The organism is Leifsonia sp. NPDC058230, assembly GCF_042882245.1.
Classification (GTDB): Bacteria; Actinomycetota; Actinomycetes; order Actinomycetales; family Microbacteriaceae; genus Leifsonia.
In genome coordinates this window covers 441592-551567 of the sequence record NZ_JBHVWM010000003.1, presented here as the reverse complement: position 1 = coordinate 551567, position 109976 = coordinate 441592, and the positions used below count along the sequence as shown (strand labels likewise).

Annotated in this window: 117 protein-coding genes, 1 tRNA gene and 1 pseudogene (2 of these 119 only partly in view); 54 read left to right on the top strand and 65 right to left on the bottom strand. The window is 68.3% G+C overall.

The features are described from left to right. The 6 genes from nadA to ACFVV0_RS12520 all read left to right on the top strand — a co-directional run. Positions 1 to 1018 carry the 3' portion of a quinolinate synthase NadA gene (gene nadA, locus ACFVV0_RS12545; protein WP_387063263.1) on the top strand. 281 nt of this gene lie to the left of the window's left edge, so 1018 of the gene's 1299 nt are visible here — the last part of the coding sequence; the start codon falls outside the window, past its left edge; it ends in the stop codon at positions 1016 to 1018. Position 1019: 1 nt separating this feature from the next. Then, positions 1020 to 2591: an L-aspartate oxidase gene (gene nadB, locus ACFVV0_RS12540; RefSeq protein WP_387063260.1), complete on the top strand. Its 1572-nt coding sequence runs from the start codon at positions 1020 to 1022 to the stop codon at positions 2589 to 2591. Beyond that, positions 2585 to 3451 (top strand): carboxylating nicotinate-nucleotide diphosphorylase, encoded by an 867-nt coding sequence (gene nadC, locus ACFVV0_RS12535; RefSeq protein WP_387063257.1) that lies wholly within the window; start codon positions 2585 to 2587, stop codon positions 3449 to 3451. Before nadB ends, nadC begins: the two co-directional genes overlap by 7 nt. Continuing rightward, positions 3448 to 4590, top strand: coding sequence for a cysteine desulfurase family protein (locus ACFVV0_RS12530; protein WP_387063254.1), 1143 nt, complete (start codon positions 3448 to 3450; stop codon positions 4588 to 4590). Before nadC ends, ACFVV0_RS12530 begins: the two co-directional genes overlap by 4 nt. Before the next feature lie 106 nt (positions 4591 to 4696). Then, complete coding sequence (locus ACFVV0_RS12525) at positions 4697 to 6259, top strand: MDR family MFS transporter (protein ID WP_387063575.1); 1563 nt, start codon at positions 4697 to 4699, stop codon at positions 6257 to 6259. 24 nt (positions 6260 to 6283) lie between these two features. Then, entirely contained in the window at positions 6284 to 6655 is a 372-nt protein-coding gene (locus ACFVV0_RS12520; protein WP_387063251.1) for an iron chaperone, read from the top strand. Here ACFVV0_RS12520 and ACFVV0_RS12515 read toward each other — a convergent pair. Then, positions 6652 to 7221: a carboxymuconolactone decarboxylase family protein gene (locus tag ACFVV0_RS12515; protein WP_387063248.1), complete on the bottom strand. Its 570-nt coding sequence runs from the start codon at positions 7219 to 7221 to the stop codon at positions 6652 to 6654. The two genes, ACFVV0_RS12520 and ACFVV0_RS12515, sit on opposite strands and share 4 nt — an antisense overlap. Positions 7222 to 7376: 155 nt before the next feature. Here ACFVV0_RS12515 and ACFVV0_RS12510 point away from each other — a divergent pair, with 155 nt between their 5' ends. The 4 genes from ACFVV0_RS12510 (at position 7377) to ACFVV0_RS12495 (ending at position 11733) form a co-directional block, all read left to right on the top strand. After that, a complete protein-coding gene (locus ACFVV0_RS12510) occupies positions 7377 to 8372 on the top strand; it encodes an ADP-ribosylglycohydrolase family protein (RefSeq protein WP_387063245.1) in 996 nt (331 codons plus the stop codon). A gap of 11 nt (positions 8373 to 8383) precedes the next feature. Next, positions 8384 to 9367 (top strand): PfkB family carbohydrate kinase, encoded by a 984-nt coding sequence (locus tag ACFVV0_RS12505; protein WP_387063243.1) that lies wholly within the window; start codon positions 8384 to 8386, stop codon positions 9365 to 9367. Between the two features lie 27 nt (positions 9368 to 9394). Next, a complete protein-coding gene (locus ACFVV0_RS12500) occupies positions 9395 to 10207 on the top strand; it encodes a GNAT family N-acetyltransferase (RefSeq protein WP_387063240.1) in 813 nt (270 codons plus the stop codon). Positions 10208 to 10329: 122 nt separating this feature from the next. Further along, complete coding sequence (locus tag ACFVV0_RS12495) at positions 10330 to 11733, top strand: NAD(P)/FAD-dependent oxidoreductase (protein ID WP_387063237.1); 1404 nt, start codon at positions 10330 to 10332, stop codon at positions 11731 to 11733. A gap of 4 nt (positions 11734 to 11737) precedes the next feature. Here ACFVV0_RS12495 and ACFVV0_RS12490 read toward each other — a convergent pair whose 3' ends face one another. Further along, entirely contained in the window at positions 11738 to 13330 is a 1593-nt protein-coding gene (locus ACFVV0_RS12490) for a PucR family transcriptional regulator (RefSeq protein WP_387063235.1), read from the bottom strand. Between the two features lie 168 nt (positions 13331 to 13498). Here ACFVV0_RS12490 and ACFVV0_RS12485 point away from each other — a divergent pair, with 168 nt between their 5' ends. From ACFVV0_RS12485 to ACFVV0_RS12475, 3 genes are all read left to right on the top strand, one after another. Beyond that, positions 13499 to 14983 carry a CoA-acylating methylmalonate-semialdehyde dehydrogenase gene (locus tag ACFVV0_RS12485; RefSeq protein ID WP_387063232.1) on the top strand — a complete coding sequence of 495 codons (1485 nt, stop codon included), beginning with the start codon at positions 13499 to 13501 and terminating at the stop codon, positions 14981 to 14983. A 125-nt stretch (positions 14984 to 15108) separates the two neighbouring features. Then, entirely contained in the window at positions 15109 to 16179 is a 1071-nt protein-coding gene (locus ACFVV0_RS12480) for an NYN domain-containing protein (protein WP_387063229.1), read from the top strand. 56 nt (positions 16180 to 16235) lie between these two features. Continuing rightward, positions 16236 to 17171, top strand: a complete 936-nt coding sequence (locus ACFVV0_RS12475; RefSeq protein WP_387063226.1) for an NADP-dependent oxidoreductase — start codon at positions 16236 to 16238, stop codon at positions 17169 to 17171. A 35-nt stretch (positions 17172 to 17206) separates the two neighbouring features. Here ACFVV0_RS12475 and ACFVV0_RS12470 read toward each other — a convergent pair whose 3' ends face one another. Continuing rightward, entirely contained in the window at positions 17207 to 17497 is a 291-nt protein-coding gene (locus ACFVV0_RS12470) for a DUF4287 domain-containing protein (RefSeq protein ID WP_387063223.1), read from the bottom strand. 117 nt (positions 17498 to 17614) lie between these two features. Between ACFVV0_RS12470 and ACFVV0_RS12465 the strand changes: the two genes are divergently transcribed. The 7 genes from ACFVV0_RS12465 to ACFVV0_RS12435 all read left to right on the top strand — a co-directional run bounded on the left by ACFVV0_RS12465 (position 17615) and on the right by ACFVV0_RS12435 (position 22115). Further along, complete coding sequence (locus tag ACFVV0_RS12465) at positions 17615 to 17860, top strand: hypothetical protein (protein ID WP_387063220.1); 246 nt, start codon at positions 17615 to 17617, stop codon at positions 17858 to 17860. 66 nt (positions 17861 to 17926) lie between these two features. Next, positions 17927 to 18742 carry a hypothetical protein gene (locus tag ACFVV0_RS12460; protein WP_387063218.1) on the top strand — a complete coding sequence of 272 codons (816 nt, stop codon included), beginning with the start codon at positions 17927 to 17929 and terminating at the stop codon, positions 18740 to 18742. A gap of 228 nt (positions 18743 to 18970) precedes the next feature. Continuing rightward, a complete protein-coding gene (locus tag ACFVV0_RS12455; protein WP_387063215.1) occupies positions 18971 to 19378 on the top strand; it encodes a type II toxin-antitoxin system VapC family toxin in 408 nt (135 codons plus the stop codon). A gap of 10 nt (positions 19379 to 19388) precedes the next feature. Further along, positions 19389 to 20036: an alpha/beta family hydrolase gene (locus ACFVV0_RS12450; RefSeq protein ID WP_387063212.1), complete on the top strand. Its 648-nt coding sequence runs from the start codon at positions 19389 to 19391 to the stop codon at positions 20034 to 20036. 103 nt (positions 20037 to 20139) lie between these two features. Next, positions 20140 to 20529, top strand: a complete 390-nt coding sequence (locus ACFVV0_RS12445) for an SHOCT domain-containing protein (RefSeq protein ID WP_387063209.1) — start codon at positions 20140 to 20142, stop codon at positions 20527 to 20529. A gap of 102 nt (positions 20530 to 20631) precedes the next feature. Next, positions 20632 to 21174, top strand: a complete 543-nt coding sequence (locus ACFVV0_RS12440) for a sugar O-acetyltransferase (protein ID WP_387063206.1) — start codon at positions 20632 to 20634, stop codon at positions 21172 to 21174. A 155-nt stretch (positions 21175 to 21329) separates the two neighbouring features. Further along, positions 21330 to 22115 (top strand): patatin-like phospholipase family protein, encoded by a 786-nt coding sequence (locus ACFVV0_RS12435; RefSeq protein ID WP_387063203.1) that lies wholly within the window; start codon positions 21330 to 21332, stop codon positions 22113 to 22115. A gap of 62 nt (positions 22116 to 22177) precedes the next feature. On the opposite strand, the gene ACFVV0_RS12430 is transcribed toward ACFVV0_RS12435, so the two are convergent. The 3 genes from ACFVV0_RS12430 to ACFVV0_RS12420 are packed head-to-tail and all read right to left on the bottom strand — an operon-like array spanning position 22178 to position 24241. Continuing rightward, complete coding sequence (locus ACFVV0_RS12430; protein ID WP_387063201.1) at positions 22178 to 22735, bottom strand: hypothetical protein; 558 nt, start codon at positions 22733 to 22735, stop codon at positions 22178 to 22180. Between the two features lie 31 nt (positions 22736 to 22766). Then, positions 22767 to 23840 carry a redox-regulated ATPase YchF gene (gene ychF, locus ACFVV0_RS12425; RefSeq protein WP_387063198.1) on the bottom strand — a complete coding sequence of 358 codons (1074 nt, stop codon included), beginning with the start codon at positions 23838 to 23840 and terminating at the stop codon, positions 22767 to 22769. Positions 23841 to 23851: 11 nt separating this feature from the next. Continuing rightward, the gene (locus tag ACFVV0_RS12420) at positions 23852 to 24241 is read right to left on the bottom strand and encodes a VOC family protein (RefSeq protein ID WP_387063195.1); all 390 of its coding nucleotides are present in this window, start codon (positions 24239 to 24241) and stop codon (positions 23852 to 23854) included. Positions 24242 to 24337: 96 nt separating this feature from the next. Here ACFVV0_RS12420 and ACFVV0_RS12415 point away from each other — a divergent pair, with 96 nt between their 5' ends. Continuing rightward, on the top strand, positions 24338 to 25099 hold the full coding sequence (locus ACFVV0_RS12415) for a DUF6597 domain-containing transcriptional factor (protein ID WP_387063192.1): 762 nt from the start codon (positions 24338 to 24340) through the stop codon (positions 25097 to 25099). Here ACFVV0_RS12415 and ACFVV0_RS12410 read toward each other — a convergent pair. Further along, positions 25056 to 25811 (bottom strand): class I SAM-dependent methyltransferase, encoded by a 756-nt coding sequence (locus ACFVV0_RS12410; protein WP_387063189.1) that lies wholly within the window; start codon positions 25809 to 25811, stop codon positions 25056 to 25058. The genes ACFVV0_RS12415 and ACFVV0_RS12410 overlap by 44 nt on opposite strands. Before the next feature lie 78 nt (positions 25812 to 25889). Between ACFVV0_RS12410 and ACFVV0_RS12405 the strand changes: the two genes are divergently transcribed. Beyond that, entirely contained in the window at positions 25890 to 26471 is a 582-nt protein-coding gene (locus tag ACFVV0_RS12405; RefSeq protein WP_387063186.1) for an exonuclease domain-containing protein, read from the top strand. A 5-nt stretch (positions 26472 to 26476) separates the two neighbouring features. Here the strand turns inward: ACFVV0_RS12405 and ACFVV0_RS12400 are convergent, their stop codons facing one another. Next, positions 26477 to 27631, bottom strand: a complete 1155-nt coding sequence (locus ACFVV0_RS12400) for a Gfo/Idh/MocA family protein (RefSeq protein WP_387063184.1) — start codon at positions 27629 to 27631, stop codon at positions 26477 to 26479. After that, positions 27628 to 28539 (bottom strand): sugar phosphate isomerase/epimerase family protein, encoded by a 912-nt coding sequence (locus ACFVV0_RS12395; protein WP_387063181.1) that lies wholly within the window; start codon positions 28537 to 28539, stop codon positions 27628 to 27630. The genes ACFVV0_RS12400 and ACFVV0_RS12395 overlap by 4 nt, the downstream gene beginning before the upstream one ends. A gap of 92 nt (positions 28540 to 28631) precedes the next feature. On the opposite strand from ACFVV0_RS12395, the gene ACFVV0_RS12390 reads away from it, so the two are divergent. Next, positions 28632 to 29393, top strand: coding sequence for a GntR family transcriptional regulator (locus ACFVV0_RS12390; protein WP_387063178.1), 762 nt, complete (start codon positions 28632 to 28634; stop codon positions 29391 to 29393). 13 nt (positions 29394 to 29406) lie between these two features. On the opposite strand, the gene iolD is transcribed toward ACFVV0_RS12390, so the two are convergent. The 4 genes from iolD to iolC are packed head-to-tail and all read right to left on the bottom strand — an operon-like array spanning position 29407 to position 34068. Next, a complete protein-coding gene (gene iolD, locus ACFVV0_RS12385; RefSeq protein WP_387063175.1) occupies positions 29407 to 31299 on the bottom strand; it encodes a 3D-(3,5/4)-trihydroxycyclohexane-1,2-dione acylhydrolase (decyclizing) in 1893 nt (630 codons plus the stop codon). After that, positions 31296 to 32189, bottom strand: coding sequence for a 5-deoxy-glucuronate isomerase (gene iolB / locus ACFVV0_RS12380; RefSeq protein WP_387063173.1), 894 nt, complete (start codon positions 32187 to 32189; stop codon positions 31296 to 31298). The genes iolD and iolB overlap by 4 nt, the downstream gene beginning before the upstream one ends. A gap of 30 nt (positions 32190 to 32219) precedes the next feature. Next, entirely contained in the window at positions 32220 to 33107 is an 888-nt protein-coding gene (locus tag ACFVV0_RS12375; RefSeq protein ID WP_387063170.1) for a class I fructose-bisphosphate aldolase, read from the bottom strand. After that, positions 33094 to 34068, bottom strand: coding sequence for a 5-dehydro-2-deoxygluconokinase (gene iolC / locus ACFVV0_RS12370; protein ID WP_387063168.1), 975 nt, complete (start codon positions 34066 to 34068; stop codon positions 33094 to 33096). Before iolC ends, ACFVV0_RS12375 begins: the two co-directional genes overlap by 14 nt. A 141-nt stretch (positions 34069 to 34209) precedes the next feature. Between iolC and ACFVV0_RS12365 the strand changes: the two genes are divergently transcribed. Continuing rightward, a complete protein-coding gene (locus ACFVV0_RS12365) occupies positions 34210 to 35640 on the top strand; it encodes a DNA recombination protein RmuC (RefSeq protein ID WP_387063166.1) in 1431 nt (476 codons plus the stop codon). 33 nt (positions 35641 to 35673) lie between these two features. Here ACFVV0_RS12365 and glpX read toward each other — a convergent pair whose 3' ends face one another. Then, complete coding sequence (gene glpX, locus ACFVV0_RS12360) at positions 35674 to 36690, bottom strand: class II fructose-bisphosphatase (RefSeq protein WP_387063163.1); 1017 nt, start codon at positions 36688 to 36690, stop codon at positions 35674 to 35676. 219 nt (positions 36691 to 36909) lie between these two features. Between glpX and fbaA the strand changes: the two genes are divergently transcribed. Both fbaA and ACFVV0_RS12350 read left to right on the top strand, forming a co-directional pair. Next, a complete protein-coding gene (fbaA, locus tag ACFVV0_RS12355) occupies positions 36910 to 37935 on the top strand; it encodes a class II fructose-bisphosphate aldolase (protein ID WP_387063160.1) in 1026 nt (341 codons plus the stop codon). Positions 37936 to 37999: 64 nt separating this feature from the next. Next, positions 38000 to 38716 carry a DUF6264 family protein gene (locus ACFVV0_RS12350; protein ID WP_387063158.1) on the top strand — a complete coding sequence of 239 codons (717 nt, stop codon included), beginning with the start codon at positions 38000 to 38002 and terminating at the stop codon, positions 38714 to 38716. Here ACFVV0_RS12350 and ACFVV0_RS12345 read toward each other — a convergent pair. Both ACFVV0_RS12345 and ACFVV0_RS12340 read right to left on the bottom strand, forming a co-directional pair. Next, positions 38676 to 39149 (bottom strand): hypothetical protein, encoded by a 474-nt coding sequence (locus ACFVV0_RS12345; protein WP_387063156.1) that lies wholly within the window; start codon positions 39147 to 39149, stop codon positions 38676 to 38678. The two genes, ACFVV0_RS12350 and ACFVV0_RS12345, sit on opposite strands and share 41 nt — an antisense overlap. A gap of 28 nt (positions 39150 to 39177) precedes the next feature. Then, positions 39178 to 40047, bottom strand: coding sequence for an SDR family oxidoreductase (locus ACFVV0_RS12340; protein ID WP_387063154.1), 870 nt, complete (start codon positions 40045 to 40047; stop codon positions 39178 to 39180). Between the two features lie 93 nt (positions 40048 to 40140). Here ACFVV0_RS12340 and ACFVV0_RS12335 point away from each other — a divergent pair, with 93 nt between their 5' ends. Continuing rightward, a complete protein-coding gene (locus tag ACFVV0_RS12335) occupies positions 40141 to 40515 on the top strand; it encodes a winged helix-turn-helix transcriptional regulator (protein WP_387063151.1) in 375 nt (124 codons plus the stop codon). A 14-nt stretch (positions 40516 to 40529) separates the two neighbouring features. Here ACFVV0_RS12335 and ACFVV0_RS12330 read toward each other — a convergent pair whose 3' ends face one another. Further along, a complete protein-coding gene (locus ACFVV0_RS12330; RefSeq protein ID WP_387063572.1) occupies positions 40530 to 41534 on the bottom strand; it encodes a 4-hydroxy-3-methylbut-2-enyl diphosphate reductase in 1005 nt (334 codons plus the stop codon). 115 nt (positions 41535 to 41649) lie between these two features. Between ACFVV0_RS12330 and xseA the strand changes: the two genes are divergently transcribed. The 5 genes from xseA (at position 41650) to ACFVV0_RS12305 (ending at position 45969) form a co-directional block, all read left to right on the top strand. Further along, the gene (gene xseA, locus ACFVV0_RS12325; RefSeq protein ID WP_387063569.1) at positions 41650 to 42894 is read left to right on the top strand and encodes an exodeoxyribonuclease VII large subunit; all 1245 of its coding nucleotides are present in this window, start codon (positions 41650 to 41652) and stop codon (positions 42892 to 42894) included. 10 nt (positions 42895 to 42904) lie between these two features. Further along, positions 42905 to 43192: an exodeoxyribonuclease VII small subunit gene (locus ACFVV0_RS12320; protein ID WP_387063149.1), complete on the top strand. Its 288-nt coding sequence runs from the start codon at positions 42905 to 42907 to the stop codon at positions 43190 to 43192. Next, complete coding sequence (locus ACFVV0_RS12315) at positions 43189 to 43845, top strand: DUF4245 domain-containing protein (RefSeq protein WP_387063146.1); 657 nt, start codon at positions 43189 to 43191, stop codon at positions 43843 to 43845. The genes ACFVV0_RS12320 and ACFVV0_RS12315 overlap by 4 nt, the downstream gene beginning before the upstream one ends. Beyond that, the gene (locus ACFVV0_RS12310) at positions 43845 to 44501 is read left to right on the top strand and encodes a carbonic anhydrase (protein WP_387063143.1); all 657 of its coding nucleotides are present in this window, start codon (positions 43845 to 43847) and stop codon (positions 44499 to 44501) included. Before ACFVV0_RS12315 ends, ACFVV0_RS12310 begins: the two co-directional genes overlap by 1 nt. 61 nt (positions 44502 to 44562) lie before the next feature. Beyond that, positions 44563 to 45969, top strand: coding sequence for a class II fumarate hydratase (locus tag ACFVV0_RS12305; protein WP_387063140.1), 1407 nt, complete (start codon positions 44563 to 44565; stop codon positions 45967 to 45969). A 171-nt stretch (positions 45970 to 46140) separates the two neighbouring features. On the opposite strand, the gene ACFVV0_RS12300 is transcribed toward ACFVV0_RS12305, so the two are convergent. The 4 genes from ACFVV0_RS12300 to ACFVV0_RS12285 all read right to left on the bottom strand — a co-directional run bounded on the left by ACFVV0_RS12300 (position 46141) and on the right by ACFVV0_RS12285 (position 50563). Further along, positions 46141 to 46785, bottom strand: a complete 645-nt coding sequence (locus tag ACFVV0_RS12300; protein WP_387063137.1) for a prepilin peptidase — start codon at positions 46783 to 46785, stop codon at positions 46141 to 46143. Between the two features lie 239 nt (positions 46786 to 47024). Continuing rightward, on the bottom strand, positions 47025 to 48377 hold the full coding sequence (locus tag ACFVV0_RS12295) for a PhoH family protein (RefSeq protein ID WP_387063134.1): 1353 nt from the start codon (positions 48375 to 48377) through the stop codon (positions 47025 to 47027). 271 nt (positions 48378 to 48648) lie between these two features. Then, positions 48649 to 49767, bottom strand: coding sequence for an aminotransferase class V-fold PLP-dependent enzyme (locus ACFVV0_RS12290; RefSeq protein ID WP_387063131.1), 1119 nt, complete (start codon positions 49765 to 49767; stop codon positions 48649 to 48651). A 10-nt stretch (positions 49768 to 49777) separates the two neighbouring features. Beyond that, on the bottom strand, positions 49778 to 50563 hold the full coding sequence (locus ACFVV0_RS12285) for an isoprenyl transferase (protein ID WP_387063128.1): 786 nt from the start codon (positions 50561 to 50563) through the stop codon (positions 49778 to 49780). Between the two features lie 73 nt (positions 50564 to 50636). Between ACFVV0_RS12285 and ACFVV0_RS12280 the strand changes: the two genes are divergently transcribed. Next, the gene (locus ACFVV0_RS12280) at positions 50637 to 51443 is read left to right on the top strand and encodes a hemolysin III family protein (RefSeq protein WP_387063126.1); all 807 of its coding nucleotides are present in this window, start codon (positions 50637 to 50639) and stop codon (positions 51441 to 51443) included. A gap of 22 nt (positions 51444 to 51465) precedes the next feature. Here the strand turns inward: ACFVV0_RS12280 and ACFVV0_RS12275 are convergent, their stop codons facing one another. Both ACFVV0_RS12275 and mca read right to left on the bottom strand, forming a co-directional pair. Continuing rightward, positions 51466 to 51729 (bottom strand): hypothetical protein, encoded by a 264-nt coding sequence (locus tag ACFVV0_RS12275; RefSeq protein WP_387063124.1) that lies wholly within the window; start codon positions 51727 to 51729, stop codon positions 51466 to 51468. Further along, entirely contained in the window at positions 51726 to 52583 is an 858-nt protein-coding gene (gene mca / locus ACFVV0_RS12270; protein WP_387063566.1) for a mycothiol conjugate amidase Mca, read from the bottom strand. The genes ACFVV0_RS12275 and mca overlap by 4 nt, the downstream gene beginning before the upstream one ends. Before the next feature lie 161 nt (positions 52584 to 52744). On the opposite strand from mca, the gene ACFVV0_RS12265 reads away from it, so the two are divergent. Both ACFVV0_RS12265 and greA read left to right on the top strand, forming a co-directional pair. Beyond that, positions 52745 to 53140 (top strand): DUF4307 domain-containing protein, encoded by a 396-nt coding sequence (locus ACFVV0_RS12265; RefSeq protein ID WP_387063121.1) that lies wholly within the window; start codon positions 52745 to 52747, stop codon positions 53138 to 53140. A gap of 115 nt (positions 53141 to 53255) precedes the next feature. Continuing rightward, positions 53256 to 53744 carry a transcription elongation factor GreA gene (gene greA, locus ACFVV0_RS12260; RefSeq protein WP_387063118.1) on the top strand — a complete coding sequence of 163 codons (489 nt, stop codon included), beginning with the start codon at positions 53256 to 53258 and terminating at the stop codon, positions 53742 to 53744. Between the two features lie 54 nt (positions 53745 to 53798). Here the strand turns inward: greA and ilvA are convergent, their stop codons facing one another. The 7 genes from ilvA to ACFVV0_RS12225 form a co-directional block, all read right to left on the bottom strand. Next, the gene (gene ilvA / locus ACFVV0_RS12255) at positions 53799 to 55058 is read right to left on the bottom strand and encodes a threonine ammonia-lyase (RefSeq protein WP_387063115.1); all 1260 of its coding nucleotides are present in this window, start codon (positions 55056 to 55058) and stop codon (positions 53799 to 53801) included. Between the two features lie 63 nt (positions 55059 to 55121). Next, on the bottom strand, positions 55122 to 56369 hold the full coding sequence (locus ACFVV0_RS12250; RefSeq protein WP_387063112.1) for an AI-2E family transporter: 1248 nt from the start codon (positions 56367 to 56369) through the stop codon (positions 55122 to 55124). 71 nt (positions 56370 to 56440) lie between these two features. Then, positions 56441 to 57043 carry a hypothetical protein gene (locus ACFVV0_RS12245; protein WP_387063109.1) on the bottom strand — a complete coding sequence of 201 codons (603 nt, stop codon included), beginning with the start codon at positions 57041 to 57043 and terminating at the stop codon, positions 56441 to 56443. A gap of 31 nt (positions 57044 to 57074) precedes the next feature. After that, the gene (locus ACFVV0_RS12240; RefSeq protein WP_387063106.1) at positions 57075 to 58133 is read right to left on the bottom strand and encodes an ABC transporter ATP-binding protein; all 1059 of its coding nucleotides are present in this window, start codon (positions 58131 to 58133) and stop codon (positions 57075 to 57077) included. Beyond that, positions 58133 to 58978, bottom strand: a complete 846-nt coding sequence (locus ACFVV0_RS12235; RefSeq protein ID WP_387063104.1) for an ABC transporter permease subunit — start codon at positions 58976 to 58978, stop codon at positions 58133 to 58135. The genes ACFVV0_RS12240 and ACFVV0_RS12235 overlap by 1 nt, the downstream gene beginning before the upstream one ends. Continuing rightward, complete coding sequence (locus ACFVV0_RS12230; protein ID WP_387063101.1) at positions 58966 to 59922, bottom strand: ABC transporter permease; 957 nt, start codon at positions 59920 to 59922, stop codon at positions 58966 to 58968. Before ACFVV0_RS12230 ends, ACFVV0_RS12235 begins: the two co-directional genes overlap by 13 nt. Next, complete coding sequence (locus ACFVV0_RS12225) at positions 59922 to 61067, bottom strand: ABC transporter substrate-binding protein (protein ID WP_387063099.1); 1146 nt, start codon at positions 61065 to 61067, stop codon at positions 59922 to 59924. The genes ACFVV0_RS12230 and ACFVV0_RS12225 overlap by 1 nt, the downstream gene beginning before the upstream one ends. Before the next feature lie 176 nt (positions 61068 to 61243). On the opposite strand from ACFVV0_RS12225, the gene ACFVV0_RS12220 reads away from it, so the two are divergent. Together ACFVV0_RS12220 and ACFVV0_RS12215 are read left to right on the top strand one after the other, a co-directional pair. After that, positions 61244 to 62464, top strand: a complete 1221-nt coding sequence (locus ACFVV0_RS12220) for a winged helix-turn-helix domain-containing protein (RefSeq protein ID WP_387063096.1) — start codon at positions 61244 to 61246, stop codon at positions 62462 to 62464. Positions 62465 to 62528: 64 nt separating this feature from the next. Further along, positions 62529 to 62801 (top strand): hypothetical protein, encoded by a 273-nt coding sequence (locus ACFVV0_RS12215; RefSeq protein WP_387063093.1) that lies wholly within the window; start codon positions 62529 to 62531, stop codon positions 62799 to 62801. Positions 62802 to 62808: 7 nt separating this feature from the next. Here the strand turns inward: ACFVV0_RS12215 and ACFVV0_RS12210 are convergent, their stop codons facing one another. Further along, positions 62809 to 63690 carry a M48 family metallopeptidase gene (locus tag ACFVV0_RS12210; protein ID WP_387063090.1) on the bottom strand — a complete coding sequence of 294 codons (882 nt, stop codon included), beginning with the start codon at positions 63688 to 63690 and terminating at the stop codon, positions 62809 to 62811. Between the two features lie 9 nt (positions 63691 to 63699). After that, positions 63700 to 64266 carry a LemA family protein gene (locus tag ACFVV0_RS12205; protein ID WP_387063088.1) on the bottom strand — a complete coding sequence of 189 codons (567 nt, stop codon included), beginning with the start codon at positions 64264 to 64266 and terminating at the stop codon, positions 63700 to 63702. Positions 64267 to 64417: 151 nt separating this feature from the next. On the opposite strand from ACFVV0_RS12205, the gene ACFVV0_RS12200 reads away from it, so the two are divergent. From ACFVV0_RS12200 to ACFVV0_RS12190, 3 genes are read left to right on the top strand one after another with little or no spacing between them, the layout of a single operon-like run. Next, on the top strand, positions 64418 to 65059 hold the full coding sequence (locus ACFVV0_RS12200; protein WP_387063086.1) for a TetR family transcriptional regulator: 642 nt from the start codon (positions 64418 to 64420) through the stop codon (positions 65057 to 65059). A gap of 32 nt (positions 65060 to 65091) precedes the next feature. After that, on the top strand, positions 65092 to 65886 hold the full coding sequence (locus ACFVV0_RS12195; RefSeq protein WP_387063083.1) for an ABC transporter ATP-binding protein: 795 nt from the start codon (positions 65092 to 65094) through the stop codon (positions 65884 to 65886). After that, positions 65883 to 66617: an ABC transporter permease gene (locus ACFVV0_RS12190; RefSeq protein ID WP_387063080.1), complete on the top strand. Its 735-nt coding sequence runs from the start codon at positions 65883 to 65885 to the stop codon at positions 66615 to 66617. The genes ACFVV0_RS12195 and ACFVV0_RS12190 overlap by 4 nt, the downstream gene beginning before the upstream one ends. Positions 66618 to 66991: 374 nt before the next feature. On the opposite strand, the gene ACFVV0_RS12185 is transcribed toward ACFVV0_RS12190, so the two are convergent. From ACFVV0_RS12185 to ACFVV0_RS12170, 4 genes are read right to left on the bottom strand one after another with little or no spacing between them, the layout of a single operon-like run. Further along, positions 66992 to 68305 (bottom strand): D-arabinono-1,4-lactone oxidase, encoded by a 1314-nt coding sequence (locus ACFVV0_RS12185; RefSeq protein WP_387063077.1) that lies wholly within the window; start codon positions 68303 to 68305, stop codon positions 66992 to 66994. After that, complete coding sequence (locus ACFVV0_RS12180) at positions 68302 to 69576, bottom strand: amino acid deaminase/aldolase (protein ID WP_387063074.1); 1275 nt, start codon at positions 69574 to 69576, stop codon at positions 68302 to 68304. Before ACFVV0_RS12180 ends, ACFVV0_RS12185 begins: the two co-directional genes overlap by 4 nt. Next, entirely contained in the window at positions 69576 to 70832 is a 1257-nt protein-coding gene (locus ACFVV0_RS12175; protein ID WP_387063071.1) for an MFS transporter, read from the bottom strand. The genes ACFVV0_RS12180 and ACFVV0_RS12175 overlap by 1 nt, the downstream gene beginning before the upstream one ends. After that, positions 70829 to 71494 (bottom strand): TetR/AcrR family transcriptional regulator, encoded by a 666-nt coding sequence (locus ACFVV0_RS12170; protein ID WP_387063068.1) that lies wholly within the window; start codon positions 71492 to 71494, stop codon positions 70829 to 70831. The genes ACFVV0_RS12175 and ACFVV0_RS12170 overlap by 4 nt, the downstream gene beginning before the upstream one ends. A 396-nt stretch (positions 71495 to 71890) precedes the next feature. Here ACFVV0_RS12170 and ACFVV0_RS12165 point away from each other — a divergent pair, with 396 nt between their 5' ends. After that, positions 71891 to 73843, top strand: a complete 1953-nt coding sequence (locus ACFVV0_RS12165; protein WP_387063065.1) for a hypothetical protein — start codon at positions 71891 to 71893, stop codon at positions 73841 to 73843. An 11-nt stretch (positions 73844 to 73854) separates the two neighbouring features. Here ACFVV0_RS12165 and ACFVV0_RS12160 read toward each other — a convergent pair whose 3' ends face one another. The 3 genes from ACFVV0_RS12160 to ACFVV0_RS12150 all read right to left on the bottom strand — a co-directional run bounded on the left by ACFVV0_RS12160 (position 73855) and on the right by ACFVV0_RS12150 (position 75709). Beyond that, positions 73855 to 74241: a YchJ family protein gene (locus ACFVV0_RS12160; protein ID WP_387063062.1), complete on the bottom strand. Its 387-nt coding sequence runs from the start codon at positions 74239 to 74241 to the stop codon at positions 73855 to 73857. A gap of 314 nt (positions 74242 to 74555) precedes the next feature. Then, positions 74556 to 74924 (bottom strand): VOC family protein, encoded by a 369-nt coding sequence (locus ACFVV0_RS12155; protein WP_387063059.1) that lies wholly within the window; start codon positions 74922 to 74924, stop codon positions 74556 to 74558. Between the two features lie 209 nt (positions 74925 to 75133). Continuing rightward, entirely contained in the window at positions 75134 to 75709 is a 576-nt protein-coding gene (locus tag ACFVV0_RS12150; RefSeq protein ID WP_387063056.1) for a TetR/AcrR family transcriptional regulator, read from the bottom strand. A 131-nt stretch (positions 75710 to 75840) separates the two neighbouring features. On the opposite strand from ACFVV0_RS12150, the gene ACFVV0_RS12145 reads away from it, so the two are divergent. Together ACFVV0_RS12145 and ACFVV0_RS12140 are read left to right on the top strand one after the other, a co-directional pair. Then, positions 75841 to 77328, top strand: a complete 1488-nt coding sequence (locus tag ACFVV0_RS12145; RefSeq protein WP_387063053.1) for an MFS transporter — start codon at positions 75841 to 75843, stop codon at positions 77326 to 77328. Between the two features lie 81 nt (positions 77329 to 77409). Further along, positions 77410 to 77483 (top strand) — tRNA-Leu (locus ACFVV0_RS12140). A gap of 5 nt (positions 77484 to 77488) precedes the next feature. On the opposite strand, the pseudogene ACFVV0_RS12135 reads toward ACFVV0_RS12140, so the two are convergent. Continuing rightward, a pseudogene (locus ACFVV0_RS12135) lies at positions 77489 to 77716 on the bottom strand (hypothetical protein); the annotation flags it as partial. Between the two features lie 86 nt (positions 77717 to 77802). Between ACFVV0_RS12135 and ACFVV0_RS12130 the strand changes: the two are divergent. Both ACFVV0_RS12130 and ACFVV0_RS12125 read left to right on the top strand, forming a co-directional pair. Then, positions 77803 to 78102: a hypothetical protein gene (locus ACFVV0_RS12130; protein ID WP_387063050.1), complete on the top strand. Its 300-nt coding sequence runs from the start codon at positions 77803 to 77805 to the stop codon at positions 78100 to 78102. Next, positions 78099 to 78434, top strand: coding sequence for a type II toxin-antitoxin system PemK/MazF family toxin (locus tag ACFVV0_RS12125; RefSeq protein WP_387063047.1), 336 nt, complete (start codon positions 78099 to 78101; stop codon positions 78432 to 78434). The genes ACFVV0_RS12130 and ACFVV0_RS12125 overlap by 4 nt, the downstream gene beginning before the upstream one ends. 24 nt (positions 78435 to 78458) lie before the next feature. On the opposite strand, the gene ACFVV0_RS12120 is transcribed toward ACFVV0_RS12125, so the two are convergent. Beyond that, entirely contained in the window at positions 78459 to 78716 is a 258-nt protein-coding gene (locus ACFVV0_RS12120) for a hypothetical protein (RefSeq protein WP_387063045.1), read from the bottom strand. 43 nt (positions 78717 to 78759) lie between these two features. Next, a complete protein-coding gene (locus ACFVV0_RS12115) occupies positions 78760 to 78978 on the bottom strand; it encodes a hypothetical protein (protein ID WP_387063042.1) in 219 nt (72 codons plus the stop codon). Positions 78979 to 79154: 176 nt separating this feature from the next. On the opposite strand from ACFVV0_RS12115, the gene ACFVV0_RS12110 reads away from it, so the two are divergent. Continuing rightward, complete coding sequence (locus ACFVV0_RS12110; protein WP_387063039.1) at positions 79155 to 79454, top strand: hypothetical protein; 300 nt, start codon at positions 79155 to 79157, stop codon at positions 79452 to 79454. Positions 79455 to 79689: 235 nt separating this feature from the next. Next, positions 79690 to 79890 carry a hypothetical protein gene (locus ACFVV0_RS12105; RefSeq protein WP_387063036.1) on the top strand — a complete coding sequence of 67 codons (201 nt, stop codon included), beginning with the start codon at positions 79690 to 79692 and terminating at the stop codon, positions 79888 to 79890. 16 nt (positions 79891 to 79906) lie between these two features. Here the strand turns inward: ACFVV0_RS12105 and ACFVV0_RS12100 are convergent, their stop codons facing one another. The 10 genes from ACFVV0_RS12100 to hisS form a co-directional block, all read right to left on the bottom strand. Then, the gene (locus ACFVV0_RS12100; RefSeq protein ID WP_387063033.1) at positions 79907 to 80407 is read right to left on the bottom strand and encodes an SRPBCC domain-containing protein; all 501 of its coding nucleotides are present in this window, start codon (positions 80405 to 80407) and stop codon (positions 79907 to 79909) included. Next, entirely contained in the window at positions 80385 to 80744 is a 360-nt protein-coding gene (locus ACFVV0_RS12095; RefSeq protein WP_387063029.1) for an ArsR/SmtB family transcription factor, read from the bottom strand. The genes ACFVV0_RS12100 and ACFVV0_RS12095 overlap by 23 nt, the downstream gene beginning before the upstream one ends. 77 nt (positions 80745 to 80821) lie before the next feature. Further along, positions 80822 to 81679 (bottom strand): SseB family protein, encoded by an 858-nt coding sequence (locus tag ACFVV0_RS12090; RefSeq protein WP_387063026.1) that lies wholly within the window; start codon positions 81677 to 81679, stop codon positions 80822 to 80824. Positions 81680 to 81817: 138 nt separating this feature from the next. Continuing rightward, positions 81818 to 83233 (bottom strand): NAD(P)/FAD-dependent oxidoreductase, encoded by a 1416-nt coding sequence (locus tag ACFVV0_RS12085; protein WP_387063023.1) that lies wholly within the window; start codon positions 83231 to 83233, stop codon positions 81818 to 81820. A 38-nt stretch (positions 83234 to 83271) separates the two neighbouring features. After that, on the bottom strand, positions 83272 to 84540 hold the full coding sequence (locus tag ACFVV0_RS12080) for a S8 family serine peptidase (RefSeq protein WP_387063020.1): 1269 nt from the start codon (positions 84538 to 84540) through the stop codon (positions 83272 to 83274). A gap of 13 nt (positions 84541 to 84553) precedes the next feature. Further along, complete coding sequence (locus ACFVV0_RS12075) at positions 84554 to 85066, bottom strand: DUF501 domain-containing protein (RefSeq protein WP_387063017.1); 513 nt, start codon at positions 85064 to 85066, stop codon at positions 84554 to 84556. A gap of 2 nt (positions 85067 to 85068) precedes the next feature. Beyond that, positions 85069 to 85599, bottom strand: coding sequence for a septum formation initiator family protein (locus tag ACFVV0_RS12070; protein ID WP_387063014.1), 531 nt, complete (start codon positions 85597 to 85599; stop codon positions 85069 to 85071). 198 nt (positions 85600 to 85797) lie between these two features. Beyond that, on the bottom strand, positions 85798 to 87078 hold the full coding sequence (gene eno / locus ACFVV0_RS12065; RefSeq protein ID WP_387063011.1) for a phosphopyruvate hydratase: 1281 nt from the start codon (positions 87076 to 87078) through the stop codon (positions 85798 to 85800). A 162-nt stretch (positions 87079 to 87240) separates the two neighbouring features. Continuing rightward, positions 87241 to 87819 (bottom strand): DUF1349 domain-containing protein, encoded by a 579-nt coding sequence (locus ACFVV0_RS12060; RefSeq protein ID WP_387063008.1) that lies wholly within the window; start codon positions 87817 to 87819, stop codon positions 87241 to 87243. Continuing rightward, on the bottom strand, positions 87816 to 89108 hold the full coding sequence (hisS, locus tag ACFVV0_RS12055) for a histidine--tRNA ligase (protein ID WP_387063005.1): 1293 nt from the start codon (positions 89106 to 89108) through the stop codon (positions 87816 to 87818). Before hisS ends, ACFVV0_RS12060 begins: the two co-directional genes overlap by 4 nt. Before the next feature lie 68 nt (positions 89109 to 89176). On the opposite strand from hisS, the gene ACFVV0_RS12050 reads away from it, so the two are divergent. Then, positions 89177 to 90307 (top strand): epoxide hydrolase family protein, encoded by a 1131-nt coding sequence (locus tag ACFVV0_RS12050; RefSeq protein WP_387063002.1) that lies wholly within the window; start codon positions 89177 to 89179, stop codon positions 90305 to 90307. A 300-nt stretch (positions 90308 to 90607) separates the two neighbouring features. Here ACFVV0_RS12050 and ACFVV0_RS12045 read toward each other — a convergent pair whose 3' ends face one another. From ACFVV0_RS12045 to ACFVV0_RS12025, 5 genes are all read right to left on the bottom strand, one after another. Next, positions 90608 to 91414 carry an ABC transporter ATP-binding protein gene (locus ACFVV0_RS12045; RefSeq protein WP_387063000.1) on the bottom strand — a complete coding sequence of 269 codons (807 nt, stop codon included), beginning with the start codon at positions 91412 to 91414 and terminating at the stop codon, positions 90608 to 90610. An 8-nt stretch (positions 91415 to 91422) separates the two neighbouring features. Beyond that, positions 91423 to 92394, bottom strand: coding sequence for a FecCD family ABC transporter permease (locus ACFVV0_RS12040; protein ID WP_387062997.1), 972 nt, complete (start codon positions 92392 to 92394; stop codon positions 91423 to 91425). A gap of 95 nt (positions 92395 to 92489) precedes the next feature. Further along, on the bottom strand, positions 92490 to 93560 hold the full coding sequence (locus ACFVV0_RS12035) for a FecCD family ABC transporter permease (RefSeq protein ID WP_387062994.1): 1071 nt from the start codon (positions 93558 to 93560) through the stop codon (positions 92490 to 92492). A gap of 7 nt (positions 93561 to 93567) precedes the next feature. Next, a complete protein-coding gene (locus tag ACFVV0_RS12030; protein WP_387062991.1) occupies positions 93568 to 94623 on the bottom strand; it encodes an iron-siderophore ABC transporter substrate-binding protein in 1056 nt (351 codons plus the stop codon). 117 nt (positions 94624 to 94740) lie between these two features. Continuing rightward, positions 94741 to 95463: a MazG family protein gene (locus ACFVV0_RS12025; RefSeq protein ID WP_387062988.1), complete on the bottom strand. Its 723-nt coding sequence runs from the start codon at positions 95461 to 95463 to the stop codon at positions 94741 to 94743. A gap of 60 nt (positions 95464 to 95523) precedes the next feature. Between ACFVV0_RS12025 and ACFVV0_RS12020 the strand changes: the two genes are divergently transcribed. Next, the gene (locus ACFVV0_RS12020; protein WP_387062985.1) at positions 95524 to 95895 is read left to right on the top strand and encodes a VOC family protein; all 372 of its coding nucleotides are present in this window, start codon (positions 95524 to 95526) and stop codon (positions 95893 to 95895) included. Between the two features lie 23 nt (positions 95896 to 95918). On the opposite strand, the gene bla is transcribed toward ACFVV0_RS12020, so the two are convergent. Further along, entirely contained in the window at positions 95919 to 96797 is an 879-nt protein-coding gene (gene bla, locus ACFVV0_RS12015) for a class A beta-lactamase (protein WP_387063563.1), read from the bottom strand. 269 nt (positions 96798 to 97066) lie between these two features. Here bla and nhaA point away from each other — a divergent pair, with 269 nt between their 5' ends. Together nhaA and ACFVV0_RS12005 are read left to right on the top strand one after the other, a co-directional pair. Further along, positions 97067 to 98257, top strand: coding sequence for a Na+/H+ antiporter NhaA (gene nhaA / locus ACFVV0_RS12010; RefSeq protein ID WP_387062982.1), 1191 nt, complete (start codon positions 97067 to 97069; stop codon positions 98255 to 98257). A gap of 77 nt (positions 98258 to 98334) precedes the next feature. Then, positions 98335 to 99048, top strand: coding sequence for a GTP pyrophosphokinase family protein (locus ACFVV0_RS12005; protein ID WP_387062979.1), 714 nt, complete (start codon positions 98335 to 98337; stop codon positions 99046 to 99048). Here ACFVV0_RS12005 and ACFVV0_RS12000 read toward each other — a convergent pair. The 7 genes from ACFVV0_RS12000 to ACFVV0_RS11970 all read right to left on the bottom strand — a co-directional run bounded on the left by ACFVV0_RS12000 (position 99045) and on the right by ACFVV0_RS11970 (position 107825). Next, positions 99045 to 99590, bottom strand: a complete 546-nt coding sequence (locus ACFVV0_RS12000) for a cysteine hydrolase family protein (protein WP_387062976.1) — start codon at positions 99588 to 99590, stop codon at positions 99045 to 99047. The genes ACFVV0_RS12005 and ACFVV0_RS12000 overlap by 4 nt on opposite strands. 4 nt (positions 99591 to 99594) lie before the next feature. Beyond that, entirely contained in the window at positions 99595 to 100131 is a 537-nt protein-coding gene (locus tag ACFVV0_RS11995; RefSeq protein ID WP_387062973.1) for a hypothetical protein, read from the bottom strand. A 132-nt stretch (positions 100132 to 100263) separates the two neighbouring features. Beyond that, positions 100264 to 100821: a hypothetical protein gene (locus ACFVV0_RS11990; RefSeq protein WP_387062970.1), complete on the bottom strand. Its 558-nt coding sequence runs from the start codon at positions 100819 to 100821 to the stop codon at positions 100264 to 100266. Next, on the bottom strand, positions 100806 to 102644 hold the full coding sequence (locus ACFVV0_RS11985) for an alpha/beta hydrolase (protein ID WP_387062967.1): 1839 nt from the start codon (positions 102642 to 102644) through the stop codon (positions 100806 to 100808). Before ACFVV0_RS11985 ends, ACFVV0_RS11990 begins: the two co-directional genes overlap by 16 nt. Further along, complete coding sequence (locus ACFVV0_RS11980; protein WP_387062964.1) at positions 102644 to 102919, bottom strand: hypothetical protein; 276 nt, start codon at positions 102917 to 102919, stop codon at positions 102644 to 102646. Before ACFVV0_RS11980 ends, ACFVV0_RS11985 begins: the two co-directional genes overlap by 1 nt. 41 nt (positions 102920 to 102960) lie before the next feature. Then, positions 102961 to 103257: a WXG100 family type VII secretion target gene (locus ACFVV0_RS11975; protein WP_387062961.1), complete on the bottom strand. Its 297-nt coding sequence runs from the start codon at positions 103255 to 103257 to the stop codon at positions 102961 to 102963. Between the two features lie 95 nt (positions 103258 to 103352). Then, positions 103353 to 107825 carry an FtsK/SpoIIIE domain-containing protein gene (locus tag ACFVV0_RS11970; protein WP_387062958.1) on the bottom strand — a complete coding sequence of 1491 codons (4473 nt, stop codon included), beginning with the start codon at positions 107823 to 107825 and terminating at the stop codon, positions 103353 to 103355. Positions 107826 to 107931: 106 nt separating this feature from the next. Here ACFVV0_RS11970 and ACFVV0_RS11965 point away from each other — a divergent pair, with 106 nt between their 5' ends. The 3 genes from ACFVV0_RS11965 to ACFVV0_RS11955 form a co-directional block, all read left to right on the top strand. After that, a complete protein-coding gene (locus ACFVV0_RS11965; RefSeq protein ID WP_387062955.1) occupies positions 107932 to 108345 on the top strand; it encodes a (deoxy)nucleoside triphosphate pyrophosphohydrolase in 414 nt (137 codons plus the stop codon). A 52-nt stretch (positions 108346 to 108397) separates the two neighbouring features. Further along, positions 108398 to 109444, top strand: coding sequence for a serine hydrolase domain-containing protein (locus tag ACFVV0_RS11960; protein ID WP_387062952.1), 1047 nt, complete (start codon positions 108398 to 108400; stop codon positions 109442 to 109444). Between the two features lie 86 nt (positions 109445 to 109530). Continuing rightward, positions 109531 to 109976, top strand: partial view of a zinc-dependent alcohol dehydrogenase family protein gene (locus tag ACFVV0_RS11955; protein ID WP_387062949.1) — the 5' portion only. 601 nt of this gene lie beyond the right edge of the window; 446 of the gene's 1047 nt are visible here — the first part of the coding sequence; the start codon lies at positions 109531 to 109533; the stop codon falls past the right edge of the window.

The window sequence follows — 109976 nt, the reverse complement described above, 5'->3', positions numbered from 1 at the left end:
CTTCTACCAGCGCGACGAGGTGGTGCAGTACGCGGACTTCGTCGGCGACTCCTTCCAGCTCGCGAACGCCGCGAAGGCCAAGCCAGAAGCCGAGGCGATCGTGTTCTGCGGTGTGCACTTCATGGCCGAGACCGCGGACATCATCTCGCGTCCCGAGCAGGCCGTCATCCTGCCCAACCTGGCCGCGGGATGCTCGATGGCAGACATGGCCGACATCGACTCGGTGACAGAGTGCTGGGAGCAGCTCGAGGAGCTGTACGGCACGGAGCCGGATGCCGACGGTCGCGTCCCGGTCATCCCGGTCACCTACATGAACTCGTCGGCGGCACTGAAGGGCTTCTGCGGCGAGCACGGCGGAATCGTCTGCACGTCGTCGAACGCCGAGACCGTGCTCACGTGGGCGTTCGAGCGCGGCCAGCGGGTGCTCTTCTTCCCCGACCAGCACCTCGGCCGCAACACCGCCAAGGCGATGGGCGTTCCGGTCGAGCAGATGCCGTTGTGGAACCCGCGCAAGGCGTTCGGCGGCAATGACGCGGAGACGCTGACGGATGCCAGGGTCATCCTCTGGCACGGCTTCTGCTCGGTGCACAAGCGCTTCACGGTCAGCCAGATCGAGCAGGCTCGGGCGCAGTATCCGGATGTTCGGGTGATCGTCCACCCCGAGTGCCCGATGCCGGTCGTCGACGCGGCCGACGAGTACGGTTCGACCGACTACATCGTCAAGGCGATCGCGGCGGCTCCGGCCGGCTCGACCTTCGCCATCGGCACCGAGATCAATCTCGTGCAGCGACTGGCCGCCGAATTCCCGCAGCACACGATCTTCTGCCTCGACTCGGTGGTGTGCCCGTGCTCGACGATGTACCGCATCCACCCGGGCTACCTCGCGTGGGTGCTGGAGGGCCTGGTACATGGCGAGGTCCTCAACCGGATCAGCGTCGGCGCCGACGTCGCCGTGCCCGCCCGTGTCGCCCTGGAGCGGATGCTCGCCGCGCGACCCGACACCACCATGGCGGCCTGACATGGCTCGCGTCGTCGTGGTCGGAAGCGGTGTCGCTGGCTTGGTCGCCGCGCTCGAGGCGAGCCGCACCCACGAGGTCACGGTCGTGACCAAGTCGGAGCTCGCCGAGAGCAACACCGCGTACGCGCAGGGCGGGATCGCCGCTGCCCTGTTCCCGGACGACAGTGTCGAATCGCACATCGCCGACACGCTGAGCGCCGGAGCGGGTCTCAACGTCCGGGAGGCGGTGGAGGTGCTGTGCGCGGAGGGGCCGGAGCGCATCCGGGATCTCATCGCCTTCGGTGTCGAGTTCGACCGCTCGGGTGGCGACCTGGCTCGCGGGCTCGAGGCGGCGCACTCGCACGCGCGGGTGCTGCACGCCGGCGGGGACGCGACCGGAGCGGAGATCGAGCGGGCTCTGGTTCGCGCCGTGCGCGCCTCGGCGACGCGGATCGTCGAGCACGCGTTCCTGACGGAGATCCTCGTCACCGAAGGGGCCGTCCGCGGCGTCGAGGTGCTCCGCGCCGACGGAACGCTCGCCGAGCTGGCCGCCGACGCGGTCGTCCTCGCCAGCGGCGGCGCCGGGCAGCTCTATTCGCACACGACCAACCCGGCGGTGACGACCGGGGACGGGGTGGCCGCGGCCTGGCGGGCCGGCGCCGCGCTCGCTGACCTGGAGTTCTACCAGTTCCATCCGACCGCCCTCGCGATCCCGGGATCATTCCTGGTCTCCGAGGCCGTGCGCGGCGAGGGAGCCGTGCTGCGCAACGCGGCCGGCGCTCGATTCATGGAGGACGTGCATCCCGACGCCGAGCTCGCGCCGCGCGATGTCGTCGCCCGCGGGATCGCCGTCGAGATGGCCGCACAGGGCGGGGCTCCCGTGTACCTCGACGCGACGGCCCTCGGTGCGGAGTTCCTCGCCCGCCGGTTCCCGACCATCGACGCGGCCTGCCGTGCTGCCGGGATCGACTGGGCGCGGACGCCGGTTCCCGTGACCCCGGCGGCGCACTACTGGATGGGCGGTGTCGCGACGGACACCCACGGACGCACGACTGTGGCCGGGCTCTACGCCGTCGGCGAGGTCGCCTGCACAGGCGCCCACGGCGCCAACCGGCTCGCGTCGAACTCGCTGCTCGAGAGTCTCGTGTTCGCCCACCGCGCGGCCGAGGATCTCGCCGACGGCGTGCCGACGGACTGGAGCCGGGCCGGTTCCGACTGGCTCGGCGAGTCGATCGGAGCCGAGGAAGCCCCCGCCGCGCCCGTCGAGCGGGCCGATGCGACGGTGGTGCCACGGGATGCGCTGCGAGCGCTGATGTGGACCGCCGCCGGAGTTCACCGCACCCGGGAGACGCTGGAAGCGGCCGCGGCGACGCTCGCCGGCTGGCGCGCATCCGGAGATCCGCACGCGACCCGCGCCGAGCGCGAGGACGGCAACCTGCTCGACCTCGCCCGCCTGGTCGTGTGGTCCGCGCTCGAGCGTGAGGAATCGCGCGGGGCGCACTTCCGATCCGACTTCCCCTGCACGACCGACGGAATCGCGCGGCACTCGGTGCGCACGTCCGTCGCCTACCAAGAGGTGACTGTTCCATGCTGACCGACCAGACCATCGAGACCGTCGTTCGAGCCGCTCTGCTCGAGGATGCGCCCTGGGGCGACCTGACCTCGCAACTGCTCATTCCCGCAACGGCATATGCCAGTGCCCGCCTCGTCGCACGGGAGCCAGGAACGTTCTCCGGCGGCGCCGTCTTCACGGCGGCGATGACGCTCACGGACCCGACGATCGAGGTCGAGCTCGCCCTCGCCGACGGCGGCAGGTTCGACGCCGGTGACACGCTCGCGACGGTCAGCGGGCCCGCCCGATCGGTGCTTCAGGCCGAACGTGTTGCGCTCAACTTCGTGCAGCGCATGAGCGGCATCGCGACCCTCACCGGCGCCTACGTCGCCGAGATCGCGCACACGTCCGCCCGCATCGTCGACACGCGCAAGACGACCCCGGGCCTGCGGGCGTTCGAGCGTCACGCTGTGCGCTCGGGCGGGGGGCACAATCACCGCTTCTCGCTCTCCGACGCGGTGATGGCCAAAGACAACCACCTGGCCGTGCTCACCGCGCAGTCGGGACTGAGCGTGACGGATGCGCTGCTCGCCGTTCGTGCGCAGCTCTCGCACACGACGCACCTCGAGGTCGAGGTGGACCGCATCGACCAGATCGAGCCGGTGCTCGCCGCCGGAGTCGACACGATCATGCTCGACAACTTCACCGTGGATCAATTACGCGAGGGAGTCGCCCTCATCGCCGGCCGCGCGATCGTCGAGGCGAGCGGCAACGTGAACCTGGGCACGGTGCGCGACATCGCCGAGACCGGCGTGGACGTGATCTCGGTGGGCGCGCTGACGCACAGCATCCGTTCGCTCGACCTCGGGCTCGACGTGGTCGTGGAGTCGGCCGCGCCGTGATCTACCTCGACGCGGCAGCGACCTCGGCGGTGCGCCGCGAGGTGCTCGAAGCGATGTGGCCGTACCTGACCGGCGACTTCGGCAATCCGTCGAGCCACCACACGGTGGGCGAGTCTGCAGCGCGTGCGCTCGCGGATGCGCGCGCATCCGTCGCCGCCTGGCTCGGCTGCCGCCCGACCGAGGTGACCTTCACCTCGGGCGGCACCGAGGCCGACAACCTCGCGATCAAGGGGATCGCGCTGGGGAACCCGCGCGGTCGCCACATCGTCACGACCCCGATCGAGCACGAGGCCGTGCTGGAGTCGGTGGACTATCTGGTGCGGCTGCACGGCTTCGAGGCGACGTTCCTCCCGGTCGCCGCCGATGGACTCGTGGCGCCCGCCGACCTCGCGGCAGCCCTGCGCGACGACACGACGCTCGTGAGCGTGATGCTCGCGAACAACGAGGTGGGCACGGTTCAGCCCATCGCCGAGCTGGCCGCGATCGCGCACGCACGGCGTATCCCGTTCCACACGGATGCGGTTCAGGCGGCGGGGTGGCTCGACCTCGACGTGCAGCGGCTCGGCGTGGACGCGCTCAGCGTCTCGGGGCACAAGATCGGCGCCCCGAAAGGGATCGGCGCGCTGTACGTGCGGGGACGCATCCCGCTCGAGCCCGTTCTGCACGGCGGCGGGCAGGAACGCGGGCGGAGGTCGGGGACCGAGAATGTCGCCGGCGCCGTGGCGCTGGCCGCGGCCGCGCGCCTGGCGACGGCCGGGCGAGAGTCGAACGCACAGCGCGCCACAGAGGCCCGCGACGGGTTCGTCTCGGCCGTGCTCGCGGCCGTGCCGGATGCGCGACTCACCGGGCATCCCACGTCGCGACTGCCGGGAACCGCGTCCTTCGTGTTCCCGGGCACGAACGGCGAAGCCGTGCTGCTCGAGCTCGAGCGCCACGGCGTGGTCTCGTCGAGCGGGTCGGCCTGCGCAGCCGGGAGCGAGGACGCGTCGCACGTGCTGCTCGCACTCGGCTACCCCGACGATGTCGCCCGCACCGCCGTCCGTTTCTCCTGGGGTGCGGATGTGACCGCCGGGCAGCTCGTGGAGGTCGCTCCTGCGGTCGCCGAGGCGGTTCGCGAGATCGCTTCGCTCGGTCGCTGAGCCAGCCGGGTAGACCGGTCGTTCGGCGTCCCGCGCCATCCGATGCGGATGCATGCGTTACGCGGAGAGTGAACTCTTCGAGACGTTCGCCCGAGCGCCTCCCGCGATGTCGGTGCCGATCGATACTGTGGAGCGCGTGACTGAGAACACCGCGCCAGAGGCGCTCGCCGACCCCGCATCCGTCGACCCCACGGTCGCCGGATCCGCCGCCGACGCCGCACCCGCGGTTCCGGTGACGCCCGATCACACCAAGCGGAACAACCGCGTGATCTGGCTGCTGCTGTCCGCCACATTCGTGGTGATCCTCAACGAGACGATCATGTCGGTGGCCATCCCCCGGCTGATGGACGACCTGCGCATCGACGCGGTCGCCGCTCAGTGGCTGTCCACCGCGTTCATGCTGACGATGGCCGTCGTCATCCCGATCACCGGATTCCTGCTGCAGCGGTACAGCACACGCAGCATCTTCATCGCCGCGATGAGCCTGTTCTCGCTCGGAACGCTGAGCGCCGCCATCGCGCCGGGCTTCGAGATGCTGGTGATCGCGCGGGTGATCCAGGCTTCGGGCACTGCGATCATGCTGCCGTTGCTGATGACCACGCTGATGACGCTCGTTCCCGCGAGCAAGCGCGGCCGCACGATGGGCAACGTGTCGATCGTGATCTCGGTCGCCCCGGCCATCGGCCCGACGATCTCGGGCTTCATCCTGAACTACCTCGACTGGCGATGGATCTTCCTCATCGTGCTGCCGATCGCGGTGGCCATGCTTCTCATCGGCATGAAGTTCGTGGAGAACGTGACCGAACCGGAGAAGGTCAAGCTCGACGTGCTCTCCGTGATCCTCTCGGCGTTCGGGTTCGGCGGTCTGCTCTACGGGCTCAGCCAGGCCGGGGAGGCGTCCGCCGCCGGGGCCGGGGCGGTCTCGGGAATGTGGATCTCGATCGGGGTCGGAGCGGTGTCGCTCGCGGCGTTCATCCTCCGCCAGCTGCTGCTGCAGCGGCGCAATCGTGCCCTCCTCGATCTGCGTACGTTCAAATCGCCCATCTTCACCGTCGCGATCGGGCTGATGGCGATCAGTACCGCATCCATGTTCGGCGTGATCATCGTGCTCCCCCTCTACCTGCAGCACGTGCTGCACCTCGACACCCTCGCCACGGGACTCCTCCTGCTTCCGGGCGGCGTCATGATGGGCGTGCTCGCACCCGTCGTCGGCCGCCTCTACGACCGGTTCGGGCCGAAGCCGCTCGTGATCCCCGGCTCCATCCTGGTGAGCGGGGTGCTCTGGGCGCTCACCCTCTCCAACGAGCACTCCTCGCCATACATGCTGCTGGCCGCGCATGTCACTCTGAGTGCCGGGCTCGCCCTCATGTTCACGCCGCTCTTCACGGCGGGCCTCGGTGCCGTCACTCCGCACCTCTACTCGCACGCGAGCGCGATCGTCGGCACGGTGCAGCAGGTGGCCGGCGCGGCAGGAACGGCGCTACTGGTCGCGGTCCTGTCCGCTCAGACGGCAGCACTCACCGCGGCCGGCGAACCACTCGACATGGCGACGGCGGGCGGGGTGCGCATGGCGTTCCTGGTGGCGGCCATCATCTCTCTGGTCGCCGTTGCGGGATCGTTCTTCATCCGCAAGCCCGCGGATGTGGTGGAGGGCGTGTTCGCACACTGATCGCGCCCTGAGCGAGGAGGCGGCATGGCACGGGGAGTCGACGCATCGACGGTCGACGAGTATCTCGGCGCGATGGAGGAGCCGTTCGCGGGGGCGCTGCGCATCGTGCGCGACCGCATCCTCGAACTCGTGCCGGATGCCGAGCAGGTGATCAGCTACCGCGTGCCGATCTTCAAATACCGGGGTAAAGGCCTGGTCGGACTGTCGGCGACGGCGAAGGAATGCAGCCTGCTGCTCATGAGCCCACCGGCCGCCGAGGCACTTGCGGGGCGACTGACGGAGGGGTCGATCTCCGGCGCGACCCTGCACTTCTCGGCCGAATCACCGCTCACCCTCGAGACCCTCCGCACAGTGATCGAGCAACGCACGGCAGAAGTGGATGCGCAGCTCGCCTAGAGCGGGGCGAGCAGCGCGGTGCGCAGGCGGTCGCTGAGTCCCGGGGGCACATCCGGTTCGACCGCGAGGGCCTGAAGCGCCCTGCTGAAGTAGTTGCGGGCGGCCGCCGCCAGGGTGATGTCGACGATCTCGCGATCCGAGAATCCGAGCTCGCGGAGACGCAGACTGTCGGCCTCGGTCATCGAAGGCGAGTCGCGGCTCACCCGTTCGGCGAACTCCATCATCGCCACCTCGGCCTCGCTGAGGTCGGCATCCCGGTAGTCGGCCGCGATCCGCACGAGCTGCTCCTCGTCGAAGAGGGACAGCGACTTGCGCCCGTGGGCGAGCCGGCAGGTCTCCGAGTGGACGCCCTGCGCAGCCGCCAGCGTGACCAGTTCGTAGCGGCGCTTGCCCAGTTGCGGGACGATTGCGCGCACGAGTCCCATCCACGCCAGGTAGGCCTCCGGATTGACGGACATCACCCTGGTGTAGGAAGACACGTAGCCCAGTTCCTTCAGATCGCCCGCGTAGCACTCGGCGAGCACACCCGTTGCATCGTCTTCATTGACGGTCTCGATGATCGACATGACTCATGGTCCCACCGGGCGGTCGCGACCACTAGAGCGCCGATTGCAGTACAGGAGATGTGCACGTACCGTATCGGCTATGGACAAGCCGGCGACGGAGCCCTCCGGCTCGACGCTCAGCGGTTCCGCCCGCACATGACGTCCGGGCGTCGCCTGTGAGCGCCGTCGATCGTGATCGCGCCCTCGCAGCATTCGAAGGTCTCGCCCTCGGGGATGCACTCGGCATGCCGACGCAGTCGATGTCGCGCACCGAGATCGCCGAGGACTACGGGCGAATCACCGGCTTCGTGGATGCGGGCCCCCGCCAGCGCATCGCTCGCGGCATGGCAGCCGGGTCGATCACCGACGACACCGAGCAGGCCGTGCTTCTCGCCCACCTTCTCATCGAGGGAGGCGGGACGATCGACGTAAATACGTTCGCGCGTCGCCTGCTCGACTGGGAGCGCACGATGGAGGCCGAAGGCTCGCTCGATCTTCTCGGACCCTCCACGAAGGCGGCACTGCAGCGGCTCGGCGAGGGTGTTCCCGCCTCCGAAGCCGGCCGGTTCGGAACGACGAACGGCGCCGCCATGCGCATCGCCCCGGTCGGAATCGCCGTCGGCGTGGAGTCGATCCCGCGCTTCGTGGACGCGGTCGCGCAGACCAGTGAAGTCACGCACAACACGACGCTCGGCATCGCGAGCGCGTCCGCCGTCGGCGCTGCCGTCAGTGCCGGCGTCGCGGGCGCGGGCCTCGCCGACGCGCTCGACGTGGCCGTCGCCGCCGCCGAGGTGGGAGCGACCCGCGGTCACTGGATCGCCGGAGGCGATATCGCCGCGCGGCTGCGCTGGGCCATCCCCTACATCGCCTCGCTGGGCGAGAATGCACGAGCCGATGCGCTCTCCGAGGTGATCGGCACCTCGGTCGCTTCCCAGGAGTCGGTCGTCGCCGCCCTGGCGATCGCCGCCGTCAGCGAGCATCCCTGGGATGCGCTCTGCCTGGCCGCCGGGCTCGGCGGCGACACGGACACGATCGCGGCCATCGCCGGCGCTGTGCTCGGCGCGACCCACGGAACGACAGTCTGGCCGGCGCGCGAACGCGCCGCCCTCGTGCGCGTCAATCGTCTCGACCTCCCCCCGCTCGTCGATGGGCTGCTGGCGCTGCGCCGGTGACCGGACGCACCATGAGCACCCGTTCCCTCCCCGCCGTCGAGCAGCGCGAAACCGTGTCGGACCGGCCCCGCCTCGTCTTCACCGGCAACGTCATCGTGGACATCGTGATGACTATCGATGCGTTGCCGGCGCCCGGCGGCGACACGATCGCATCCTCGTCGACGCTCGCCGCCGGCGGCGGCTACAACGTGATGGTCGCGGCCGAGCGCGACGGGCTCCCGGTGGTGTTCGCCGGCCAGTACGGCACCGGCCCGTTCGGTGACGTCGTGCGGGCGGCCCTCGCAACGAGCGGCGTGGACGTCGTGCAATCCGGGCTTCCGGATGCCGACAGCGGCTACAGCGTTGCCCTGGTCGACGCATCGACCGAACGCACCTTCGTCACCCACGTCGGTGCGGAGGGACAGCTGACGAGCGCCGACCTCGAGCGGGTGGTGGTCGGGAGCCGTGACATCGTGTACGTCTCGGGCTACAGCCTCGCGCATCCGGTCAACGCCGGCTCGCTGCCCCGATGGCTCGAATCGCTGCCGTCGGACGTGCGGGTGATCACCGACCCGTCTCCGCTGATCGGGACGCTCGACCCGGATGTGCTGGGCCGCGTGCTTCGGCGCACGGACGTCTTCAGTGTCAACGCTCGGGAGGCGGCGATCGCCGGCTCGGGCGCCGACCTCGCCGAGGCTGCGAGCGTCCTACTCGGGCGCATCCGGCCCCGGGGCGCGGTCGTCGTGCGCGATGGTGCGGCGGGATGCTGGGTGGCCGGGTCGAGCATCCCGGGCTCGCCGGTGCTGGTCCCCGGCTTTCCCGTGCGAGCGGTCGACAGCAACGGTGCCGGGGACGCCCACGGTGGAGTGCTGGCGGCGGCGCTCTCGCGCGATGATGCCGTTCTGGATGCCGCTCGGCGCGCCAACGCGGCCGCCGCCATCGCGGTCACACGCTCCGGGCCGGCGACGGCACCGACCTCGGCGGAGATCGAGGCGCTGCTCGCGAACCGATCGTGAGTCGGGGGCCGGCACTAGCATCGGCTCATGGCCCCGCTCACCATCGCTGAGATCACCGAGGAGAACCTCGACGCCGCCGTCGCACTGAAGCTGGCCCCCGGTCAGGAGCGGTTCGTCGCTCCGGTGGTCGCCTCCATCGCCCAGGCCTACGTCACCCCGACCGCGTGGCCCCGAGTCGTGCTCGACGGCGACGACGTGGTGGGATTCATCATGGGCAACTTCGACCCCGGTAACGAGCTCGAAGCATTCCGGGCCGGCATCTGGCGGCTCAACGTCGCGGGGACGGCTCAGGGCCGCGGCGTCGGCCGGTTCGCGATCGAAGCGCTCGAAGTCGAGGCCCGGCGACGCGGTGTCGCCCGCATCACCGTGCTCTGGGAAGAGGGCGAAGGCGGCCCGGACGGGTTTTACCGGCGCCTGGGGTTCGAGCCGACCGGAGAGGTGCTCTTCGGCGAGATCCTGGCGGCGAAAGACGTGCCGCCCGAGCCCGACCCCGCCGCGACACGACGCGATCCGGTGTCCAGGGTGGTGGTGCAGGATGCCGTGCTCGCGCATCCGGTGACCGTCACACGCATCGAGACACGACGCATCAGCATCGAGCCCAACGTCGCCGCCGGACTGCACGTGCACAACGGCCCGGTGGTCGGGAGCATCGAGCGGGGCTCCGCGATCTACCAGGTCGAGGGCGGGGAACCACGCGTGCTCCGCGCCGGCGACGTGTTCTACGAGCCGCAGGGCGCGCGGGTCTCCCGCTTCGACGGCGGGCGGGACGGGGTGACATTCCTCGGGCACTTCCCGGTGACGGCCGAGGACGAGCCGACCATCGAGTTTCCCGAGGCTTGAGCTGTGTCCACTGCCACCAACTCAGGACACTTCGAACGACATGCCGCTGAGATCTCCTTCCGGACGGAGAATCCGGGCGCCGGTCAGCGGAATCTCCATCGATAGCAGCCGGAGGGATACCCATGGGAAGTACCGTTTTCGAGAGGATGCGTCCGGATGCGGCGGTCGTGCGGCACGCGCTCCGCGGCGCTCGGCAAGGGTCGTTCTGGCTCGAAGACGCTCCCGGCGACCCGTACCCGCAGCTGACCGGCGACCTGCACTGCGACCTCGCGGTGGTCGGCGGCGGTTACTCGGGGCTCTGGACCGCTCTGCTCGCGAAGCAGGAGAGTCCGGCGTCGCGCGTGGTGCTGCTGGAGGGGAAACGCATCGGCTGGGCGGCGTCGGGCCGCAACGGCGGATTCTGCGAGGCGAGCCTCACCCATGGCGAGGAGAACGCCCTCAGCCGCTTTCCGGAGGAGTTCGACCAGCTCCAGCGGCTCGGGATGCGCAACCTCGACGAGATCGAGCTGGCGGTCGGCGAGCTCGCGCTCGACGCGGACTTCGAGCGCAACGGCGCCATCGACCTCGCCACCGAACCGCACCAGGTGGAGTGGTTGCGCGACGCAGTCGGCCCCGACGCCGTGTTCCTCGACACAGCCGCCGTGCGCGCAGAAGTGCACTCGCCGACCTACCTGGCCGGCCTCCGGCGCACGCGCGACTCGGCCCTCGTGCATCCGGCCAAGCTCGCCCGCGCGCTCGCCCGCGCCTGTGCGGCGGCCGGCGTCGAGATCTTCGAGAACACCCCTGTCACCAGCATCGGGGACGGAACGACCCTCAACACTCCCCACGCCACTGTGCGGGCCGAACGAACAGCACTCGCCACCAACGTGTTCCCGTCGCTGCTGAAGCGGAACCGATTCTCGACGGTGCCGGTGTACGACTACGTGCTCATGACTGAACCGCTGATGGATGCGCAGCTCGCATCCATCGGCTGGTCCGGCCGGCAGGGGCTCGGCGATTCCGCCAACCAGTTCCACTACTACCGGCTGTCGGCCGACAACCGCATCCTCTTCGGCGGCTACGACGCGATCTACCACTACGGCGGACGGATCCGCGAGCAGTACGAGAACCGCCCGGCCACGTTCGAACGGCTCGCCGGCCATTTCTTCACGACGTTCCCGCAGTTGGCGGGCATCCGCTTCAGCCACCGCTGGGCGGGCGCGATCGACACCTGCAGCCGGTTCTGCGCATTCTTCGGCTCGGCTCGGGGCGGGCGGGTCGCCTACGCCACGGGCTACACCGGCCTCGGAGTGGCGGCGACGCATTTCGGGGCAAAGGTCATGCTCGACCTCCTCGCCGGGCGCAGCACAGAGCGTACCGAGCTCGCGATGGTGAAGAGCCGGCCGCTCCCGTTCCCGCCGGAGCCGGCCGCATCCATCGGAATCAACCTCACACGCTGGTCGCTCGACCGCGCCGACCACGCCGATGGCAAGCGAAACCTGTTCCTCAAGACACTCGATGCCGTCGGCCTCGGATTCGACTCCTGAGCCGCTAGGACGTGACCCGTCGCGCGAGCAGCGCCGCGTGCAGCGCGCTGAGTGTCTCGCCGTCGTCGAGGTCTGCGCCGAGCAGGTCTTCGATGAGCGCCAGCCGCTGGTAGAACACCGAGCGCGACAGGTGGCTGGCCGCGGCCGCCCGGGTACGGTTTCCCGGGTGCGTCGCGTACGCCCGCAGCACGTCCAGCAGGTCGCCGTCGTGTGCGAGGTCGTATTCGATGAGCGGGCGCAGCATCTGCTCGCTGTGCTCCTGCATCCGCGGGTCGCCGGCCAGAGCAGTGACCAACCGCAACAGCGGGCGCCGCTCCACCCGCTGCACGATTGCCGTACGCGAACTGCCCGCGTCTGCGCGGCCGAGCAACTCCGTCGCCTCCTCGATCGAGGCGAGGAGGCCCGGGATGCTCGCGGCGTCCGACCCGACCGCGAGAGTCACCGAGTTCTCGGCCACTCTCAGCTCGCGGGCGATCGCCCGGCCGAGAGCGGCGAACGACGCATCCGTGACGGCACGATCGCGGCGAACGGACAGCGCGAGGACCACGAGCGATCCCGGTCGCGCGGGATGCTGGGCCGCGAGCGCGTCCACTCCCGCCTCACCGGCGGCAGCGACGGCCGCTCCCCGCACCGCCGCGGCGTTCCCGGTGCCGTCGCCGCCGGCTGACCGCACGCTCACGGCGACCCCCGTCAGCGTTCGCCCGGACACGGCGAACCCGGCCGACTCGAACCGTGCGACGAGTCCGCTCTCACTGGCGAACCGGCGGCCGAGCAGCGCCCGCAGCAGCCGGTCGTGACTCTGCCATGTCCACTCGTCGTCATCCCGGTCGGCGAGCCGGCTGAGCGCCAAGGCGACGGCCGCCTGCTCCAGCACATTCGATCGCCCGGCGGGGTGAGGCTCACCCGGCAGCGCGATCAGATGACCCCACCGGATGCCCCGCGCCTCGACGGGAGTGATCAGCCAGCCGGCGTCGCCGTCTCCGCGATGGGCCGAGCGCGACCGCTGCTCCCACCCGTCGAGCGCGTCCTCGGCCGAACCGAACGTCTCGGCCGCGACCACGTGATGGTTGAGGTCCTCGAGCACGACCGCGGACGCCAGCGCGTGGCCCGCCTGGGACACGATGAAGTCGGCCGGGCTCCCCCGCAGGCTCAGCTCTGTGAACAGCGCGTGGATCTCATCCCGAGCCCGCAGCGCCACCATCTGATCGGCGATGATACGGGAGTGCACCGCCTCGGTGATGGCGATGAACCGCGCCTCACGGTGCAGCACGACCAGCGGCAGACCCTGCGCCGCGAACTCCCCGACCAGCGCCGGCGGCGCCTCGGGCATGCGAACGCCCAGCTCCAGGATCAGCCCCGTCACACCGACGCGCGCCAGCTGAGCGCCGAGCGCCCGGAGCGCTGCATCACCGGTCGGCCAGCCGACGCCGGTCGACAGCAAGAGCTCCCCGCCGCTGACCAGCCTCGCCACATCGGCCGTCTCGGACACGTGAACCCAGCGCACCGGACGATCCAGCGCATCCTCACCGGTCAGCACTTCGGGCAGGGCACGCGCGACGTCGTCGAGGCGGAGGATCTCGCGCAGGCTCGGCAGCACGCCCGCCGCGTTCCGCGAAGGATCCGAAGCGTCCGGACGATCTGTCTGATCCGGCTTAAAGCCACGACGATCTGGCATCGAGCGGCCCACCCTCTCTCTGTGATCATTGGGAAGCAAGCCTACTGTTCATCCCGGGCACTTCGTCCGATTCACTCGAGGAGAATGCCCGTGGCCCTCATCCGCCATCTGATCGACGGTCGTAAGACCGGCGAGCCCATTCGCACCGGCGACGTCTTCGACCCCGCAACCGGCGAGCGCCAGCACGAGGTCGTGTTCGCGAGTTCGTCCGACGTCGAGCAGGCCATCGCCGCCGCCCGCGCGGCGTTGCCCGCCTGGCGCTCCACCAGCCTGACCAAGCGAGCCGACGTGCTGTTCCGGATGCGCCACCTCGTCACCGAGCGCGCCTCCGAGCTCGCCGCCATCGTCACCAGCGAGCACGGCAAGGTGCTCTCCGACGCCGCGGGCGAGATCGCGCGCGGCCTCGAGAACGTCGAGTTCGCATCCGGACTCATCAACCAGCTGAAGGGCGACTTCAGCCAGCAGGTCTCGAACGGCATCGACGTGCACAGCGTCAAGCAGCCGGTAGGGGTCGTCGGGTGCATCACTCCGTTCAACTTCCCGGTGATGGTTCCGCTGTGGATGGTCGCCAGCGCGATCGCCTGCGGAAACACGGTCGTGCTGAAGCCGAGCGAGAAGGATCCGAGCGCATCCGTCTTTCTGGCCGAGCTGTTCCTGGAGGCGGGGCTGCCTGCCGGCGTGCTGAACGTCGTCCACGGAGACAAGGTCGCGGTCGACGCCATCCTCGACAGCCCGGAGGTGGACGCGATCAGTTTCGTGGGCTCCACCCCGATTGCGCGCTCGATCTACCAGCGGGCCACGGCATCCGGCAAGCGCGTGCAGGCGCTCGGCGGCGCCAAGAATCACATGGTCGTGCTCGAGGATGCGGACATCGAGGCCGCCGCCGACGCTGCGGTCTCCGCCGCCTACGGATCGGCCGGCGAGCGCTGCATGGCCGTCAGTGTGCTGGTCGCGGTCGGTGACGTCGGGGACCGCCTGGTACCCGCGATCGAGCGGCGACTGGACGCACTGGTCATCGGCCCCGGAACGGACACGTCGTCGGAGATGGGCCCCCTCATCACCCGCGAACACCGTGACAAGGTCGCGTCCTACGTCACCGGCGCTGCTGCCGAGGGCGCGACGGTCGTGGTCGACGGCACGCAGAAGACCTTCGAATCCGACGGCTTCTTCATCGGGGTCAGCCTGATCGACGACGTCGGCACCGGGATGCGCGTCTACACCGACGAGATCTTCGGTCCGGTTCTCTCCGTGGTACGCGTCGGTACCTTCGAGGATGCGGTGGAGCTGATCAACGACAACCCGTACGGCAACGGAGTCGCACTGTTCACCCGCGACGGCGGCGCCGCCCGTCAGTTCGAGTTCGACGTGGAGGTGGGCATGGTCGGCATCAATGTCCCGATCCCCGTGCCGATCGGAGCGTACTCGTTCGGCGGCTGGAAGAACTCGCTCTTCGGCGACTCGCACATCTACGGCCCTGAGTCGTTCCACTTCTACACGCGGAGCAAGGTCGTGACGTCCCGTTGGCCCGACCCGGTCCACTCGAAGATCGAGCTCGCGTTCCCCGGAAACTCCTGAGCGACGTCGGAACCGCGGGGCGACACGCCGTCGGAACATCCGTCCTGACGGAGATTCGGCACTGCTGGCGCCGAATCTCCGACGTTTGAGGCCGAGGCGGGTCGCGCATCCGTCACACTGGGTACATGACAGAACCGGGAGACGGTCGCGTCGCCGTCTACATCGACTTCGACAACATCGTGATCTCGCGATACGACCAGGTGCACGGGCGCAACTCATTCATGCGCGACCGGTCCAAGGGCGGGGCCGCGGGGATGACGGGTGACCCCAAAGTCGCCGAAAAGCTCACCCAGGCCACGGTGGACATCGGGGCCGTGATCGACTTCGCATCCTCGTTCGGCACGCTCGTGCTCACCCGCGCCTACGCGGACTGGTCGGCCGCAGTGAACGCCGAATACCGCGGGCAGCTGGTGGGTCGGGCCGTCGACCTCGTGCAGCTCTTCCCCGCGGCGGCCTACGCCAAGAACGGAGCCGACATCCGCCTGGCCGTCGACGCCGTCGAAGACCTGTTCCGGCTCCCCGATCTCACGCACGTCGTGATCGTGGCGGGCGACTCCGACTACATCGCGCTCGCGCAGCGCTGCAAGCGGCTCGGTCGCTACGTGGTCGGGATCGGTGTGGCCGGCTCGACCAGCAAATCCCTCGCGGCGGCGTGCGACGAGTTCGTCACCTACGACGACCTCCCCGGCGTCGCCGCAGTCGAGACCATCGTCAGGACCCGGCCGCGAACGGCGGCCCCCGACGCCACGTCACCGGACGGCGAACCGGATGCGGCCGAGCCCGCCGTCGTCGCCGGCCCGGACGCAGCCGCCGAGCCGGCCGAGCCGGCCGAACCGGCCAAGGCACCGCGCAAGAAGTCCACCCGCGCGCCGAAGGCAGCCGCCGCACCCGAGCCGGAACCCGAACCCGAGATCGATCAGACCGACCGGCAGGAGGAGGCCACCAGGCTCCTTCTGCGCGCGATGCAGCTCGGCCACGAGAAGGACGACACCGAGTGGCTACACAGCTCCCTGGTGAAATCGCAGATCAAGCGAATGGACCCGTCGTTCAGTGAGCGTTCCCTCGGATACCGCTCGTTCAGCGACTTCATCAAGTCGCGTGACACGCTGGTCGACCTGGACGACAGCACGACGGCGCTGCTGCTGAAGCTCATCCCGCAGCGCACGACGAAGCAGCGCCGAGCCCAGCATCCGTGAGAGTTTCCTGAGCGCGTACCGGTTGGGTTCACAGCCGACCGGAATTGAATGGGGTCATGGCTAAAGCATGGATCGCGACGCGCTGGGGTGACCTCGATGGCTGGGAGTACGTGGAGCAGGAGGTGCGTGCCCCCGCCCAGGGTGAGGTGACCATCCGCGTGCAGGCCGCAGGGGTCAATCCCGCCGACCGCAAACACGTCATCGCACCGCGCCCAGGCCCCGGACTCCCGGTGCGCATCGGTTACGAAGTGGCCGGCATCCTCTCGGCCGTCGGCCCCGACACCGAGATCGCATCCGGCGGAGGCGCGGTCGGGGATGCGGTGCTCGCCTTCCGCATCGCCGGCGGGTATGCCACCGAACTCACCGTTCCCGCGTCGGACGTGTTCGCCAAGCCGGACAGCCTCGGCTTCCCCGAGGCGGCGAACCTGCTCCTCGTCGGCTCGACGGCGTCGCAGATGCTGAACGTGACCGGAGTGGGGCCGGGCGACACCATCCTCGTGCACGGGGCGTCCGGCGCGGTCGGGGTGAGCATCCTGCAGCAGGCGCGCGACCTCGGTGCGCGTGTCATCGGCACCGCGAGCGAGTCTCGCTTCGACGAGGTGCGGCGGTTCGGCGGAGAACCCATCGCATACGGGCCTGGATTGCTCGACCGGGCACGCGCGGCGGCACCCGAGGGCTATGCAGCGGCGCTGGATGCCGTGGGCACCGACGAGGCGATCGACACCTCGCTGGCCTTAGTCGCCGACCGGAGCCGCATCGTGACCATCGTCGCGGCCGGACGCGCGGCAACCGAAGGCTTCCGAGCCATCAACGGCGCTCAGCCGGAGAGCATCGTGTACCGCAACAGCGTTCGAGCCGAACTCATCCGCCGAGCGGGCAGCGGCGAACTGGAGGTACCGATCGCGCGAACGTTCCCGCTCTCGGAGGCGCTCGACGCGCTGCGTTTCCTCAGCTCGGAACACCCGGGTGGAAAGCTCGCGCTGCTGCCGTAGCGACACCAGGTCACGGATCGGAGCGACCCTCCGGCTCAGGCCGGTTTGGTCGCCTTGCCGTCGAGCCAGAGCGTGTCGGTCTCGTCACGGTGCACGCCGTCGGTGCCCACATGCTTGGTCGAGATGGTGGGGCCATTCTTGATCACGTGCACCAGCGCCATCGCGTGCCCGCGGCCGAGGTCGAAGTCCTCCTTCAGCCAGTCCACGATCACCCCGGCCTTGACGGCCGGATCGTTGTAGCCGCGCTCCTCGGCGAGCGTGACCAGCTCCCGCGGAGTCTTACCGGTCTTGACCTCGATGGCATCCAGGTAGGCCTGAAACGACATGCACGATCTCCCTCTGTTGTTCGGTGCTTCTGAATGTAGCGGCTGCCGACGACACGCTGCAGGAACCGCCGGGGACATTCCATCCGGAGAGCCCGGGCCGGTTGTAGAGTGCGCCGCATGGACGCCTTGTCGCGAACCATCCAAGCGGCCCTCCTCTACGAGGACGGCAAGACGCTGGACAGCGTCGTCGTCGTCCCGCTGATCGGCGGCTGCCCGCCCGGCCAGATCCGCGTCGCGACCACGTTCGGCGGCGCCCTCGCCTACGACATTTACGAGCTCGACGACGACGAGGAGTTCTCGTCGATGCCCGCCTACCCCTACCTCGCGACCATCCCGGTGACGACGGACGACCTCGACGACTGACCGGCGCATCCGGACGCCCCGTCGATAATGTCCGCGAGCGGGTGTCTGCTGGGCCAGACTCTGAGGATGAGGTGGCTGACGGATGCTGGGAGCGGCGCGTGGATCGGGCCGCGGCTGCAGGGGTGGGGCCGTGTCGGCGCAGTGGTGCCGCGCGGGTTCGAGGCGTACGCGCGGATCCTCCATCCGGTTCCGGCAACACGTGTCGCCCCGGAGCCCGCGGGCGCACCCGACGACGACTTCGGTCGCACCGCGATCGACGAGGCGATCTGGCCCTGGGCCGAGGTCGCCCGGCGGACGGGACGGGTCGTGCATCCACTCGTTCAGTGGGACCGCATTGCGCGCGACGACCGCCGGCTGGCTTTCGATGACGGCTGGATGCTGGGGCAGCCCCGAGCCGGATTCTTCGGCCCCGCCCAGCTGTCGCAGCTCGTGGGCGCGCTCGATGGTCACTCGTCCACGCCCGACAACATCGTGTTCGGGGTCTGGGTGGGCTGGGGTGAACTGAACGGCTCGCGCGTCACCGTCTCGTTGTGGGCGCCCGACGGGGCCGACGGCATCGAGGCCGAGCTGGCGGCGATCGAAGCGGAGAAGGCCGCATCCGTCTCCCCCGAGGTGTCCGGGGCGATCAGCTCGCTCCCCTCCGTTCAGCGGACGGGGTCGGCCAGGCCGCCGTTCTCGAACTGCCAGGGCGAGAGTACGTTCTCAGCTCGACGACACTGCGCGAGCTCTCCGACCCGGCCTGGCCGCTCCGCGCAGGGATGGGCTGGACCCGCCACTTCGAGGGCTCGATGCCCCAGCTCATCTGGCCGGCCGACCATTCGTGGTGCGTCGCGTCGGAGATCGATTGGGATTCCACGGTCGTCGGAGGTTCCCGGTCACTGATCGATGCGGTGCTGGCAACGGACGCGCTGGAGTCGTTCGAGGTCATGCCCGACGACGACCTGTCGTCGGAAGGCGACCTGGTCAATCCAGTGCGCATCGAGGGCGACTGACGCGGGAGGACTCGGGCCGGCATGCGTGGGGCGGGCACCTCCTCTTTCCGGCCCGGTTACGGCACGCCTACGCTGGCGGTGGTGGCTGCGGTGATTCGCCGGACCGAAGGGAGTTCGCATGACCAGATACGTCATCGACGCGCGCGTGGCAATCCGGCTCGCGGTGGAGGAGAGGGAGATCGCGGAGGAGCACGAGCTGCTCGCTCCGACCCTCATCCGGTCCCAGACCTTGTCGCTCCTCCACACGGCGGCCGTCCGGGGCGAGATCACCAAGAGGGTCGCCGAGAACCGGCTCGACCGCATCGGCGCGATGCGCATCCGGCTCCTCGGCGACCGGGTGTTGCGGAGCAATGCGTGGAAGGTCGCCGACCGGCTCGGCTGGTCCGACACCTACGACGCCGAATACATCGCACTCACCGTCCTGCAGGCGGATGCGTTCATCACCCTCGACGCCGAGCTGGCCGCGAGCGTGGAGGGCGTCGTCCGCACGGCTCCGATCGACGACCTGTTCCGCGCGAACGGGTAGCGTCGATATCGTGGATGTCGCAGCGCCAACCTCTCTCGGCCCGGGCCGACTGGTCGTGGACGCCGCCGAGAATCCGAGCGCAGTGCTGTGGCTGGGTCACGGAGCCGGCGGCGGGATCGGAACGATCGACCTGACCGCGCTGGCCGCCGAGTTGCCCGACCAGGGCGTCACCGTCGCGAGGTTCGAGCAACCGTGGCGGGTGGCCGGGCGCCGGGTGGCAGCGCGACCGGAGACCCTCGATGTCGCGTGGGAGGAGACCGCACCCCTGATCGAGGAGATCGCAGGCGGCCTTCCGATCGTGGTGGGCGGCCGCAGTGCGGGGGCGCGCGTCGCGTGCAGGACCGCCGCATCCGTCGGCGCCGCCGCCGTCGTCTGCCTGGCGTTCCCGCTGCACCCGCCCGGCAGACCCGAGAAGTCGCGACTGAGTGAGCTGCTCACGCCCGACGTTCCCGTGCTGGTGCTGCAGGGTGAGCGCGACACGTTCGGAACCGCGGGCACGCTCGGGGCAGAAGTCGGCGGGCGGACGAACATCCGGCTCGTCGTGGTCCCGGGCGCCGATCACGGGATGAAGGTGCTCGCGTCGTCACCGATGAACGCGCACGACGTTGCGGAGCTGGTCACGTCCTCGGTGCTGGATTTCATCCGCGATGTGACCTGACCTCCTGTTCCAATGCGAAAAAACTGCTAGCCATCGGCAGGTCGCCTGGGTATAACCTGTGAGCACCGCGGAAGCGGCCCGGTCGAGCGCTAAGGGGATCGCAGTGAATTGGAACAATTTCGGAGACGTGATCTGGTTCTTCTTCTGGATTTTCGCCTACACCGTGTACCTGATCGCGCTGTTCTCGATCATCTTCGACCTGTTCCGCGACCGCACGCTCAACGGGTGGTGGAAGGCAGTGTGGATCATCTTCCTGATCTTCGTTCCGTTCCTCACCGCGCTGGTCTATCTGATCGCCCGCGGGCGCGGCATGGCCGAGCGGCGGGGCGGCGAGTACGTTCCGGTCAAGGAGGACGACAGCTACACCGGCTCGGCACCGCTGGCCAACCCGGCGCACGAGATCGAGAAGGCGAAGAACCTGCTCGACCAGGGCATCATCTCCCAGGGCGAATTCGACGCGATCAAGAACAAGGCGCTCGGCAACAAGTACTGAACCGCGCGGCCGTCGCTACCCGCTCGCAGAGTCGGAGATCTCGCTCCGAACGGGCAGGCGTGTCAGCTGCTCGGTGCGGCGCGACGGTGTGAGGATCGTGGGGTGTCCAGCGACCTCCTCATGCGCATCCACAGCCCCGAGTTCCAGGCGATGTCCGAGAGGGTCCTGCGGGCGACCGAACTCACTTCCCGCTTGAACGTTCTGCCCTTCGACGACGAGGCAGGCAAAGCCGAACTCTTCGAGCAGATCCTGGGACGGCCGCTGCCGGCTCGCGTCACGATCTATCCACCCTTCTACACGGACCACGGCCTCAACCTCGACCTCGCCGAGAGGGTGTTCATCAACCAGAACTGCACGTTCCTGGACTACGCCGGCATCCGGCTCGGGGAACGCGTGATGGTCGGCCCGAAGGTCACCTTCATCACTGTCGGACATCCGGTCGACACCGAGGAGAGACGCGTCTGGCTGACCGGTGCGCCCATCGACGTGGCGGAGAACGTGTGGATCGGCGCCGGGGCCACGATCCTGCCGGGAGTCACCATCGGTCGGGATGCCGTGATCGCTGCCGGATCGATCGTCACCGACGATGTGCCCGCCGCCAGCCTGGTGACCGGCACCAAAGCCTCCGTGCGCCGACGCTGGTGACGGGCGAGGAGCTCGGGACGTAAAAAAGCCCCGACCGTTACCACGCGGCCGGGGCGAGACGAATGAGAGTCCGCCTATCGCATCCAGTGTACCGCGTGGAAGACTCCTTCCCACACACTGCCCGATCAGGCAGTCATCCAGGAGGGGAGGTCGCCGTGAGCGACGATCGAACCCTGGGACTCGCGCTCAGTGGTGGCGGCGCATTCAGTGCAGCGCACGTGGGCGTTCTGCAGGTGCTCACGGAACGAGGCATCCGGCCGGGGATCGTCACCGGCACCAGCTCCGGCGCCCTGGTCGGCGCAGCCTACGCGGCAGGATTCGAGCCAGAGGCCATCGGTCGAGCCGCCCTCGGGTTCCGCTGGCGCGCGATCGCCCGCTGGTCCTTCGCCCCGCGCTGGGGGCTGCTCGACACCCGAACCGTCGCCGACGCGGTGCGCAGCACGTTCGGTTCCGATCCGCTCATCGAAGACCTTCCACGTCGATTCGCGGCGGTTGCCACCGACCTCCGGACCCGGCAGGCGGTGACGATCGACGAGGGGCCGTTGAGCGTCGCCCTGAGATCGACGATCGCTGTCCCCGGTGTGCTCCCGCCGGTACGCCGCGGGGCGGCCTTGCTGGCTGATGGCGGCATCGTCGACAACGTTCCCGTCGCCGCCGCTCGCGCGCTCGGCGCATCCCGCGTCATCGTGGTGCGGTTGCATGCGAAGTGGGAGAACGTACGGATGATGCGCACCGTGACTCGCACAGCAGACCTCACGAGCGACCCGTCGGTCCTGCTCATCCAGCCCGAAATGGAAGGCATGGCTCAGTGGAGGATGTCCGACCTGCCACGTCTCATCGCCGAGGGACGCCGGGTTGCGACGGAGGCTCTGGATGCAGCCGCGCTGCGCGAGCACCCCGACACCGGTGGCGCATCCGACCCCGGCCGCGTCACACGTTGAAGCGGAACTCGACCACGTTCCAACGGATCGAAACATTACGTTTCGGCCGCTCAATTCGACGCTCAGCCTTTCTCGCGCAGCGGAGCTCGCCCCGCTACGGCCGAGAGTGCCGTCAAGTAGTGGCTACCGATCGAAATCGTATCTACCTCACGTCGCTTGTGGGCGGAGGGATGCTTGCGCCAACTGGCGTCGAGAAGAACCTCGTGAAGGCCGATCCATTTACCGTTTGCACCCAGGAACTCGCCGATCCAGATCGCACTGCTGTCGCGCTCTTTCGCGATCGAGACCAACGGCGAGTGGGCGCTGAATGATCGGAGCGTTTCGACAGTGCTGTTCAGATCGAAGCCTGTTTCGAGCATCGCCGGCCACTCCGGTTGCAGCCGCGAGAATCTGGATTGGAAGCTGCGATCCCGCGTCACCCTTTTCACGTCCCGAAGGCGGAAAGCGACATGTCCGTCAAAGTAGCCGCCGTCCATTGTCAGCGCGAGTGCTGCCCACTTTCGCCCGATACCCACGACAAATCCGTCAAGGGAGTAGTCGTGGCGGAAATCTCTGTGCACACGGACCATGACGGCAGATTCGTGTGCCGCACGAAGCTTGCCGATTGCCTTTTCACGCATTCGCCTAAGCTACCGGAAAACCCCAGATCAGCTACACATTAAATCTAAACTCGACCACGTCGCCGTCCTGCATGACGTAGTCCTTGCCTTCCATACGCGCCTTGCCCTTGGCGCGGGCCTCATGCACCGATCCGGTGTCGACGAGGTCCTGGAACGAGATGACTTCGGCCTTGATGAAGCCCTTCTCGAAGTCCGTGTGGATGACGCCCGCCGCCTGGGGGGCCTTCCAACCCTTGTGGATCGTCCAGGCACGCGACTCTTTCGGGCCCGCGGTGAGGTAGGTCTGGAGGCCGAGTGTGTCGAAGCCGATGCGGGCGAGCTGGTCGAGGCCGCTCTCTTCCTGGCCGGTCGAGGCGAGGAGTTCGGCGGCGTCGGCGGGGTCGAGGTCGATGAGTTCGGACTCGAGCTTCGCATCCAGGAACACGGCCTGTGCGGGCGCGACCAGCGCAGCCAGAGCCTCGCGGCGAGCGTCGTCGGTCAGCACAGCCTCATCGACGTTGAACACGTAGATGAACGGCTTGGCGGTGAGCAGACCCAGTTCCCTGATGGGTTCGAGGTCGATGGACGCGCTCGACAGCGGCTTGCCCTCGTCGAGGATGGCGTGGGCGGCACGGGCCGTCTCCAGCACCGAGGGGTCGAGCTTGCGACCCTTGACCTCTTTCTCGTAGCGGGCTTCCGCCTTCTCGAGGGTCTGGAGGTCGGCGAGGATGAGCTCGGTGTTGATGGTCTCCATGTCGCCGGCCGCGTCGACCTTGCCGTCGACGTGCACCACATCCGGGTCGTCGAAGCCACGCACGACCTGTGCGATGGCGTCGGCCTCGCGGATGTTCGCCAGGAACTTGTTGCCGAGGCCCTCGCCCACACTGGCGCCCTTCACAATGCCCGCGATGTCGACGAACGACACGGGGGCCGGCAGGATGCGCTCACTGCTGAAGATCCCGGCCAGCGTGTCGAGGCGCGAGTCGGGCAGGTTCACGACGCCCACGTTCGGCTCGATGGTCGCGAACGGGTAGTTCGCTGCGAGCACCGTGTTCTTGGTGAGGGCGTTGAAGAGGGTCGACTTGCCCACGTTGGGGAGTCCGACGATTGCGATAGTGAGAGCCACGGGCAGCCAGTCTACCGGCCGGGACCCTCGCTCTCGGGCGCGTCGGCGTCCGTCAACTGGAAGACAGGGTTCTCGATGACGCCGAGGATGCTCCCGTCGGGTGTGCGGAAGGTGCCGAGCCGGATGCCGTCGCCCACATCCGACACCGGCTCGACGGCCGCGGCCCCGGCTTCGAGAAGCTGCTGCGCTGCCGCGTCCACGGAGCGCACGCCCCAATAGGTGCGCGGACCCGCGGCCGGATCGGCAGACGGGTCGAGGCCCAATTCGTAGCCGCCGGGGTTGAACCCGACGAAGAAGGGCTCGTCGAAGTACGGCTGGATGCCGAGCACACCCGACCACCACTCCTTCGCGGCGGCGAGGTCGGGGGCGGGATAGACGACGGTGCGGAGTCCGAGGAACACGGTCTGCCTTTCGGTTCGCGGATGGTTTCCCCCAGTCAAGCGTGTGCCGGCGACGCTGTCTTGTACGAATCGGCCAACGGTGCCAGAGTTCAGGGCATGTACGCCGAAGTCGCCCCTCCCTCGGCGGTCGCCGCGGTCGTCGACTGCCTGTGGGTGCGCCGCGACGACCACGACGGCACGCCGACTCTGGTCTTGCCCGACGCGTGTTTCGACCTCATCTGGACGCCCGGAGCCGAGGTGATGCTCGCCGCTCCCGACACGCGTGCCGTCATGGTGCCCGCGGGCGCATCGCCGGTGTTCGTCGGCGTCCGGTTCCGTCCGGGCGTCGGCCGATCGGTGCTCGGGATGCGGATGAGCGACCTCCTCGACGCCCGCGTGAGCGCGACCGAGGCTCTCGCCGAGCGCGCGGGCGACGCGGACGGTCGCATCGCATCCGGGCTCCTCGCCCGCCTCGGACAGACGGAAACGGCGCCGGAGGCGTTCCGGATGCTCGGCCGGCTCGGTGAACTGCTCGCGCACTCGTCCACGCTCGACGGAACCGCGATGCGCGTTTCACGCCTGCTGAGGGACCCGTCCCGCTCCGTTGCATCCGTCGCCCACGAACTCGACGTGCCGGAACGCACTCTCAGCCGGCGGGTCACGGAGCAGGTCGGCTACGGCCCCAAGATGCTGCATCGCGTGATGCGGTTGCAGGGCTTCCTGAGGATCGCCGATGCCCCGAGCACCCGCGGGCGCTCTGTGGCCGAACTGGCCGCGCTGGCCGGGTACGCCGACCAGCCGCATCTCTCCCGCGAATCGTCGGCCCTAACCGGCTTCACTCCCGGAGCGCTCCTCGCCGCGCGCGGTAGCACTCGGTGACGTAGGGCAGCTCGAAGACGTCCCTGCCTGCGAGGGCGGGATGCTCGGCCGCCAGCCGACGCAACGATGCGATCACCGCGGCCTGGGTGTCCGCATCCTTCGTGATGAAGTAGCTGCGGGACCGCGCCAGGTCGAGGAGCCCGTCGAGATTCAGCGGCTGCACCCAGCGCACATCGTGCCGCTCCAGCTCGCCGAAGGGCGCGCCGACCACCGGCGGCACGTCGTCGCCGAGGTACGCCTCCTCCGTGTGCATGAGCTGGCCGAGCTCACGCACCCAGTCGACGCTCTCGTCGCGGAAGTTCCAGACCAGGCCGAGGGTTCCGCCGGGGCGCAGGACTCGGGCCACCTCGGGCACCGCCGACGCCGGGTCCACCCAGTGCCAGGCCTGCGCGCAGACGACCGCGTCGACACTCTGATCGCCGAACGGGATGCGCTCCCCCGAGCCGAGCTGCGCATCCACACCCGGCAGAGCCTCGCGCAGCACGCGCAGCATCGCCGCCGACGGGTCGACGGCGGCGACCTCGTGGCCGCGTTCGACGAGCGCGCGGGTCAGCTTGCCCGTGCCGGCACCGAGATCGAGCACCCGCCCGGTCACTCCCTCGAGCAGCCAGGAGACGGCCTCCGCCGGGTAGGCGGGTCGTGCTGCCTCATAGACATCGGCCGCTTGGTCGAATGAGCGGGCATGCAGGTCGTGCTCGTTTCGTTCGCGCATGGCCCGATGGTAACCCGAGGCTCGCGGCGCGCGGGCGGGCTCCCGGTCAGCGTCGGTAGCGCGTGCGAGCATGAGCACGTGCCACTGGATTTCACCGCCATCGACTTCGAGACCGCGAACGGGAGTGCGGCGTCCGCGTGCTCCGTCGGGCTGATCAAGGTGAGGAACGGCCGCGTGGTCGACCGTGTCGGCTGGCTCATCCAGCCGCCGTTCCCGCACGACGAGTTCAACGAGTGGAACACCCGCATCCACGGACTCCGGGCTCAGGATGTGGTGGGCGCCGCCGGCTGGGTGGAGCAGCTCCCCGACCTGGTCGCCTTCGCCGAGGGAGACCATCTGGTGGCCCACAACGCCGGCTTCGACATGGGCGTCATCCGCGCCGCCTGCGCCGCGACCGCGCTCGAGTGCCCGGAGTTCAGCTACCTCTGCAGCCTGCAGGTCGCCCGCAAGACCTACAACCTCGACTCCTACCGTCTGCCCGTCGCCGCGATGGCCGCCGGGTTCGAGGACTTCGCCCACCACGATGCGCTCGCCGACGCCGAGGCCTGCGCGGCGATCGTGGTGCACGCGGCCAAGCGGCACGACGTCGCCACGATCCACGACCTCTCCGCCATCACCGGTGCCCGCCTCGGGCGCATCGGGGCGGCCGTCGCCGCGTAGCGCGTCTAGGCGGGTTGCGCCGCCTCGCCGCCGATGGTCAGGCCCGACGTCGCCGCCAGCACGGCGAGGATGCGTTGTCCCGTCTGCACGTCCACCCGCCCGTGCACGGCGCGCGTCGGCGGTTCCACCCCCTCGGTGACCATGCGGTGGAAGGCGACCAGCTCCGCCTCGAACGCTTCGTCGACCGAGCGCACGAGCTCGTGCGAGTGCCCGGTGCCGCTCGACGACACGATTCGGAGCTCCGTCGGTGCGTTCAGGAGGTAGGGCACGGTGAACTCGAGTTCGAGCGAGCCGGTGGTGTGGTGGATCGTGACCGTCTCACGGTAGTGCGGGTAGTCGGCGAGGTAGTGCCAGTGCAGGTGCACGCGGGCGTTGTCGCCGGCCGTGCCGCCGACCTCGATCGAGCCCGGCGCATCCTGTGAGGCCCAGAGGTGTACCTCGTCGACCGTCTCGATTGGTCCGACCAGCGCGCGCACGAGGGAGAGGTCGTGAATGAGGCTGCCGAGCACCACGTTCGCGTACAGGTCGCCGTGAGCGGCCGCGACCTCGTCGCCGAGTGCCTGCGCGATGACGGCCCGGTCGGCGGCGACCAACTCCGCGAGGACGGCGGGGTCCACATCCCGCGCCGGTGGATGCAGATTGGCGAAGGCGAGCTGCGAGGGGCCGCTCGGGTGCAGGACTTCGACGTTCACGTACCGGATCTCCGAGGCCTCGGGCAACCGCTCCCGGAGGGCGAGGACGGCGGGGTCGTACTCCTTCATGTAGGCGAGGAGCAGTCGCGGACGGCCGGCAGCGGCCTCCGCCTCCAGCAGACGATCGATCTCGGCGAGGGAGAACGCCAGGGGCTTCTCGCAGAAGACCGCGACGCCACGCTGCAGGGCTTCGAGCGCCGGGCCACCGTGCGAACCCGACGTCAGCAGCACGACCCCGTCGAGCTCCTCGGAATCGAGCATTTCGCCGAGGGTCGGATAGACGTGCTCGGGACCCACCCCGAACTGCGCGCCGACGGCGGCACCGTTCGCCGCCGAGAGGTCCGCCAGGGCGGCAAGCTCGAACAGATCCCAGCGGCGCTGGATGAGCGGCAGGTGAACCGACTGTGCGACGGCGCCGAGGCCGGCCACTCCGATCCTGATCTTCGTCGTTCCGGTCTCCGCCGTCATGGCAGCCACTCCTTCAGTGCTTCGCGGTTCGTGCGGTGGTCGATGCGGATCACGGCCGGGTCGTCGCCGGGCCGCGGGATGGTGTCCTGCTCCACAACGAGCCAGCCGCTGTAGCCGTCGGCGAGCACCCCATCCATCAGGCCGCGCAGGTCGAGGTCCCCCTCGCCGAACGGCACGAACGCGCGGCCGGCCCAGACATCGCGCATGTCGCCGTGATCGTCGACGACGGCGCGGAGGACGGATGCTCGCGCATCCTTCAGATGAAGATGGTTGATGCGATCGTGCCAGCGCTGCCACCCAGAGACGGGATCTCCCCCGCCGAGGATGAGGTGCCCGCTGTCGAAGGTGAGCCCGATGTCGGTGCGCGCCAGGAGTTCATCGATCTCGTCCGGGGTCTCGACGAAGGTGCAGGCGTGGTGGTGGAAGGTCGGTTCGAGTCCGCGGGCGCGCACGCGGTCGGCGGCGATCGACACGTTGCCGGCGAGCACCTTCCACTGCTCCTCGCTCAAGCTGAACTCGGGACCGCCTCCCGGATGCGCACGGCGCATCTCCGAGCCGCGGTCGGCGAGAGTCGGCAGCGGCAGCAACTGCGGCGATGGCGATGCCGATGCCGCCTCGACGAAGACGTCGAGGGTCGCGTCGAAGGTGAGCATCTCCTCCTCGAAGGCGGCAGCATCGGTGAAGGGCAGGTCCACCCATCCGCCCGACAGCTCGAGGCGGTGGCGAGCTAGCCGGTCGCGCAGGTCGTCGCCGCGGCCGAGGAAGCCGATCGGACCGAGGTCGACGCCGGCGTACCCTTCCTCCGAGAGCACCGCGCAGAGTTCGTCCGGCCGCGCGAGTTCGACGCCCTCCTCGGGGCTGAGCTCGAACACCCCGAAACTGACCGGTGCGCCGGCGATGCGAATCACGTCGTCCTCCTCGATGTCATGTCCTGACAAACTCTAGCCGGTGAGGCGGTGCTAATGTCAGCACATATGACCCACGAGCGACGGGACGACCGATGACGCAGCCCGAGAAGGAGCTCCCCCCGGCCCTCTTCATGGATCTGGACCACTCGGGCCCCGTGCCGCTCTACCACCAGGTCGCGACCAGGATCGAGCGCGCGATCGTCGACGGCGAGTTGCCGGCGGGTGCCCGCCTCGAGAACGAGATCGCCCTCGGCGAGCGCCTCGGGCTCTCCCGCCCGACCGTGCGGCGGGCCATCCAGGACCTCGTCGACAAGGGCCTCCTCGTCCGCAGACGCGGAATCGGCACCCAGGTCGTGCACGGCCCGGTCACCCGCAAGGTCGAACTCACGAGCCTCTACGACGACCTCGTCGGAAGCGGCCAGCAGCCGTCGACGCGCCTTCTCGTGCACGAGGTGATCGAGGCGGATGCGCGCATCGCCGAGATCCTCGGCGTCGACTCCGGCGCACCCGTCCTCCACCTGCGGCGTCTTCGCAGCGCAGACGATGTCCCGGTCGCCGTGCTGGAGAACTACCTGCCCGCCGACTTCACGGCGATCGGCGAGAGCGACCTCGCCGACCACGGGCTGTACCAGGTGATGCGCAGCCGCGGAACGACGATGCGGGTCGCGCGCCAGCGGATCGGTGCCCGCCGGGCCGAGGGCGACGAGAGCGCGCTGCTCGAGATCGACGACGGAGGCCCGGTGCTGACGATGGACCGCACCGCCTACGACAACTCGGGGCGCGCGGTCGAGTACGGCCACCACTGCTACCGTCCCGACCTGTACTCGTTCGAGATCACGCTCGTCGACAAGTAGGGCGCCACGATCGTCACAGGTAGGGCCGCTGCGCTCGGCGATCGGCTTCGTAGGCCGTGCGCGCCCGCTGGGTCGAGTCGAGTGTGGACACCTCGGCGACCGGCACCTCCCACCAGGCCCCGTCGCCGGAACCGGGCGCCAGCGGGTCGGTCTGGATGTACACGGCCGTCGTCGTCTCGGCGTCGAGGGCCCGGCGCAGCGCATCCCGGAACTCCGTGGGGGTGGATGCGCGAAGCACGTCCGCACCGAGACTCTCGAGGTTGAGCGCGAGGTCGACGGGCAGCGCGCCTCCCGCCGCGGGTCCCGCCGCAGCGCCGAACCGGTACCGGGTGCCGAAGCGCTGGGATCCGACCGACTCGGACAGGTTGCCGATCGAGGCGAACCCGTCGTTGTCGATCAGCACGACGACGAGTTTCAGCCCCTCTGCCACCGCCGTGACCAACTCCTGCGCCAGCATGAGGTACGAGCCGTCGCCGACGACCGCGACCACCTGGATGCCCGGCTCGGCCAGCTTCACGCCGAGCGCGCCGGCGATCTCGTAGCCCATCGTGGAGAACCCGTACTCCACGTGATATTGCTTGGCCGAGCGCGGCTCGAACAGCTTGTGGAGGTCGCCCGGGGCCGATCCGGCGGCGTTGACCACGACATCCCGCTCGCCGATCTCCTCGTTCAGGATGCCGAGCAGCTCGACCTGAGAGGTGCGTCCGGTTTCGCCGCGGTGCAGCCAGTCGAGGTCGAGCAGCCGGCCGCGCGTCACCGCCCAGTCGGCGCGAGCTGCGGCTACCGCGGCCCGGTAGGACGGGGCGGTCGAGTGCCCGTTCAGCGCATCCGACAGCGCGGCGATGCCAGCCCGGGCGTCGCCGGTCACCGCGAGACCGGCGAGCTTCACCGCATCCGCCGAACCGACGTTGAGGTTGACGAACCGCACTCCCGGGTCGGCGAACAGCGAGCGCGAGGCGGTGGTGAAGTCCGAGTACCGCGTCCCGATCCCGATCACCACGTCCGCCGCAGCGGCGAGCGTGTTGGCGGCGGTCGTTCCCGTCGCGCCCACTCCCCCGACGTCGAGCGGATGCTCGCCCGGCAACGCACCCTTGCCCGCCTGGGTCTGCCCCACCGGGATGCCGTGCCGCTCGGCGAACGAGGCGAGCGCCTCCTCGGCCCCCGAGTAGTGCACGCCTCCGCCGGCCACGATGAACGGTCGCTCGGCCGCCGCGATGATCGCCGCAGCGTCGGCGACGGCATCCTCGTCGGGCCGCAGGCGCGGGATGCGCCAGACCCGGGTGCCGAAGAGCTCCTCCGGCCAGTCGTGGGCCTCGGCCTGCACGTCCTGCGGCAGGGCGATCGTGACGGCCCCGGTTCGCGCCGGGTCGGTCAGCGCCTCCATCGCTCCCAGCAGCGCGGCCGGCAGCTGCTCGGGCCGCCAGACGCGGTCGAAGAAGGCCGACACCGGACGGAACGCGTCGTTCACGGTCACGTCGCGCGCATCCTGCCGCTCCAGCTGCTGCAGCACCGGGTCGGGGTGACGGCTAGCGAACACGTCGGCCGGCAGCAGCAGCACCGGGATGCGATTCACCGTGGCGAGCGCCGCCCCGGTCACCATGTTGGTCGCGCCCGGCCCGATCGAGGTCGTGACCGCGAGCGTCGACAGCCGGTTGCGGTGCTTGGCGAACGCCGCCGCGGCATGCACCGCACCCTGCTCGTTGCGGGCCAGCCAGTACGGCATCCGGCCCGGCTCGTCGATGTCGCTCTGCAGCAGCGCCTGACCGAGCCCGGCGACGTTACCGTGGCCGAAGATCCCGAAGAACCCCTCGATCAGCCGGTGCTCGACGCCGTCGCGAACCGTGTGCTGCGCTCCGAGAAAGCGCACGACCGCCTGACCGACGGTGAGACGGACGGTACCGGTCATGAGGTGACTCCTGTGTGCTCGGTGAACGGGAGGCGCGGATCGATCTGCTCGGTCGCCCACTGCTCGCGGATCCACGCGTGATCGGGGTGGTCGCTGATGAGCCATTCGCGGTCCGGATGCGCCTGCGTTCGCGGTCCGGCCATCACGTTCAAGTAGTACAGGTCGTGGCCGGGTGCCGCCACCGTCGGGCCGTGGTAGCCGAACGGGATGGTCACGACATCGCCGGTGCGGACCTCTGCGGTGACATCGATGGCCCCGGCGCCGGACGCCGAGACCCGGTGCAGCGCGAAGCCCTCCGTGCCGGCCGACGACGGCGCCACCTCGAAGTAGTAGATCTCCTCGAGCGCTGTCTCGTTCGGGCCATCGGCGTCGTGCTTGTGCGGCGGATACGACGACCAGGTGCCGCCGTGATGCATGACCTCGCAGGCGATCAGCCGGTCGGCGCGAATGGCCGACGGGGTGCCGAAGTTGTTGACCTGGCGACTGCAGATGCCGGCCCCGCGCAGTTCGGTGGACACCGCATCCTTCGCCAGATACTGCACCGGATGCGCGACCTCGGCCACCGCCCACGGCACGGCCACCCGCGCCCCGTTTCCGGCCGTGACGGTCGCACGCGTTCCGACCGGAAGGTAGAGCACATCCGTCACACCCCACGGGCTCGGGCGACCCTCGAGCACGTACTCCCCGTCGCCCGCCACGGCGACCGTGCAGCCCCCGGCGAGCGGGACGACGATGCCTTCGCGGCCATCGAACGCGACCGTCCACGGCTCGCCGGGAGCGAGCGTGACCACATCGAGCCCGGTGAACCTCCAGTCGGTCCCGTCCGGCCGCACCGCGACATCGAGCGGACCCTCGGCGAGCGTGCCGCGGGGGAAGAAGTGATCGGTCATCTCGGCATCCTCGGATCTGTCGGCACGGGGTCAGCGGTCGGGGTGAACCAGTGCGGCGGCGGTGTCCACCGCACGCACCACATCGCCATCGGGCGGGTACAGCAGCGAGCGCCCGACCACGAGCCCGCGCACTCCCGGCAGTTCCAGCGCATCGGCCCAGGAGGCGTAGGCGGCATCCGGATGCGCGCTCGGGTCTCCGCCGAGGAGCAGCGTCGGCAGGGTGGTCGCCGCCATCACCCGCTCCATCTCGGCCACCACCGGCAGCTTCAGCCAGGTGTACGCCGAGCTGGCGCCGAGGCCGGAGGCGATCGCGATCGAGGTGATCACCGCATCCGGGCTCAGATCGTTGAGGATGCGCCCGTCGTGCCACTCACTCAGGAACGGCTCGATCATGATCGGCAGCCTGCTCGCCGCCGCCGCCGAGACGGCGCGCGCCGTGGACTCCAAGGTGGCCGCGCTGCCGGGGTCGGCCAGGTTGATGCGCAGCAGCACCTTTCCGAAGTCGATGCCCGCACGCACGAGACCCTCGACGTCGTAGGCGGTGTAGCGGTCGTCCATCTCGAACGCCGCATCCTTCAGGCCGCCGCGGTTCATCGACCCGACGACGACCTTGCCGTCGAGCGCGCCGAGGGCCGCCAGGTCTTCGATGATGTCGGGCGTGCCGAGCACTCCGTCGACGCCGGGCCGGCCGAGTGCCGACGTCAGCCGGTCGAGCAGCTCGTAGCGGTCGGCCATCGCCCGGGGGTCGGCGCCCACCGCGAGCGCACCGCGCGCCGGATGGTCGGCGGCGAGGATGAAGAGCCGGCCGTCTGGGCGCGGCACCGGTCGGCGGCGTTCGGCCACGAGGGCGGCCAGCCGCTCTGGTTCGGACGCACGCAGCTCGCGGAGCCGGGCGAACCGGTCGTCAGACGGCGACATGGCCCGCTCCCATCGCGGTCTCCACCTCGTCGGTGGTCGGCATCGCCGTCGAGCACTCGAGCCTGGTAGCGACGATCGCTCCGGCCACATTGGCGAACCGGATGGTCCGCTCCAGCGACCAGCCCGCCAGCAGTCCGTGGCAGAGGGCGCCACCGAATCCATCGCCGGCGCCGAGGCCGTTCAGCACCTGCACGGGGAAGGCCTCCACCTCCACCGTCTCGGTCCGCGTCTTGGCCAGCACGCCCCGCGGGCCCTGCTTCACCACGGCGAGTTCGACTCCGCGGTCGAGCAGCGCATCGGCCGCCAGGTGCGGATCCGTCTCACCGACGGCGATCTCGCACTCGTCACGATTGCCGACCGCCACCGTGACCTGCTCGAGCGCACGCTGCACCTCCTCCGTCGCCTGTGCGGCCGATTCCCAGAACATCGGCCGGTAGTCGAGATCGAGCACGGTGAACGGCGTGCGGCCACGGTGCGCCCAGGCGGCGTGGTGAGCGGATCGACTCGGCTCGCGGGAGAGCCCGGTCACGGTCGCCCAGAACACACCGGCGTCGCGGACCGCCTCCGCATCCAGCTCATCCGGGTGGATGACGAGGTCGGGTGCGATCGGATCGCGATAGAAGTAGAGAGGGAAGTCGTCGGGTGGAAAGAGCTCGCACAGGGTGATCGGCGTCGCGAGTCCGGGGACCGCCGAGACGAAACGGTCGTCGACCCCCAGCCTGCGCAACTCGGCGTGCACGTAGCGGCCGAACGGATCTGGGCCGGTGCGCGTGATGATCGCCGCACGGCGGCCGTGGCGAGCCGCAGCGATGGTCACGTTGGTGGCGCTGCCGCCCAGGTATTTGCCGAACGTCTCGACCTCGTCGAGACCGACGCCGCTCTGCAACGGATAGAGATCGACCCCGACCCGACCGATGGCGAGCACGTCGAAGGCGTTGCCGGATGTTCGTGCTGTCGTCATCGACGTCGCTCCATGTCCTTACATATTGACATTGCCAGCCTAGGGCAGCCGCCGAAGCCGCCGTAAGCCCGCTTGCCGGGGATTTCGCGGTTCGCGGCGCTTGAACCGGCCGCTGTCGGAGGCCACTGCCACACTGACAGCATGGATCCCATCCTCTCGCTCCTCCTCGGACTCCTCGCCGGCCTCATCGTCGGCGCAGCGGCCGGCGGCTTCGCCGTCGCGACCCTGCTGCGTCGCCGCGCAGAGGCCGCCGCGCCGACGGCCCCGGTCGAAGACCCGGCCGTCACCGCTGCCCGGCACGAGGCCGAGCTGGCGCAGACGAGAGCGGCCGAGGCGGCGATCCGCGCCGAGATCTCCAGCGACCTCGCGGCAGCCCAGGCGACTGTCGACTCGCTCAAGGAGCAGGTGCACGCCCACCAGGAGCAGTATCGCGAGGTCATCGAGCGCCACCGCGCCGAAGCGCAGGCCGCCGCGGAGCGCGAGCGCGCTGAGAGCAAGGTGCTGCAGGCGCTGGCCCCGGTGCGCGAGAGCCTCAGCGAGATGCAGAAGAAGGTCGTCGAGCTCGAGTCGCAGCGCAGTGAACAGCACGGGCAGCTGACGCAGCAACTCAAGTCGGCCACTGAATCGGAGGAGCGGCTGCGCAGCACCGCCGAGTCGCTCGCGTCAGCACTCCGCTCCAACAGCACCCGCGGCGTCTGGGGCGAGACCCAGCTGCGCAGCGTCGTCGAAGCCGCCGGGCTCATCGAGCGCGTCGACTTCGACGTTCAGTCGAGCATCCACTCGGATGCGGGCGCCGGGCGTCCCGACATGATCGTGCGCCTCCCCGGCGGCAAGAGCATCGCGCTCGACGCCAAGGTGCCGTTCAACGCCTACCTCGAGGCCAGCCAGATCCCGGCCACCGCAACCGGCCTCGACGGCGCGCGGCGCGAATCCCTGCTCAAGCAGCACGTCAAAGCGGTGCGCGACCACATCACCGCGCTCGGAAGCAAGGCGTACTGGGCGGGGCTCGAGTCCTCCCCCGAACTCGTGATCGCTTTCATCCCGAGCGAGTCCCTGGTGTCGTCGGCGATGGAGGCCGACCCGTCGATCATGGAGTTCGCGTTCAGCAAGCGCGTCGCCCTCGCCTCGCCCGTGACCCTCTGGTCGGTGCTCAAGACCGTCGCGTTCAGCTGGCAACAGGATGTGCTCACGCAGGAGGCGAAGGAGCTCTTCGACCTGAGCCGCACGCTCTACACGCGCCTGTCCACCACCGCGAGCCACATCGAGAAGCTCGGCCGTTCTCTGGAACGTACCGTCAAGGATTACAACGGCTTCGTCGGCTCATTCGAGCGCCAGGTCTTCCCCGCAGCTCGCAAACTCAACGCCCTCGACGAGTCGAAGGTGATCGGGGTGTTGAACGGAATCGAGGAGGCCCCGCGCGAGATCACCGCGTTCGAACTCGTCGCTGAGCTGGAGCTCGAACTCGAGCCCCGCGACATGCACGGCGTCGACAAGCTCGCCCTGCAGGAGAAGGCGGCGGCCGAGCACGACACCGCCGCCGCTCGCGACGCCGACGACCTCAAGTCGGCGTGAGGTCCTGAGCGCCGACCTCCTCGCCGTACGTCGTCAGAGCTGGTCGGGCTCGAGCCACTTGGAAGCGACGTGGTCGGCGATCACGCGCCGGATGGTTCCGCTCTTGGATCGCATGACGATCGACTCGGTGCGGATGATCGGCCCCTTGCGGCGCACGCCCTCCACCAGACCACCGTCGGTGACGCCGGTCGCGACGAAGAAGGTGTTGTCGCCCTTGACCAGGTCGTCGGCGCCATAGACCCTGTCCATGTCGAGGCCGGCAGCGATGCCGCCCGCGCGCTCCGCCTCGTCTTTGGGCGCCAGCCTGCCCTGCATGAACCCGTTGAGAGCCTTGATCGCGGCCGCGGTGGTGATGCCCTCGGGGCTGCCGCCGATCCCGATGCACATGTCGATGCGCGACTCGTAGCGGGCGGCATTGATGCCGCCGGCGACGTCACCGTCGAGCAGGAGGCGCGTTCCGGCGCCCGCAGCGCGGATCTCCTCGATCAGCCCCTCGTGGCGCGGACGGTCGAGGACGGCGATGCGCATCTCGCCCACCGGCTTGCCCTTCGCCCTGGCCAGCTCCCGGATGTTCTCCGCCACCGTCTGAGACAGGTCGACGACCCCGGCGCCCTCGGGCCCGGTGACGATCTTGTCCATGTAGAACACGCTCGACGCATCCAGCATCGTGCCGCGGTCGGACACCGCGATCACCGAGAGCGCGTTCTGCCGTCCGGCGGCGGTCAGCGACGTGCCGTCGATCGGATCGACCGCGATGTCGACGGCCGGTCCACGACCGTTGCCGACTTGCTCCCCGTTGAAGAGCATCGGCGCACGGTCTTTCTCGCCCTCGCCGATGACGACCAGTCCGTCGAAGTTGACCGTTCCGAGGAACTTGCGCATCGCATCCACCGCTGCACCATCGGCCGCATTCTTGTCGCCACGGCCGATGAACGGCGTCGCACGGATCGCCGCCGCCTCAGTGGCTCGCACCAGCTCCATCGCCAGGTTTCGGTCGGGGTGCAGAAACAGGGTGGCTGTGTCTGTACTTGGCGGGGTGGAACTGGTCATGATGGGTCCTCCCGGACGGATTCGGCGACAGTGCGGAGCACCGCTGACAGCGGCGAGCCCAGTTTATCCGCGGGAGCAGCCCAGTGGCCGGGATGCGCACGAACGTTCACCATGCGAACGCGCTGTGTATCCCCGCTGTCTCCTGCGGCCGGCGGCGACTGCCGGAAGCCGCCTCGGTATGATGAGTCCCGTTCGCCCTACCGACTTCAAGGAGCCGTCATGCCCATCGCCACGCCGGATCAGTACGCAGAAATGCTCGACAAGGCGAAGGCCGGTGGGTTCGCCTACCCGGCGTTCAACGTGTCGTCCTCGCAGACGATCAACGCCGTGCTCCAGGGTCTCACCGAGGCCGGCAGCGACGGCATCATCCAGGTCACCACGGGAGGTGCGGACTACTTCGCCGGCCAGACGGTGAAGAACCGCGCATCCGGAGCCCTCGCCTTCGCGAGGTTCGCCACCGAGGTCGCCAAGAACTACCCCGTCACGGTCGCCCTCCACACCGACCACTGCCCGAAGGACGCGCTCGAGGGCTTCGTGCTGCCCCTCATCGCCGCGAGCGAAGAAGAGGTGAAGGCCGGACGCAACCCGATCTTCCAGTCGCACATGTGGGACGGCTCGGCCGTACCGCTCGGCGAGAACCTGACGATCGCGGAAGACATGCTGAAGCGCACGCGGGCGATCAACGCGATCCTCGAGGTCGAGATCGGCGTCGTCGGCGGCGAGGAAGACGGCGTCAGCCACGACATCAACGAGCACCTCTACACCACGCTCGACGACGCGATCCAGACCGTCGAGGCGCTCGGCCTCGGAGAGAACGGCCGGTACATGGCCGCCCTCACGTTCGGCAACGTGCACGGCGTCTACAAGCCGGGCAACGTCAAGCTGCGCCCGGAACTGCTGAAGACGATCCAGGACGGCCTCGCAGCCAAGTACGGTCACGGCCCCAAGCCGCTCGACCTCGTCTTCCACGGCGGATCGGGTTCGACGGATGCGGAGATCGCCGAGGCGGTCGCCAACGGCGTCGTCAAGATGAACATCGACACCGACACCCAGTACGCGTTCACCCGCACGATCGCGGACTACATGTTCAAGAACTACGACGGCGTGCTCAAGATCGACGGCGAGGTGGGCAACAAGAAGCTCTACGACCCGCGCGCCTGGGGCAAGGTCGCCGAAACCGGTATGGCGGCCCGCGTCGTCGAGGCGACGCAGCAGCTCGGCTCGGCCGGACACTCCGGCAAGTAGCAACCGGCGGCGGCCGGGGCTTTGTGCCCCGGCCGCCGTTCCACATCGCAGGGAGGACGGCCGCATGGCCGACGACGAGAAACAACCCGACAAGCGCCCGCGCCCCCAGTTCGGCGAGCTGGCGCCCGAGGGCTGGGTCTGGCATCCACCCGCGGACCAGAATCGGCTCGACACCTCGCGACCCCTGGACGACAGCCAGCCTGCAGATCCGGCGGCCGGGGGCTCAGCCGGCAGGTACGGCGAGCAGCGACCGGACGCTCCCGTGCATCCGCCGGCCCCGCATCCGTCGACGACCCATCCCCCGGTCGGTCAGCCGTACACGGGGCACCCGTACCCGCCGCCGGAGGCTCAGCCGGGCTTGCCCGCTCAGCTGAAGCGCGCCACTCCACGCTGGAACGTCGGCTGGACGATCGCGCTGCTGATCGTCGGCTTTCTCGGGATGTCGTACTCGATCGGCGTCATCAACGCCTTTCCCGCGGCGATCCAGCTGGTCCACGCCAACGAGAACCTCGGGGACTATGTCCCTGCCCCCTCCGTCTCGGGCATCATGACAGCCGGCTCGATCGCGATGGGCGCGATCTGGATCATCTCGACGGGCATCACCGTGCTGCTCCTGGTTCGACGCAGGATGTCGTTCTACGTGCCGCTCATCGCCGGCGTCATCGCGTTCATCGCCCTGTTCGTCTTTCTCTCGATCGTGATCTCAACCGATCCGGCGCTGCTGAGCTTCTACAGCGGCATCAGCCCTGCGACGACGACACCGCCCACCTCGACCCCCTAGGCATCGGAATCCAGGCGAGGACCGTGCCGACGATGAGCAGCACACTCGCGAGAAGGCCGAAGCGGGCCATCGACGCGCCCCTGAAGGCGTCGAAGGAGAAGGTCGCCAGGAGTGCGATCGTGGCGATGAGGCCGAGCCCGCCCGTGAAGGTCAGGAGGAGCCTGCCGTAGTCGCCGTCTCGAATCAGCCCGAAGAGGCCCAGCAGCGTCAGCACGGCGATCGCCAGCAGAACGGACGCGATGACGAGCGCGCCCGTTCCCCAGGCGTCGGCGGGTCCGCTCTCCCCGAGCAGTCCGAGGGCGGAGTAGAACAGCATCCCTGCAAGCATCAGGATGATGGCCGCCGCGATCGAGACGACGATCACGGCAGCCATCACCGAGGGCGCGAGCGGTTTCCTCGAGGCGATTACTCTGGGCTCATTGATATTTGACATATCGCAAAGCTAGCACCGCGCACGGGAACTAGGCAGCGATGGCTTCGCGCGCCTCGAGAAGCCCGTCGACGAGCGCCGTCGTCGGGCGTCCGATGAGTTCGCTGAGTGTTCCAGGTGCGTCGTCGAGATCGCCTTCCCGGATGTTGCCGTCGAGCGCGACCACGAATCCAGCGGTCGCCTCGTCGAGCCCTGCAGCGATGAGGATGCTCGTGTGCTCCTCGGGCGAGACCGGCCGGTAGTCGACCTCGCGGCCCAGGATGCCGCCGATCGCGGCGGCGAGGTCGTCGAACGTCCACGCCACGTCGCCCGAGAGCTCGTAGACCGCGCCCTCGTGACCCGGTGTCGTCAGCACGACAGCGGCAGCCTCGGCGTAGTCCCGGCGCGTCGCGCTCGCGACCCGCCCGTCGCCGACGCTGGCGACGAGCGCACCGGTCTGCGCGGCGGTGTCGACCTGGTCGAGGTAGTTCTCGGTGTACCAGTTGTTGCGCAGGATGGTCACCGGCAGGCTCGAATCGGAGAGCAGTCGCTCGGTGGCCGCGTGCTCGGGGGCCAGTACGAGGTTCGTGTCGGTGGCGTGAGGCGCGCTCGTGTAGACGATCCGGCCGACTCCGGCCTTCTCGGCCGCCTCGATGGCGTTCGCGTGCTGCTGGACGCGCTTGCCGACCTCGCTCCCGGAGACCAGGAGGAGCGCATCCGCACCCTCGAATGCCGGCACGAGCGTCTCGGGCCGGTCGAAGTCGATGACTGCGGTCTGCACGCCGCTGGCCGCCAGCTGCGCGAGCTTCTGCTCCGAGCGGCCCAGCGCGCGGATCTCGGCGGGGGCGACTCCTCGCTCGAGCAGGGATTCGACGACGAGGCGTCCGAGGTGGCCGGATGCTCCGGTGACGACGATGGTCATGGTGTGTTCCTTTCGGTCGGTTATCAGCGACAACCGGCCTCATGGCCCGAAACTTCCCGGTCGAAGGTACCCACCTTTTGGTAAGTTACTGACGTGGACACCAGTTTTCAGTCAGTGAACGGTTTCGGTTTCACGGATGGGGTGCTTCCCTCCGCCTGCCCGAGCCGAATCGTGCTCAACCACGTCACCAGCACCTGGGGCGTCCTCGTGCTCGTCGCGCTCTCTCAGCGCGACCACCGGTGGGGGGAACTCCGCCGCACTGTGCAGGGCATCAGCGAGAAGATGCTCGCGCAGACCCTGAAAACGCTCGAACGCGATGGGTTCGTCTCCCGCACGGCGCAGCCGACGATCCCGCCACGGGTCGACTACAGCCTGACCGAACGCGGACGTGAGCTCACCGAGCACCTGCTGCCGCTCATGTCGTGGATCGCCACCAATGCCGACGAGATTCTCGACGACGCGTCGTAGCAGGTGGCGCAGGGCTACGGGCGCGTGCGGGTGTCCTGCTTGCGCAGTTCCTTGGGCAGCGAGAACATCAGGTCCTCCTCGGCCGTCTTGACCTCCTGCACATCGCCGTAACCGGCTCCGCGCAGGTCGTCGAGCACCTCCTGCACGAGCACCTCGGGCACGGATGCGCCGCTCGTCACACCGACGGAGGCGACGCCGTCGAGCCACTCCTGCTTGATCTCGCTGGCGTAGTCGACACGGTAGGCCGCTTTGGCGCCGTACTCGAGCGCGACCTCGACGAGGCGTACCGAGTTGGACGAGTTCGCCGAGCCGACGACGATGACGAGATCGGCGTCCTCGGCGACCTTCTTGATCGCGACCTGTCGGTTCTGGGTGGCGTAGCAGATGTCGTCGCTGGGGGGATCCTGCAGATGCGGGAACCGCTCGCGCAGCCGGCGCACCGTCTCCATCGTCTCGTCGACCGAGAGCGTGGTCTGCGACAGCCAGACGACCTTCTCCGGGTCTTTCACCGTGATCCGGTCGACGTCGTCCGGTCCGTTCACCAGGGTGACGTGATCAGGGGCCTCGCCCGCTGTGCCCTCGACCTCTTCATGGCCTTCGTGGCCGATCAGCAGGATCTCGAAGTCGTCGCGAGCGAACCGCACGGCTTCGCGGTGCACCTTGGTGACCAGCGGACAGGTGGCGTCGATCGCCTGGAGTCCGCGATCTGCAGCCGACTTCACGACGGCCGGAGAGACTCCGTGCGCGCTGAAGACGACGTGCGCACCGGTCGGAACCTCGTCGACCTCGTCGACGAAGATCGCGCCCTGCTGTTCCAGGGTCGAGACCACGTGCACGTTGTGCACGATCTGCTTGCGAACGTACACAGGGGCGCCGTAGTGCTCCAAAGCCTTCTCGACGGCCACGACAGCTCTGTCCACACCCGCGCAGTATCCACGGGGTGCGGCCAGCAGCACCCGCTTGTGTCCGACGACCGGGGTATTCTTGAGCCGGCCTCTGGCGCCGGGAATCCTCGGCATCGGCAGACTGATGGTTGCGTCGCTCACCCTTTGATTCTAGGTGCGCGCGCTGAGCACTCGATGGGAGACGACCGTGACGAACGCCTCGAGCCCATCGACGACCGCTGTCCCATCGATGGAGGTCGGCCCGCCCACGCTCGAATCCCCCTGGCCCGTCGCCACGCTGTCGAGCAAGATCCGCGGCTGGATCGACCGGCTCGGCACCGCGTGGGTCGAGGGCGAGATCACGCAGTGGGGCGCATCGGGCGGCAACGTCTACGGCAAGCTCAAAGACCTGAACGAAGACGCGACGATCAGTTTCACGATCTGGTCGTCCGTGAAGTCGCGCATCCCCGCCGACCTCAAGCAGGGCGACCGTGTGATCGCTGCCGTCAAGCCCAATTTCTGGGTCAAGGGCGGAACACTCACGATGCAGGTCTTCGACATGCGTCATGTCGGCCTCGGCGACCTGCTCGAACGGCTCGAACGTCTCCGTGCCGAACTCTCCGCCGAGGGCCTGTTCGCCCTCGACCGCAAGAAGCCTCTGCCCTTCCTCCCGCACTGCATCGGGCTCATCACGGGAAAAGACTCGGACGCCGAGAAGGATGTGCTGCGCAATGCACAGTTGCGGTGGCCGCAGGTGCGCTTCCGCACCATCCACGCCGCCGTGCAGGGCGAACGCACCGTGGCCGACGTCACGGCCGCGCTGCGCACTCTCGACGCGGATCCGGAGGTCGACGTCATCATCGTCGCGCGCGGTGGCGGCGACTTCCAGAACCTCCTGGGCTTCAGTGACGAGACCCTCGTGCGCACGGCCGCCGCGTGCGTCACGCCGATCGTCAGCGCCATCGGTCACGAGGCCGACCGGCCGCTGCTCGACGAGGTCGCCGACCTGCGCGCATCCACCCCCACCGATGCCGCAAAACGTGTCGTGCCGGATGTGGCCGAAGAGCTGGTGCGCGTGCAGCAGGCCCGAACTCGTATCGGCGTGCGGCTGACCCACATGATCGCCGCCGAGATCGACCGGATCGGCCACCTGCGCACGCGCCCGTCGCTCGCCTCCCCGACCTGGATCGTCGACTCACGCGCCGAAGAGCTCACCCGGTTCGTCGCCCGTGGGGCCGAGCTGGTCGAGCGCACCATCGAGCGTGGTGCCACCCGCACCGCAGAACTCCGCGGTCAGCTGCGCGCGCTCTCGCCCCAGGGGACGCTCGACCGCGGCTATGCGATCGTGCAGCTGCCCGGTGGTGCCGTGCTGCGCACACCGGAAGAGGCGCCGGCCGGATCGGCGCTCAGGGTCACGGTCGCAGGCGGATCGCTGACCGCCATCGCCGGCCAGGCCGATCCGGCGGACTCAGCGAGCGACCAGGACGACAAATAGAATGGATGCCATGCCCACCACCGAGGACAAGAGCCTCAGCACCGACACGCTCAGCTACGAGGAGGCGCGAGACGAACTCGTCCGCGTCGTCTCCGAGCTCGAGCAGGGCTCGTCGACCCTCGAACAGTCGATCGCTCTCTGGGAGCGCGGCGAGGCGCTCGCCCGTCGCTGCGAGGAATGGCTGATCGGCGCGAAGGCCCGCCTCGAGGCCGCTCGCGCGGGCGTCGAGTCCGGTGCCGCGGCGTCGGGTTCGCGCGCTGCCGCATCCTCATCCCCGGGAGCCCCTGACACCGAATGACCTCCAGCAAGAAGCCCCCTCCGGTCGTCGCCGAACTCGGCCGACCCGAGACGCCCGAGGAGACCGCCGAGCGCAAAGCGGAGAATTCGCGCAACCACCGCAACCGGCAGACGATCAACAATCTGGTCTATTCGCTGATTGCGACCGTCGCTCTGGTCGCCGTCATCGTGCTCGTCGTCCCCCGCGGCAACCCGGTGGATGTGTCGGCGCCGGTCGACTACAAGTCCGTCGCCGCCGAGGCCCAGGGCTCCGAGCCCGACCGCCTCCTCGTGCCCGTGCTCCCGGCCGGCTGGAAGGCCAACAACGCCGAGCTCGCGACGAAGACGCCCGACAAGGTCGACTCCTGGTACATCGGCCTGCTCACCCCCAAGGGCGAATACATCGGCGTGCGGCAGGGATTCGACGCCAACGAGAGCTGGGTCGCCGAGCAGGTCAACAAGACGATGATCAAGGGCACCACCACCATCGACGGCGTCACCTGGGACGTCTACGACAACCGCTCGTCGGGCGAGGACAACGGCGATGTCGACTACGCCCTCGTCAACACCTCGGGCAAGAGCTCGACCGTCGTCTTCGGCACGGCCACCGACGACGAGTTCCAGGTCGTTGCGCGGTCGCTCGCCGGCCAGATCCGCGAACTGGGAGGTTCTTGATGGGCATGCCACGACCGTCACGAGTGTGGGACGCGATGTTGCGCGGAAATGAGCGTTTCGTCAGCGGCGATCCCGAGCATCCCCGGCAGGATGTGGAGCGTCGCGAGACCGTCGCCGGCGGCCAGGCGCCGCTCGCCGCGATCTTCGGCTGCAGCGACTCCCGCCTCGCCGCGGAGATCATCTTCGACCTCGGTCTCGGCGACGCGTTCGTCGTGCGCAATGCGGGTCAGGTCATGTCGGATTCGGTGCTCGGCTCCCTCGAGTACGCGGTCGGGGTGCTGCATGTTCCCCTCATCCTCGTGCTCGGCCACGACGAGTGCGGCGCGGTGAAGGCCGCGATCGACTCGCAGGCCCCGGATGCGGAGCCCCTGCCCCCGCACATCGCCAACCTCATCCAGCCCATCATCCCGGCCGTGCACCGCGTCTCGCACACGTCGCTCGGGCAGGTCGTCGACACCTCGATCGTCGATGCCAGCGAGGTCGGTCGCGAGCACCTGCGCGACACCGTCGCCGAGCTCCTGGAGAGCTCCGAGATGATCAGCGCTGCCGTCGCCGACGGTTCGTTGGCTATCGTTGGTGCCAACTACCGGCTTCAGGAAGGTCGGGTCGTTCCCGACGTCGTCGTCGGACTGGCCGACCCGGCCGCCGAACACTAACGCGTGAGGATGCCAGCGAACCCGCTGGCCGAGCCGTACGCCCCAGAAAGGAATACACACCGTGGTGGACACCCAGGCGGACACCGACTACCGCATCGAACACGACACGATGGGCGAGGTCCGCGTTCCCGCGGCCGCGCTCTACGGCGCGCAGACTCAGCGTGCCGTGGAGAACTTCCCCATCTCGGGTTCCGTGCTGGAGCCGACCCAGATCGCCGCCCTCGCCCGCATCAAGAAATCGGCCGCCATCGCGAACGCGAAGCTCGGAGTGCTCGACCAGTCGATCGCCGACGCGATCGCCGCCGCCGCTGACGAGGTCGTCACGGGCGTGCACGACGGCGAGTTCCCGATCGACGTCTACCAGACGGGATCCGGCACCTCCTCGAACATGAACATGAACGAGGTGCTCGCCACGCTCGCTTCGCGCAGCCTCGGCCGACCCGTTCATCCGAACGACCACGTGAACGCCTCGCAGTCGTCGAACGACGTCTTTCCGACCTCCGTTCACATCGCGGTGACCGGAGCCCTGATCGACGATCTCATCCCTGCGCTCGACCACCTCGCGGTCGCTCTCGAGGAGAAGGCCGAACTGTGGTCCTCCGCCGTCAAGGCCGGCCGCACCCACCTCATGGACGCCACCCCGGTCACACTCGGCCAGGAGTTCGGCGGGTACGCCGCCCAGATCCGCCTCGGCATCGAGCGCGTTCAGTCCGCTCTGCACCGTGTCGCCGAGGTCCCGCTCGGCGGCACCGCCGTCGGCACCGGCATCAACACCCCTCTCGGCTTTCCGCAGCTGGTCATCGAACTCCTCACCCAGGAGACCGAACTTCCGATCACCGAGGCGCGCAACCACTTCGAGGCCCAGGCCAACCGGGATGCGCTGGTCGAGACCTCCGGCGCCCTCCGCACCATCGCCGTCAGCCTCACCAAGATCTGCAACGACCTCCGCTGGATGGGCTCCGGGCCCAACACCGGCCTCGGCGAGCTGCACATCCCCGACCTCCAGCCCGGTTCTTCGATCATGCCCGGCAAGGTCAACCCGGTCATCCCGGAGGCCGTGCTGATGGTCGCGTCGCGCGTGATCGGCAATGACGCCACGATCGCCTGGAGCGGCGCGTCGGGAAGCTTCGAGCTGAACGTGGCGATCCCCGTCATGGGAACCGCGCTGCTCGAGTCGATCCGCCTGCTCTCCCAGGGCACGCGTGTGCTCGCCGACAGGACCATCGCCGGCCTCGAAGCGAACATCGACCGTGCCCGCGCTCTGGCGGAGTCGTCCCCCTCCATCGTCACCCCGCTCAATCGCGTCATCGGCTACGAGGCGGCCGCGAAGGTCGCCAAGCACTCCGTCGCCAACGGCATGACCGTGCGCGAGGCCGTCATCGACCTCGGTTTCGTCGACCGCGGCGAGGTCACCCTCGAACAGCTCGACAAGGCCCTCGACGTGTTGAGCATGACCCACCCGGGCTGATGCTCACTTCGCCACCTTCGCCAGCCTGAGCTGCAACCGTTCGCGAGGCGCCCTCCCACCCGGAGGGCGCCTCGCGCGTTTCCGTCGGAGTTTCCGCGCCCGCATGGCCCGCTTCTCCGTCGCGACGGACGAATCGCCGTCCCCCGCCCCGAAATCTCCGCCGTGCGCGCGCTACCCCGCCGCGACCGCCACCCAGAACCCGGCGAGCAGGAACGGCCCGAACGGGATCTCCCGATGCGGCCCCGCCCACCTCCCCAGGACCAGCATCGCGACCGCCGCAACACCCGCCGCGACGAACGCGCTGCCCACAGCCAGTCCGACTGCTGCCGCTCCCGACCCGGCGGCGCCGAGCGCGAGCGCGAGCATCCCTGCCAGCTTCACGTCGCCCATCCCGACGCCCCCGAACACGGCGAGCACCCCGAACGCGAGCAGCACCGCTACGCACCATCCCAGGGCTCCCCAGGGCGGAGAGCCGCGAGCGAGCCACTGCCACGCCAGTCCCGCGGCACCGAACGCGAATCCCGGCACGACGAGCGCATTCGGCAGTCGTCGCTCATGCAGGTCGACGACCGTCAACGGCATGGTCACGACCGCAACGTATCCGCACGCCACCACGACAGGCGGCGCCGGACCCAGCCGAACAAGAGCGAGGATCACGAGCGCCGCAGCGAACACGCACAGCGCAGCCACGGCGGCGGGCGTCCGCCTGCGGGCTTGCCACCGTCCGACAACACCGGGAGCCCCTCCCGCGCGCCCAGCCTGCCGGATGCCCAAGGCTCCGGCGACTTCGCGCTGTTCCCGTGCGATCTCCCCCATGCATCAACGCTAGGTCGCCGGACAACCTCGTGGGTCTTATCCCCAGCAGCAAGCCTCATCCACAGCGGCCCGAACGCCAGAGGCTCGAACACGCGCCACGCCGACACGCGCCGCGGGCTCCCACCCCACCCTGAACACGCACCGCGGCGCCCGTCCGATGACCTCCGGAACGGGCGCCGCTGCGCGTGCCTTCACAGCCACCGCAGCCGCAGCATCCGCCGCCGCTGCAGCAGCACTGCCTAGTTGATCTCGTTTCCTTCCAACATCTCGGTGACCAAGGCCGCGATCGCCGAGCGCTCGGAGCGGGTCAGTGTGATGTGGCCGAAGAGCGCGTGACCCTTGAGCGTCTCGATGACCGAGGCGACACCGTCATGCCGTCCGACGCGGAGATTGTCGCGCTGCGCCACGTCGTGGGTCAGCACGACTCGGGAGTTCTGCCCGATGCGGCTGAGCACGGTGAGCAGCACGTTGCGCTCGAGCGACTGGGCCTCGTCGACGATCACGAAGGCGTCATGCAGCGAACGACCCCGGATGTGCGTGAGCGGCAGAACCTCCAGGATTCCGCGATCCTGCACCTCGTCGAGCACGTTCTGCGAAACGAGCGCCCCGAGCGTGTCGAACACGGCCTGGCCCCACGGGTTCATCTTCTCGCCCTGGTCGCCGGGGAGGTAGCCGAGCTCCTGACCGCCGACCGCGTAGAGCGGACGGAACACCATGATCTTCTTGTGCTGCTGACGTTCGAGCACCGCCTCGAGGCCGGCACACAGCGCGAGGGCCGACTTGCCGGTTCCGGCCCGGCCGCCGAGCGACAGGATGCCGATCTCCGGATCGAGCAGCATGTCGATGGCCAGCCGCTGCTCGGCGGATCGTCCATGCAGACCGAATACGTCGCGATCTCCGCGGACCAGCTTGAGTGCACCTTCCCCGGTGACTCGGCCGAGCGCGGAACCGCGGTCGGAGTGGATGATCAGCCCGGTGTTGACCGGCATCTCCTCGACCAGGCGGGTGTGCATCCATTCGTTCTCGTAGAGGTCGCTCATCGCTTCCGAACCGAGGTCGATCTCAGCCAGCCCCGTCCAACCGGAGTCGACGGCGAGCTCGTGCCGGTACTCCTCGGCTGCCAGACCGATCGAGGCGGCTTTCACACGCAGCGGGAGGTCTTTGGAGACGACCGTGACGGCGAGCCCGTCGTTGGCCAGATTGACCGCGACAGCGAGGATTCGCGAGTCGTTGTCGCCGAGCTGAAGACCGCTCGGCAGCACCGACATGTTCGAGTGGTTCAACTCGACGCGGAGCGAACCGCCGTCGCCGACCGGAATGGGGAAGTCGAGGCGTTCGTGCTTCACCCGGAGTTCGTCGAGGTTCCTCAGCGCCTGCCGCGCGAAGTACCCGATCTCGGGATCGTTCCGTTTGCCTTCGAGTTCGCCCACGACGACGACTGGGATGACGACAGCGTGCTCGGCGAATCGGAAGATCGCCTTCGGGTCGGACAGCAACACCGACGTGTCGAGCACATATGTGCGCTCGGCCTGCTCGAGGTGCTGCGTCGTCGATCCGGCCTGTGCCGGCTGTCGGGTACCTTGTTCGGCCACAACCACTCCCGCCCCGGGCAGCTCCGCGGAGCTCCCGGATCTTCTTGGCGAGTCGGCCGGTTGGGTTTCGAAACGAACTTACGTGGCCGTCTCGATCGGGCGCCATACCCGATAGCTCGAAGCTACGCCGCACTCCCGACACGCATCGGCGACACGCCCGCACCGAAACATTAAGCCTGGGTAAACCTTCCCCCAGTCCGAGGGCCGACCCCGGCGTTCGCCTTCGCGCGGCTTCCGGATGCGCGCCGCAGCACCCTTACTTCCACGCCGCTCAGAGCGCCGACGAGTACGACACGAAGGCCGCCCGCAGCATCTCGAGCGTCTCGTCCGTGGTGCCCGCGTGCACGCACACGCGCACCGAGGCTGCCCGGCTCGATGCGGTGATCCCGTGGTTGTGGAGGGAGGCGCTGAGGAGGGTCAGTTTTTCGGGACTCGGTTCGAGCACCACCATGCCCGCGCGCTCGGCGGGGTTGCGGGACGAACCCACGGGGACCGCGTACTCGTCTGCGAGCTGGATCACCTCTTCGACGTTGTCGGAGATCGCCTGATTGACCGCGCCGACACCGACGGCCGCGACCTCTTCGAGGGCGGCTGCGAACCGAGCCTCGGCCACCGAATCCGGGTTGCTCACGCTGAAGGCCTTGGCCGTTCCGCTCGGCGCGACGACCTCATCGAAGGTCTCCGTGCGGTCGGTTCCGGTGAAGCCGCTGAAGACTGGCGTGAGGTGCTCGAGTGCGCGCTCGCTCAGGGCGAGGAAGCCGGTGCCCCAGCCAGCACGTGTCCACTTCTGGCCGCCCGTGACGACGATGTCGGCGACGTCGTACGGCGCATCGACCACACCGAAGCCCTGGATGGCGTCGACGATGAGCAGCCGATCACCGATCACCTGGCGGATACCGTCGATGTCGGCGAGATACCCGGTGCGGGAGTCTACGAGGCTCACCGCCACGGCCGTCGTCGCCGAGCCGATCTGCTCGCGGATCTGGCCGGGGGTCACGCGTCCGTGATCCGTCTCGAGCCAGGTCGGCGTGATCACGTGCATGGCCTGGGATGCTCGCACCGCGGCATAGGTGATGCTCGGGAATTCGGCCCGCGAGAGCAGCACTTCGCCGCCCGTCAGACCGAACATCGCGTGCATCAGGCCCGTGCTCGTGTTGGGCTGGAAGACGATCTGGTCGGCCGCGAAGCCGGTGAGCGCCGCGGCGGCCTCGCGCAGCCGCTCGTCTTCGCCGCGCATCCGGTCGACCGTGCCGAAGCGGCTCTTGGCGAGGATCTCGTACTGCCCGATCGTCTCCGCCACGACGGTCGCCGACACCGGGCCGACACGGCCGTAGTCCAGGTAGCCCGGCTCCTCGCGGAACCCGGCCGCGAACTCCTCGATGGTCGTCATCTCGTCATCCTCAGCTCCCGTACCGCCGCTGCCGCCGCGAGTAGTCGCGCACGGCCCGCAGGAAGTCGACCTCGCGCAGGTCGGGGCCGAGAGCCTCGACGAAGTAGAACTCGCTGTGCGCGCTCTGCCAGAGCATGAAATCGCTGAGGCGTTGCTCGCCGGAGGTGCGGATGACCAGGTCGGGGTCGGGCTGACCGCCGGTGTAGAGGTGCTCGCCGATCAGGTCGGGGGTGAGCAGGTCGGCGAGGGTGTCGAGGCTGCCGCCATCGGCGTGGTGCGCTGCGACGATGCTGCGCATCGCATCCGTGATCTCCTTGCGGCCGCCGTAGCCCACGGCGAGATTCACGTGCAGGCCGGTGTTGTCGGCTGTGCGCTGTTCGGCAGCGGTGAGCGCGGCGACCAGGGGTTCGGGAAGCCCTGCGACGCTCCCGACGTGCTGCACGCGCCAGTCGCGGTAGCGGGACAGGTCGTCGGCGAGCTCGGCGATGATCTCGATGAGAGCGGCGAGCTCATCGCTCTTCCGGTTGGTGAGGTTGTCGGAGGAGAGCAGATAGAGGGTGACTACGGAGACCCCGAGATCGTCACACCATTCGAGGAACTCGCGCATCTTCGCCGCGCCGGCCCGGTGGCCGTGAGCCGCCGTCGTCAGGCCGGCCTGGCGCGCCCATCGGCGATTGCCGTCGATGATCATCGCGACATGACCGGGAACGACGTCTTTGGTGAGGCTCCGCCTCAGCCGATTCTGATAGAGACCGTAAAGGAGGCCACTCCCGAGGGGGAAACTCCGTCTGCTCACAGAGGTACGTTACCGCGCATGGGAGGATCCAACTCACAGCCCGTGGTCAACGCCGGTCCCGTACCCTTGCAGCATGACGCCCCGCAAAGCCCGCGAGAACGAAGACGTCGGCGACCTGCTCGAGAAGCCGGCCGACGCCCTCCAGCCCGCTGACGCGGCCGTCAAGGCCGACGACGACCTCGGACCCGACCTGCCGAACATCCCGCTGCTCGACGCCTCCCCGGCGAGCGCCGCCGAGATCAAGCCGACGTGGCGAGGCTGGATCCACGCGGCAACGTTCCCCGTCACGATCGCGGCGGGAATCGTGCTCATCACCCTCGCCCACGGCGCGCCGGCGAAGTGGTCGTCGGCGGTGTTCATGCTCACGTCGATGCTGCTGTTCGGCAACTCCGCGCTCTATCATCGCTTCAACTGGAAGCCGCGCACCAAGGTCATCCTGAAGCGTATCGACCACGCCAACATCTTCCTGCTGATCGCGGGAACGTACACCCCGCTCGCTGTGCTGGCGCTGCCGCCGCAGAAGGGCATTCTGCTCCTGTCGCTGGTGTGGGGCGCGGCCCTCCTCGGCATCGGCTTCCGTGTGTTCTGGATCCAGGCGCCGCGGTGGCTCTACGTGCCCATCTACGTCGGAATGGGCTGGGGCGCGCTCGGCTACATCGTCGACCTGTTCGAGGCGAACGTGGCCATGATGGTGCTCGTCCTTGTGGGCGGCGTGCTGTACACGATCGGCGCCGTCATCTACGGGATGAAGCGACCGAACCCGTTCCCCGGAAGGTTCGGCTTCCACGAGATCTTCCACACACTGACAGTGCTGGCGTTCCTCTGCCACTGGGCGGCGACTCTGCTGATCGCCATCGACCCGGTCTACAACGCGGGTTAGTGCTCGCGGCGTGCGGCCCGCGTCAGCGCTCGTCGCCCTCCGGGCGCTCCTCGCGACCGGCCTGCTCCGCATCCAGCTTCTCGGCGATCTCCGCGCGGTAGCGCACCCGGCGGATGCGGCGCACCATGTCGATGATCAACAGGATGACCACGACAGCGATCGCGAACGTCACGAGAAAGCCGACATAGCCGGGCGTCACCTGGTCGTCGTTCGGGACGGTCGGGGTCGGTGTCGGTGTCGCCGCGGTCAGCCAGACGCCGGCGCGCAGTATGGCGTCGGCGATCATCCGGCGTTCTCGATTCCGGCGAAGAGGTCGGTCTCAGGCATCTGCGTAGTCACTTTCGAGTCGATGAGCTGGAAGTCCTCGGTCGGCCAGGCTCGACGCTGCACGTCGTTCGGCCAGAAGAAGAAGGGGCTGTCGGGTGCGACCTGGCTCGCGTGCGAGCGCAGAGCGCGGTCGCGCGCTTCGAAGAACTCTCCCGCGGGGATGCGGGTGGTGATGTCGACGTCGGGCTCTCGCATCCAGCCGCGCATGTCACGCAGTCTGCTCACCAGGGGCGACTCCGGCGCGGTCTCGAGCAGGTCGTCGTAGACCGCGTTCAGCCGGCCCGGGTTGAAGATGCGGTCGTAGTACAGCTTCGAGACCTGCCACGGCTCCCCCGCATCCGGGTACCGCGCGGGGTCGGCGGCGGCCCGGTAGGCCTCGACGCCGACGACGTGCGCACGGATGTGGTCGGGATGCGGATAGCCGCCGTTCTCGTCGTAGGTGATCATCACGTGAGGCTTGAACGATCGCACGAGGGCGACCAGCGGTTCGGCCGAGATCTCGAGTGGGATGGACGCGAACGAGCCCGGAGGAAATGTTCCGTCGTCCCGTGCCATGCCGGAGTCCACATACCCGAGCCAGCGGTGCTGGATGCCGAGCACGGACTGGGCGGCCGCCATCTCCCTGCGGCGCAGCCCCGCGAGGTCGCGACGCGCCATCGCCAGGGCGGCCTGCGGCATCCCCTCGTTGAGGATGTCGCCGCGCTCGCCGCCCGTGCAGCTGACTACCATGACCTCGTCGCCGAGGCTGGTGTAGTAGGCCGCGGTGGCCGCGCCCTTGCTCGACTCGTCGTCGGGATGGGCGTGGACTGCCATCAATCGCCGGGTCACACCGTTTCCTTTTGCCGTGCTGGGGCCCGTTGAGGCCGCTGAGGAGAAACGATTCCCAGATTCGTCTCCTAGTCTTGGAGTTCAAGCCTACCGTCGTGGACGGTGCACCATTTCACGGGAGACTCAGTGCGGGAAGAAGCAGGGCGATGACCGAGACGCTCGATCGTCGCTACGGACGCACACCCAACCGCAAGCGACGGGACCGCTGGTGGATCATCGGGGTCGCCGTCGCCTTCGTCGCCGTGTTCACAGGCTGGGTCTTCTGGGCGGGCTGGGACAACGACAGCGCGGACCTCGAAGCGACGGACACCGCGTACACGATCGTCGACGCCCACCACGTGGACATCACCTTCACCGTGAACACACCACCGGGCACCCCGGTGACCTGCGCGGTGCAGGCGCTCAACGAATCCTTCGCCATCGTGGGCTGGCGCGTCATCAGCTACGGGGCGTCGGATGCGCGGCTCACCACCCACAAAGAGACGATCCGCACCACCGAGCAGAGCAACACCGGTTTGATTTCGAGCTGCTGGCTGACTTAAGCTTGTCCGAATACGCCTCGACGGACTGTCGGGGCGTCGACTTTATGCCCGACGGTCACCCGACCGCCGACGATCTGCCCACCGGCAGTACGCCGGTAGCGCAAAGGAGTTCACCATGTCTCAGGAGCCTCTGGTCACCTTTCTGACCCAGGATGCTTTCGATCGTCTCCACGCGGAGCTCGAGGAGCTCAGCGTGAACGGCCGCAATGAGATCGCGAAGCGCATCGAATCCGCTCGCGAAGAGGGCGACCTCAAGGAGAACGGCGGCTACCACGCCGCCAAAGACGAGCAGGGCAAGATCGAGGCCCGCATCGTTCAGCTCACCAACCTGCTGCGCACCGCGACGGTCAGCGCGGCCCCGCAGAGCCACGGCGTCGTCGAGCCGGGAACGGTCATCACGGCCACGATCGCCGGCGACGAGAGCGTGTTCCTGATCGGCAACCGCGAGATCGCGGCGGGCACCGACCTCACCGTCTACAGCGAGCAGAGCCCGCTCGGCGCCGCGATCATCGGGCTCAAGGTCGGCGAAGACACCACGTACACCGCCCCGAACGGCCGCGAGATCGCCGTGAAGGTCACGAACGTCGAGACGTTCACCGGCTGATTCCCGGGCGAAGGATGCGCGGGCCGGCAGTCGCTGTCGGCCCGCTTCTTCGTTCTACTCGTAGTCGAGCACCGGGTCGTACCCGGCTGTGCGCAGCGCCTCGATGACCTGCTTGCGGTGGTCGGTACCGCGTGTCTCGACGCTCACGTCGAGTTCGACCTGGCTGATCTGAAGGCCGTGCCCGTGCCGGGTGTGCAGCACCTCGACCACGTTGGCGTTGGCGCCGGCGAGGATCTCGGAGATGCGGGCGAGCTGGCCAGGACGGTCGGGGAGCATGATCTTGAGCTTGAGGTAGCGGTCGGACGCGGCGAGTCCGTGGCTGATGACGCGCTGCATCAGCAGCGGGTCGATGTTGCCGCCGGAGAGGATCGCCACCGTCGGACCGGTGGGAGCGATCTTGCCGGCCAGGATGGCCGCCACCGCGGCGCCGCCCGCCGGCTCGACGACCATCTTGGCCCGCTCGAGGAGGACGAGCAGTGCCCGTGCCATGTCGTCTTCGCTCACGGTGACGATCTCGTCGACCACATCGCGGATGATCTCGAAGTTGAGGGCGCCCGGCTTGCTCACGGCGATGCCGTCGGCGATCGTCGCGACCAGGGAGATCTCGGTCGGCTCCCCGGCGGCGAGCGAGACCGGATAGGCGGCAGCGTTGGCGGCCTGCACGCCGATGACCCGGATCTCACGGCCCTCGCGGGCGGCACGCTGCTTGACCGCGCTCGCCACCCCGGAGATGAGACCGCCGCCGCCGATCGGCACGACGACGGTGACGGCATCCGGAACCTCATCGAGGATCTCGAGGCCGAGCGTGCCCTGGCCTGTGACGATGTCCGGGTGGTCGAAGGGCGGGATCAGGACGGCACCGGTCTCCTGCGCGAAGTCGGCCGCCGCGCGCAGCGTCTCGTCGACGATGCTTCCGCTCAGAACGACGTCGGCGCCGTAGTCCCGGGTCGCCTGGAACTTGGGGATGGCCACCCCGACCGGCATGAAGATCGTCGCGTGGATGCCGAGCTCGCGTGCAGCGAAGGCGACGCCCTGCGCGTGGTTGCCGGCGGATGCGGCGACGACGCCGCGCTCACGCTCCTCCGCGTTCAGTTTGGCGAGCCTGTTGTATGCGCCGCGGATCTTGTACGAGCCGGTGCGCTGGAGGTTCTCGCACTTGAGGTACACGGATGCCCCGAGCACCTCCGCGAGAAAGCGGGAGCTCTCGATGGGAGTGGGCTGCGCGACCCGTGACACGATCGCACGGGCCGCCTCGATCTCGTCGAGGCTCGGGCCGGCGAAGGGTGTGCGCGTCGAGTCTGTCAGCGTAGCCACTCGCTCAGCCTACTCGCGGCCGTATTCCGTAAACCGAATGTTCTGTCACGCAGCGTCGGGCTGTCAGCCCCGGGACCGGCGAACGACCTGCGGAACGGTCTGCCAGATGGCTGTCGGCGGCCCGGCGTAGCCGCCCGGCGGTCTCGTGCGCCACGCCCCGCTGGACACGTAATGCACCATCACGTTGAGCACGGCCACGAACGGCACGGCGAACAGGGCACCCGGAATGCCGGCGAGCAGCGAACCCGCGGCCACCGCCAGCACCACCGCGAGCGGATGCACCTTGACGGCCGTGCCCATGATGAGCGGCTGGAGCACATGGCCCTCGATCTGCTGCACCAGCAGCACGACGGCGAGCATGATGACAGCGGTGACCCACCCGTTGTAGACCAGCGCGACGAACACCGCCAGCGCACCGGTGACCACGGCGCCGACCACGGGGATGAACGAACCGAGGAAGACGAGCACCGAGATCGGGATGACCAGCGGCAGACCGAGGAAGAACGCGCCCAGGCCGATCCCGAGCGCGTCGATCGACGCCACGAGGATCTGCACCTTCACGAAGTTGCGCAGTGTCATCCAGCCGGCCTGACCGGCGCCGTCGACGGCCGCGCGTGCACCCTTCGGGAAGATGCGAACGATCCAGTTCCAGATGGTCTTGCCGTCGATGAGGATGAACAGGGTGCTGAACAGCGCGAGCAGCACGCCCGTGAGCACATGCCCGAGCGTCGAACCCAGGGACAGCGCTCCCGTGATGAAGACCTGGCCGTCCTGCTGGAGCGAGGACACGATCTGATTGAGACCATCCGTGATCTGCCTCTCCGTCAACCCGAGAGGTCCGGTGGTGAGCCAGGCACGGAAATCGTTGAACGCGGTCACCGACTGCTCGCTGAGGGCCGATCCCTCGCGCGCGACCTGCCAGATCGCCAGATAGAGCAGCCCGCCGACGACGACGATCACTGCGAGCATCGCCGCCACGATCGCCAGCCAGCGCGGCCATCTGTGACGCACCAGCAGGTCGACGAACGGCACGAGGAGCGCGGAGATGAGCACGGCGATCAGCAACGGGATGATGATCAGCCGCAGCTGGATGACGAGGAAGATCACGACAGCGATGACAGCCCCGACGACCAGCAGCCGCCACGACCAGGCGCCGGCGAGACGGATGCCGCGCGGCAGCTCCTCGTCGATCGGTTCGACCGGCCCCTCCAGGTCACGACGCCTGCGGTTGAGGAACCAGGTGCGCGCGGGCGCGCGGTTCTCCCCCGCGGGCTCCCGCGCGGCCGGTGGGGTCGCATCCGTGTCTGACATGTTCGTCAGTTTACGGGCGCGCGCCTTCCCGGCTACGGGGTTGACCGCGAGTTCGGCTGATGCTCAGCCGGCTACTGATCGAGCCCGGCGACCTGAAAGATCAACGGCGGATGCTCGATGCTCGTCGAGAACCACGACCAGCTCCCACCGGACTCGCGCTGTTGAACCGCCGCATTCACCACCTGTGACGCTTGCACATTGTTCAGCACCACCGACATCGCCACGTTGCCGTTGACCGTCTTCGTCCCCGCCCCGGTCACCGATCCGCCGATGACCGACCCGGAGATCGTCAATTTGGTCGCGCCGCTCACCGACAGCAGGAACGTCATCACATAGTTGGCCGTCGCGGTGATCCCGTAGGCGCTCGGCAGGAAGTGCACCGAGACGCCCGGACCACCGGAGGGGACCTGACGGAAGTTGAACGCCGCGAACGGCGTGCCCGTCGTGTCGGTCTGCAGGATGTCCGGCGCGATGACGGTGAGGTTCGTCCGCCCCTTCCCCACGGTGTGGGTGGGACTGATGACCTCGATGGGCTGCAGCCACCAGGGGAGGTGGATGACGTCGTTCAACCGGATCTCTGTGGCGAGTTCCTTGAAGGACAGGGTCTTTTCGAACGTGGAGAGGTCGATCGTCGACGTATTCTCGGCGGCCTCCCCCGAGGCTTCACCTAACATGAGGATTATTCTACTCGCGCGGTCAAGTCCCTCATTCGGGGGATGCGGGCGCGGCGGTCACCGGCGTGCCCGCGAGCTCGACGTGCACCGCCGATCCGGGCTCCGGCGTCTCCCGTGCCGCATGCTGGACCGCCAGCTCGGTTCCGTCCTGGAGACGGAGCTGCGTGCGGCGCAGCGCACCGAGGAAGCTGGTGGAGACGACGGTGGCCGGGATGCCCGCGGACGAGAGCAGCACATCCTCCGGCCGCAGGTAGACCTGCACGGCGCCGTCCGGCACGCCGGCGCTCACGAGTGGAACGGGGCGTCCGAACACCGACAGCTCACCGCCGGCCACACGGCCTGCGACCTTGTTCGTGAGCCCGACGAACTCGGCCACGAACGGCGAGGCCGGCCGGCGATACAGCTCCTCGGGTGTGCCGATCTGCTCGATGTCGCCCGAGCGCATGACGGCGACGCGGTCCGCGATGGCGAGCGCCTCCTCCTGGTCGTGCGTGACGAAGAAGGTGGTGATCCCGAGCTCGGTCTGGATGCGGCGAATCTCGTCGCGGAGCTGCACCCGCACCTTCGCGTCGAGGGCCGACAGGGGCTCGTCGAGCAGCAGCACGCGTGGGCGGGTCACCAGTGCCCTCGCCAGGGCGACGCGCTGCTGCTGCCCGCCGCTCAGCTGGTGAGCGTAGCGGTCGACGTGGTGGTCGAGGCCGACGAGTGCGAGGGCTTCCGCTGCGCGGAGGCGACGCTCCGCGGGCGGCGTCTTGCGCATCCGGAGCCCGAATTCGACATTCTGACCGGCCGTGAGGTGCGGGAAGAGCGAGTACGACTGGAAGACCATCCCGAGGTCGCGACGGTTGGTCGGCTCGTCGGTCACATCGATGCCGTCGATGAGGATACTCCCCGAGTCGACGCGTTCCAGGCCCGCGAGCGCTCGCAGCGCCGTCGTCTTGCCGCAGCCGCTCGGGCCGAGCAGGGCGATCAGCTCGCCAGGCTGGGCGGCGAGGTCGAGCCCGTTGAGCCCGACACCGCCGCCGAAGTCGCGCACGACCTCCCGGAGCTCGACGGTCGACCCGAACTGAGGGGATTCGAGGGCTGACATCATGAACCTTTCGCGGTGCGTCGCCGTCCGGCCGCAACGAGGCGGTCGACGACGAAGAGGAGGAGGAAAGCGAACAGCAACGCGAGGAGCGCGAAGATGACCGCGACGAACGGATCGGACTGCGACACGAGCAGCAGCGAGGTCTGAAGGTTCACCCGGCTGAGCAACGACGCGATGGTGAACTCGCCGAGCACCACGGCCACCGAGAGCACGCTCGCCGCGAGGATGCCGCGACCGAGGTTGGGGACGAGGATGCGGGTGAGCACGCTCATCCATCCGGCGCCGAGAGAACGCCCCGCTTCGCTGAGAGTGACGACGTCGATGGCCGCGATGTTGCTCTGGATGGCCCGATACGCGTACGGGAGCACAGTGATGCCGTAAGCGAAGGCGAGCGTCCAGGTGCCGGACCCGAAGATCTGGGTGACCACCGAATACGTCGGCGCGAGCCCGACCACCATGACGATCGCGGGGATCATGATCGGGAGCAGGCAGACGACCTCGAGCAGCCGGCGCAAGCGCGGGAACCGCAGCTCGACCAGGATCATCGTGGGCAGCAGCACGAGCAGCATGATGAGCACGGTCACCAGGGCGAGCACGAGCGAGTTGCCGAGGCCCTGGTAGATGCGGTCATAGCGCGTCGTGCTGCCGCTGAACACGAGCACCCAGCGGTCGAAGTTGTAGACGCCGGGCTTCGCCGTGCGGAGCGTGAACTCCAGCATCGAGAACAGGGGAATGAGGAAGAAGAGGCCGAAGACGGTCCAGATGATGCTCCGCGTGACGGGACCGGGGCCGAACCTCAGAGTCTGGCCCGGCCGGGCGGACTGCGCGCGGCTCACCGCTGCCACCTCGCCGTTCGCGAGACGAGCGCGGAGTAGCCGAGCATGACCACGATCATCACCACGAGCATCCCGAGCGACATGGCACCGGCCAGGTTCGCGCGGCCGAGCACGGTCTCACTGATCAGGGCTTGGCGGATCTGCAGGGAGACGATGTTGTTCGCCTGGCCGACGAGCGCCGCCGCGGTCGCGTACGAGGAGAACGCGTTGGCGAACAGCAGCAGCAGACTGCCGAGGAACGACGGCATCAGCACGGGGATGCCGACCCGCCACCAGTAGGACGCGCGGCTTCCGCCGAGCGTCGCGTTCGCCTCGAGCCACTGTGGCTTGAGACCTTCGAGGGCGGGCATGAACGTGATCACCATGAGCGGGATCTGGAAGTACAGGTACGGCAGGATGAGCCCGGGCACGGTGTAGAGCCACACGCCGTTCTCGTAGATGTTGATGCGGAACTGGTTGCGCAGCAGAACGGTCACAAGACCCTGGGCGCCGATCGTCGCGATGAAGGCGAACGCCAGCATCACACCGCCGAATTGGGCGAGCACGCTGCTCGCCGAGTCGACGAGCGAGCGGGTCACCCCGCCCGCGCGTGAGCGCAGCATGGCGAAACAGAGGGCGGCACCGGCGATCGCGCCGACGACGGCGGTCACCGCGGAGAGGAAGAAGGCGCCGAAGAACGATCCGAGGATCGCCGGCTCGGCGAGACCGCTGAGGTTCTCCCACGTGAACGTGCCGTTCGCATCCAGGAACCCGCTGCCGACCGCGATCACGGTCGGGATGGCGAGGAAGACGACGACGTAGAAGGCGAAGGGAGTCAGGCCGAGCACCGCGGGAACGCCGCGACGACGGCGACGGGTGGGTGCCGCGCCCGACGGCGAGTGCCGCCGGGGAACATCCCCGGCGGCACCGCTGTCGATCGCCGGCGCCGCAGCGTCAGCAATAGAAGATGTCACTAGCCGACCGCGTTAGCCCACTTGGCGTTGAGCAGGGTTCCTGCGTCGGTCGCCTGCTTGTCCGTCATGACGGCCGTCTTGTCGAGCTTGCCCGGGAACTCGGCGGTGTCGAGCGTTCCGGCCTTCTCCATCGCGTCGACGCGCGCCGGGTAGGCGCCGCCCTTCAGCCAGGCGTTCTGAGCGTCGTCGCTGTAGAGGTACTCCTCCCAGAGGCGAGCGGCGGCCGGGTGAGGCGCGTCCTTGTTGATCGCCTGGTTGTAGTACCCGACGTATGCGGTGCCCGGCAGTACGACGTACTTCCAGTTCACGCCGCCGCCCTTGATGGTGTCGGAGGTCGAGTAGCCCTTCTGGTTGAACGACCAGTCGAGCAGAACCGGGGTCTCGCCCGAGGCGATGGTGTTGGGCTTGCCGTCGGCGGCGTTCCAGTTGCCGGCTGCCTTGAGCTTCGAGAACCAGTCGATGCCCGGGGTCAGGTCGTCGAGCGTTCCGTTGTTCTGCAAGTCGGCGTACGCGACGGCGCCGGCGGCGGCCGCGGCCTGCGTGGGGTTGCCGTTCAGCGCGACAGCGCCCTTGAACTCCGGCTTCAGCAGGTCGCTGAACGTCTTGGGCGCGGTCTTGATCTTGTTGGCGTCGTAGCCGACGGCCATCACGCCGTAGTATCCGACCTTCCAGAGACCGGTGCTCTCCTTCTGGTCGGCGGGGATGTCGTCCCAGCCGGTCGGCTTGTACGGCGCGAAGTACTGCGTGTTCGCGACCGCCACCGAGCTGCCGATGTCGAACGTGTCGGGAGCGGTGTCCTGCCCCTTCAGCTTCTTGGCGGCGTCGATCTCCTCCTGGCTGGACGCGCTGTCCTGGCTGGGGTTGATCGTGATGCCGTACTTCTTGGTGAAGCCGTCGAAGATCTGCTGGTAGTTCGCCCAGTCGCCGGGGGTCGCGATGATGTTGAGGTTGCCCTCCTTCTTCGCAGCGGCCACCAGCGCATCCATCGAGCCGAAGTCCTTCACACTCGTGGCTGTGGCGGCGTCGGCTGCTGCCCCGCCGCTCGGGTCCGCTGCATTGGCGCCGCCAGAGCAGGCGGCGAGCGACAGGACGACGGCAGTGGCCGCGGCGGCCAGGCCGGCGACGCGTGCGCGCTTCTTGGTCAAGAGTTCCTCCGTTTGGTTACCCGGATGGTCGCCTCCCGTTCGCGGAAAGGCTTCGGATTCCTCCGGGCCAGGGGCCACGCTAGGCACGCCTGGCAACCGGTTCGGGAGCGTCCGGTGGACGGATGGTGAACGACGGCCTAATCACTGTGTCCGGGGCTGGCGCTATGGTCGACATCGTGGTTGACAACGTCTCGCCTGCCCTCGCGCGCCGCATAGCGCTGGCCGCCCAGGGTTTCGGCCGTCCCCGCCCGGCAGTGGTCGGCACCCGACAGCTCAACGGGCTGATCGATCGCATCAATCTGCTGCAGATCGACTCGGTCAACGTGTTCGAGCGGTCGCACTACCTGCCGGCCTTCGCGCGGCTCGGCAGCTACGACAAGACGTTGCTCGACAACCTCACCTTCAAGGCGGGCGCGCCGCACACCGAGTATTGGGCCCACGAGGCGGCATTCATGCGCCGCGAGGACTGGCCGCTGTTCCAGTGGCGGATGGATGCGCAACGAGAGCGCTACACGCAGCCCGACGGCTGGTTCCAGAGCAACCTCAAGACGGTCGACTGGCTGCGAGCAGAACTCGCGGCGAACGGCCCGCTCACCGCCGGAGAGATCGAGCACGACGCCAACACGCGCAAAGGCCCCTGGTGGGGCTGGTCCGACGTGAAACGGGCGCTCGAGATCATGTTCATCTTCGGTGAGGTGGCCGTCGCCGGCCGCACCCGGTTCCAACGCCGGTACGCGCTGACCGCGGACGTGCTGTCCGCCAACATCCTTGACAACCGCGTCGAGACCCCGGATGCGGTGCGCGAGCTGATCAGGCGCTCGGCCGTCGCGCACGGCATCGGCATGGTGGGCGACCTGGGCGACTACTACCGCATCCGTCGGGCCCCTGCCCTGGCTGCGATCCAAGAGCTCGAAGACGCTGGCGAGCTGCTGCCCGTGGTCGTTCCGGGCTGGCAGCAGGGCGGCAAGCAAGCGAAAGCGTGGCTGCACAAGGATGCGCGTCTCCCCCGCCGCGTGGAGGCGACAGCCCTGCTCTCCCCCTTCGACCCGGTGGTCTGGTACCGCGACCGGGCGCTCAGGATGTTCGACTTCCACTACCGCATCGAGATCTACACACCGCCCGAGAAGCGCATCTTCGGGTACTACACGCTGCCTCTCCTGATCGACGATCGCGTGGTGGGACGTGTCGACCTCAAGAGCGACCGCCAGGCGGGCATCCTGCGGGTCCAGTCGGCGTGGAGCGAGCCCGGAGCCCCAGAGGAGACCATCGAGCGTCTGGTGCCGCTCCTCGAGGAGACGGCGGCCTGGCAGGGTCTGGGCGGCATCGCCGTCGCCGACCGTGGCGATCTCGCACCGGCCCTTGCGACCGCCGTGGCCGCCGCCGGCGCCACTGCCTGACGCGCGCGTCCGGCATCGGGAGCGTCCCGGCCCCGATCGTGACGAAAGGGGTACGATCCGGGACATGACAGACGAGACCGGGATTCCGGACAACCACTACTTGGCCGTGCTCGTGAACCCGGACGGGACGGTGTACGCGGAGATCGTGACGAGCCTGGTCGACGGCAAGCCGGCCGACCCGATCCGCGATGTCACGACCGTCGGCGGGCAGACCGTCGAGAGTGTCTGGCGGCCCTCCGCCGACACCCCGGAAGAGGGTGCCGATTACCGCGTGCTCTACCGGTACGTCGGTACCGGCGAGCTCGACAGCGAAGCGGACGCCGACTCCGCACGCTGAGGCACTCCTAGAAGGTGCTGCCCATCTTCTCGAGCCGTTCGACCCGCTCGGGGATGGGCGGGTGCGTGCTGAACAGGCGGCTCATCAGGCTGGGCTTCAGCGGGTTGGCGATCCAGAGGTGCGCCATCGAGGTGTTCTGCTTGCGCATCGGCCGACCGTAGGCCTCGAGCTTCAGGAGGGCGCTCGCCAGCGCATCCGGGTGCCGGGTGGTCATGGCGCCGGTCGCGTCGGCGAGGTACTCCCGCTGACGCGAGACGGCGAGCTGGATGAGCGTGGCCACCAGCGGGGCGATGATCGCCGCGATCAGCCCGAACACGAGGACGACGGGGTTGCCCCCGTTGTTGTTGTTGCGGTTGCCGCCGAAGAAGGCCATACGCAGGAAGATGTCGGCGATGAAGCCGATCGCCACGGTGAGACCGAAGACGATCATCCCGAGACGGATGTCGTAGTTGCGCACGTGCCCGAGCTCATGCGCCATGACGCCCTCGAGCTCCGCATCCGTCATGATGTCGAGCAGACCGGTGGTGGCGGCGACCGACGCGTGCTGCGGGTCGCGCCCGGTCGCGAACGCATTCGGTGCGGGGTCGTTGACGATGTACACCTGGGGCATGGGAGTGCCCGTGGTGATCGAGAGGTTCTCGACGACGTTCCAGAGGCGCGGGTTGTCGGACTTCTGGATGGGGATCGCCCCCGACATGCTCAGTGCCTCACGGCTGCCCAGGTAGTACTGGAACACGGCGTACAGCACGGCGCCGATGACCACGACCACGAGGATCGTGATGCTCTGGTAGATGACGGCGGCCAGCCAGCCGAGGCCACCGATGATGAGCAGGAACAGCAGGATCGTGATGACCGTATTGCGCTTGTTCCTGGCTATCGCCCGATACATCGCCGACCGTTAGAACTGAACGCGCGGCGGCTCGGCGATCGCCGCGAGGTCGCCGACCTCGAAGAAGTCGCGCTCCGAGAATCCGAGGCGCTTGGCGAAGATGTTGTTGGGGAACACCTTGATCTTGGTGTTCAGTTCACGCACGCCGCCGTTGTAGAACCGGCGCGAGGCCTGGATCTTGTCTTCGGTGTCGACCAAGTCGGCCTGAAGGCGCAGGAAGTTCTGGCTCGCCTGCAGCTGCGGGTACGCCTCCGCGACCGCGAAGATGCTCTTCAGCGCCGTCTGCATGTGGTTCTCCGCCACGGATGCCTCGGCCGGGCCCGTCGCGGACAGGGTCTCTGCGCGTGCCTGCGTGACGGACTCGAACACGCCCTTCTCGTGGGCGGCGTATCCCTTGACCGTTTCGATCAGGTTCGGGATGAGGTCGGCACGACGCTTGAGCTGCACCGTGATGTCGCTCCACGCCTCGTCGACGCGCACCTTGAGGGTGACCAGGGAGTTGTAGGTGGCCCACAGGTAGATCCCGATGATCGCGACGATGACGACAACGATGATGACCGGGATGAGCCATTCCATTTTGGGATACTCCTTGGTGATGGGCACGGAAACTCTCGTGCGACATTCATACTAACCGCGGTGCCCTGTGCTCCCACCGCGTTCCCATGACTCTCAAAGCATCTACCGTGCCCATCGGCAGGAGGCGGTGAGCGGGTGCACAATAGGGCGCATGAGCGAGGTCGCCGAGCGTCGCAAACGGGGCCGCCCGCGCAAGGAGGCGCGGGAGGGCGCATCCGCGCGCGCGGCGATCCTCAAGGCCGCCACCGAGGAGTTCGCCGAGCGCGGGTACGAGGCCGCTTCACTGCGCGCGGTCGCCCGGCGGGCGGGGGTGGATTCCGCCCTGGTGCACCACTATTTCGACGACAAGGCCGACCTGTTCACCGCATCCCTTGAGGCGCCGCTGCGTCCGGATCGCGCGCTCGACGTCATCCTCGCCGGCCCCCGCGAGGAGATCGGCGTGAGCGTGGTGCGCTATCTGCTCGAACGCCTCGAGAACGACAAGGCCAAGTCCCGTGTCGTGGTCATCCTGCGCACCGCGTTGAGCAGCGGGCCGGGCAGCCGGATGCTCAAGGAGTTCCTCGCGCGTGAGATCTTCAGCCGGCTGGCCACGGCTGCCGACGCGGAGGATGCCGAGCTGCGCGCCGACCTCGTCGCATCCCAGCTCGTCGGCCTCATGATGACGCGGTTCGTGCTCAAGCTCGACCCGATCGCCGGCACACCGGTCGAGGAGCTCGCACAGCGCGTGGGCCCGGTGCTGCAGTGGCATCTCTTCGGATATCCGACGGCCGACCTTTCGCCACGCGACCCTTGACCGGGTGAGGAGCGGGGCGAATAATTCATCACATGATGAATTCCTCGTCGTCCGCCTCGGCATCGGGGGTGGCGGTCGCCATCGAAGGCCTCCGGGTGCGTCGCGGACGCACGACGGTTCTCGACGGACTCAGCCTCGACATCCCGCGCGGTCAGGTCGTCGGCCTGCTCGGGCCGAGCGGGTGCGGCAAGACGACGCTCATGCGCGCCATCGTCGGTGTGCAGAGGGTGGCCGGCGGACGCGTCGAGGTTCTCGGCGAACCGGCCGGATCCCCGGCGCTGCGACATCGCGTCGGCTACGTGACCCAGGCGGCGAGCGTCTACGACGACCTCACCGTGCGGCAGAACCTCTCCTACTTCCGGCGCGTTCTCGGTGCCGGCCGCGACGACGTCGCGCGGGCGATCGAGGCCACCGACCTCGGAGCCAACGAAGGCCGGCTCGTCTCCACCCTCTCCGGCGGCGAGCGCAGCAGAGTCTCCCTCGCCGCCGCCCTGCTCGGCTCACCCGACCTCCTCGTGCTCGACGAACCCACCGTCGGCCTCGACCCGCTGCTCCGAGTGGAGCTCTGGACCCTCTTCCATCGCCTCGCCGAGGGTGGCACCAGCCTCCTCATCTCCAGCCACGTGATGGACGAGGCGGCTCGCTGCGATCGGCTCCTGCTCATGCGCGACGGCGACATCCTCGCCGACGAGACCCCCGAAGCCCTGCTGGCCGAGACCGGCGCACCGGATGCCGAGGGCGCGTTCCTGGCGCTCATCCAGCGCCACCACCCGCGGCACGCGCTCGAAGACGCGGGGCCCGAGGACGAGGGCGGTGCCGGAGCATGAACCTCACCCGCACCCTCGCCACCTCGGGCCGAGTGCTCACGCAGATCCGGCACGATCCGCGCACGGTGGCGCTGCTCATCGTGGTGCCGAGTCTGCTGATCGGGCTCGTCGCGTGGATCTTCACCGACACCGACGTCTTCTCCACGATCGGGCCCGCGATGCTGGCACTCTTCCCGTTCATCGTGATGTTCCTCGTGACGAGCATCACCACCCTGCGCGAGCGTCGCACCGGAACCCTCGAACGGCTGTTGTCGATGCCGCTCGGCCGAGCCGACTTCATCGTCGGCTACACGCTCGCCTTCGCACTGCTCGCCATCGTGCAGACCGTGGTCGCGGTCGGGTACGCCGTGTGGGTGTGCGGGCTGGAGATCAAGGGGAGTATCTGGCTGCTGATCGCGGTCGCCCTCGCCGACGCCATCCTCGGTACGACGTTGGGCCTGTTCGTGAGCGCCTTCGCCCGCACCGAGTTCCAGGTCGTGCAGTTCCTTCCTGCGCTCGTCTTTCCGCAGATCCTGCTCGGCGGCATCTTCCTCCCCCGTGACCAGCTGCCCGAGGGCCTCCAGACCATCAGCGACTGGCTCCCCCTCTCCCACGCGATCGACGCCCTCAATGCGGTCGCGAACGACACGGAGGACGCCGCCTACGTCGGCGGCGAGCTCCTCATCATCGGCGCTTTCGCTCTCGCCGCGGTCATCTTCGGCTCCCTCACGCTCCAGCGCCGCACGCCGTAGCCGCGTCTCGCACACCCGGCCACGGAACGAGGGGCGACGACGCAGCGCCGACGCCCCCGAGTGCCCGACACTGGGGGCGGTCGACGCCGCGATCGTTTCGCTGGCGGCATCCGTGGTCGGACGGATGCCGTCAGAGCTCGGCTACGGACGACCCCATTTCCCGACGGGGTCAGCACGAGGGTGGAACAGGGGTGGGACTAGCAGGGAGTGTTCCAGCGAAATGAGAACCTGTCAAGATTCACGCTAGTCACTTCAGTCACACGAGCACCGGTCCGAGGCGACGAAAACTGCGGAAATCCGCGGAATCGCGCGGAAATCCGAGGAGTCCTCATCGGAACCCTGCGGACCCCCGCCACCCGCTTTGGGGGCAGTCCTCACGCCCCCAGCACACGGGCGAGATACTGGTTCGCGAAGAGCCGCTCCGGGTCAAGGCGGGCGCGAACTGCGAGGAAGTCGTCGAAATGCGGATACGCCTCCCGCAGCGAGTCGGCGTCGCGGTAGTGCATCTTCCCCCAGTGGGGCCGTCCGTCGTGAGCCATCATGATGCGCTCGACCTCGCGGAAGTACGGATGCGGGTCCTCCCGGTAGTACCGGTGCACCGCGATGTACCCCGTCTCCCGGCCGTACGCCGTCGACAGCCAATTGCCGTCGGCTGCGGCGGAGCGGACTTCGACGGGGAAGGAGATCCGCCAGCCTCGCGCTTCGATCAGAGCCTTCACCTCGGCGAGCGCGCCCGGCACCGCCTCGCGCGGGAGGGCGTACTCCATCTCGCGGAAGCGCACCGTGCGGTTCGTGACGAAGACGCTCGGGGACGCATCCGTGAAGTCCCGATTGCCCGTGAGTCGCTGAGCGAGTCGGCTGAATGGAGGGATGACGCCAGGCGCTACCGTTCCCACGGCGCAGACCCCCCGGTACAGGCCGTTGGCCAGGAGCTCGTCGTCGATCCAGCGCCCGAATCTCGGCAGCGGTTGCCACGGCGCGGTGGGCGGCAGCCGGGTATTGGTCTTGGTGAGGGCGGTCTCGGTGTGCGGAAACCAGTAGAACTCGAAGTGGTCTTCGCGCGCCGACCGTTCGAGGTAGGTCTCGAGCGTCTCCGCAAGGGGCTCCGGCCGCTCCACCGCGTGGAGCAGGTACGCGGGAACGCACTGGAGGGTGACGTCGACGATCACGCCGAGAGCACCCAGTCCCACCCGTGCGGCGGGCAGCAGCTCCGCATTGGAGCTCTCGCTGATGGTCATCGTCTCGCCGGCACCGGTGACGAGGGTGAGCGCCACGATCTGCGTGGCGAGCCCGCCGAATCCCCCACCCGTTCCATGAGTGCCGGTCGACGTTGCGCCGGCGATGGTCTGCCGGTCGATGTCTCCCATGTTCTCGAGCGCGAGACCGTACGGCCCCAGCAGACGCGGCAGCTCGTGCAGGCGCGTTCCGGCCGCCAGGGTGACCCGGCCGCGTTCCTCGTCGACGGCGAGCACACCGCTGAGATTCGAGAGATCGAGCTGCACGCCCGGGGCGGCCGCGATGCCTGTGAAGCTGTGACCGGCGCCGATCGCCTTGACGCGTATCCCCTGCCGCGCGGCAGCCGTGACGGCACGCTCGACCGCCGAGGCGTCCGCCGGCCGCTCCACCCGCGCGGGCCTGATCTTCTCCGTGCGCGCCCAGTTGCGCCACACGGCTCCCGTCGCCGTCACAGGAAGGCTTTCCCCTCGCCGCGGTAGGTGGGCGTCGCCCCGACGATCGCGGGCGCCCTCCCCTCGACCGTGTCGACCAGGTGGAACTCGTTGACGTGCTCGCTCAGCTCGCCGGACTTGGTGTGCCGGAGCCAGACCCGATCGCCGACGCGCAGGATCCCGGCCGCCACACCGGTGAGCGGTGTCTGCACCTCGCCGGCCATCTCGCGTTCGACCATCTTGAGCCCGGTCGGCCAGGAGACCTGCGGCAGCCGGTCTTCACCCGGGGGCCCGGATGCGATCCAGCCGCCACCCAGCAGCGTCGCGGTGTCGGGGCCGGGGCGCCGCACCACGGAGAGCGCGAACGATGCCGCCGGGGCGGGCCGGAACGACCGGTAGGTGTCGAAGAGGTGGCCGCCGAACAACCCGCTGCCCGCCGCGATCTCGGTCACCGACTCGTCGGAGGCGGTGAACTCGAGCGAGCCCGTTCCCCCGCCATTGACGAACTCAAGGTCGGCCAACTCGCGCACGCCTGCGACGGCCCGGGAGCGCCGCTCGATCAGCTCGGCCTTCGAGCTCTTCTGCATCCAGCGCAGGGTCGCACCCCACGCAGGTCGTCCGTGCGGCCTGTCCCCCTGGCCGGCGATCTGCGCCTCGTACCCCATCATGCCGACCAGCGAGAATCCAGGACGCTTGACGATGGCCGCCGCGAGCGTCCGCGCGGCTTCCGGACTGTAGACCGGGGACCGCCACACGCCGATGTGCCCGAGTACCGGGCTCTGCCACGACGAGTCGAGTTCGAGGCAGAGCCGGATCGTCTCCCGGTCGCCCGGTGCGATCACGGCGTCGATGAAGTCGAGCTGCGCGAGCGAGTCCACCATCAGCGTCACACGCGACGCCAGCTCGGGCGACGTCGCGAGCCGGTAGATCGCCGACCGGTCGGCGGTCGGGTAGCCGACCACCACATCCTCGATCGCCGGATGCTCGTCATCGCCCACCGCGAGCCACAGCGCCTCGGGCAGGGTGTACGCCAGCACGCCGTGGTATCCCGGTACCGCGAGCACTGCATCGAGCACACTGCGCACCCGCACCGACTTGGAGGCGACCCTGATGGGCTTGCCTGCTGCCCGGCGCAGCATGTCGTGCGTGTTGTGGCGCAGCGCCGGCAGGTGCAGCACCGCGAGGGCAGGATCGAGTCGGGCGGTCGCGGCGGAGAGTGCCGGCCAGAAGGTGTCGGGCGCGGTCCAGGTACGTTCGGCCGGGGCCGGCTTGGTGGACAGGTCGATGGGCACTAGCGCACTGCTTTCACTCGGGCGACCGCGAGAGCACCCGCGAACGCGAAGACACCGGACATGACGAAGAGGCCCACGAAGCCGCCGAGCATGGCCACGAGACCGGCGCCGATGAGCGGCGCGAGCGCCTGCGGCACGGCGGTGGCGATGTTCATGATGCCGAGATCCTTGCCCCGGTTCTCGGGATCGGGGAGCACCTGGGTGGCGAGCGCCTGGTCGACGGACAGGAAGCATCCGTAGCCGAGGCCGAGGAGGGCGGCGGCGACCATCGCGACGGTGAGGTCGGGAACGAAGGCGAGCAGGAGCGCGGCAACGCCCTGGATGGCCGAGGAGACGAAGACGAAGGCCTTTCGCCGGCCGATCCGGTCGGACCAGTAGCCGACCAGCAGGGAGGCGAGGATCACGAACACCGTGTAGATGAGGATGAGCACGAGCAGGTCGTCGTCGGCGTTCTTGTCGTGCAGACCGAACTTCAGGAAGTACAGCAGCAGTGTGGTTCCGAACGCGTTACCGAAGTTGACGAGGATGCGGCTCAGCAGCGTCCACCCGAAGTCGGGATGCTGGCGCGGGCTGATCCACAGGCTCTCGACGATCGCACCGAACGTCATCCGCTGCCTGAGCTCCTTCGGGAGCACCGCATCCGGAAGGAAGAGGAAGGGGGTGACGAGCACCAGCAGCAGCACCGCCATCGCCGCGTAGCCGAAGAGCGCCCCGACGAAGACGTACGTGACGAGCACGACGCCGAGGACGATGCCGATCGCCTGAGGAGCGCTCAGCCATCCGGAGACGTAACCGCGCTGGTCGACCGGCACCTGGTCGCTGATCGTCGCCGTCAGCGCGGCGGTGAGGATGCAGAATCCGGTGAGGGCGAGCGACCAGAACACCCCGATCCCCACGATCGTGGTCTGCGCGCCGAGCAGGATGAGCGACACCGCGAAGACGACCGCCCCGACGGCGATCCACGGACGCCGACGCCCGAACCGGCTGGTCGTGCGGTCGGAGAGCGCCCCGGTGAGCGGGTACGCGACGATCGCGCACACGCCCGAGATCCCCGAGATGATGCCGAACGCGATGACATTGTCGACCCAGTAGGTCGTGTTCAGCTCGGCCTGGATCTGGTCGGGCAGCAGTTTCTGGATGGGCGCGAGCTGCGCCATCCAGATTCCGAGCCAGGCGATCGCGAAGAACGCTATCCATCGCGAGGTGACGCGGCGGGTCGGCTCGGCGTATACCGCCGGGGTGATGGTCTGGGTCATCGTGTCCTCGCGTTCGGGATGGGGGCATCCGGGTTCGGGATGGGGGCGAGTGGTGCACGTGCGGGTGTTGCGAGATCCGCCACCGCGTCGGCGGCGAAGTCCATGGTCGCGGCGGCGGCCGCGTCGTCGCGGGTGACCAGCCACGCGATGGTGAGGCCGTCGGTGAGCGTCACGAGCATCCGTGCGATCTCGGCGGTCGGGCGGCTCCAGTCGTTGCCGGTGATCTCGGCGGCGGCCACGAGCGCGTTCTCCGCGACAGCGAAGTAGCGGTCGTACTGGCGGCGGGCGAGCGGTTCGAAGCCCGGCTCGCGAAGCGCCCACTGGGTGAGCTCGAACATCGCCTTCTCGCGGTCGGGGTCCGCGCGCACCACGTCGAAGTAGTGCTGGAGCCCGACGCGGACGGTCTCGCGCATGGTCGCGCCGCCGTCGACGGGCTGGAGCACGGGCGCGAAGGCCGACTCCTCTCCGTCGACCACGGCGTTGATCAGTTCGACCATCAGTTCGTCGCGGGAGGTGAACGCGTAGTGGAAGCTCGCCAGCGACATCCCGGCTTCGGCGACGATCGCCCGCGTGGTGGCCGCCGCGACTCCATCCCGGGCGACGACGCGCACGGCTGCATGCACCAGGGCGGCGCGGCGTTCGACGGCGGGGATGCGGGGCATCGGGCTCCTGCTCGGACGGCTCTGTCCGCGCAACGTCGCGCGCACAAGTGGGACGGTTGACCCAGATCACAGTATGCCGTAAATCCGGCCCGGTGGTTTGACACCCGCCGCCGGCTCCCCCTGGAATGGGGTGGAATGCTCCGTTTTGCGTCAGATGTTTCGCCACCAGTCCGGTCGAGGGGGTCGACCGGACTGCTTCTCTGCGCACTGGCGGTCACCCTCATCAGTCTCGCGCTCGTCTCGGCGGGCGCCTCCCCCGCACGAGCGGACACTCCGCTGCCCCCGTCGCCGACGGCCCGTACCGCGGCGCCGTCCGAAACACCCTCGGCCACCCCGACCCCGGCCGTCCCGACGATCGATGACCTGGGCGATCGCCTCGCACACTTCCCCCTCCCGGTGACCGGAACGAGCGAACCCGGTGACCACCTCGAGATCTCCGGCGCGTCCGGCAGCAACAGCTGCCGGGCGACCGTCGCGCGCGATGGAACGTGGGAGTGCTCACTCCGCGGCCTCCCCGACGGCCCAGCGATCGTGGTCCGAGCCGTCTCCCTCGACACCGGCGCCAGCGCGCCGACCCGCACGATCGCCGTACTCTCGCCGCCGAGCATCTCGTCTCCGGCTGGCGGTCTCGTGACCGGCGGCGGCATCCGGGGCACTGCATACCCCGGCGCCACGGTGACCGTCCGCGCCAGCAACGGCTCCGGATGCTCGTTCCCCGCCGATTCCACCGGGTCGTGGGGATGCGTGCTCGCCCCTGCAGCATCGGGTCGGTTCACCGTGACCGCGACGCAACGCGCACCGTCACCGTTCCCGGCCGAGGACTCACTGTCGGGTCCTGCCGTGCCCGTGACGGTGGACACGAATCCCCCGTCGGCGCCGACGATCACGACACCGGGTGCGACGAGCATCCCCTCCGGCGATCCGCTCACCATCGGCGGCGCGGGAGAGACGGGCGCGACCGTCACGGTGTACGCCAGCAACGACAGCGGGAGCTCGATGGTCTGCACCGCGACGGTTCAGGGCGCATCCTGGAGCTGCGTGGGCTCGATGCCGCCGGGCAGCTATCTCGTCAACGCCCTGCAAGAGGATGCGGCGGGCAACGTGAGTGCTGCCGGCAACGCAGTGTCCATCCAGTTCACGGCACCTCGTCCGCTGCCGGACGCGAAGCCCGCACCGTCGTCTCCGTCGAAGAGCCCGACGGCGACGCCCAGCCCTGCCGTTCCGCTTCCGCCCGGCACGACTCCCCCGAACTCGTCCGGTCCGAGCAGCGGGCCGCGGCTTCCCGGGATGCCGGACTGGATGGGGACTCCATTCACCACGGCGTCCGCGCCCGTCGTCACCGCCGAGGCCTTCCCGGGATGGCTGCGCTCCCTCGTACTCGCGGTCGCCGCGCTCCTTCTACTGGCCCTTCCGGCCCGCCTGCTCGCCGCCACGATCGGGCGCAACGGCGCCGACGGGCGCGGCCGTCGCGGCCAGGCGGGGATCTTCGGGCGCAACCGCAGCACCGCCGAGATCCGGGACGCGGAGGCGCGCCTCCCTACGCGGGGCACGTCGGCACCAGGTACCGCCACGGGCACGGTGAGCAGCGCAGCGACCGATGCCGCCGCCGTGAGCACCGCATCCCTCAACCGGTGGTCGATCGGTGCGGCCTTCGCGGCGGCGGCGGGGCTCGTCACGCTGTCGAGTCCGGTCGACGACGCCGCCGCGTACGTGCGAGTCATCCTCGCGATCGCACTGGGGCTGCTCGCGGTGAACGCAGCGTGGGCTGGAATCGCCCGCTGGGCCGCGCCGCACCTGGCGGGTCGATCGGCCCGGTTCGTGCTGCGCCCGTGGTACCTCGTCGTCATCGGCTCCGCCGCCGTCGGCTCACGTCTGCTCGGGCTTCAGCCGGCGCTGCTGTTCGGCCTGTTGCTGGGCGTGGTGCTGGTCGAGGGCGCCGGGCGGGTCGCCCGCGGACGGGTGGCGGCGGTCCAGGTCGCCGCGATCGCCGCTCTCGGCGTGCTCGCCTGGCTGGCTGTCGGCATTCTGCCCAAACCGACAGGGGTCGTCTCGGCGTTCGCGGTCGAACTCGCCAACGCGATCTCCCTGCTCGGCCTGGGCTCGGCCGCTGTCTCACTCCTCCCCGTCGGGGGACTCGCCGGGCGCGCCGTGTTCCAGTGGTCGCGTCTCGCATGGGTCGGCCTGAGCCTGATCGTGTACACCCTGCTCTTCGCGCTGCTGCTGCCGGTCGCATCCCTCGTCGAGACCGGTCAGGGCACGGTCGTGCTCATCCTCGCCGCCGTCGGATTCGCCGCGCTCAGCGTCTGCATCTGGCTCTGGGAGCGCTTCGTCGAGCCCGCGCGCCAGTAGCCGGCGAGACCTCAAACCGTATCGACGTAGAACCAGCTCCCGCCCTCGCGCACGAAACGCGAGACCTCCTCCTGCACACCCGCCTCATCACCCTTGTAGTAGGCGCGGAAGTGCACGATGCCGTCACGATCGAACGGCCCGCCTCGCTCGGTGCGGACGATGTCGAGGCGGTACCAGCGCATCCGGGGGTCCAGCTCGAGCTCATCCGGCCGAGTCGACGGGTGCCAGCTGCGGAGCAGGTACGGCTCGTCGCCGAGAGCGAACGCCGAGAACCGGGACCGCATCAGCCTTTCGGCGGTCGGAGCGGCGACGTCGCCCCGATGCAGCGGGCCGCAGCACACGTCGTAGGTCTCACCGCTGGAGCAGGGGCAGCGAACCGGATGCGCGGCTGAACTCATCCGTCGAGCGTACCCGTCCCGAGGCAACCGCGGCCGGACACGGCGACGCGAGAGGACCGCCGGCCATCGCCGCCCGGCGGGCGGTCGTCCCGAGACCGCTGCCGCCGTGGCGGTGTGGCCCGACCGACGCCCGCCGGAAGGAAAGACCCGGCGCGGCCTCCTTCGGGGGGATCTCAGGGGCCGCTGCCGGGTCAGGTGGACACCACACCAGATCGGGCGTCTGAATAAATTGTGCGCCGCCGTCTTGAGCGACGGCTTGGGGCGGGCTGAAGGTTCTTACACGGTGATGGGCGACCACACTCAGACACGCCGACTCACGTGTGGTTGGCGACCTCGCCCGCTTGCACGACGCAGAAGCGGTTCCCGTCGGGATCGGCGAGCACCACGTAGTCCGCATCGTCGGGGTACTCCCACGTCACCCGGTTCGCGCCGAGCCCGAGCAGCCGTTCGACCTCGTCGGCCTGATCGAAGGCATAGAGATCGAGATGGTGTCGCTGGTGATCCTCGGGCGTCGAGGTGACCTGGGTGATCGCGAACTGGGGGCCGTGCCCCTCGCGCGGCACCAGGATCGCCCAGTCGACGTCGGGTTCGTACAGAGGGCGGTAGCCGATGGCCTCGGTCCAGAACGCGATGGCGCGCGGAACGTCCTGAACACCCCAGACGATGGAACCGATCCGGATCATCCGCCCAGTATCCGCCTCCCGCCGCCGAGGCTCAACCACCGACCTCGCGCGGGTGTAACGTACGTGCCATGGCTGGATTGCTCATCGGGATCATTTGGTTCTTCATCGTCGTCGGCGGCGTTCTCGCTCTGTCGGCCCTCGTTCAGATGATCAGGTCGCCGTTCCGCGACAAGTGATCCGCCGCGCCCCGGATTCGCGGGGCGGTCAGGTCAGCGCAGCCCCGCGATGAACAGGTTGAGCACCCGCCGCAGATCGTCGCGGCTGTAACCGCTCTTATTGGCTGCCCACGCCAGTGAGCTCGCGAACACGAAGAGGTCGTCGGCGTTCACATCCGACCGCACGGCGCCCGCGGCTTGTGCCCGCTTCAGGAGGCTCGCGGTCGCGTCCTTCATCATGCTGCAGGGCGCCGTGAGCGGTGAGGTGGTGTCATTGACGGCTTCGGCGACCGAGTCGGGCAACCCGTCGTAGCTGCTGAGGTGGCGTGCGAGTTCGATCAGCCAGTCGTTGAGTGCTTCGCCGGCGTCGTCGCGGGCGAGCAGCTCCTCCGCACTCTGATCGAGACCCTGCCGGCTCTCGACGAGAGCGGCGGCCAGGAGGCAGTCGCGGTTCGGGAAATGGCGGTAGAGCGTTCCCGCCCCTACGCCGGCTCGCTTGGCGATGTCGTCCAGCGAGGTCTGCACGCCGTGCTCGCTGAACGCCTCGCAGGCGATCTCGACGATGCGGTCGTAGTTGCGTTGCGCATCCGCGCGCAGGGGCTTGACCTGGGTCACGGTCTCACCGGCCACTTGAGGTTCCTTTCGCAAGATTTCACTTCGTCGTCGTTGACAAAGCGGAGACAGTCTCCGTATTGTTGATCACTCAAGAGGAGAGTCTCTCCGATTACCAGCATAGCCCTGCGAGAAACGGATGCGCCAGCATGACGACCACGGAACTCAGCCCAGACACAGCCAGCACGACCTCAGTACGCGCCCCCTCGTTCGCCGCCTCGACCTCTTCCCGCCGCAGCCTGCGCACGCCGGCCCTCGGCCTCATCGTCGTCTTCGTCACCCAGCTCATGCTCGTCGTCGACGCCAGCATCGTTAACGTCGCGCTGCCCGACATCCAGAAGCAGCTTCACTTCTCGCCCACCGACCTCTCCTGGGTGGTGACCGCATATGCGCTGGCATTCGGCGGACTCATCCTCCTCAGCGGCAAGATCGGCTCGATCGTCGGAGCCCGCCTCGCCCTCATGGTCGGTGTCGGGGTATTCATCGTCGCCTCGGCCATCGGCGGCTTCGCGCCCACGCCGGAGATCCTCGTCGCCGCCCGTGTTCTGCAGGGCATCGGGGCAGCCATCGCCGCACCGAGCACCCTCGTGCTCCTGGTCGCCAACACGACCGAGGGGGCGAACCGGGCACGCGCCATGTCGCTCTTCGTGCTCGCCGCCGGCAGCGGCGGCGCGATCGGCCTCATCCTGGGCGGCTTCCTCACCACCAGCTTCGGCTGGGAGTGGGTCATGTTCGTGAACGTGCCGATCGGCATCCTGATCATCCTCGGCGCCGCACTCTTCCTCCACGAGACCGACCGCCTGCCCGCCAAGCTCGACCTGGGCGGCGCTGCCGTCTCCACGATCGGTATGGTCGCCCTGGTCTACGGCTTCACCCGCGCGGCGAGCCACGGCTGGACCGATGTGCAGGTGTTCGTGTCGTTCGCGGTCGCCGTGCTGACCCTGGGAAGCCTGATCTTCATCGAGCGCCGTCACTCGAGCCCCGTCGTGCAGCTGCACTTCTTCGCCCGGATGCGCACCGCGACCCCGCTGCTCGGCATGCTCCTCGTGCCGGCCGGCATGTTCGGCTTCTTCTACTTCGCAGCCCTCTTCACCCAGAACGTGCTCGGCTTCGCCCCGCTCGGCACGGGCCTCGCGCTTCTGCCGTTCGTCGCGGCCATGCTCATCACCAATGAACTGGCACCGCGCTTCCTGCTCCCCCGCGTCGGCGAGAAGGTCGTCGGCGTGATCGGGCTCAGCGGTATGACGATCGGCCTGATCTGGCTCGGACAGATGAACGCGACGAGCACCTTCGCCTCGGGCATCCTCGGCCCGGCGATCGTGCTCGGCATCAGCGCCGGACTCACCTTCGCCCCGCTGACCTCGATCGCCATGGCGCAGGCTCCGAAGAACGAGGTGAGCGCCGCATCCAGCCTCATCCAGGGCATGCAGCAGCTCGGCGGCTCGATCGGTGTCGCCGTGCTGACCACGATCTTCATCGCGGTGACCGCTGTGTCCGGCGAGGCGCACGGCATCTCGACCTCACTGCTCATCGGTGCGGCCTTCCCGGCAGCGGCCCTCGTGCTGTTCGCCATCTGGGGCCGGCGCATCCCCGCTGACAGCAAGTCGGACACGGATACTCCGGTGGCGCTGCACTAGACCGCGCCCCGGTAACGCCGACGCCCCCTGGACCGGCTTCCCAGGGGGCGTCGGCGTTGCTGTCGGTACGATGGACGCCGGGCCCCCATAGCCCAATCGGTAGAGGCAGACGACTTAAAATCGTCCGAGTGTGGGTTCGAGTCCCACTGGGGGTACGCGCCTACTTGCCCCGTTTGGCCTTTGTTTTACTGGGATTGGCAGGTGATGCATCGCGCATCAACTGCCCGTTTGCCCACATTTTGCCCACAACCGAATTCGCGCGGGCATCATCCAAGGCCACTGCAACGGCGTCGAGATCGTCGTCAAACAGGTCTGCGTACACGTCTAGCGTCATCGCCGCTGAGGCGTGTCCAAGCATCCGCTGTACGGCTTTCAGGCCGATCCCCGCTCTGTACCGCAAGGCATGCAATCATTGACCCCGAAAGATTGACACTGGGGTGTCAATGATGCTTGGAATGATGCAATAATTGATGCATGTCCACGAACACTCTAGCCTCCGCCTCGACCGGCAAGCGACTTTCCGTACCCTTGACTGCCCGCGACCTTGCGGATCTGGATCTGATCCGCAATTCGCCAGAGCGGCTAGACGCACTTCCTGGCGACGTAGATGCTAGTTCTGAAGCAAGTTTGGTTCACGCCGTGTTCATCGCGGGCCTCGAGCGTTTGCGGGAGGCAGCAGAGGCCGCCGGGTACGCCGCCTATGCTGCTGATCCCGAATTCCAGGAGTACAGGGCAGCCCGCCGTGCTGGCGGCGAGCGTCAGCGCCCTGAGTGACTGCGCAAGATTCGGGGTTCCGCCGCGGTGAAGTTTGGGCAGCAAAGCTTCCAGGAACGCCAACGGAGAAGTACTACCTGGTCGTGTCCAATGATCGGCGAAATGCAGCCCTGGGGACCGCGCTGGTGGTGCGCATAACTTCGAGCCCCAATCGGCCAAGCATCCCGACCATCGTTGAGATACCAGAGGGCGAGTGCGTCTTCGGACGCGTGCTCTGTGATGAGATCGAGTGGCTTTATCCAGAAGATGTCCGCGCGAAGCTTGGTGCATTCAGTGCACAAGCGATGCAAGCAGTGACCGCCGGCCTTGGGGCGGCAGTCGGGAAGACCTGACACTACGGGCGATCCCGCCTCGCACTATCGCGGGTTCGGTGGCCCCTGCCAGTACCCATCACGAACGCTGTTGTCGTACAGCACCAGGTGATCAGCTTTCTCGAGCGACTCGCATACGGCCATCAGCCGGCGTTTCGCAGGGTCAAGATCCCACAGCACCACCAGGTACTTGTCGACGCCCTTACGGTCCGTGAACCGTTGGATGATCGCTTTGGGGAGCACCTTGTCGTCACGCATCACCAACCAGGTGTCACGGTCGTAACAGATCGGGTGCGGGTCCATGACTCGAACATACGTTCGAATGTTCCGTTGGGCAAGTTTGGGTTCATGGCATGAACTTGGCGAACTTCGCGAGCTTGTCCAGTCGGTCTAGGTCAGCCTCATACTCGGATGGATTGTCTGTGCGCCCCTCGACGAGATCGGACACGACTCGCTGAATGATCTCGATCGCTTCGCCCAGGTCATGGATGGTTGTGCGCCAGTCCTCCATCTGGATGAGTTGGCCCTCAATGTTGTCCAGCCGGTCTTCTATCGTCTCTGCCATGCCGTAACAATGCATGCTTAGACGATCCTGCGTCTACTCCGCGATCGCGGTGACCACGCTCAAGGGTCAGAGGACACGGCGGTCAGGTGTGTGCCTTCACGTCGCTGAGCTAGAAGCGCGCGTGCCTACGCGTCAAACCGCACATAGACGACCGTGCAGACGCTAACTTGTCAATCATGGTTATCAAAGCAGGGCTCGCCCCCGACGAGAACGGCATTGCCGCTGTCGATCTGAATCAGACCCATATTGGCCTCCCATTTGGAACGAACTTCGACGACGGTACGGTTGCGTACGCGCGCATCGCCGCTATTTTCATCAAGCCCGACCACGTAGAGATTCACCTCGACGGTGTGAGCGCTGGCGAAGACTATTCGATGATGCATTTTGACCATCATGAAAAGCTCTATTTCACTCGCTATTCGATGGAGAGCCAGACTCGCGAGCTGCTCGAAGAGATTCGAGACAACACGGCGTGAGTAGGCGGGGCTAGTTTGCCCACATTTTGCCCACAACTTGCCCACATCACACTGACTGATACCTCGCCAACGTGACCGAAGAACCCCGGAATCACGCGGATTTTGGGCCTCCACTGCGTCTAGGGTCCAATTCGGTTCGAGTCCCACTGGGGGTACACATCCACGTGGCCCCTCGGATGGGGTTCCCACGTACTGGGGTCTACGACCGGGGCGCCGCACGATCTACCTTCTACGCATGGACACGAAACGAGTGCGGCTGCTGGCAGCCGTGTGGCTGACCGCCGCTCTCGTCTTCGTCGCCGCCGTCGTCACCACGTTCCAAGCGGCCGGCGGAGCGATGCTCGGTCAGATCCTGCAGCCGTGGCTCATCATCTCGGCGACCGTAGCGGTGCTGCTCGCCGTCGTCGCGTCGATGGTCGTCGCCATCCGCCACTGAGGCCCGACCCTCCCGCTCAGTCGCGCGCGAACGCTGCGACGAGCCGGTCGATCGTCATGCCCCAGCCGTCGTGCATCCCGGTGGCGAGCCACTCCTGGGCGGCCTCACCGGACATGCTCCCGGGGATGTCGACGCGGAAGACCATCTCCGTTTTCTCGCCACTCTCGCCCGCCTCGGTGAGCAGAACGGTCACCACGGGAGTGCCATCCGGATGCGCGGGATCGATCGACGGCCAGCCGCCCTCGGCACCCCACTCGAACACGAGGCGCTCGACCGGAACGATCTCGCGATAGATCCCGCCTGTCATGTACTCGGTGTCTTCGGCCACGACCATCCGTTGCCGCCAGGCGCCGCCCACGCGGAGGTCGACCTCGATGGGCTCGCCCGCCGGCTGCATGCCGCTGAAAAACCAGCCGAGGTGGGCGGGGTCGGTCCAGGCCTGGAAGACCAGGGCTCTGGGGGCGTCGAGGATGCGCGTGAGCGTGAATCCGCGGTCAGTCTCGGTTGTTGGTGTCATCGTTCGTGCCCTTCTGGTCGGCGACCATGGTTTTCAGGTGCTGCTCGAGGCTGTCGAAGCGGGAGTCGAAGAACTGGCGGTACGTGGCCATCCAGTCGTCCGCGCGCTGCAGTTCGGCCACTTCGAGGCGGCACGGGCGCCACTGTGCGTCCCTGCCCTTACTGACGAGGCCCGCTCGCTCCAGCACTTTGAGGTGACGGGAGATCGCGGGAAGGCTGATCGTGTGCGGCGCTGCCAATTCTGTGACGGTGGCCTCACCCCGAGTGAGCTGGGCGAGGATCGAGCGGCGGGTGGGATCGGCCAGAGCGGCGAACGTCGCGCTCAACGCATCCATCATATTTACCCCTCTGGTTAATTAACTGATGCGTTAACTATGCAAGCGTGACCGAACCGTGTCAAGCCGTTTCTCGTGGTTCAGACCAGGAAACGTTCCAGTTCGGGCGGCGAGATCACCACGGACTGTCCGGCCGGATTCAGCAGGACGCCGTCGTGGCGTTGCTCGCGCGCTGCCCGGGCGACATCGGCGATGCCGGACGCCTGGGCGTTCTCGGGCGGCGACCAGGCCCATACCTCCGCCGGCGAGGTGAACGCGACCGAGTACGTTTCGCCGTTCTTTCCCCGGGCCGTGGGAACGGTGACGCCGGTGACCGTTCCGGAGTCGTCGCGGACATCCGACATCGCGATGAACACGGAGGAAGTGCTGCCGAGGAGGTCGAGCAGGTCTTCCCACGGGATCGAACGCTCGACGAGCGCGGTCTTGAGGGGCTCATTGTGCGTGGGGTCGTCGGTGAGGTGCCGGCGGATCTCGTCGGAGAACGCGATGCACAGGTCCGCCGATCCCGCGTCGATGGCGATCCCGTCGAAGTCGGAGACGGCCTGGGCCATGACCGTGCTGGCCGGTTGGACGAGGGAGACCGCCCGCTCGCCCTGGTGATACGCGGACATCCGCTCGGTGCTGGTGAAGGCGAGCAGCAGGTGCCGTCCCTGCTCATCGGTTCGGTAGCCGACGCCAATCGTGTCGCCCGGCCGAAGGCCGCGGTCCGGATCGGTGATCGTGGATCCCGAGCCATCGAGCAGGAGACTCCCGGTGACGCACTGGCGGAGGACATCGGCGAACGTCCGCGTGTCCTTGCCTGCCGTCCAGCGACTCAGCGCGGCCTGAAGCAGACGATTCGTCACGATCTGTTCGGCGGCCGGCTCGCCAGTGACGTCGCGCTCCCCCGAGCGCTTGCCCACCGCCCCGTCGGCACGCCTCCGCGAAAACAATCCCATCTGCTCCCCCTCGGCGCTGGATGTCTGCCCATAAGCATGCCACTGAAAACGCCCGGTCGATGACCACCCCGACTCTCTCAGCACAGGCACAGCGAAGGGCCCGGCGCGTGATCGCACCGGGCCCTTCGTGACGCTCGACTACTTCGCGGCGACCTCGACCGGCTCCTTGACGGGAGCCTTCTTGGCCGGTGCCTTCTTCGGAGCCTCGACCGCGGGGGTCACCTCAGCCGCAGGCGGCTTGGGCCGGGCAGCGAACTCTTCGAAGATGCCGCGCGGGTTCTGCACTGCGGTGAGCGACACGATGTCGCGTCCGAGCCAGAAGTTATTCCACCAGCCCCACAGCACGCGGAACTTGCGCTCCCAGCTCGGCATGGCGAGACCGTGGTATCCACGGTGCGCGAACCAGGCGGGAAGGCCCTTGATCGCGAGCTTGCCGGACTGGAACACGCCGACGCCGAGGCCGAGACCGGCCACCGCGCCCAGGTTCTTGTGGAAGTACTGGCGGGGCAGTTCGCCACGCAGGTCGGCGATGATGTTCTTCGCCAGCAGCTTGCCCTGGCGCACAGCGTGCTGGGCGTTCGGCACGCAATAGCCGCCGACGCCACCGCCCGACAGGTCGGGGACGGCCGCGACGTCACCGGCGCCCCAGGCGCCTTCGATGATCTCGTCGTCGGTTCCGACGCGCAGGTCAGCGCGCACCTTGAGGCGTCCGCGTTCCTCGATCGGGAGGTCGGTGTGGCGGATGATCGTGGGGTTGGCCATGACGCCGGCCGTCCAGACGATCAGATCGGTCTCGAACGACTCCCCGGTGGAGAGCTCGATGACTCCGTCCACGGCACTCGAGAGCTGGGTGTCGAGGTGGATCTCGGCGCCGCGCTGGGCGAGGTTCTTGATCACCCAGTGGCTCGTCTTCAGGGAGACCTCGGGCATGATGCGCCCCATCGCCTCGATGAGGTGGAAGTGCGTGTCCTCGAACTTGATCGTCGGGTAGCGCTTCAGCAGCGCGCTGGCCAGCGACCGGAGCTCGGCGAAGATCTCGATGCCGGCGAATCCTCCGCCGACCACCACGAAGGTCAGCAGACGGTCGCGCTCTGGCCCGGCCGGCAGGGCCGCGGCCTTGTCGAAGTTGGTGAGGACCTTGTCGCGGATGTACACGGCCTCTTCGATGTTCTTGAGACCGACGGCCTGGTCGGCGATCCCCGGGATCGGGAAGGTGCGCGACACGGCGCCCGCGGTGACGACCACGACGTCGTACTCGAACTCGTACGCCTCGCCGACGAGCGGCTGAATCGACGCCGTCTTTTTGGCGTGGTCGATGTAGGTGACCTTGCCCGAGACGATGTTCGTCTTCTCGAGGTGACGACGGTGCGCGACGACCGCGTGGCGCGGCTCGATCGATCCCGCGGCCACCTCGGGGAGGAACGGCTGGTAGGTCATGTAAGGCAGCGGGTCGACGATCGTGACCTCCGCCTCACCCTTGCGCAACTGCTTCTCGAGCTTCCAAGCGGTGTAGAACCCGGCGTATCCGCCGCCGACGATCAGGATTTTGGGCACAGTGAACGGTCTCCTCAACACGAAAGTATGCCGTTAATCTACTCCCTGCGAGCCGTCCGTCTGAAATGCAGCCATGCGCCCACCCCGCCGAGGGCGGCCAAGGCCAGAAAACCGCTGATCAGACTGAACGGCAACCAGAAGGTCGTGAGCGGACCCCACTCCGGCCAGAGCAGCTGGTCGACCCGCACGACGCGCTCCGGCGGGAGGGCTCGCGGGGTCGACGAGGGAACGGGGGCAGCGCCGGGCGCGGGCGTGTCCGTCGCCTCCGCTCGGCGATGGATGCGGATCCACTCCTGCAGGTCGCCCATCGGGTTGGCGCTCACCCGCGGAACATTCGCGGTGACCGCTGCTCCAGCATCCAGGAGCCCGAACCCGTAGATCGGACTGGGGACGGTGCCGCCGACCGGTCTCGCCGTCTTGATGATGCGTTCGATGACGTCGGCAGCCTTGAGCTCAGGATGCGCGGCGCGCACGAGCGCGACCGCGCCCGACACGAGCGGCGCGGCCCCGCTGGTGCCTTCCCACTGCACGTATCCGCCGCCAGGATTCGCACCGACGAGCTGCTCGCTCGGCGCGGACACGCCGATCGTAATGCCCTGCGACGACGCGTCGAAGCTCGCCTGACCTTGTCGGTCCACGCCGGCGACCGTGAGCACACCAGGGATGGTGGCGGGCGCGCCGACTTCGGTCGTGCCGCTCCCCCGGTTGCCGGCAGCCGCAACAATGACCACGTCGTGCGAGAACGCGTACTGGAACGCTTCGTCCCAGCTCGGCGGCCAGTCGAGCGTGTTGCGGGTCAACGACATGTTGATGACCTTCGCGCCGCTGTCCACCGCCCAGCGGACGGCGGATGCGATCTGGTCGTCGCTGCTGATCGTGCCTGCCGCCGTGCCCAGCGCGACCGACGCCGTGAGGATGGACGCCTTCGGCGCCGCACCGAGCACTCCGTTGCCGTCACCCGTTCCCCGGCCCGCGAGCAGGGATGCGACCCATGTGCCGTGATTCGCGGAGTCGCCGTCGCCCAGCGGCGTCTGGCCGTTCGGGGAGCCGACACCCGACACGTCCGTGCCGCCGACGAGAGAACCGGCGAGGTCGGGCACGCTGCCGTCGACACCGGTGTCGATGACCGCGACCTTGACTCCGGCGCCCTCGGTGGTCTGCCACGCGGTCGTGAAGCCGTAATCGTCGAGCCAGTATTCGAGGTCGCGCACCTGATCGGCGTGCGCCATCGTCGGCGCCGCCATGGCCAGGACGATCCCGGCCGCGACGGCGACACCCCCGCGCCCCCAGCGCCCCCCGCGTCTCATCGTCCCTACCGGATCAATCCACGCCGATGACGCACTCGCACACCGTGGGCGACCAGTCGGCGCGCGCCAGGGCGAGATCGCCGATGGGGTTCACGCCCGGGCCCGCTGCGAGCGCGTGGGCGCCGAGGGCGTGCAGGCATTTGACGCGCACCGGCATCCCGCCGGCCGAGATGCCGGCGAGCTCTTCGACCTGCGCGATGCTCTCGCGGTCGGCCAGGTAGGCGGCGTGCGCGGCGGCGTACTGTTCGCGGAGGTCCGCATCCTCTTCGAGCATGGCGTTGTACTCGTTCATCACCTGGGTCGCCTCGAGCTGCGACAGCGCCGCCGTGGCCGCTGGATGCGTGAGGTAGTAGAAGGTGGGGAACGGCGTGCCGTCGTCGAGCCGCGGCGCGGTGGACACGACCGTCGGCCGGCCGCACACGCAGCGTGCTGCGATGCCGACCACATTGCGCGCCGGACGTCCCAGCTGGGCGGAGACGGTGGCGATGTCCTCATCGGTCACGGGATCGAACGGTGGGGTGGTCATTGCTAGCCGCCTGGGGTGGGAGTCGGGGTGGGTGTGCTGCCCGGGGTGGTGCCGTCGAGCTGATCGGGTGTCGCCTGGCTGAGCCCGGCGCCCATGAAGGAACCGAACAGGGTACCGATCCAGTCCGTCTGAGTCTTCTGCAGTTTCGAGCTGACCGGCGTCGTCGCCGTGGTCTTCGCCGCCGGGGGCCGGTCGTCGATGACGAGGTAGCTGACCTCGCCCGGCATCACGTAGTAGAGCCGGTCGCGCGCCTGCGAACGGATGTAGCTCGGGTCGTTCCAGCGCGTCCGCTGCTCCTTCAGATCCGTCACCTGCGCGGAGAGCTCGTCCACGGCCTTCTGCTGGTCGCCGATCTGCTGCCGCTGCTGGATCAGCGAACTCAGCGACGGCGCCAGGATCACCACGGCGAGGATGAGCAACCCCATGACCACGAGCGAGAACCCGGAGAAATGCAGGCCGCGCAGCCAGCGCCCGGTGCCGGACTCCTGCTCCGACAGCGTCACCGGCACGCGGCGGGTGCGAGGCTTGGCCACGGGGCCTCCAGGGTGTGACGCGGGCAGGAAGGAAGGGGCGGTCTGGCCCCGATTTCATCGTACGTCACGCCGGCTGGGCGTCACGGGACGCGCGGCCGGTCGTGGCCTGAACGCCGTCGACGGGGCGACGGAACAGGCACAGCGCGAGGGCCCCCGGATGCGCATCCGAGGGCCCTCGAGGTCAGTGCTGCACGTGCGTTACGCGGTGAAGCGGGGGAATGCGCTGCGGCCGGCGTAGACGGCGGCCTCGCCGAGCTCTTCCTCGATGCGGAGGAGCTGGTTGTACTTCGCGACGCGCTCGGAGCGCGCCGGTGCGCCGGTCTTGATCTGTCCGGCGTCGGTGGCGACGGCGAGGTCGGCGATGGTGGTGTCCTCGGTCTCACCGGAGCGATGGGAGAGCACGGCGGTCATCCCGCTACGCTGAGCGAGGGAGACGGCGTCGAGCGTTTCGGTGAGGGTGCCGATCTGGTTGACCTTGACCAGGATGCTGTTCGCGGCCTTGGCCTCGATGCCCTGGGCGAGGCGCTTCGGGTTGGTGACGAAGAGGTCGTCGCCGACGAGCTGCAGCTTGGAGCCGAGTTCGGCGTTGAGGTGAGCCCAGCCCGCCCAGTCGTCCTCGGCCAGCGGGTCTTCGATGGAGACCAGCGGGTAGTTCGCAGCGAGCTCGGCGTAGTAGGCCGACATCTGGGCGGCGGTGCGCTCCTGACCCTCGAATGTGTAGACGCCGTTCGCGAAGAACTCGGTGGACGCGACGTCGAGGCCGAGTGCGATGTCGGTGCCGACGGTGAAGCCGGCGTTCTGGATGGCCTCGGAGATCAGGTCGAGCGCCGCACGGTTGTGCTCGAGCTCGGGGGCGAAGCCGCCCTCGTCGCCGAGGCCGGTGCTGAGTCCGCGCTGCTTGAGCAGCGACTTGAGGGAGTGGTAGGTCTCGACGCCCCAGCGGAGGGCCTCGGAGTAGGTGCCGGCCCCGATCGGCAGCACCATGAACTCCTGGATGTCGACGCCGGTGTCGGCGTGTGCGCCGCCGTTGATGATGTTCATCATCGGCACGGGGAGAACGTGTGCGTTCGGTCCGCCGATGTAGCGGAAGAGGGGCAGGTCGGCCGAGTCGGCCGCCGCCTTCGCGACCGCGAGGCTCACGCCGAGGATCGAGTTGGCGCCGAGACGCTTCTTGTTGTCGGTGCCGTCGAGCTCGATCATGACCGAGTCGATCAGGCGCTGATCTGCTGCCTCGAAGCCCTCGATCGCCGGGCCGATCTCGTCGAGCACGGCGTCGACGGCCTTGAGCACACCCTTGCCCTGGTAGCGGTTCTTGTCGCCGTCGCGAAGCTCATAGGCCTCGAATGCGCCGGTCGATGCACCGGACGGAACGCCGGCACGGCTGACCGTGCCGTCTTCGAGAAGAACCTCGACCTCGATGGTCGGGTTTCCGCGCGAGTCCAGAATCTCGCGTGCGCCTACAGCTTCGATTTGAGCCACAACTGTCTCCTTGTGTGAATCCTTGGGTTACAGCTGCCAAGTCTAGTGAGGTTCCGGATGCGGCCCGATCTGTTCATCCGCCGGCCACCAGGTGGATGCCGAGATGCCGGTTTCTGCAGGTTTCAGCCCTCGAAAACGGTAGAAAGTGGCATCTCGCGGCTGCTAGTGGAGGGACTCGTCCGCAGGACCGAGGGTCCACGATTCGAAGCGCACTGCGAGGCCGGGGCGGCTGGGGGCGCAGAGGAACGGTCCGGCCTCGGCCACGGCATCCGGAGCGAAGGGCGCCAGCCGGATGAGCGCGAACGGCTCGTCGTCGACCCGCGCGCGGACGGCGACCGCGTCGCCCGAGCGGCTGGCCCGCACGGTGATGCGCCGCCCGGCCCAATGCGGAACCGGAGCGACCGACCAGTCGGAGAACCCCCGGGTGACTACCGCGCCGAGCTGCAGGACACCGTCGGAGAATTCGACGCCGGTCTTGATCCAGGTCTCATCGTCGATACGGATGAAGGCGCCGGCCTGGTCGAAGTCCCCTATGAAGTCGCCGGTGAAGGCCACCTCGATGGCCGTGCCGTCGTCGAACGGCGCGAGCAGCGCGTGCTCGGTGTCGTGGACGAAGCCGTAGGCCGTCGTGCGCCAGGCGTCCGTCCCCTCCGCCGCGGTCACGACGAGGGCATCGCCGTCCCGCTCCGCTGAGACGGGCGGGTTGGTCCAGTGCCCGGACTCCCAGGCGACGCGGGTCATCCGAGGGCCTTGAGCTCGAGAGAGGCGGCATCCGTCGTCTCGGGCGTCACGATGGCGAACGTGCCGAAGCCGGCGGCCTCCGCTCGGTCGAGGATCGCCTTGAGGTTCTTCGTCCGTTTCTCCAGCCGAACCCGGCGACCGGATGCGATCAGCTCGGTCTTCACGGCGAGCAGCCGGTCGAGGGGCACGGCCACGTCGTAGACGAGCACCACGGAGTCCGCCGTCTCGTCAGCGGGAACCTCGATCAGGTCGACGACGCGCTCGAAGCCGATCGAGAATCCGGCCGCGGGAACGTCGGAGCCGAGAAAGCGGCCGATCATCCCGTCATAACGTCCGCCGCCACCGACCGAGCTGCCGGAGCCGGGGTGTGCGATCTCGAAGATCGTGCCGGTGTAGTAGCCCATGCCGCGCACGAGCGTCGGGTCGAAGCGCAGCGTCACACCGGTCGGCAGAGAGTCGAGAGCGTGCGCAAGCGATTCCAGCCCGGCCACCGCGTCGGTGTCGATGCCGTCGGGCAGGATGCCCGTGATCGCCTCGACCGTGAGTTCGACACCGCCGTCGGCGATGTGCGGTTCCAGGTTCTCCAGGATGCCGCCGAGCACAGCGGCCGAGTCCGCTCCTTCCGGCTCCAGCTCCGCGACGACCCCGGCCGCGCCGATCTTGTCGAGCTTGTCGATCGAGATCAGCACCTGAGGCCACCGCGCCGCCGCGAATCCGCAGTACTCCAGCAGGCCGTTGAGGATGCGGCGGTCGTTGATGCGGATCGTGCAGTCTTTCAGGCCCAGCGCATCCAGTGCCGCCGCCGTCGCCGTGATCAGCTCCACCTCGGCCAGCTGGCCCTGCTCACCGATGATGTCGATGTCGCACTGCACGAACTGGCGGTAACGGCCCTTCTGCGGGCGTTCGGCGCGCCAGACGGGCGCGATCTGGATCGCCCGGAACACCGGCGGCAGGTCGGCGCGGTGGGTCGCATAGAACCGGGCGAGCGGAACCGTGAGGTCGAAGCGCAGGCCGAGGTCGGTGAGACTCAGGACGTCCCCGGACTCGATCGCCGCGGTCAGGTCGTCGCCGTCCAGCCCACGCTTCAGAACGCTGAAGGAGAGCTTCTCGTTGTCGCCGCCGAGTCCGGAGTGCAGAAGGGCGACATCCTCGACGACCGGAGTCTCGATCTCGTCGAAACCGTGGGCGGCGAAGCTGCGACGGATGACGCCGAGGGCGTGCTCGCGGCGGGCCTTGTCGGCGGGGAGGAAGTCGCGCATCCCGCGAGGCGGTGTGATCGGAGAAGCCATGACCACGATTCTTCCATGAGGCCGCGAGGGGTGCCGTGCCCGTGCTGCTCCCACTAGCGTTGGACGCAATGACTGCCGAACCGTTCCGCATCGACGTTCCCGAATCCATCGTGGCCGACCTCCGTGAGCGTCTGCAGCGCACGCGGTATGCGCCGCCCCTCGGTGACGGCGACTGGTCGGGCGGGATCGACTCGGCCACACTGCGCGGACTGGTGGATGCCTGGCTCGACGACTTCGACTGGCGGGCCCAGGAGGCGCGGCTCAACTCCTACGACCAGTTCGTCGCCGAGGTGAACGGGCACCGCATCCACTTCGTCCGCATCTCCGCTGCCGGGTCGGCGGATACACGCATTCCGATCCTCCTGCTGCACGGTTGGCCGAGCGCGTTCACCGAGTACCTTCCGCTCGGCGAACGACTGGCGAACCCCGCGGCCTTCGGGTCGGATGCGCGGGTCGCGTTCGACGTCGTCATCCCGTCGCTCCCCGGCTTCGCCTTCTCGGAGCTGCCGGATCGTCCGCTGACCCGTCAGGCGATCGCGGACGACCTCCACGAGCTCATGACGGCCGTGCTCGGCTACGACCGGTACGCGGCGTTCGGCGGCGACATCGGAGGCGGTGCGGCCACCTGGCTCGGGGTCGACCACGCCGACCGGGTGATCGGGGTGCAACTGTTGCATGCCCCGTTCCCGGCAGACACCTCGTCGCTGACGGATGAGGAGCAGACCTACCTGGATTCGGTCGACGCCTACGACGCCGGTGACGGCGGCTACAGCGAGATCATGGCGACCCGCCCCGACACCATCGCCGCAGCGCTCATCGACTCCCCTGCCGGGCTGCTCGCCTGGATCGTCGACAAATGGCACGACTGGGTCGACGGCGACCTGTTCCGTACGATCGATCGCGATGCGCTGCTCACCCTGGTCACGCTGTACTGGGTGACCGACTCGATCGGCACGTCGTTCCGCCAGTACTTCGACTACGACGCGAATCCGCCCCGGCCGCCGATCGTCGCACCGCTCGGGGTCTACCTGAGCCGGGAACCGGTCATGGACGGCTTTCCGCCGTCGCTGGCCGCGCGCGCCGCCCTCGATGTGCGTGAGTTCCTGAGAGCGCCGCAGGGCGGTCACTTCGCGGGGCTCGAGCAGCCCGGGCGGACGGCGGACGCCATCCGCGCATTCTTCGGCCCCCTGCACGGATGAGCGCACATCTCCTGGAGCGGCGGATGCCTCCGGTCGTAAGATGACCGTGTTGCCACCCTGATGGCCCGGCACAGTGCCTCGCCTCGGTGGTGTCCCGCAAGGACCTGGCATGAGTCGCATCCGTACCCGACCACGGCACTGATGCTCGCTGCCAGACACAAGTGAGCCGACGGCGCGACCGCCAGACGCCAGGAGTGCGGTTCCGCTCTCACCCGAATGGTCGGTCGAGGTGGACCCCACCATGCGATCGCACCGCCGGCCCCTCACCTGCCGGAGCGCGGCCCGTGGTGCCGGCGCGCGTCAGGGGCGGCGCGTGTGGTGGCGCCCCAGCGGCACCACCAGGGGTGTCGCGGTGACGGGGTCCGGCGTGATGACGGAGTCGATGCCGAAGACGTCGTGAACGAGCTCCGCGGTGACGATGGTCGTCGGGTCTCCGGATGCGCGGATCGCCCCGGACGTCATCGCAATGAGATGGTCGGCGTACCGGGCGGCCAGGTTCAGGTCGTGCAGCACCATGACGATGGTGGTCCCGCGGGCGGCATTGAGGTCGAGCAGCAGGTCGAGAACGTCGATCTGGTGGCTGATGTCGAGGAACGTCGTCGGCTCGTCCAGCAGGAGGATGCCGGTCTGCTGCGCGAGCGCCATCGCGATCCAGACCCGCTGACGTTGGCCTCCGGAGAGTTCGTCGATCGCCCGGTCGGCCAGGTCTGCGACACCGGTCGACTCCAGCGCCTCGGCGACCGCCGCGTCGTCCTCCGCAGTCCAACGACGGAACCAGCCCTGATGCGGGTAGCGTCCGCGTCCGACGAGGTCGGCGACACTGATGCCGTCGGGGGCAACGGGCGTCTGGGGCAGCAGGCCCAAGCGGGTCGCCACCTCCTTCGTCGGCAGGCCGTGGATGTCCGCCCCGTCGAGCAGCACGGTTCCGGATGCGGGGGCGAGCAGCCGGGACAGCCCGCGCAGCAGCGTCGACTTGCCGCAGGCGTTGGGTCCGACGATCGCGGTGACCCGGCCGGGCGGCACGTCCAGGTCGAGGCCGTCGACGACGACCCGGCCCTCGTACGCGAGCGTCAGCTCTCGGGCGGCCAGCTGGTGAGTGGTGGTCATGTCAGGATTCAGCCTCCCAGGCCGGTTCGGTTGGTGCGGATGAGCAGCCAGATCAGGTATGGCGCTCCGACGATCCCGGTGACGACGCCGACCGGGAACGAGACGCCGGGGACCGCGAACTGGGCGACGACATCCGAGACGACGAGCACGAGGGCCCCGACGAGGGCCGACGAGACCAGCGCGAGCGACCCGCGTCCGACGAGCCGGCGGGCGATCGGAGCACCTACGAGCGCGACGAAGGCGACAGGCCCGGCGGTGGCGACGGCCACGGCGGCGAGCGCGACGCCGACGAAGACGACGACCAATCGGGTGCGCTCGACGCGCACGCCCGTCGCCGCGGCCACGTCGTCCCCGAGTCCGAGCGCGGAGAGCGGACGGCCGAGCAGCAGAGCGGCCGGCACGAGAACGGCGGCGCTCGCCGCCAGCACGATGAGCGCGACCGTGTCGATGTTGTTGAGGCTGCCGGTGATCCAGACCAGTGCCCGCTGCACATCCGTCAGGTCCGCCCGCGTGAGCACGTACGACACGAGACCGGCGGTGAGCGCGGCGAAACCGATTCCGATCAGCACGAAGCGGTAGCCGCTGATCCCTCTGCGCCATGCGAGCAGATAGATGAGGAGAGCTGCGACGAGCGTGCCTGCCAGCACGACGCCCGAGAGCGCGAGCCCCGAGAGACCGAACCAGACGAGTGCGATCGCGCCGGTCGCGCTGGCGCTCGACGTGATGCCGATGATGTCCGGGCTGGCGAGCGGGTTGCGGACGACCGACTGGAACAGAGCGCCGGACAACCCGAGACAGCCGCCCACCAGCACAGCCGCGAGCAAGCGTGGGAGTCGCAGCTCGAGGATGACGAACTGCGTGAGCCGGTCGGCCTGCCCGACGAGCGCGGCGAGAACGTCCCCGGGCGAGACAGCGGCAGCGCCCAGGCTCAGCGAAACGGCAGCGACGAGAACGACGAGGGCGCTCAGGATGAGAGCCACGCGACGTTCGCGTGAGCGCCTCCCCCGACGCTCGGCCCGTACCACCGCCGCACCCGGGGTGACCGGTGCGGCGCCCGGAGCCACGCGCATCCCGCTCACAGCGTCACCGGTTTGCGCCGGCGAACGAGAGCGATGAACATCGGGGCCCCGACGAACGCCGTCACGATGCCGACCTGCAGCTCGCCCGGAGACGCCACCACCCGGCCGACGACGTCGCACGCCAGCAGCAGGGTCGGTGCGATCACGGCTGAGAACGCGAGGATCCAGCGGTAGTCGGTGCCCACCGCCCAGCGGGCGGCGTGCGGCACGACCAGCCCGACGAACGCGATCGGGCCTGCGGCGGCGGTGGCGGACCCGCACAGCAGCACGATGGCCGCAGCGCTCAGCAGGCGGGAAAGACCGACTCGCTGCCCCAGGCCGCGCGCAACGTCGTCGCCGAGGGCGAGCCCGTTCAGGACGCGCCCGAGGCCGAGCGCGAGGATCGTCCCCACCACCACAGTCGGAAGCACCTGCCACACCACGTCGTAGCCTCGACCGGCGAGCGACCCCACCTGCCAGAACCGCAACGCGTCCAGCGACACCTGGCTGGTCAGCAGCACCGCGGTGATCAGCGAGCCGAGTGCGGCAGACACCGCAGCGCCGGCCAGGGCCAGCTTCACCGGGGTCGCACCTTCCCGGCCCCGGGATGCGACGACGTAGACGATCACGGACGCGGCGGCCGCCCCTGCGAACGCGAACCAGACATAGCCAGACACCGAGGTGATCCCGAACGCGGTGATCGCGACGACCACTGCGAGGGACGCCCCGAAGTTGACGCCCAGGATGCCGGGGTCGGCAAGCGGGTTGCGCGCCAGCCCCTGCATGATCGTGCCGGCCAGCCCGAGAGCGAGGCCGGCGACGATCCCGAGCAGGGTGCGGGGAACACGGCTGTCCACCACGACAAGGGAGTCGTTGTCGTTCTTGTCGTAGTGCAGGAGTGCCTGCAGAACCGAGCCCGGATCGATCGGCCGGGCACCGAGCGCGAGGCTCAGAAAGCAGACGACCACCAATGCGAGCACGGCGATCCCGAAGCCCACGAGAAGACGCCGACGGTGCCGGCGGCCTGCCGGGACACCGTGCCCGGGTCCCCCGGCCCGCGTCGGCCCTGGCATCGTTCCCGTGGACATCGAGGGACTACTTGACCTTGTCGGCGGCGGCCGCGAGCTGCGGCACGTATTTGTCGAGCATCCACGGGATGCTCAGCACCGACGGCGCGCTCGACGCCATCACGAACGACTCGCCGACGATGGGCGCGAAGCGTCCGCCCGCAACGGTCGGCATCGCGGCGACCAGCGGCTGAGCGGCGAACGTGTCGGCCGCGGCCTGGTCGGCGAAGTAGCCGACGAGCAGGTCGGAGTCGACCTTGTCGAGGTTCTCGTTGCTGAGGCTGAAGAAGTAGCTGCCGGCCGTGGGGTCGGTGTCGAGCGCAGCCGAGGCGTCCTTCATCCCGAGCTGTTCGAGCAGCTGCACCCGTGGGTCTGTGTTGCGGAAGACGTTGACCTGTCCGGGCTCGTTCGAGGAGATGTAGACGAACGACTTGTCCTTCAGCACCGGGTTCTTCGCCGCCAGCGACGCGATCTCGTCGTCTGTCTTCTTCTGCAGCGCGGCTGCCTCGGTCGACTTGCCGAGCGCCTTGCCGACGATGGAGAGCTGATCCTGCCAGCTGGTCGCCCACGGGTCCTTCGGATACGCGACGACCGGAGCGATCTTGCTGAGGGTGTCGTAGTCCTTCTGGGTGAGGCCCGAGTACGGTGCCAGGATCACGTCGGGCTTCGCCGCCACGAACTGCTCGAACGGGACCTCGCTGGTGTCTGTTCCGTTCAGGAGGATCGGGGTCTTGCCGCCGAGCTCCGTGATGCGGTCCGCATCCCACGGCAGCACCCCGTCGGCGTTTCCGCCGTAGGTGTTCTTCGGCATAGCGACCGGGACGACGCCGAGCGCGAGCGCCGCGTCCTGTGCACCCCAGCCCCACGTCGCGACGCGCGTCGGCGCCTTCTCGATCGTGGCCGAGCCGAGCGCGCTCGTGATCGTCACCGGGAACGAGTCCGTTCCGCTGCTGGACGTCGATTCGGCCGAGCCGGCGCCGGCGCTGCAGCCGGTGAGCACGAGGGCCGCGGAAGCGACGATGGCGGATGCGATCAGGGCGATGCGCGACCGGCGGTGACGACCGCGGGCGACGGGCTCGAGCATGGGTCTCCTTCAGGAGGACGAACGGGGGGAGGTTGCACCGAGAGCGGCACGTTAGGGCAGCCTAACCTAAGCTCCCTCGGAGCGTCCAACCCCGTCTGGCTCTTCCGAAGCGGTTGCTCAGGATTCGGGCGAGACGATCCCGATGATCCCGGCGTCCGCGCTTCCTGCCTCGTGCTCGCGGATCTCCCCCTGCAGGCCGCGCAGTGTCGAGCGGAGGGCGCGTTCCGCATCCAGCCCGTTCGCCTTCGCGGACGCGACGATCGCGAGTAGCAGCGGACCGAGCTCGTCCTCCGACTGCACGCTGACGCCGCCGACCTCGTCGAGCTCGATCAGCCCCACCTTCTGGGCCCGCCCGAGCAGCTTGTCCGCCAGAGCGAGCGACGGCATGGCCTGCGGGATGCCGTCGAGAACGCTCGTGCGATCCGGCTTCTCGGTCTTCTTCAGGTCCTCCCAGAACTCGACCACATCATCCGCGGTCTCCGCCTTGCGGTCTCCGAAGACGTGGGGGTGCCGGCCGACCATCTTCGCCGTCATCTGCGCGGCCACATCCTGGATGTCGAAGTCTTCGCCCGGAGTGTGCGCGGCGATATCGGAGTGGAAGAGCACCTGGTAGAGGACGTCCCCGAGTTCTTCGATCATGTCCTCGCGGTTGCCGGTCTCGATCGCCTCGATCAGCTCGTACGTCTCTTCGATGAGGTACTGCACGAGCGACTCGTGCGTCTGGTCGGCGTCCCACGGACATCCGCCGGGCCCACGCAGCCGTGTCATCACCGCAACGAGCTCGTCGAGTTTGCTCGGCTCGGCGCCGGTCTGTGCGGACGAGAAGCTCAGTTCGGTCATCTACCCTCTCCTCGGTCGTTCCCCGTGCCGCAGGCTCGGCACGCGCGCTAGCCTGGCGGTATGGCCACCCGGATCGCTCGTCTCACCATCTCTGTCAACGATCTGCCCCGCGCGCTCGCGTTCTACCGCGACATCGTCGGGCTCGCCGAGGTCTACACCGTCGAGGGCCTCGCAATGCTGACGACCGACAAGGATGCGCCGGCCGGAACCGCCACGGAGGTACTGCTCCATCAGCGTACGCCCACGCCAGGTGAAGCGGGGGTCGCCGCCAGCTTCGAGGTGCGCGACGTCGACGCCGTCACTGCTGCCGCTGTCGACGCCGGCGCAGTCGTGGTCGACGAACCGGCGGACCAGGCCTGGGGCGAACGGCAGTCGGTGCTCCGGGATGTGGACGGGCACATCCTCTGCTTCGTCGGCCCTCTGCAGAGCTGAGTGCTTCCCGTCCGTTTTGCGGCCTATTTCATCGCGCTCACGGCTTCGCGTGCCGCTGCGGCGATGAGCGCGTCGTCATATGTTGCGTCTTCCGCGGTCCTGCTCGACATGATGGCGAGGACGATCGGCGAGCCCTGGCTGGGCCAGAGGATGGCGATGTCGTTGCGGGTGCCGTAGCCGCCGCTGCCGGTTTTGTCTCCGACCGTCCAATCCGCCGGAACGCCGGCGCGAATCAGGTTCGCACCGGTGGTGTTGCCTTTGAGCCAGCCGGTGAGGAGTTCCTGCTTCTGCTTTGGTAGCCCGTTTCCGTGGGCGAAGATGCGCAGGTTGTTGCTGATGGCGCGTGGTGTGGTGGTGTCTCGGGTATCGCCAGGGGTTGCTTCGTTGAGTTCGGGCTCTATCCGGCTGACACGAGTGGTGGTGTCGCCGATCTTCTCGAGTGCGTCTTGGAGTCCAGCCGGTCCGCCGAGCTGGCGGAACATCAGATTCGCAGCCGTGTTGTCGCTGTACTGGAGTGCGGCGGCGATGATGTCTTTCAGCGACATGCCGGTGTCGACATGTTTTTCGGTGATGGGCGAATAGTCGACAAGATCAGTCCGGTTGTAGTGGACAATCTGGTCGAGATCCGCTTCCGAGCTTCTATCGAGGACGGCAGCGGCGGAGAGCATCTTGTGGGTCGAGGCGTACGCGAACCGTTCGTCAGCTCGGTACGTGACGGTCTTGCCACTCCCGGTGTCGATTCCGTAGACACCGAGACGCGCGTCAAACCTCGCCTCCAGCTCCGCGTAGGCGGTCGAGTCCGACGTGCGCGTCGGCGCAGGCGTAGGCGCGGACGCGGACACCGACGTCTGCGGCTGAACGGCGGTACCCGCGCAGCCCGTGAGCGTTGCAAACGCGAGCATCGATCCGACCACGGCGGAGATGGGCCTTTTGTGTCGCACTGCGGCATTCCTTTGTTGAAGCGGGCTGTGCCCGCACCGTCCAAACAATGCAGTATGTCAGTTCGAATCGAGAAATGTCTGACCTCCTCGACAGAGCACTCGCGCTAGCGTAGGGGCATGGCCACTCGGATCGCCCGTCCCACCACGTCTGTCAGAGATCCGCTGAGCCTCCACCTGTTTCACCGCGATGCGGACGGGCACCGCAGCCGCCTCGTCGGCCCCCTGCCCGCGTGAGCGTCATCCGCTCGGAGCGCACCGCGGCCGGCCTGCTGCTGGGCGCCGCGGCCCTTGGGCTCCTCCTGGCGAACACCGCCCTGGGTCCGAGTCTGCTCGATCTGCAGCACACGTATCTCTCGCTCGGCAGCGCGAAACTGAGCGTCGGCCACTGGATCAGCGACGGCCTCCTGGCGGTCTTCTTCTTCATCGTGGCCGTCGAACTCAAGCACGAGCTCGTCGTCGGCGAGCTCAACAGCGTCAAGAAGGCCATCCACCCTGCCATCGCGGCCGTCGGCGGGGTGATCGTGCCGGTGCTGATCTACCTCGCGTTCACCGCCGGAAGCGACGTGGCCCAGGGCTGGCCCATCCCGACCGCGACCGACATCGCGTTCGCGCTGGGCGTGCTCGCCGTCTTCGGGCGCGGGCTGCCCAACCGCCTGCGGGTGTTCCTGCTCGCCCTCGCCGTGCTCGACGACCTCATCGCCATCGTCATCATCGCCGTGTTCTTCACGACCGACCCCGACTTTCTCTCTCTGGCGCTGGCCATCGTCACCGTCGCGATCTTCGGCATCCTCAGCCGGCTGCTGCGGGGCCGGATGCGCTGGCCCATCGGGGTGCTCATGGTGCTGGTCGCCTGCCTCACCTGGTGGCTGGTCTGGAACTCTGGCGTGCACGCCACCATCGCGGGCGTCGCCCTCGGACTGGTGATGGCCCGCCAGCCGGCCGGCCGCGCGGCTCACGCCCTCGAACCGTGGTCGAACGGACTGATCCTGCCTCTGTTCGCATTCTCGGCCGCGCTCGTCGTGATTCCCGCTGTGTCGCCATCGCAACTGTCGCTTGCCTTCTGGGGCATTCTCGTCGCCCTGCCCATCGGGAAGCTCGTCGGCATCACCCTCGGCGGCTGGCTCGGCTCCCTCACCCTGCCGAAATCCGAGCGTGGACGGATCCCGCTCGTCGGCGTGCTCACGATCGGCGCCCTCGGCGGCATCGGCTTCACCGTGTCCCTCCTCATGAACGAACTGGCGTTCGCCGGAAGCGACAGTGTGCGGGCCGAGGGGACGCTCGCAGTTCTCCTCGGGTCGGTTGTCTCGATCATCGGCGCAGGATTCGCGGTGTCGGCGCTCGCCCGCCGCTACCGTCGGCTGCACCCGCACCCGCACCCTCACCCCGCGCCGCACTCGAGCGCTCCGCCACCAACGCCGTGAGACTCCTCGCCGTCAGGCTGTCACGACCCTAAGCGGGCTCTGCCGATCTTCACAGGGGCGTCTGCCACGCTGACGCCATGACCTCGGTTCACGTCATCGGCAGCCCGCACCCGTCACCCGAACCCGGAACCGTTCTCGAGCGTTTCGCCGACGAGGACGAGCACAGTCGTCGCCGTCGAGAGCTGTTCACCGACTTCATGCTCAACTACAAGTTCGCGATCGCCGAGGTCGTGACCAAGTTGGAGATCCTGCGCGACGACTTCAACAACGACCACGAGTACAACCCGATCGAGCACATCAATTCTCGGTTGAAGAAGCCGGAGAGCCTTCTCGAGAAACTCGACCGCAAGTTTGGGCACGTCGATACGCGGATGGAGTTGGATCACATCCGCGAGCACATCCTCGACATCGCGGGCGTGCGCGTCACCTGCAGCTTCATCGCCGACATCTACAAGATCCGCGACACCATCGTCGGCCAGGAGGATGTGACCCTGCTGGCGGAGCGCGACTACATCGCATCCCCGAAGGCGAACGGCTACCAGAGCCTGCACTTGATCGTCGAGATCCCGGTATTCCGGGCCCGCGAGGCGATCCGTGTTCCGGTGGAGATCCAGATCCGCACCATCGCCATGGATTTCTGGGCGAGCCTGGAGCACAAGATCTACTACAAGTACGCCGGTGCCGTGCCTGAGACCCTTCAGGCTGAACTCGCCCAGGCTGCGGATGCGGCTAACCGGCTCGACCGCAAGATGGAGCAGCTGCACGAGCAGGTGCGCACGTACAAGCGCTAGAGCTCGACCTCGTCGTGCCGGGCGATCGCAAAGATCTGGTTCGGGTAGCGCAGTCCGGAGAAGTACCGGTTGGTGTGTTCGACGATCTGTTCGCCGGTGATCTCGACACCGTCCCAGTCCGTGTCTGTCGTGGTGTGCGCGTCGCTCACGAGCGTCACATCGAATCCGCGAACCGCCGCGCTCTGTGTGGTGGTGCGGATGCAGTAGTCCGACTGCGCGCCGGCCACGACCAGCCGCGTCACGTCGAGCGCCTCGAGCACCTCGTCGAGGTCGGTGTCCGCGAACGAGTCGCGGTAGTTCTTGTGGACGAGCGACTCACCGTCGGCCCGGCTGAGTCCGGCGGCGAGCTGCCAGCCGTCACTCCCCCGTGGCATCTCGTCTTCCTCCTGCTGCACCCACACGACCGGCACCCCGGATGCGCGAGCCCGGTCGACGAGCGCCGCCGTCCTCGCGACAACCCCCGCACCGTCGAAGCAGCCGTCGATCACGTCCCGTTGCAGGTCGATGATAAGGAGAGCGGTCGGAGTCTGCGCGTCGGTCACACGGTCATTCTGCCCGACGCCGTGCAGCTCCGGGTACCGGCGTCGCCTCGATACCGGGGTTGGCGTCCACCTCGAGCAGATTGAGCTTCTCCTGGTCGCCGAGAACGCATCTGCTATTCGCGGTGAAGTCTGCGTAGTCCTCACCAACCGTGAACTGAATTAGAAGACCGTCCGGCTTGCTTCCTGCCAACAACCGCGGCTCCGAGAGCACGTGCCGAGGCGGTCGCATCACATCGTTGTACTCGATCTCCACCCGGTGGCCGAAGCGTGCCCAGATCGCTTGCGCCTGTTCAGCAATCCTCTTCGGTGGGGCCGGGAGCGGTTGGCTGCGCCGAATCGAAAACATCGAGTAGCTCACCCCCTCGCTTCCGTCCAACATGTAGCACGGTCCCCAATTGTGGGTGTCGTCGATCCAGTCACCCCCGAGCAGCTCTTGCATGCCCCGGTACAACGACGCGACCTCGGCCTTGGCCTCAAGGGCATTTGTCATCATCGTTGTCTCCTTCGGCCTCGGCTTGAGCACCAATTCGGGTTTACTCATTTTTCCGCAGCCTGCAAGCAGGATCGCAAGCACGACCCCAATACACAGAGCGCCGGCAGGATTCATGATTGGTGCCCCCTCATGCATGAAGACTCGTGCGGAATCATGTCCGCGATGTTCAACCGACGTCCGCTATTCCTCGAGTCGGTTCAGCTTCTCCGCGTCTCCGAGAACGCATCGGCTTCTTGCGCTGAAGTCTGCGTAGTTCTGACCAACCGAGAATTGAACGAGGAGACCGTTGCGCTTGGTTCCGGCGAGCAACGGAGGATCCGACAGGATGAGCCGCGGCGGCGCCACCACATCGTCGTGCTCGATTTCCACTGAGTATCCGAAGCGCGCCCAGATCGCTTGCGCTTCTTCCGCAACAGTCCCCGGGTCTGCCGGGAGCGACTGACCGATACGCCTCGAATAGAAGGCATAGCTCACTCCCTCCCTTCCGTCGGACAGACTGCACGGTCCCCAATCACGCATGCGATCGATCCAATCGCCCCCTAATAGCTCTTGCATAGCCCGATACAACGAAAGAACCTCGTTCTTCGCTTCAAGTGCGTTCGTCACAACTGTCGTGTCCTCCGCCGTCGGCTCGAATACAGATCTGGATATGTCCGAAGTTCCACAGGCTGCAAGCAAGGTCGACAGAGCCGCAGCCGCCCCCAGTGCCCAGGCGTACTTCATCATTGAGGTGCCCATCCGAAGACGGTGCGCATAAGGTCCTTTGCCCGATCCTGTGCTTGCAATGAGGACCTCTCATCAGGCGTACCTCCGACTGGGATCTCCGATCCATGGCCCATGGTCGCTAGAACAGTCGAGCGCATCGCTGTCGTGTTCGGATCCAAATAGCCATACTCTCCGTCGCTCGCGGACGGCGCGAATAGGCCATGTTGACTCACCTCATTCAGCTTGGATCCTGAGTCATCGAAACTCGCTTCAGAGCTGAAGGTGTGTGCACCGAAGGACGGCGCTGTCGGATCCTGGCGTTGACTGATGACTTGGCCCGTCGGAGCCCATCCGTCGCGATGTCCTTGCGACGCGAACACTTCGCCACGAGGTACCTTCAAGCTGTCAGCGTCGTCGATCTGGTTCGGCACTCCTGCTGATCCCAGCATGACCAAGTGGTCCGCACTGGCACTCATCAACGCGAGCGTTGCTACAGCGGTGCCGTACGAGTGCCCGACTACAGAGACCTCATCGGCTACGGCATAGGCCGAATGCACTGACTCCAATCCCCGCAACGCGCTCGAGAGTCTCTCGCCTCCGGCCTTCGCTAAAGGCTCGTGCCCTACTCCCGCTACGTCCATGCCACCTGGAGGCGTGTAGTCCAACCATGCAAGGACCGCAATCTCCCCTTGTGTGTCCGTCGCCTTCTCTTGCGCCTCCCGCATATCCCGCGCGCCGAGGACAAAGCGGTCCATATCGCCCGCCACGTTGGTCCCCATTCCCGGGACGATGTAGGTGACGCGAGTTGCCTTGTCCAGGTCTCCGACGGAAATGGCTGCTCTGGGCTCCGGCTCGACGGAGAACGCGACGAACTGTCGAGGTGGAGACGCGTGCATTCCGTCGCCGAGCGTCTTCTTGAGCGCGTTCAACGCATCCAGGGCGGGGGCGTACTCCATGGGGTGTTCCCTGGCGGCTTCGAGAGCGCGGTCGAGAGCCAGGTGATTCGCGCGGTCTCGTGCCCAGAAGGCGACACCGTTCATGTTCCCGAGAACGGACGGGATCAGGGTGATCAGCACGTTCTGTTTGTCGGTCGGTTGTCCCGCGACGGGGCCGTCCATGCTCTTCCACCAGGAAGCCACCGCGCCAGGGTCCGCCTCCGCGATCTTGCCGGCGAAGGCTCTGTGCTGCGTGAGAAGGATGCGGAGATCTGTGGCCGAAAGACCGGCCATCATCGAGAACAAGGCGGCGTGGTCGGCGGAGTAGATCTTCGGACTCGTGAACTCCCAGAGAGGTCCGAGGACGGCCTTGCCGCCGAGGGACTCCGCCGTTGCCAGGTCGATCCGGCGGCGGCGAACGATCAATTCGTCCCACTGCTCATCGACGCCTGCGAGCCTCGACCTCTCGGCGTTGATCTTCTCGGTGATGCGGGCCCGCTCGTGACGGTACTGCCCATCCCGCTCGGGGTCGGGGATGGTCGTCGGCGTCAGCAGGTGCGGTTCCGCGTTTCGGTACTGCTTCTGGAGGTCGGTCAGGGCGGCAAGCGCAGATCGGCGCTGGTGCTCGAGCGCGGCCTGCTCATCCTTGATGCGCTGGACGTGACCCGCGTAGGCGTGCAGAGTGGCCGCTTGAGACTCCAGGCCGACAGCCAGGAGAGCCAGGTCGGGCATGGCCGCTTCCACTGCGGAGCCGAAGGCTTGCCGTGACGTGCCCGTCCACGACGATGCCGAGATCGACTCCGCAGCCGAGGTGACCACGATGGACACCCTCTGAAGTTCCGCCGCCTTCGCAGACCTCATGCTCGCCAGGGACCTGATTCCGGCCGGTTCGCCGGCACCCGGTTCGGTGTCGACCGTCATCAGAACGCCCTGGCCAAAGCCGCATCCGCTTCGGAAAAGGAGGTGACCGCGCTCAGGGGGTACCGGGCCACCTCACGCAAGGACTTCGCCACCAGTTCGGCGCGAGCCGCCTGCTGCACGCTCCCGTCTCGAAGCGGCGACGCAACGACCGTCGTGCCGAGTACGTCGGCGCGAAACGCGCTCAACGACGCATCCAACCGCACCACCGAGACCCCCGCGGTGATGCGGACCGACACCTCGTGCAACGGTGACGCGTTGATTCGAAGCTCAGACATACACAGCTCCCAAGCTTTTGCTCATGACGGCCTGCCTCGTCTCAGCGCGACAGACGGGCCGCGAGCTGCGCATCCACCTCGCCGAGGGTCTGTGCCGTAGTGCGGAGGAACGCCGCGAGATCGTCGAGACCGCCGATCGCGTTCTGGGCGCCGGCGGTGAACCGGTTGTAGGCGTCGGAGAAGGCTCCCGACGACCTGTCGGTCGTGAAGCCGGCGGCGACGAGCGAGGAGATCTGCGATTGCAGCTTGGACAGGGTGGCGTTCATCTCGTCACGGCCCGCCACGAGGCGGTCGGCGTTGCTATTGAGTTCCTGAAACGACACGTTGATGTTGGACATGAGTTCCCCCAGACTTCGACAGAAATGTAAAATGCACAATGTGTGTGCGTTTCAAGCCTAGAGAAGTCGGCGGGAAAAGAAAAGCATTCGCGATGTTATGAAGGCATTTCCATCGCGGGGGCGAAATCGGGCATGGCGACCTGCACCCGCGCCAGCCTGCCCGAGTCGACGAGGATGCCGCGACCTACCGGGAAGTCGCTCCGTGTCACCCGCGGGAACGGTGTGCGGAACAGGCCGATCCCATCCGACTCCTCGGGCTGGAGCACGATGCCCGCGCGGGCCGTCTTGAGCTCGGCGTAGAGCTGCCAGGCGGACGGAGCCGTGACGGTGTCCGCCTCCGCGAGGACAGGGACGCCGGCCCGCCGGGCGGCCTTGACGAGCCGGGCGACCTGCGATTCGGCGGGCATTCCCTCGAAGTCGCCGATGTTCTCGATTGCGATGAAGAGCGACCCGACGTGCGCTCTCGGCGCCTGCTCCAGCATGGTTGCAAGGCGCGTCGCGAGGGACTCGGCCGCGTCGGCGTCCGCCGAAGCCTCGGTCCAGTCTGTCGCGTCGGTCAGCGCGCTTCGCCGGGCCACGATCAGGTACGCGGCGAGTTCCGGATGCGCGGCACGAGTCGCGCGGACAGCCGTGGTCATGGCGGTGGTGCGTCCCGAACCGAACGGTCCCGTCACGACGAACAGCCCGTCGAGCGGCAGACCCACCGGCTCCAAGGTCTCGTCGGCGATGCCCAGCGTGGGACGGCCGGCGACGCTGACGGGCAGATCGGTGGCAGGGATGAGGGCGGCCAAGCGTTCGATCGGTCTGGCTTCGGGCACGCCCTCCGAGCGCAGGCGATCGGCGAGGGCGTCGATCCGAGCGGATTGCGCAGCGAGGTCGGCGTGGCCACCGGGTACCGCGATCTGCACCTCATGGGCGTTCACGATCGCCCGGCCGGCGGGTGCGTCTTCGAGGATGTCGGGTGCGACCCCCGCGGCCGCGTACTCGGATTCACCGGCGAGCCGCAACACGATCCGCGAACCGATGTTCGCCGCGAGGGCCGTGGGAAAGGCGGCCGCGCGATCGGCGGCCATCACGACGTGGATGCCCAGCTGGCGCCCTGTCGACGCGAGCGCGAGAAGACGATCGAAAGTCTTCCCGGCATCGCGGAACTCGTACTCGCCGCGGAACGCACCGAACCCGTCGACCAGCACGAGAATCCGGGAACAGGGCTGACCGGTCGCAGCACTGAACTCCGAGAGCGAGGCAGCACGCGCGTGCGCGAAGGCCGCGGCGCGTTCCGCCGCCAGTTCCGTGAGTTGCTTGAGCATGCGGGTGACGCGTTCCGCATCAGTTCCCGCGACGACGGATGTCACAGTCGGCAGTGACTCGAGCACGTTCAGTGCACCCCCGGCGAAGTCGATCGCGTAGACGGTCACCGGATGGTCGCCTGCCACTCGCGAGGCGGCGAGCGCGATCGTGCGCAACAGGGCGCTCTTGCCGGCGCCGCCGGTGCCCAGCGCGGCAACGTTTCCGACAGCGTCCAGATCGAGGAGGAAGGTCCCCTGGCGTTGGGATTCCGGTTTGTCGATACGGCCGATCGGCAGCCGGCCGCCCTGCGCATCCGGGAGCCCGTCGAGTTCGATCAGGTCGGGCAGCTGGTCGAGCCACGGGCGGCGCGGGATCTCGACGTTCCGCTCGTCGGCGGCACGCGCGATCGTCCCGGCCAGACGTTCGATGTCGCGAGCTGCCTGCGGCGCGCGCGGGGTCCGTGCGGGCGTCACCCAGGGTTGGCCCGGACCGAACGGGAGGTCTTGGATCAGCACATCCGGTTCGCTGTTCGCCTGCTCGCTGCGGCCGCCGAGGTACGCGGTCTGGAAGTCGAGGATCCTGCCGGGTCCGATCTTCGCAGCTCCGCGGCCCGGCGTTCCGGGGTCGAAGCCCGCTGCGTCCGGAACGGCGAGCACGTCGACGCTGTCGGCCTCGTCGGCCACACGCAGTGCGACCCGCAGGTTGGTGTTCGCACGCAGGCTGTCTTTGATCACTCCGGACGGGCGCTGTGTGGCCATCACCACGTGCAGACCGAGCGAGCGGCCGCGCTGGGCGACATCGATGACACCGTCGACGAACTCCGGGACCTCGGCGGCGAGGGCCGCGAACTCGTCGATCACCAGGACGAGGGCGGGCGGGGCGTCAGGATCGCTTCGCTTCTCCAGGGTCTGCAGATCTTTCGCTCCCTTGACGTTCAGCACATTCTCCCGGTGTTTGAGTTCGGCCTGCAGGGAGGTGAGGGCGCGACGCACGAGATGTGGAGTGAGGTCGGTGACGAGCCCGACGGTGTGCGGCAGATCGACGCAGTCCGCGAAGGCGGCGCCACCCTTGTAGTCGACGAGCAGAAAGGTCACCCGGTCGGGCGAGTACTCGGCCGCGATGCCCATGATCCAGCTCTGGAGGAACTCGCTCTTGCCCGACCCGGTGGTTCCGCCGACGAGGGCGTGTGGACCGTGCGTCCGGAGGTCGAGCGCGAACGCTTCGGTCGGACCCTGGCCGACGACCGCGCGGATCCCGCCCGGGTCCCTCGGCGTGCCCGGCACCCAGCCGAGCGTAAGACTGTCGTTCTTGACCCAGCGTTGGATGATCGCCGCCGGGTCGTCGGCGATGTCGCCTTCGTAGAGGTCGACGAACGAAACGCTGTGCGGGAGGTCGGTCTCATCCAGCACCCGTGCCCCGATGTCCTCGACGGGCGAGAGCGCGCGGGCGGCGGTGTCCGCGGTCACCGAGTCGACCAGTTCGGTGGTCTCCAGTGCGATGTCGATGCCCGAGCGCACGAATCCGACACGGCCGCGTCCCGTGCTCCCATCGACCTCGAGGTAGGTGCGGCAGATCACGGGCAATGCTTCGACCGTCGGTGCGATCCACAGAATGAAGACCCCGTAGTCGGCACCGTCCTCGCCGAGTGCGACGAGTCGGGAACGATCGGCCGGGGATTCGGCGGTCACGATCACGAGGACGGCGGGTGTGGCGGGGAGCCGGTCGACGGCGTCTCCGTGGCCGTCGTCGAGTGGACGGGACTCGTCGAGCCGGGACCGCACGCGCTCACCGCGCCCGTGACCGGCCCCGCGACGAGCCGCGATCAGCCCCTCCACTTCGGACAACAGGATGCTGCCACCCGCATAGTCGGCGACCAGTCCGTTCGTTCGAAGCGGGCTGTACGGCGAATCCACGTGCGGCAGCCATTTGAGCCAGGACCAGAGCTCCGTCGTATCGCCGGCGGCGAATCCGGTGATCACGAGGTCGGCGGGTGAATGGAGTCCGGCGAGCTGGAGCACCAGGGCGCGGGCCGCATCCTGAGCCATGAGGCCCGTGCCGGCCACGCCGATCGCTCCGGCGCGTTCGAGGTTCTCGACGACCGGCACCGGGCCGATCCGGCTGAAATCCTCAGCCAGATCGCGCACGCGATTCCAGTCGTCGAGCTCGCCGCTGTTCGTGGACGGCAACTGGATGCTCGTGCGGGAGGCCAGCTGACCGGCACCGAAACGGACCTCGAGGAAGGTCGTGTGCTCGGGCTTCCTGGTCCAGAGGAGAGGGGAACGCGTGCGCATGGCGTCCGCGACCGTCGCCGAACTCGGCGACTCGGCGTTGCGCGCGTCGATCTCGGTCGCGCGCTCCTCCTCCAGCCGGGTGCGGACATCCGCCATTCCGTCGTCGAATCCCTTCCTGGCGAGCCTCCCCTTGCGCTTGCCCTGGGCGCGAGAATCGATCCACGTCCCGAACATGATCAGCGGGGAGAGAGCGACGAACAGCAGCGTGGTGACCTGGCGGGTGAGCAGGAACATGACGACACCGAGCAACACGGGGCTGATGAGGAGGAGCAGCGGAAGCCGGGACGGCGGTGCCGGAACGGGTATCTCGGGGAGTATGAAGGTCCCGCCGCGATACGACGGCTCGACCCGCGGCGACCGCGAGAAGTCGGCTTCGATGTGACCCAGCGGCCGCCGGGCGCTCGACGGTAACGGCACGATCTGCAACTGCGACCCGCCCACCGTGATGTGCGATGCGCCCGTGACGATCGCGCGCTGTACGAGCATCCCGTCGACCTGCAGGCCGTTCGCGGAGTTGACATCCGCGACGGTCACCACTTCGCCGACAGTCACCGTCGCATGCCTCCGCGACACCTCGGGGTCCTGCGACAGGAAGACGGCGGCTGACGGATCACGCCCGACCAGATTGACGCCGTGCGCCACCGCGAACTCACGACCCGCCTCCGGACCCCTGACGATACGAACCAGTGCGGCCGGAGCGTCGTCGCGTTCGTCGCCCGGTCGGCGCTCACCGACCGGGACGACCTCGACACGGCAGCCGGAGCGCAGGCTGGACTCACTGACCTGCGCCCCCGGATTCAGCACCCGCCCCTGTCGGAGTCCGGGGAACTCCACTCGCAGGGTCACCGGATCGCTCTCTCCCCGCACGCTCGGGACGCGAAGTCGCTCGGCGATATCGGCGATGGTCGCGGTGACGTCGGCGGTCACGACGACGTCGCGCCCCGCATCCGGATTCGCCCCCGCCACGAGCGTCAGCTTGACTTTCACGACTGTCGCTCCCCCACCACGGGAGCGAGTCTAGAGGCGGGAATCCCCGCTCCTGGGGGATATTCCGACATACGTTTCGGACGGTCAGCAGTGTCAGGATGTGTGAGTGGACACGAACCCGGACGAACCCCTGCTCGAGGTGGTCGCCGCGGTGATCGTCGACGATGGCCGGGTGCTCGCCTGCCGACGCTCGCCCCTCAAAGACTCGGCCGGGCTGTGGGAGTTCCCCGGTGGAAAGGTCGAGGAGGGCGAGTCGGCATCGGCTTCGCTGGTCCGCGAGATCAGCGAAGAGCTGGGCGTGGTCGTCGAGGTGGGCGAGCTGCTGGACCGCTCGGTCACAGGAGTGGGCGGCCGGGACATCGCGTTGAGCTGCTATTTCGCGACCCTCACCGGACCACGGCCGACCTCGAGCACCGACCACGACCGGATGCTCTGGGCGCGCATCCCGGAGCTGTCCGCACTCGACTGGTCGCCGCCCGATCTGCCGGCCGTGCGCAGGCTCGTCGGAAACCGCTCCTGACGACGATGCGATCGACACCCGTTCGGACACCTCGAGGGACGAAGATGTCAGCATGAACTCCGCCACGCTCCGGAAGGCACTCGACCTGGTGCGGGCCCGAGGGGCGAAAGCGCAGCTGGTGGTGAGGCGCGACGGCGTGACAGTGGTGGACCGCACGTTCGACTGCGAGCCATCCGACCTGTTCTGGACGTTCTCGGCGGCCAAGCCGTACACGGTCGTGCTCATCCTGGCCCTCGCCGAGCGCGGGACGGTCGACCTCGACGAACCGGTCGCGACCTACTGGCCCGGATTCGCGGCGCACGGCAAGGAGACGATCACGATCCGGCAGGTGCTGCGTCACCAGTCCGGATTCGCGACCGCGGGGAGCGCCGTCGGCGACGCGCTCGCGATGACCGGCTGGGCACGAACTTTACGCCGCATCGAGCGTGCGCGGCCCGTGTGGCCTCCGGGAACCGGGCCCGCATACCAGTTCGTGATCTTCGGGTTCATTCTCGGCGAGATCGCCCGGCGTGCGACCGGTGTCCCTTTGCGCGACCTGATGTCGTCGATGCTCCTCGAACCTCTCGGCGTCCGAGACACGTATCTCGGCCTTCCGGCCGATCAGTGGGGACGACACGTTCCCCTCAACGCGGCTCGGCCGGTGCGAGCGGTGGTGAACCGGCGGGCGACACGGGAGGCGATCATCCCGTCCGCCGGCCTCTCGACGACCGCTCGGGATGTCGCCGTCTTCTACGAGATGCTGCTGAACGGCGGAGTCACGGCGAGCGGGGAGCGCATCCTGTCGCCCGGCACCCTCGAGGCTGCGCTCGTGCCGAGCAGTGAGGGACGCATCGATCGGTTCGCGGGCACACCGATCCGGTGGTCGGAGGGCTTCCAGCTGGGCGGTCCGCGACACGTGCCTGGCTCGATCACTCCGATGGGCAATCGCAGCAACCCGCGAGCGTTCGGCCACAACGGCAGCAACTGCTGCATGGCCTGGGCCGATCCCGATCGTCGCATCGTCTTCGCATATCTGACGAACAAGATCACGCGGGTGCGCGACGACATGGCGCACCTCGCCGACCTCGCGGACACCGTGCTCGACGCCTGCGACGGGTGAGGAGCGGGATCGCGCCCGGGTTCGTAGAATCGGTGCAAACCCGGCGAGAGCCGGCGGTGGTGCTACATCGACGAGAATTGCGTGTGATGAGAGCGATGATGTACGAGGCGTTCGGCGGCCCCGTCGACGTGCGAGACGTGACCGAGCCGGAGCTTCCCGAGGGCGGGGTGGTCGTCAGCGTCGGCGCATCCGGGCTGTGCAGAAGCGACTGGCATGCGTGGGCCGGTCACGACGACAGCGTGCACCTGCCGCACGTCCCCGGGCACGAGTTCGCGGGGACGATCGCGGCTGTGGGAGCGGGCGTTCGGCGATGGCGCGTCGGCGACCGGGTCACGGCACCGTTCGTGAACGGATGCGGCGTCTGCGAGTGGTGCACCAGCGGGCAGTCGCAGGTCTGCCCGAAACAGACCCAGCCCGGCTTCACGCACTGGGGATCCCACGCCGAGCTGGTCGCCATCCGGGCCGCCGACCTGAATGTCGTCGCGGTACCCGACGAGCTCTCCGACGAAGCGGCCGCCAGCCTCGGCTGCCG

What these genes read in the sequence shown, in the direction of transcription:
- ACFVV0_RS12330 (WP_387063572.1), bottom strand. Translation starts at nt 41,534, where the DNA reads ATGCCGAGGATTCCCGGCGCCAGAGGCCGGCTCAAGAATACCCCGGTC.
- ACFVV0_RS12475 (WP_387063226.1), top strand. Translation starts at nt 16,236, where the DNA reads ATGGCTAAAGCATGGATCGCGACGCGCTGGGGTGACCTCGATGGCTGG.
- ACFVV0_RS12525 (WP_387063575.1), top strand. Translation starts at nt 4,697, where the DNA reads ATGTCGGTGCCGATCGATACTGTGGAGCGCGTGACTGAGAACACCGCG.
- ACFVV0_RS12075 (WP_387063017.1), bottom strand. Translation starts at nt 85,066, where the DNA reads ATGACCACCCCACCGTTCGATCCCGTGACCGATGAGGACATCGCCACC.
- ACFVV0_RS12020 (WP_387062985.1), top strand. Translation starts at nt 95,524, where the DNA reads ATGGCCACCCGGATCGCTCGTCTCACCATCTCTGTCAACGATCTGCCC.
- ACFVV0_RS12350 (WP_387063158.1), top strand. Translation starts at nt 38,000, where the DNA reads ATGGCCGACGACGAGAAACAACCCGACAAGCGCCCGCGCCCCCAGTTC.
- ACFVV0_RS12100 (WP_387063033.1), bottom strand. Translation starts at nt 80,407, where the DNA reads ATGACACCAACAACCGAGACTGACCGCGGATTCACGCTCACGCGCATC.
- bla (WP_387063563.1), bottom strand. Translation starts at nt 96,797, where the DNA reads ATGCTCGCGTTTGCAACGCTCACGGGCTGCGCGGGTACCGCCGTTCAG.
- ACFVV0_RS12470 (WP_387063223.1), bottom strand. Translation starts at nt 17,497, where the DNA reads ATGTCGTTTCAGGCCTACCTGGATGCCATCGAGGTCAAGACCGGTAAG.
- iolD (WP_387063175.1), bottom strand. Translation starts at nt 31,299, where the DNA reads ATGACCGGTACCGTCCGTCTCACCGTCGGTCAGGCGGTCGTGCGCTTT.
- ACFVV0_RS12030 (WP_387062991.1), bottom strand. Translation starts at nt 94,623, where the DNA reads ATGCTCGAGCCCGTCGCCCGCGGTCGTCACCGCCGGTCGCGCATCGCC.
- ACFVV0_RS12190 (WP_387063080.1), top strand. Translation starts at nt 65,883, where the DNA reads ATGAACCTCACCCGCACCCTCGCCACCTCGGGCCGAGTGCTCACGCAG.
- ACFVV0_RS11995 (WP_387062973.1), bottom strand. Translation starts at nt 100,131, where the DNA reads ATGAGTAAACCCGAATTGGTGCTCAAGCCGAGGCCGAAGGAGACAACG.
- ACFVV0_RS12430 (WP_387063201.1), bottom strand. Translation starts at nt 22,735, where the DNA reads ATGCGTGAAAAGGCAATCGGCAAGCTTCGTGCGGCACACGAATCTGCC.
- ACFVV0_RS12375 (WP_387063170.1), bottom strand. Translation starts at nt 33,107, where the DNA reads ATGTCGCCGTCTGACGACCGGTTCGCCCGGCTCCGCGAGCTGCGTGCG.
- ACFVV0_RS12290 (WP_387063131.1), bottom strand. Translation starts at nt 49,767, where the DNA reads ATGACGACCATCGAGGAGTTCGCGGCCGGGTTCCGCGAGGAGCCGGGC.
- ACFVV0_RS12090 (WP_387063026.1), bottom strand. Translation starts at nt 81,679, where the DNA reads ATGGGATTGTTTTCGCGGAGGCGTGCCGACGGGGCGGTGGGCAAGCGC.
- ACFVV0_RS11985 (WP_387062967.1), bottom strand. Translation starts at nt 102,644, where the DNA reads ATGACGGTCGACACCGAACCGGGTGCCGGCGAACCGGCCGGAATCAGG.
- ACFVV0_RS12025 (WP_387062988.1), bottom strand. Translation starts at nt 95,463, where the DNA reads ATGACCGAACTGAGCTTCTCGTCCGCACAGACCGGCGCCGAGCCGAGC.
- ACFVV0_RS12115 (WP_387063042.1), bottom strand. Translation starts at nt 78,978, where the DNA reads ATGGCAGAGACGATAGAAGACCGGCTGGACAACATTGAGGGCCAACTC.
- ACFVV0_RS12175 (WP_387063071.1), bottom strand. Translation starts at nt 70,832, where the DNA reads ATGACCCAGACCATCACCCCGGCGGTATACGCCGAGCCGACCCGCCGC.
- ACFVV0_RS12110 (WP_387063039.1), top strand. Translation starts at nt 79,155, where the DNA reads ATGGTTATCAAAGCAGGGCTCGCCCCCGACGAGAACGGCATTGCCGCT.
- ACFVV0_RS12345 (WP_387063156.1), bottom strand. Translation starts at nt 39,149, where the DNA reads ATGTCAAATATCAATGAGCCCAGAGTAATCGCCTCGAGGAAACCGCTC.
- ACFVV0_RS12200 (WP_387063086.1), top strand. Translation starts at nt 64,418, where the DNA reads ATGAGCGAGGTCGCCGAGCGTCGCAAACGGGGCCGCCCGCGCAAGGAG.
- ACFVV0_RS12505 (WP_387063243.1), top strand. Translation starts at nt 8,384, where the DNA reads ATGAGCACCCGTTCCCTCCCCGCCGTCGAGCAGCGCGAAACCGTGTCG.
- ACFVV0_RS12400 (WP_387063184.1), bottom strand. Translation starts at nt 27,631, where the DNA reads ATGACGGCGGAGACCGGAACGACGAAGATCAGGATCGGAGTGGCCGGC.
- ACFVV0_RS12130 (WP_387063050.1), top strand. Translation starts at nt 77,803, where the DNA reads ATGTCCACGAACACTCTAGCCTCCGCCTCGACCGGCAAGCGACTTTCC.
- ACFVV0_RS12210 (WP_387063090.1), bottom strand. Translation starts at nt 63,690, where the DNA reads ATGTATCGGGCGATAGCCAGGAACAAGCGCAATACGGTCATCACGATC.
- ACFVV0_RS12465 (WP_387063220.1), top strand. Translation starts at nt 17,615, where the DNA reads ATGGACGCCTTGTCGCGAACCATCCAAGCGGCCCTCCTCTACGAGGAC.
- ACFVV0_RS12515 (WP_387063248.1), bottom strand. Translation starts at nt 7,221, where the DNA reads ATGTCGATCATCGAGACCGTCAATGAAGACGATGCAACGGGTGTGCTC.
- ACFVV0_RS12005 (WP_387062979.1), top strand. Translation starts at nt 98,335, where the DNA reads ATGACCTCGGTTCACGTCATCGGCAGCCCGCACCCGTCACCCGAACCC.
- ACFVV0_RS12310 (WP_387063143.1), top strand. Translation starts at nt 43,845, where the DNA reads ATGGGCATGCCACGACCGTCACGAGTGTGGGACGCGATGTTGCGCGGA.
- ACFVV0_RS12035 (WP_387062994.1), bottom strand. Translation starts at nt 93,560, where the DNA reads ATGTCCACGGGAACGATGCCAGGGCCGACGCGGGCCGGGGGACCCGGG.
- ACFVV0_RS12105 (WP_387063036.1), top strand. Translation starts at nt 79,690, where the DNA reads ATGGACACGAAACGAGTGCGGCTGCTGGCAGCCGTGTGGCTGACCGCC.
- ACFVV0_RS12500 (WP_387063240.1), top strand. Translation starts at nt 9,395, where the DNA reads ATGGCCCCGCTCACCATCGCTGAGATCACCGAGGAGAACCTCGACGCC.
- ACFVV0_RS12250 (WP_387063112.1), bottom strand. Translation starts at nt 56,369, where the DNA reads ATGTCAGACACGGATGCGACCCCACCGGCCGCGCGGGAGCCCGCGGGG.
- ACFVV0_RS12050 (WP_387063002.1), top strand. Translation starts at nt 89,177, where the DNA reads ATGACTGCCGAACCGTTCCGCATCGACGTTCCCGAATCCATCGTGGCC.
- ACFVV0_RS11975 (WP_387062961.1), bottom strand. Translation starts at nt 103,257, where the DNA reads ATGTCCAACATCAACGTGTCGTTTCAGGAACTCAATAGCAACGCCGAC.
- hisS (WP_387063005.1), bottom strand. Translation starts at nt 89,108, where the DNA reads ATGGCTTCTCCGATCACACCGCCTCGCGGGATGCGCGACTTCCTCCCC.
- ACFVV0_RS12195 (WP_387063083.1), top strand. Translation starts at nt 65,092, where the DNA reads ATGATGAATTCCTCGTCGTCCGCCTCGGCATCGGGGGTGGCGGTCGCC.
- ACFVV0_RS12155 (WP_387063059.1), bottom strand. Translation starts at nt 74,924, where the DNA reads ATGATCCGGATCGGTTCCATCGTCTGGGGTGTTCAGGACGTTCCGCGC.
- iolC (WP_387063168.1), bottom strand. Translation starts at nt 34,068, where the DNA reads ATGACGACAGCACGAACATCCGGCAACGCCTTCGACGTGCTCGCCATC.
- iolB (WP_387063173.1), bottom strand. Translation starts at nt 32,189, where the DNA reads ATGACCGATCACTTCTTCCCCCGCGGCACGCTCGCCGAGGGTCCGCTC.
- ACFVV0_RS12480 (WP_387063229.1), top strand. Translation starts at nt 15,109, where the DNA reads ATGACAGAACCGGGAGACGGTCGCGTCGCCGTCTACATCGACTTCGAC.
- ACFVV0_RS12275 (WP_387063124.1), bottom strand. Translation starts at nt 51,729, where the DNA reads ATGATCGCCGACGCCATACTGCGCGCCGGCGTCTGGCTGACCGCGGCG.
- nadC (WP_387063257.1), top strand. Translation starts at nt 2,585, where the DNA reads ATGCTGACCGACCAGACCATCGAGACCGTCGTTCGAGCCGCTCTGCTC.
- nadB (WP_387063260.1), top strand. Translation starts at nt 1,020, where the DNA reads ATGGCTCGCGTCGTCGTGGTCGGAAGCGGTGTCGCTGGCTTGGTCGCC.
- ACFVV0_RS12320 (WP_387063149.1), top strand. Translation starts at nt 42,905, where the DNA reads ATGCCCACCACCGAGGACAAGAGCCTCAGCACCGACACGCTCAGCTAC.
- xseA (WP_387063569.1), top strand. Translation starts at nt 41,650, where the DNA reads ATGGAGGTCGGCCCGCCCACGCTCGAATCCCCCTGGCCCGTCGCCACG.
- ACFVV0_RS12520 (WP_387063251.1), top strand. Translation starts at nt 6,284, where the DNA reads ATGGCACGGGGAGTCGACGCATCGACGGTCGACGAGTATCTCGGCGCG.
- greA (WP_387063118.1), top strand. Translation starts at nt 53,256, where the DNA reads ATGTCTCAGGAGCCTCTGGTCACCTTTCTGACCCAGGATGCTTTCGAT.
- ACFVV0_RS12280 (WP_387063126.1), top strand. Translation starts at nt 50,637, where the DNA reads ATGACGCCCCGCAAAGCCCGCGAGAACGAAGACGTCGGCGACCTGCTC.
- mca (WP_387063566.1), bottom strand. Translation starts at nt 52,583, where the DNA reads ATGGCAGTCCACGCCCATCCCGACGACGAGTCGAGCAAGGGCGCGGCC.
- ACFVV0_RS12365 (WP_387063166.1), top strand. Translation starts at nt 34,210, where the DNA reads ATGGATCCCATCCTCTCGCTCCTCCTCGGACTCCTCGCCGGCCTCATC.
- ACFVV0_RS12145 (WP_387063053.1), top strand. Translation starts at nt 75,841, where the DNA reads ATGACGACCACGGAACTCAGCCCAGACACAGCCAGCACGACCTCAGTA.
- ACFVV0_RS12455 (WP_387063215.1), top strand. Translation starts at nt 18,971, where the DNA reads ATGACCAGATACGTCATCGACGCGCGCGTGGCAATCCGGCTCGCGGTG.
- ACFVV0_RS12495 (WP_387063237.1), top strand. Translation starts at nt 10,330, where the DNA reads ATGGGAAGTACCGTTTTCGAGAGGATGCGTCCGGATGCGGCGGTCGTG.
- ACFVV0_RS12160 (WP_387063062.1), bottom strand. Translation starts at nt 74,241, where the DNA reads ATGAGTTCAGCCGCGCATCCGGTTCGCTGCCCCTGCTCCAGCGGTGAG.
- ACFVV0_RS12245 (WP_387063109.1), bottom strand. Translation starts at nt 57,043, where the DNA reads ATGTTAGGTGAAGCCTCGGGGGAGGCCGCCGAGAATACGTCGACGATC.
- glpX (WP_387063163.1), bottom strand. Translation starts at nt 36,690, where the DNA reads ATGACCAGTTCCACCCCGCCAAGTACAGACACAGCCACCCTGTTTCTG.
- ACFVV0_RS12120 (WP_387063045.1), bottom strand. Translation starts at nt 78,716, where the DNA reads ATGGACCCGCACCCGATCTGTTACGACCGTGACACCTGGTTGGTGATG.
- ACFVV0_RS12410 (WP_387063189.1), bottom strand. Translation starts at nt 25,811, where the DNA reads ATGCGCGAACGAAACGAGCACGACCTGCATGCCCGCTCATTCGACCAA.
- ACFVV0_RS12205 (WP_387063088.1), bottom strand. Translation starts at nt 64,266, where the DNA reads ATGGAATGGCTCATCCCGGTCATCATCGTTGTCGTCATCGTCGCGATC.
- ACFVV0_RS11990 (WP_387062970.1), bottom strand. Translation starts at nt 100,821, where the DNA reads ATGGGCACCTCAATGATGAAGTACGCCTGGGCACTGGGGGCGGCTGCG.
- ACFVV0_RS12080 (WP_387063020.1), bottom strand. Translation starts at nt 84,540, where the DNA reads ATGAGACGCGGGGGGCGCTGGGGGCGCGGGGGTGTCGCCGTCGCGGCC.
- ACFVV0_RS12045 (WP_387063000.1), bottom strand. Translation starts at nt 91,414, where the DNA reads ATGACCACCACTCACCAGCTGGCCGCCCGAGAGCTGACGCTCGCGTAC.
- ACFVV0_RS12240 (WP_387063106.1), bottom strand. Translation starts at nt 58,133, where the DNA reads ATGTCAGCCCTCGAATCCCCTCAGTTCGGGTCGACCGTCGAGCTCCGG.
- ACFVV0_RS12300 (WP_387063137.1), bottom strand. Translation starts at nt 46,785, where the DNA reads ATGGGGGAGATCGCACGGGAACAGCGCGAAGTCGCCGGAGCCTTGGGC.
- ACFVV0_RS12215 (WP_387063093.1), top strand. Translation starts at nt 62,529, where the DNA reads ATGACAGACGAGACCGGGATTCCGGACAACCACTACTTGGCCGTGCTC.
- ACFVV0_RS12265 (WP_387063121.1), top strand. Translation starts at nt 52,745, where the DNA reads ATGACCGAGACGCTCGATCGTCGCTACGGACGCACACCCAACCGCAAG.
- ACFVV0_RS11980 (WP_387062964.1), bottom strand. Translation starts at nt 102,919, where the DNA reads ATGTCTGAGCTTCGAATCAACGCGTCACCGTTGCACGAGGTGTCGGTC.
- fbaA (WP_387063160.1), top strand. Translation starts at nt 36,910, where the DNA reads ATGCCCATCGCCACGCCGGATCAGTACGCAGAAATGCTCGACAAGGCG.
- ACFVV0_RS12460 (WP_387063218.1), top strand. Translation starts at nt 17,927, where the DNA reads ATGAGGTGGCTGACGGATGCTGGGAGCGGCGCGTGGATCGGGCCGCGG.
- ACFVV0_RS12170 (WP_387063068.1), bottom strand. Translation starts at nt 71,494, where the DNA reads ATGCCCCGCATCCCCGCCGTCGAACGCCGCGCCGCCCTGGTGCATGCA.
- ACFVV0_RS11960 (WP_387062952.1), top strand. Translation starts at nt 108,398, where the DNA reads ATGAACTCCGCCACGCTCCGGAAGGCACTCGACCTGGTGCGGGCCCGA.
- ACFVV0_RS12095 (WP_387063029.1), bottom strand. Translation starts at nt 80,744, where the DNA reads ATGATGGATGCGTTGAGCGCGACGTTCGCCGCTCTGGCCGATCCCACC.
- ACFVV0_RS12315 (WP_387063146.1), top strand. Translation starts at nt 43,189, where the DNA reads ATGACCTCCAGCAAGAAGCCCCCTCCGGTCGTCGCCGAACTCGGCCGA.
- ACFVV0_RS12390 (WP_387063178.1), top strand. Translation starts at nt 28,632, where the DNA reads ATGACGCAGCCCGAGAAGGAGCTCCCCCCGGCCCTCTTCATGGATCTG.
- ACFVV0_RS12340 (WP_387063154.1), bottom strand. Translation starts at nt 40,047, where the DNA reads ATGACCATCGTCGTCACCGGAGCATCCGGCCACCTCGGACGCCTCGTC.
- ACFVV0_RS12415 (WP_387063192.1), top strand. Translation starts at nt 24,338, where the DNA reads ATGTACGCCGAAGTCGCCCCTCCCTCGGCGGTCGCCGCGGTCGTCGAC.
- ACFVV0_RS12060 (WP_387063008.1), bottom strand. Translation starts at nt 87,819, where the DNA reads ATGACCCGCGTCGCCTGGGAGTCCGGGCACTGGACCAACCCGCCCGTC.